At 72.5% G+C, this 111,694-nt stretch carries 103 protein-coding genes, 3 pseudogenes and 1 riboswitch; of the genes and pseudogenes, 56 read left to right on the forward strand and 50 right to left on the reverse strand.

Going from position 1 to position 111,694, the window contains the following annotated elements; translation table 11 throughout:
- The first annotated feature begins 893 nt into the window (after positions 1-893).
- From ACZ5ON_RS15985 to ACZ5ON_RS16005, 5 genes are read left to right on the forward strand one after another with little or no spacing between them, the layout of a single operon-like run.
- Positions 894-2,000: a radical SAM/SPASM domain-containing protein gene (locus ACZ5ON_RS15985; protein ID WP_465591825.1), complete on the forward strand. Its 1,107-nt coding sequence runs from the start codon at positions 894-896 to the stop codon at positions 1,998-2,000.
- A complete protein-coding gene (tmk, locus tag ACZ5ON_RS15990; protein WP_465591828.1) occupies positions 1,997-2,416 on the forward strand; it encodes a dTMP kinase in 420 nt (139 codons plus the stop codon). Before ACZ5ON_RS15985 ends, tmk begins: the two co-directional genes overlap by 4 nt.
- Before the next feature lie 24 nt (positions 2,417-2,440).
- Entirely contained in the window at positions 2,441-2,611 is a 171-nt protein-coding gene (locus tag ACZ5ON_RS15995; protein ID WP_465591831.1) for a hypothetical protein, read from the forward strand.
- The gene (locus tag ACZ5ON_RS16000) at positions 2,601-3,422 is read left to right on the forward strand and encodes an endonuclease/exonuclease/phosphatase family protein (protein ID WP_465591834.1); all 822 of its coding nucleotides are present in this window, start codon (positions 2,601-2,603) and stop codon (positions 3,420-3,422) included. Before ACZ5ON_RS15995 ends, ACZ5ON_RS16000 begins: the two co-directional genes overlap by 11 nt.
- Positions 3,423-3,456: 34 nt before the next feature.
- A complete protein-coding gene (locus tag ACZ5ON_RS16005; RefSeq protein WP_465591837.1) occupies positions 3,457-3,786 on the forward strand; it encodes a MazG-like family protein in 330 nt (109 codons plus the stop codon).
- A gap of 132 nt (positions 3,787-3,918) precedes the next feature.
- Here the strand turns inward: ACZ5ON_RS16005 and ACZ5ON_RS16010 are convergent, their stop codons facing one another.
- The 3 genes and pseudogenes from ACZ5ON_RS16010 to ACZ5ON_RS16020 form a co-directional block, all read right to left on the reverse strand.
- Positions 3,919-4,590 carry a hypothetical protein gene (locus ACZ5ON_RS16010; RefSeq protein ID WP_465591840.1) on the reverse strand — a complete coding sequence of 224 codons (672 nt, stop codon included), beginning with the start codon at positions 4,588-4,590 and terminating at the stop codon, positions 3,919-3,921.
- 34 nt (positions 4,591-4,624) lie between these two features.
- Positions 4,625-5,605: a hypothetical protein gene (locus ACZ5ON_RS16015; RefSeq protein ID WP_465591843.1), complete on the reverse strand. Its 981-nt coding sequence runs from the start codon at positions 5,603-5,605 to the stop codon at positions 4,625-4,627.
- 269 nt (positions 5,606-5,874) lie between these two features.
- Positions 5,875-6,786 (reverse strand): annotated as a pseudogene (locus tag ACZ5ON_RS16020) (IS5 family transposase).
- 107 nt (positions 6,787-6,893) lie between these two features.
- Here ACZ5ON_RS16020 and ACZ5ON_RS16025 point away from each other — a divergent pair.
- Positions 6,894-7,325 carry an Imm1 family immunity protein gene (locus tag ACZ5ON_RS16025; RefSeq protein ID WP_465592335.1) on the forward strand — a complete coding sequence of 144 codons (432 nt, stop codon included), beginning with the start codon at positions 6,894-6,896 and terminating at the stop codon, positions 7,323-7,325.
- A 282-nt stretch (positions 7,326-7,607) separates the two neighbouring features.
- Here the strand turns inward: ACZ5ON_RS16025 and ACZ5ON_RS16030 are convergent, their stop codons facing one another.
- Complete coding sequence (locus ACZ5ON_RS16030) at positions 7,608-8,813, reverse strand: MBL fold metallo-hydrolase (protein WP_465592338.1); 1,206 nt, start codon at positions 8,811-8,813, stop codon at positions 7,608-7,610.
- Between the two features lie 412 nt (positions 8,814-9,225).
- Positions 9,226-9,681 carry a MaoC family dehydratase gene (locus tag ACZ5ON_RS16035; protein WP_465591845.1) on the reverse strand — a complete coding sequence of 152 codons (456 nt, stop codon included), beginning with the start codon at positions 9,679-9,681 and terminating at the stop codon, positions 9,226-9,228.
- Between the two features lie 667 nt (positions 9,682-10,348).
- Here ACZ5ON_RS16035 and ACZ5ON_RS16040 point away from each other — a divergent pair.
- The 13 genes from ACZ5ON_RS16040 (at position 10,349) to ACZ5ON_RS16100 (ending at position 23,930) form a co-directional block, all read left to right on the forward strand.
- Positions 10,349-11,191, forward strand: coding sequence for a hypothetical protein (locus ACZ5ON_RS16040; RefSeq protein ID WP_465591848.1), 843 nt, complete (start codon positions 10,349-10,351; stop codon positions 11,189-11,191).
- 320 nt (positions 11,192-11,511) lie between these two features.
- Positions 11,512-11,949: a hypothetical protein gene (locus ACZ5ON_RS16045; protein ID WP_465591851.1), complete on the forward strand. Its 438-nt coding sequence runs from the start codon at positions 11,512-11,514 to the stop codon at positions 11,947-11,949.
- A complete protein-coding gene (locus tag ACZ5ON_RS16050; protein ID WP_465591854.1) occupies positions 11,943-12,890 on the forward strand; it encodes a hypothetical protein in 948 nt (315 codons plus the stop codon). The genes ACZ5ON_RS16045 and ACZ5ON_RS16050 overlap by 7 nt, the downstream gene beginning before the upstream one ends.
- Positions 12,891-12,942: 52 nt before the next feature.
- Positions 12,943-13,773, forward strand: coding sequence for an SAF domain-containing protein (locus ACZ5ON_RS16055; protein ID WP_465591857.1), 831 nt, complete (start codon positions 12,943-12,945; stop codon positions 13,771-13,773).
- Positions 13,773-14,948 carry a CpaE-like family protein gene (locus ACZ5ON_RS16060; protein WP_465591860.1) on the forward strand — a complete coding sequence of 392 codons (1,176 nt, stop codon included), beginning with the start codon at positions 13,773-13,775 and terminating at the stop codon, positions 14,946-14,948. Before ACZ5ON_RS16055 ends, ACZ5ON_RS16060 begins: the two co-directional genes overlap by 1 nt.
- A complete protein-coding gene (locus ACZ5ON_RS16065) occupies positions 14,938-16,542 on the forward strand; it encodes a CpaF family protein (protein WP_465591863.1) in 1,605 nt (534 codons plus the stop codon). The genes ACZ5ON_RS16060 and ACZ5ON_RS16065 overlap by 11 nt, the downstream gene beginning before the upstream one ends.
- Positions 16,542-17,489: a type II secretion system F family protein gene (locus ACZ5ON_RS16070; RefSeq protein WP_465591866.1), complete on the forward strand. Its 948-nt coding sequence runs from the start codon at positions 16,542-16,544 to the stop codon at positions 17,487-17,489. Before ACZ5ON_RS16065 ends, ACZ5ON_RS16070 begins: the two co-directional genes overlap by 1 nt.
- A complete protein-coding gene (locus ACZ5ON_RS16075) occupies positions 17,486-18,370 on the forward strand; it encodes a hypothetical protein (protein WP_465591869.1) in 885 nt (294 codons plus the stop codon). Before ACZ5ON_RS16070 ends, ACZ5ON_RS16075 begins: the two co-directional genes overlap by 4 nt.
- 32 nt (positions 18,371-18,402) lie before the next feature.
- The gene (locus tag ACZ5ON_RS16080) at positions 18,403-18,675 is read left to right on the forward strand and encodes a hypothetical protein (protein ID WP_465591872.1); all 273 of its coding nucleotides are present in this window, start codon (positions 18,403-18,405) and stop codon (positions 18,673-18,675) included.
- A 161-nt stretch (positions 18,676-18,836) separates the two neighbouring features.
- Complete coding sequence (locus ACZ5ON_RS16085) at positions 18,837-19,199, forward strand: TadE/TadG family type IV pilus assembly protein (protein WP_465591875.1); 363 nt, start codon at positions 18,837-18,839, stop codon at positions 19,197-19,199.
- On the forward strand, positions 19,196-19,624 hold the full coding sequence (locus tag ACZ5ON_RS16090; RefSeq protein ID WP_465591878.1) for a TadE/TadG family type IV pilus assembly protein: 429 nt from the start codon (positions 19,196-19,198) through the stop codon (positions 19,622-19,624). Before ACZ5ON_RS16085 ends, ACZ5ON_RS16090 begins: the two co-directional genes overlap by 4 nt.
- Positions 19,625-19,686: 62 nt before the next feature.
- Positions 19,687-20,151, forward strand: coding sequence for a hypothetical protein (locus ACZ5ON_RS16095; protein ID WP_465591881.1), 465 nt, complete (start codon positions 19,687-19,689; stop codon positions 20,149-20,151).
- Positions 20,151-23,930 (forward strand): LysM peptidoglycan-binding domain-containing protein, encoded by a 3,780-nt coding sequence (locus tag ACZ5ON_RS16100; protein ID WP_465591884.1) that lies wholly within the window; start codon positions 20,151-20,153, stop codon positions 23,928-23,930. Before ACZ5ON_RS16095 ends, ACZ5ON_RS16100 begins: the two co-directional genes overlap by 1 nt.
- Positions 23,931-23,955: 25 nt before the next feature.
- On the opposite strand, the gene ACZ5ON_RS16105 is transcribed toward ACZ5ON_RS16100, so the two are convergent.
- Positions 23,956-24,597 (reverse strand): DUF4232 domain-containing protein, encoded by a 642-nt coding sequence (locus tag ACZ5ON_RS16105; RefSeq protein WP_465591886.1) that lies wholly within the window; start codon positions 24,595-24,597, stop codon positions 23,956-23,958.
- A gap of 143 nt (positions 24,598-24,740) precedes the next feature.
- On the opposite strand from ACZ5ON_RS16105, the pseudogene ACZ5ON_RS16110 reads away from it, so the two are divergent.
- A pseudogene (locus tag ACZ5ON_RS16110) lies at positions 24,741-25,298 on the forward strand (RNA-guided endonuclease InsQ/TnpB family protein); the annotation flags it as partial.
- Between the two features lie 464 nt (positions 25,299-25,762).
- Positions 25,763-27,757, forward strand: coding sequence for a hypothetical protein (locus ACZ5ON_RS16115; protein WP_465591888.1), 1,995 nt, complete (start codon positions 25,763-25,765; stop codon positions 27,755-27,757).
- Positions 27,758-28,016: 259 nt separating this feature from the next.
- On the opposite strand, the gene fabG is transcribed toward ACZ5ON_RS16115, so the two are convergent.
- The 3 genes from fabG to ACZ5ON_RS16130 form a co-directional block, all read right to left on the reverse strand.
- On the reverse strand, positions 28,017-28,775 hold the full coding sequence (fabG, locus tag ACZ5ON_RS16120) for a 3-oxoacyl-ACP reductase FabG (protein ID WP_465591890.1): 759 nt from the start codon (positions 28,773-28,775) through the stop codon (positions 28,017-28,019).
- Between the two features lie 113 nt (positions 28,776-28,888).
- On the reverse strand, positions 28,889-30,076 hold the full coding sequence (locus tag ACZ5ON_RS16125; RefSeq protein WP_465591892.1) for a thiolase family protein: 1,188 nt from the start codon (positions 30,074-30,076) through the stop codon (positions 28,889-28,891).
- 85 nt (positions 30,077-30,161) lie between these two features.
- The gene (locus ACZ5ON_RS16130) at positions 30,162-31,352 is read right to left on the reverse strand and encodes an acyl-CoA dehydrogenase family protein (RefSeq protein ID WP_465591896.1); all 1,191 of its coding nucleotides are present in this window, start codon (positions 31,350-31,352) and stop codon (positions 30,162-30,164) included.
- A 223-nt stretch (positions 31,353-31,575) separates the two neighbouring features.
- On the opposite strand from ACZ5ON_RS16130, the gene ACZ5ON_RS16135 reads away from it, so the two are divergent.
- Positions 31,576-32,220, forward strand: coding sequence for a TetR/AcrR family transcriptional regulator (locus tag ACZ5ON_RS16135; RefSeq protein ID WP_465591899.1), 645 nt, complete (start codon positions 31,576-31,578; stop codon positions 32,218-32,220).
- Positions 32,221-32,267: 47 nt separating this feature from the next.
- Here ACZ5ON_RS16135 and ACZ5ON_RS16140 read toward each other — a convergent pair whose 3' ends face one another.
- The 3 genes from ACZ5ON_RS16140 to ACZ5ON_RS16150 all read right to left on the reverse strand — a co-directional run bounded on the left by ACZ5ON_RS16140 (position 32,268) and on the right by ACZ5ON_RS16150 (position 34,771).
- Positions 32,268-33,506, reverse strand: a complete 1,239-nt coding sequence (locus ACZ5ON_RS16140; RefSeq protein ID WP_465591902.1) for an aminoglycoside phosphotransferase family protein — start codon at positions 33,504-33,506, stop codon at positions 32,268-32,270.
- A gap of 219 nt (positions 33,507-33,725) precedes the next feature.
- Positions 33,726-33,950, reverse strand: a complete 225-nt coding sequence (locus ACZ5ON_RS16145) for a DUF397 domain-containing protein (RefSeq protein WP_465591905.1) — start codon at positions 33,948-33,950, stop codon at positions 33,726-33,728.
- Positions 33,950-34,771, reverse strand: a complete 822-nt coding sequence (locus ACZ5ON_RS16150; protein ID WP_465591908.1) for a helix-turn-helix domain-containing protein — start codon at positions 34,769-34,771, stop codon at positions 33,950-33,952. Before ACZ5ON_RS16150 ends, ACZ5ON_RS16145 begins: the two co-directional genes overlap by 1 nt.
- Before the next feature lie 195 nt (positions 34,772-34,966).
- On the opposite strand from ACZ5ON_RS16150, the gene ACZ5ON_RS16155 reads away from it, so the two are divergent.
- The 6 genes from ACZ5ON_RS16155 to ACZ5ON_RS16180 all read left to right on the forward strand — a co-directional run bounded on the left by ACZ5ON_RS16155 (position 34,967) and on the right by ACZ5ON_RS16180 (position 40,086).
- On the forward strand, positions 34,967-35,449 hold the full coding sequence (locus tag ACZ5ON_RS16155; protein ID WP_465591911.1) for an ATP-binding protein: 483 nt from the start codon (positions 34,967-34,969) through the stop codon (positions 35,447-35,449).
- Between the two features lie 205 nt (positions 35,450-35,654).
- Complete coding sequence (locus ACZ5ON_RS16160; RefSeq protein WP_465591914.1) at positions 35,655-35,966, forward strand: hypothetical protein; 312 nt, start codon at positions 35,655-35,657, stop codon at positions 35,964-35,966.
- 127 nt (positions 35,967-36,093) lie between these two features.
- Positions 36,094-36,369: a hypothetical protein gene (locus ACZ5ON_RS16165; protein WP_465591917.1), complete on the forward strand. Its 276-nt coding sequence runs from the start codon at positions 36,094-36,096 to the stop codon at positions 36,367-36,369.
- A 28-nt stretch (positions 36,370-36,397) separates the two neighbouring features.
- Complete coding sequence (locus ACZ5ON_RS16170) at positions 36,398-36,841, forward strand: putative T7SS-secreted protein (RefSeq protein WP_465592340.1); 444 nt, start codon at positions 36,398-36,400, stop codon at positions 36,839-36,841.
- Complete coding sequence (locus ACZ5ON_RS16175) at positions 36,816-37,322, forward strand: ADP-ribosyltransferase (protein ID WP_465591919.1); 507 nt, start codon at positions 36,816-36,818, stop codon at positions 37,320-37,322. The genes ACZ5ON_RS16170 and ACZ5ON_RS16175 overlap by 26 nt, the downstream gene beginning before the upstream one ends.
- A 19-nt stretch (positions 37,323-37,341) precedes the next feature.
- Positions 37,342-40,086 carry a hypothetical protein gene (locus ACZ5ON_RS16180; RefSeq protein WP_465591922.1) on the forward strand — a complete coding sequence of 915 codons (2,745 nt, stop codon included), beginning with the start codon at positions 37,342-37,344 and terminating at the stop codon, positions 40,084-40,086.
- A 101-nt stretch (positions 40,087-40,187) separates the two neighbouring features.
- On the opposite strand, the gene ACZ5ON_RS16185 is transcribed toward ACZ5ON_RS16180, so the two are convergent.
- The 6 genes from ACZ5ON_RS16185 to egtA all read right to left on the reverse strand — a co-directional run bounded on the left by ACZ5ON_RS16185 (position 40,188) and on the right by egtA (position 47,739).
- Positions 40,188-41,294 carry an ADP-ribosylglycohydrolase family protein gene (locus ACZ5ON_RS16185; RefSeq protein WP_465591925.1) on the reverse strand — a complete coding sequence of 369 codons (1,107 nt, stop codon included), beginning with the start codon at positions 41,292-41,294 and terminating at the stop codon, positions 40,188-40,190.
- A gap of 283 nt (positions 41,295-41,577) precedes the next feature.
- Complete coding sequence (locus tag ACZ5ON_RS16190; protein WP_465592343.1) at positions 41,578-43,002, reverse strand: sugar porter family MFS transporter; 1,425 nt, start codon at positions 43,000-43,002, stop codon at positions 41,578-41,580.
- Positions 43,003-43,158: 156 nt separating this feature from the next.
- Entirely contained in the window at positions 43,159-44,142 is a 984-nt protein-coding gene (gene egtD / locus ACZ5ON_RS16195) for an L-histidine N(alpha)-methyltransferase (RefSeq protein WP_465591928.1), read from the reverse strand.
- Positions 44,143-44,324: 182 nt separating this feature from the next.
- Complete coding sequence (egtC, locus tag ACZ5ON_RS16200) at positions 44,325-45,065, reverse strand: ergothioneine biosynthesis protein EgtC (protein WP_465591931.1); 741 nt, start codon at positions 45,063-45,065, stop codon at positions 44,325-44,327.
- On the reverse strand, positions 45,065-46,411 hold the full coding sequence (gene egtB / locus ACZ5ON_RS16205) for an ergothioneine biosynthesis protein EgtB (protein ID WP_465591934.1): 1,347 nt from the start codon (positions 46,409-46,411) through the stop codon (positions 45,065-45,067). Before egtB ends, egtC begins: the two co-directional genes overlap by 1 nt.
- Positions 46,405-47,739, reverse strand: coding sequence for an ergothioneine biosynthesis glutamate--cysteine ligase EgtA (gene egtA / locus ACZ5ON_RS16210; protein WP_465591937.1), 1,335 nt, complete (start codon positions 47,737-47,739; stop codon positions 46,405-46,407). The genes egtB and egtA overlap by 7 nt, the downstream gene beginning before the upstream one ends.
- Positions 47,740-48,394: 655 nt before the next feature.
- Here egtA and ACZ5ON_RS16215 point away from each other — a divergent pair.
- A complete protein-coding gene (locus ACZ5ON_RS16215; protein ID WP_465591940.1) occupies positions 48,395-49,201 on the forward strand; it encodes an SAM-dependent methyltransferase in 807 nt (268 codons plus the stop codon).
- On the forward strand, positions 49,198-51,354 hold the full coding sequence (locus tag ACZ5ON_RS16220; RefSeq protein WP_465591943.1) for a putative bifunctional diguanylate cyclase/phosphodiesterase: 2,157 nt from the start codon (positions 49,198-49,200) through the stop codon (positions 51,352-51,354). The genes ACZ5ON_RS16215 and ACZ5ON_RS16220 overlap by 4 nt, the downstream gene beginning before the upstream one ends.
- 377 nt (positions 51,355-51,731) lie before the next feature.
- On the opposite strand, the gene ACZ5ON_RS16225 is transcribed toward ACZ5ON_RS16220, so the two are convergent.
- Entirely contained in the window at positions 51,732-52,397 is a 666-nt protein-coding gene (locus ACZ5ON_RS16225; protein WP_465591946.1) for a GTP cyclohydrolase II, read from the reverse strand.
- 235 nt (positions 52,398-52,632) lie between these two features.
- Here ACZ5ON_RS16225 and ACZ5ON_RS16230 point away from each other — a divergent pair, with 235 nt between their 5' ends.
- Positions 52,633-53,541: an NADP-dependent oxidoreductase gene (locus ACZ5ON_RS16230; RefSeq protein ID WP_465591949.1), complete on the forward strand. Its 909-nt coding sequence runs from the start codon at positions 52,633-52,635 to the stop codon at positions 53,539-53,541.
- Between the two features lie 14 nt (positions 53,542-53,555).
- Positions 53,556-54,314: a VOC family protein gene (locus ACZ5ON_RS16235; RefSeq protein ID WP_465591952.1), complete on the forward strand. Its 759-nt coding sequence runs from the start codon at positions 53,556-53,558 to the stop codon at positions 54,312-54,314.
- 63 nt (positions 54,315-54,377) lie between these two features.
- On the opposite strand, the gene lnt is transcribed toward ACZ5ON_RS16235, so the two are convergent.
- Together lnt and cobN are read right to left on the reverse strand one after the other, a co-directional pair.
- Positions 54,378-55,910, reverse strand: coding sequence for an apolipoprotein N-acyltransferase (gene lnt / locus ACZ5ON_RS16240; protein WP_465591955.1), 1,533 nt, complete (start codon positions 55,908-55,910; stop codon positions 54,378-54,380).
- A 182-nt stretch (positions 55,911-56,092) separates the two neighbouring features.
- Positions 56,093-59,830 (reverse strand): cobaltochelatase subunit CobN, encoded by a 3,738-nt coding sequence (gene cobN / locus ACZ5ON_RS16245; RefSeq protein ID WP_465591958.1) that lies wholly within the window; start codon positions 59,828-59,830, stop codon positions 56,093-56,095.
- A 233-nt stretch (positions 59,831-60,063) separates the two neighbouring features.
- Positions 60,064-60,215: riboswitch (cobalamin riboswitch) on the reverse strand.
- Between the two features lie 74 nt (positions 60,216-60,289).
- Between cobN and ACZ5ON_RS16250 the strand changes: the two genes are divergently transcribed.
- The 4 genes from ACZ5ON_RS16250 (at position 60,290) to ACZ5ON_RS16265 (ending at position 64,774) form a co-directional block, all read left to right on the forward strand.
- On the forward strand, positions 60,290-61,531 hold the full coding sequence (locus ACZ5ON_RS16250) for a cobalamin biosynthesis protein CobG (RefSeq protein ID WP_465591961.1): 1,242 nt from the start codon (positions 60,290-60,292) through the stop codon (positions 61,529-61,531).
- A complete protein-coding gene (locus tag ACZ5ON_RS16255; RefSeq protein ID WP_465591964.1) occupies positions 61,528-62,154 on the forward strand; it encodes a precorrin-8X methylmutase in 627 nt (208 codons plus the stop codon). The genes ACZ5ON_RS16250 and ACZ5ON_RS16255 overlap by 4 nt, the downstream gene beginning before the upstream one ends.
- Entirely contained in the window at positions 62,151-63,707 is a 1,557-nt protein-coding gene (locus ACZ5ON_RS16260) for a precorrin-2 C(20)-methyltransferase (protein ID WP_465591967.1), read from the forward strand. Before ACZ5ON_RS16255 ends, ACZ5ON_RS16260 begins: the two co-directional genes overlap by 4 nt.
- A 161-nt stretch (positions 63,708-63,868) precedes the next feature.
- Entirely contained in the window at positions 63,869-64,774 is a 906-nt protein-coding gene (locus tag ACZ5ON_RS16265; RefSeq protein WP_465591970.1) for a S41 family peptidase, read from the forward strand.
- A 69-nt stretch (positions 64,775-64,843) separates the two neighbouring features.
- Here ACZ5ON_RS16265 and ACZ5ON_RS16270 read toward each other — a convergent pair whose 3' ends face one another.
- Together ACZ5ON_RS16270 and ACZ5ON_RS16275 are read right to left on the reverse strand one after the other, a co-directional pair.
- On the reverse strand, positions 64,844-65,251 hold the full coding sequence (locus ACZ5ON_RS16270; RefSeq protein WP_465591973.1) for a DUF3224 domain-containing protein: 408 nt from the start codon (positions 65,249-65,251) through the stop codon (positions 64,844-64,846).
- 98 nt (positions 65,252-65,349) lie between these two features.
- On the reverse strand, positions 65,350-66,099 hold the full coding sequence (locus ACZ5ON_RS16275) for a cobalt-precorrin-6A reductase (protein WP_465591976.1): 750 nt from the start codon (positions 66,097-66,099) through the stop codon (positions 65,350-65,352).
- A gap of 20 nt (positions 66,100-66,119) precedes the next feature.
- Between ACZ5ON_RS16275 and ACZ5ON_RS16280 the strand changes: the two genes are divergently transcribed.
- Together ACZ5ON_RS16280 and ACZ5ON_RS16285 are read left to right on the forward strand one after the other, a co-directional pair.
- Positions 66,120-67,265: a cobalt-precorrin-5B (C(1))-methyltransferase gene (locus ACZ5ON_RS16280; protein ID WP_465591979.1), complete on the forward strand. Its 1,146-nt coding sequence runs from the start codon at positions 66,120-66,122 to the stop codon at positions 67,263-67,265.
- Between the two features lie 171 nt (positions 67,266-67,436).
- The gene (locus ACZ5ON_RS16285; protein WP_465591982.1) at positions 67,437-68,216 is read left to right on the forward strand and encodes a phosphotransferase; all 780 of its coding nucleotides are present in this window, start codon (positions 67,437-67,439) and stop codon (positions 68,214-68,216) included.
- Between the two features lie 234 nt (positions 68,217-68,450).
- Here the strand turns inward: ACZ5ON_RS16285 and ACZ5ON_RS16290 are convergent, their stop codons facing one another.
- The 3 genes from ACZ5ON_RS16290 to ACZ5ON_RS16300 are packed head-to-tail and all read right to left on the reverse strand — an operon-like array spanning position 68,451 to position 71,124.
- Positions 68,451-68,885: an NUDIX hydrolase gene (locus ACZ5ON_RS16290; protein ID WP_465591985.1), complete on the reverse strand. Its 435-nt coding sequence runs from the start codon at positions 68,883-68,885 to the stop codon at positions 68,451-68,453.
- Positions 68,882-70,135 carry a DegT/DnrJ/EryC1/StrS family aminotransferase gene (locus ACZ5ON_RS16295; RefSeq protein WP_465591988.1) on the reverse strand — a complete coding sequence of 418 codons (1,254 nt, stop codon included), beginning with the start codon at positions 70,133-70,135 and terminating at the stop codon, positions 68,882-68,884. Before ACZ5ON_RS16295 ends, ACZ5ON_RS16290 begins: the two co-directional genes overlap by 4 nt.
- Positions 70,132-71,124 carry a Gfo/Idh/MocA family protein gene (locus ACZ5ON_RS16300; protein ID WP_465591991.1) on the reverse strand — a complete coding sequence of 331 codons (993 nt, stop codon included), beginning with the start codon at positions 71,122-71,124 and terminating at the stop codon, positions 70,132-70,134. The genes ACZ5ON_RS16295 and ACZ5ON_RS16300 overlap by 4 nt, the downstream gene beginning before the upstream one ends.
- A 155-nt stretch (positions 71,125-71,279) precedes the next feature.
- On the opposite strand from ACZ5ON_RS16300, the gene ACZ5ON_RS16305 reads away from it, so the two are divergent.
- Positions 71,280-72,605, forward strand: coding sequence for a helix-turn-helix transcriptional regulator (locus ACZ5ON_RS16305; RefSeq protein WP_465591994.1), 1,326 nt, complete (start codon positions 71,280-71,282; stop codon positions 72,603-72,605).
- Positions 72,606-72,665: 60 nt separating this feature from the next.
- Here ACZ5ON_RS16305 and ACZ5ON_RS16310 read toward each other — a convergent pair whose 3' ends face one another.
- From ACZ5ON_RS16310 to ACZ5ON_RS16320, 3 genes are all read right to left on the reverse strand, one after another.
- The gene (locus tag ACZ5ON_RS16310; protein ID WP_465591997.1) at positions 72,666-73,046 is read right to left on the reverse strand and encodes a hypothetical protein; all 381 of its coding nucleotides are present in this window, start codon (positions 73,044-73,046) and stop codon (positions 72,666-72,668) included.
- A 168-nt stretch (positions 73,047-73,214) separates the two neighbouring features.
- Positions 73,215-74,426, reverse strand: coding sequence for an RNA polymerase sigma factor (locus tag ACZ5ON_RS16315; protein ID WP_465592000.1), 1,212 nt, complete (start codon positions 74,424-74,426; stop codon positions 73,215-73,217).
- Positions 74,423-74,794 carry a YciI family protein gene (locus tag ACZ5ON_RS16320; RefSeq protein WP_465592003.1) on the reverse strand — a complete coding sequence of 124 codons (372 nt, stop codon included), beginning with the start codon at positions 74,792-74,794 and terminating at the stop codon, positions 74,423-74,425. The genes ACZ5ON_RS16315 and ACZ5ON_RS16320 overlap by 4 nt, the downstream gene beginning before the upstream one ends.
- A 101-nt stretch (positions 74,795-74,895) precedes the next feature.
- Here ACZ5ON_RS16320 and ACZ5ON_RS16325 point away from each other — a divergent pair, with 101 nt between their 5' ends.
- A complete protein-coding gene (locus tag ACZ5ON_RS16325) occupies positions 74,896-75,024 on the forward strand; it encodes a hypothetical protein (RefSeq protein WP_465592006.1) in 129 nt (42 codons plus the stop codon).
- A 244-nt stretch (positions 75,025-75,268) separates the two neighbouring features.
- On the opposite strand, the gene cobM is transcribed toward ACZ5ON_RS16325, so the two are convergent.
- Together cobM and cbiE are read right to left on the reverse strand one after the other, a co-directional pair.
- Positions 75,269-76,030, reverse strand: a complete 762-nt coding sequence (gene cobM / locus ACZ5ON_RS16330; protein WP_465592009.1) for a precorrin-4 C(11)-methyltransferase — start codon at positions 76,028-76,030, stop codon at positions 75,269-75,271.
- Positions 76,027-77,367: a precorrin-6y C5,15-methyltransferase (decarboxylating) subunit CbiE gene (cbiE, locus tag ACZ5ON_RS16335; RefSeq protein ID WP_465592012.1), complete on the reverse strand. Its 1,341-nt coding sequence runs from the start codon at positions 77,365-77,367 to the stop codon at positions 76,027-76,029. Before cbiE ends, cobM begins: the two co-directional genes overlap by 4 nt.
- A gap of 497 nt (positions 77,368-77,864) precedes the next feature.
- On the opposite strand from cbiE, the gene ACZ5ON_RS16340 reads away from it, so the two are divergent.
- Together ACZ5ON_RS16340 and ACZ5ON_RS16345 are read left to right on the forward strand one after the other, a co-directional pair.
- Positions 77,865-78,338, forward strand: coding sequence for a hypothetical protein (locus tag ACZ5ON_RS16340; protein WP_465592015.1), 474 nt, complete (start codon positions 77,865-77,867; stop codon positions 78,336-78,338).
- 114 nt (positions 78,339-78,452) lie between these two features.
- A complete protein-coding gene (locus tag ACZ5ON_RS16345; protein ID WP_465592018.1) occupies positions 78,453-79,478 on the forward strand; it encodes a zinc-binding alcohol dehydrogenase family protein in 1,026 nt (341 codons plus the stop codon).
- Between the two features lie 66 nt (positions 79,479-79,544).
- Here ACZ5ON_RS16345 and ACZ5ON_RS16350 read toward each other — a convergent pair whose 3' ends face one another.
- Positions 79,545-79,985, reverse strand: coding sequence for a MarR family winged helix-turn-helix transcriptional regulator (locus tag ACZ5ON_RS16350; protein WP_465592021.1), 441 nt, complete (start codon positions 79,983-79,985; stop codon positions 79,545-79,547).
- A gap of 147 nt (positions 79,986-80,132) precedes the next feature.
- Between ACZ5ON_RS16350 and ACZ5ON_RS16355 the strand changes: the two genes are divergently transcribed.
- Positions 80,133-81,281, forward strand: a complete 1,149-nt coding sequence (locus ACZ5ON_RS16355; protein ID WP_465592023.1) for an ABC-2 transporter permease — start codon at positions 80,133-80,135, stop codon at positions 81,279-81,281.
- An 82-nt stretch (positions 81,282-81,363) separates the two neighbouring features.
- Here the strand turns inward: ACZ5ON_RS16355 and ACZ5ON_RS16360 are convergent, their stop codons facing one another.
- Together ACZ5ON_RS16360 and ACZ5ON_RS16365 are read right to left on the reverse strand one after the other, a co-directional pair.
- Complete coding sequence (locus ACZ5ON_RS16360; RefSeq protein ID WP_465592026.1) at positions 81,364-82,767, reverse strand: sensor histidine kinase; 1,404 nt, start codon at positions 82,765-82,767, stop codon at positions 81,364-81,366.
- A gap of 239 nt (positions 82,768-83,006) precedes the next feature.
- Positions 83,007-83,684, reverse strand: a complete 678-nt coding sequence (locus tag ACZ5ON_RS16365) for a response regulator transcription factor (RefSeq protein ID WP_465592029.1) — start codon at positions 83,682-83,684, stop codon at positions 83,007-83,009.
- 140 nt (positions 83,685-83,824) lie between these two features.
- On the opposite strand from ACZ5ON_RS16365, the gene ACZ5ON_RS16370 reads away from it, so the two are divergent.
- Positions 83,825-84,451, forward strand: a complete 627-nt coding sequence (locus ACZ5ON_RS16370; protein ID WP_465592032.1) for a PepSY domain-containing protein — start codon at positions 83,825-83,827, stop codon at positions 84,449-84,451.
- A 216-nt stretch (positions 84,452-84,667) separates the two neighbouring features.
- Here ACZ5ON_RS16370 and ACZ5ON_RS16375 read toward each other — a convergent pair whose 3' ends face one another.
- Positions 84,668-85,486 carry an alpha/beta fold hydrolase gene (locus tag ACZ5ON_RS16375; protein ID WP_465592035.1) on the reverse strand — a complete coding sequence of 273 codons (819 nt, stop codon included), beginning with the start codon at positions 85,484-85,486 and terminating at the stop codon, positions 84,668-84,670.
- A 133-nt stretch (positions 85,487-85,619) separates the two neighbouring features.
- Between ACZ5ON_RS16375 and ACZ5ON_RS16380 the strand changes: the two genes are divergently transcribed.
- Positions 85,620-86,222: a TetR/AcrR family transcriptional regulator gene (locus ACZ5ON_RS16380; RefSeq protein ID WP_465592038.1), complete on the forward strand. Its 603-nt coding sequence runs from the start codon at positions 85,620-85,622 to the stop codon at positions 86,220-86,222.
- Here ACZ5ON_RS16380 and ACZ5ON_RS16385 read toward each other — a convergent pair.
- The 9 genes from ACZ5ON_RS16385 to ACZ5ON_RS16425 all read right to left on the reverse strand — a co-directional run bounded on the left by ACZ5ON_RS16385 (position 86,169) and on the right by ACZ5ON_RS16425 (position 94,149).
- Positions 86,169-86,543: a hypothetical protein gene (locus ACZ5ON_RS16385; RefSeq protein WP_465592042.1), complete on the reverse strand. Its 375-nt coding sequence runs from the start codon at positions 86,541-86,543 to the stop codon at positions 86,169-86,171. The genes ACZ5ON_RS16380 and ACZ5ON_RS16385 overlap by 54 nt on opposite strands.
- Before the next feature lie 5 nt (positions 86,544-86,548).
- Positions 86,549-87,025 (reverse strand): GNAT family N-acetyltransferase, encoded by a 477-nt coding sequence (locus ACZ5ON_RS16390; RefSeq protein ID WP_465592045.1) that lies wholly within the window; start codon positions 87,023-87,025, stop codon positions 86,549-86,551.
- 160 nt (positions 87,026-87,185) lie between these two features.
- Complete coding sequence (locus ACZ5ON_RS16395; RefSeq protein ID WP_465592048.1) at positions 87,186-88,517, reverse strand: bifunctional folylpolyglutamate synthase/dihydrofolate synthase; 1,332 nt, start codon at positions 88,515-88,517, stop codon at positions 87,186-87,188.
- Between the two features lie 96 nt (positions 88,518-88,613).
- Entirely contained in the window at positions 88,614-88,826 is a 213-nt protein-coding gene (locus tag ACZ5ON_RS16400) for a hypothetical protein (RefSeq protein ID WP_465592051.1), read from the reverse strand.
- Positions 88,827-88,849: 23 nt separating this feature from the next.
- Positions 88,850-90,094, reverse strand: coding sequence for an MFS transporter (locus ACZ5ON_RS16405; protein ID WP_465592054.1), 1,245 nt, complete (start codon positions 90,092-90,094; stop codon positions 88,850-88,852).
- Between the two features lie 108 nt (positions 90,095-90,202).
- Positions 90,203-90,337 (reverse strand): phosphodiester glycosidase family protein, encoded by a 135-nt coding sequence (locus ACZ5ON_RS16410; RefSeq protein ID WP_465592057.1) that lies wholly within the window; start codon positions 90,335-90,337, stop codon positions 90,203-90,205.
- A 57-nt stretch (positions 90,338-90,394) separates the two neighbouring features.
- Entirely contained in the window at positions 90,395-91,924 is a 1,530-nt protein-coding gene (locus ACZ5ON_RS16415) for an MFS transporter (RefSeq protein ID WP_465592060.1), read from the reverse strand.
- A gap of 301 nt (positions 91,925-92,225) precedes the next feature.
- On the reverse strand, positions 92,226-93,518 hold the full coding sequence (locus tag ACZ5ON_RS16420; RefSeq protein ID WP_465592063.1) for an aspartate aminotransferase family protein: 1,293 nt from the start codon (positions 93,516-93,518) through the stop codon (positions 92,226-92,228).
- 103 nt (positions 93,519-93,621) lie between these two features.
- Positions 93,622-94,149: a SixA phosphatase family protein gene (locus tag ACZ5ON_RS16425; protein WP_465592066.1), complete on the reverse strand. Its 528-nt coding sequence runs from the start codon at positions 94,147-94,149 to the stop codon at positions 93,622-93,624.
- A 245-nt stretch (positions 94,150-94,394) separates the two neighbouring features.
- Here ACZ5ON_RS16425 and ACZ5ON_RS16430 point away from each other — a divergent pair, with 245 nt between their 5' ends.
- Positions 94,395-94,619 (forward strand): hypothetical protein, encoded by a 225-nt coding sequence (locus ACZ5ON_RS16430; RefSeq protein ID WP_465592069.1) that lies wholly within the window; start codon positions 94,395-94,397, stop codon positions 94,617-94,619.
- A gap of 115 nt (positions 94,620-94,734) precedes the next feature.
- Complete coding sequence (locus ACZ5ON_RS16435; protein ID WP_465592072.1) at positions 94,735-96,585, forward strand: ABC transporter ATP-binding protein; 1,851 nt, start codon at positions 94,735-94,737, stop codon at positions 96,583-96,585.
- A 68-nt stretch (positions 96,586-96,653) separates the two neighbouring features.
- Here the strand turns inward: ACZ5ON_RS16435 and ACZ5ON_RS16440 are convergent, their stop codons facing one another.
- Positions 96,654-98,504 (reverse strand): 2'-5' RNA ligase family protein, encoded by a 1,851-nt coding sequence (locus ACZ5ON_RS16440; protein WP_465592074.1) that lies wholly within the window; start codon positions 98,502-98,504, stop codon positions 96,654-96,656.
- Between the two features lie 434 nt (positions 98,505-98,938).
- Here ACZ5ON_RS16440 and ACZ5ON_RS16445 point away from each other — a divergent pair, with 434 nt between their 5' ends.
- From ACZ5ON_RS16445 to helR, 5 genes are all read left to right on the forward strand, one after another.
- A complete protein-coding gene (locus ACZ5ON_RS16445) occupies positions 98,939-99,904 on the forward strand; it encodes an alpha/beta hydrolase (protein ID WP_465592077.1) in 966 nt (321 codons plus the stop codon).
- Positions 99,897-101,063, forward strand: coding sequence for an acyltransferase family protein (locus ACZ5ON_RS16450; protein ID WP_465592080.1), 1,167 nt, complete (start codon positions 99,897-99,899; stop codon positions 101,061-101,063). Before ACZ5ON_RS16445 ends, ACZ5ON_RS16450 begins: the two co-directional genes overlap by 8 nt.
- 10 nt (positions 101,064-101,073) lie before the next feature.
- Positions 101,074-102,393, forward strand: coding sequence for a sensor histidine kinase (locus ACZ5ON_RS16455; protein WP_465592083.1), 1,320 nt, complete (start codon positions 101,074-101,076; stop codon positions 102,391-102,393).
- Positions 102,390-103,061 (forward strand): response regulator, encoded by a 672-nt coding sequence (locus tag ACZ5ON_RS16460; protein WP_465592086.1) that lies wholly within the window; start codon positions 102,390-102,392, stop codon positions 103,059-103,061. The genes ACZ5ON_RS16455 and ACZ5ON_RS16460 overlap by 4 nt, the downstream gene beginning before the upstream one ends.
- Before the next feature lie 378 nt (positions 103,062-103,439).
- Positions 103,440-105,605 carry an RNA polymerase recycling motor ATPase HelR gene (gene helR / locus ACZ5ON_RS16465; RefSeq protein WP_465592088.1) on the forward strand — a complete coding sequence of 722 codons (2,166 nt, stop codon included), beginning with the start codon at positions 103,440-103,442 and terminating at the stop codon, positions 105,603-105,605.
- 50 nt (positions 105,606-105,655) lie between these two features.
- Here helR and ACZ5ON_RS16470 read toward each other — a convergent pair.
- A pseudogene (locus ACZ5ON_RS16470) lies at positions 105,656-105,912 on the reverse strand (aldo/keto reductase); the annotation flags it as partial.
- Positions 105,913-106,326: 414 nt separating this feature from the next.
- Here ACZ5ON_RS16470 and ACZ5ON_RS16475 point away from each other — a divergent pair.
- On the forward strand, positions 106,327-106,830 hold the full coding sequence (locus ACZ5ON_RS16475) for a hypothetical protein (protein WP_465592091.1): 504 nt from the start codon (positions 106,327-106,329) through the stop codon (positions 106,828-106,830).
- 166 nt (positions 106,831-106,996) lie between these two features.
- On the opposite strand, the gene ACZ5ON_RS16480 is transcribed toward ACZ5ON_RS16475, so the two are convergent.
- Positions 106,997-107,623 carry a P-loop nucleotide/nucleoside kinase family protein gene (locus ACZ5ON_RS16480; RefSeq protein WP_465592094.1) on the reverse strand — a complete coding sequence of 209 codons (627 nt, stop codon included), beginning with the start codon at positions 107,621-107,623 and terminating at the stop codon, positions 106,997-106,999.
- A 171-nt stretch (positions 107,624-107,794) separates the two neighbouring features.
- Positions 107,795-108,085: a DUF6585 family protein gene (locus ACZ5ON_RS16485; protein ID WP_465592097.1), complete on the reverse strand. Its 291-nt coding sequence runs from the start codon at positions 108,083-108,085 to the stop codon at positions 107,795-107,797.
- A gap of 29 nt (positions 108,086-108,114) precedes the next feature.
- Here ACZ5ON_RS16485 and ACZ5ON_RS16490 point away from each other — a divergent pair, with 29 nt between their 5' ends.
- The gene (locus ACZ5ON_RS16490; protein WP_465592346.1) at positions 108,115-108,246 is read left to right on the forward strand and encodes an RICIN domain-containing protein; all 132 of its coding nucleotides are present in this window, start codon (positions 108,115-108,117) and stop codon (positions 108,244-108,246) included.
- A gap of 114 nt (positions 108,247-108,360) precedes the next feature.
- On the opposite strand, the gene ACZ5ON_RS16495 is transcribed toward ACZ5ON_RS16490, so the two are convergent.
- Positions 108,361-108,570: a DUF397 domain-containing protein gene (locus ACZ5ON_RS16495; RefSeq protein ID WP_465592100.1), complete on the reverse strand. Its 210-nt coding sequence runs from the start codon at positions 108,568-108,570 to the stop codon at positions 108,361-108,363.
- On the reverse strand, positions 108,567-109,445 hold the full coding sequence (locus tag ACZ5ON_RS16500; protein WP_465592103.1) for a helix-turn-helix domain-containing protein: 879 nt from the start codon (positions 109,443-109,445) through the stop codon (positions 108,567-108,569). The genes ACZ5ON_RS16495 and ACZ5ON_RS16500 overlap by 4 nt, the downstream gene beginning before the upstream one ends.
- Before the next feature lie 115 nt (positions 109,446-109,560).
- Between ACZ5ON_RS16500 and ACZ5ON_RS16505 the strand changes: the two genes are divergently transcribed.
- On the forward strand, positions 109,561-110,010 hold the full coding sequence (locus ACZ5ON_RS16505) for an ATP-binding protein (RefSeq protein ID WP_465592106.1): 450 nt from the start codon (positions 109,561-109,563) through the stop codon (positions 110,008-110,010).
- Between the two features lie 146 nt (positions 110,011-110,156).
- Positions 110,157-111,104: a hypothetical protein gene (locus tag ACZ5ON_RS16510; RefSeq protein ID WP_465592109.1), complete on the forward strand. Its 948-nt coding sequence runs from the start codon at positions 110,157-110,159 to the stop codon at positions 111,102-111,104.
- Positions 111,105-111,694 lie beyond the last annotated feature (590 nt).

Genomic DNA, 111,694 nt, shown 5'->3' on the forward strand with positions numbered 1-111,694 from the left:
CACCTGCTAACGATCACGCCCCCGACCGGCACGAGCACCCCAGCCCCGCCCCACGCCAGCCCCGTGACCTGCAACTTCAGGATGAAAACTTCTCAATGGGTATCTCCAGTTCACACCCATGGTCCTGGCGGTCAGTCCGAAACGCCGCCAGACGGTTGCCTTGGTGGAGCGCATCTGCGCAGAGGACGCCTACGTACGCGACACCTGTCGCGGTATCGCCCAGGACATGCTTTGGAGCGAACTCGACAGTCCACAACGGGACTCGGCGCTTGTAGTGGGGCTGTTGCGCGTGCTTTTCGACGACAGCGACTCTCGCCACCGGCCCAGTCGGCAACCCCCCAAGGAGACGATCTGACAGTGAAACGGCTGCCCGTGCACCTGGCCCGATACGCTAACCCCTACATCCAGCCTGGTATTCGGGAATGGATCGCACGGCAGGTGGAATCCCGGCGTGCCGCGCGGCAGATGCGTGACGAGGACCAACGCGCGGGTATGCCGACCGATGCCGCACGACGCGCCATCGGGCATTCCAATCGGGCGGCTCTACGTGTTGCTGTCCTTCGCCGGTCCTGTGCCTGCGGACGTCGTACCTAGCCATTCCTAAGCCCCCGCTGTACCGGCGCGTGCCAATCCGGTACAGCGGGCCCGCCCCACCGCGAGGGGACCCGTGACTACGGGGAGTGGTGGGGCACCCAAGATCCCGCCGACCCCCGACGGCGGGCGCTGTGCTCCAGGACGACTGCGGGCTGCCGGCCTGTCGAGCACCCCGGCCCAACCAGGGCTAATCACCTGGTTGGGCCGGGCCTAATATTCCCGCCCCGGTTACGGGCAATCGGTCAGACCGGATGACCGGGGCGGGTCCGCCAGATTCTCCTCACCGAAGGAGCACGGTCATGACTGCACGTTCGATCGTCCGTAGCGACCAGGCTATTTCCTGCTACTTCCGGACCTCGGTCGAAGCGCCCTACCGCAAGGCACTCATCCAGATCTGCGAGCCCTGCAACGAGAAGTGCGCACATTGCTTCGTCAGCGCGACCAAGCGGGGCGACTACATGCCCCTGGACCAGATCCGCGAGCGACTGATCCCGCAGTTGGCGGAGGCCCGCGTCAACCGGGTCACGCTGACCGGCGGTGAGCCGTTCATGCACCCCAACCTGATCGAGATCACCAGGGCTTTCCGTGACGCCGGCATGGGGGTGGGCGCCTGCACCAATGCCACGCTGGTCACGAACGAGCAGATCCGCGACCTGGCGGAGCTCGACGTCCACATGAACGTCAGCCTGGATGGGTTCTCCGAGCACTCGCACGGGAAGTTCCGTGGCCGGCCGGAGGGCTTCAAGGAGACCGTGGAGACAGTGAAGCGGTTCGCGGAGGCTGGCATCCTTCAGGGGCTGCTGTGTACGCCGAACAACCTCGCCGAGGACAACGAGTACCGCCAGCTCTGCGAGTTCGCGCAGGCACAGGGCGCCAAGTACGTGCTGATGAATCCGCTCGGCCCGATGGGCAGGGGGGCGAACTCTCAGAAGAAATTGCGGCGGCCGGACGACCACATGCGGGCGATCCAGGCCCTCACCCTGCCGTTCGCTGACGAGGGCCTGGACATGGTGCACATTCGGTTCCCCAACGAGGACAAGCCATTGGCCGGCTGTGAAGCCGGAACCATCATCTACGTCTTCACCAAGGGTGAGGTCACGGTCTGCCCGTACTTGGTTTTCGCGGCCCGGACGAAGGTCAGCCAGCACCCGGACACGGACTTCATCGTCGGCAACGTCTGGGAGCACGACGACGTCGCCGCTCGGCTCGATGCCTACCGCTTCCACGAGAAGTGGACCCTGGGCGACAACCCGACCTGCGGCGGCTGCTCGATGAACTCGGCCTGCGGGAAGGGCTGTCCGGCGGCCGTCGTCGCGGCCGGGGAACGCATCGGGGCGGTCGACACGGAGCAGTGCCCCGTGGTGCCCCGCCAGTCCCGCATGCTGCCCGTGGTGGCGACCTCGTGAGCGGGCTGTTCGTCACATTTGACGGGCCGGGAGGCGTCGGCAAGTCGACCCTGGTTGAGGCCGTGGTGAAGCAGCTCGACAAGGACGGTGTCGCGCTGCTCGGGACGCGCGAGCCGTCGTCGGCCGCCCTCGGGGAGATCGCCCGGCACGGCACCTTCACCTACCGAGGCATGTCCCTGGCGTGCCTCGTCGCCGCCGACCGCTACCACCACGTAGACAAGGAGATCACCCCGGCCTTGAATGCCGGCCGAGTCGTCCTCTGCGATCGGTACGTGGCATCGTCGCTGGTCCTCCAGCACCTGGACGGCATCCCCATGGACACGGTCTGGGCCGTCAACCAGCGCGCCCGACGACCGGAACTGTCCGTGATACTCACCGCGGACCCCGAACTGATCCACCGTCGGCTCACCGCCTGAGGCACACACAGCCGCTTCGAGCAGATGGCGGAATCCTCCTTCCGGGAGACGATGCTCTACCGCGAAGCCGCTACCTTCCTGAGGGTGGCCGGCTACCCGATCGAGGTCATCGACTGCACCGACCACACCCCGGCCGACACCGCCGCCCAGGTCGTGACAATGATCTCCAACCTGAGGAACGCCCGTGACGAGTGAACCCCTGTCCGTGCTCACCTTCAACATCGGAGGCCCCGCAGTCGCCCGCGCAGAGCGGCAGTTGGCCTGGCTCGCCGCCAGACCGGAACAGGTCCTCGTGCTCACCGAGACAACCCCGGGCAAGGGATGTGAGTTCCTGGCCGACCGGTTCACTCAGGCCGGATATGCGGTCGCCTACCCGACCCCCCACAAGGGCGAGCGTGGCGTCATGATCGTCAGCCGCCTACCGTTCGCAGCCACGGAGCTACTGGACACCGGGTTTCTCCCGTTCCGAGCCGTCGGCGTGACGGTGAAGACTGCGAGCGACCAAGTCGACGTCTTCGGCCTCTACGTGCCCTCTCGGGACGCGACGCCGATTAAGACGGACCGTAAGCGGCAGTTCATTGAAGCGTGCCAGACGACGCTTCCGGCCGGGACAACCGGGAACCGCCTCGTGATCGGCGACTTCAACATCCTGGAGCCCGACCACCGGCCGGCATACAAGAACTTCCTGCCCTTCGAATACGACTTCTACCGGTGGTTCGAGGCCAACGGCTACGTGGACGCGTTCCGCTACCGCAGCCCCGACGTGCAAGAACACTCCTGGGTCGGCAAGACGGGCGACGGGTACCGGTATGACCACGCCTTCGTCTCCGGACTGCTGGCACCTGAGACATGGTCGTGCGAATACGTGCACGAGTCGCGAACGGGCCTCGATCGTCTGACCGATCACTCGGGGCTGTCCATCTGCACGAACGTGGCGGCGGGGGAAACCCTGCTAGTGTCCGACCCGACCGCCCTCGCCGCGTCGGAGCCCGATGTGCTGTTCTAGGCCCTGACGCCTGGACTGATCGGAGCGACCCGGCATGCACGAAGGCGCCTGGGAGCACATCCGCAAGATCGTGGACTGGTTGGACACCAACAGCCAACAGCCGCACGACAAGGAACAGCTCATGCGGATCATGAAGGTGTCCGAGGAAGTCGGGGAAGTCACCGAAGCTGTACTGGGCACTGTCGGCCAGAATCCCCGGAAGGGGCAGACCCACAGCTGGGACGACGTCCGGGCCGAACTCTGCGATGTGATCCTCACCAGCATGGTTGCCCTGCAATCGCTCGGCCCCGATGCACCAGAGGTGTTCGATCGGCACCTTGAGAAGGTGGTTGCTCGATCCCTTGGGGCGGCCTCCGCGGCCTGAACGAATGAATTGATCAGGTAGTCTCAAAGTGTCTTGATAGGGATCCATTGCCTGATTCCTGAGACGCACAGGAGCGACCCCCGGCAACTGCCCGGGGGTCGCTCTGTTTCCCATTGGGCGCTTCGCGCCGGATCAGCTGGCCTTCACCTCTGGGGGCAACATCCCCACGTACCGAGTACCTGACCTCCGGGACATGCCGAGAGCCTTGCCCAGGGTCGCCCCGTTGATCTTTTTGCCATCGGCCTTCAGCTGCTCGGCAGCAGCTACTACTGCATCAGGGGCCACGCCAGGGCGGCCACGCTTCCCGACCCGGCGGGGACGCTTTTGGCCAGTCTCCGAGTCGATCGGGGCCCGGTCGTCTTCGCCCTCGGGGACATCTTCGGCTTCCACACGGGACACGAGAGACATTGGCGCGGCGGCCATGTGAAGCATGTGGGCGGCTACACAAGGTGGGATGGCGGAGACCCCGGCCACCAGGAAGGCTGAGACACCCATGTAGTTGAGGGTGATCAGATGACTGATGTCCTGAGCGGCCAAGGCGAGGACCAGGGCGGCGCCGGCACCTGCCAGGGCACTCTTGCGGCCGGGCAGACTCTTCCGCTTGGCCACGTCGGCGATAACGGCCGCGCAGGCCGCGTAGACGGAGACGCAGACCGGCATGAGCCGCGCGTACCCAGGGCTCCAGCCTGCGGCCATGGCGAGGTGGATCTCACCCGGGATGGACATCACCAGCGCGGCCACAAGGGCGGCCGGACGGCCCCACTTGAAGACCAGCTTGCCGTACCAGGGCAGGTCAATATTCACAGTTGTCCCCTTCTCAGGACAGAAGTGGGACGGGTCAGGCGGTGCGGAAGGTGTACGGCTTGGCCTTCGGGGCAAATGTCCCCGTGGCCCGCCGCTCACGGATGGCCGCGACGAGATTTCCGGCCTCGCCGGACAGGGTTCGAGTTGTGTCCCCGGGGACAGCTGGGCGCTTGGCCACGCCAGCGCACTCGGCACAGATGCCGGCCCCCTGACCGCGGGGAAGAGGGCTACGGCACTGGCCGCAGTCGACCAGCGGGACAACCGGCTCGATCGGTGCCGGGACGGGCGGCATCTTCTTCGTCAGGCGCCACTCCACAATGCCGGCCGGACGGTCGACCTTGGCGGGCAGGCCGGAAATCAGGGCCTCACGAATCTCGGCCTCAGTCGCACCACGGGCCAGCCACTCAGCGGTCAGCGGCGCAATGGTCAGCATCTCGGGGACACCGAGGCGGATCCGGCGCTCGGCCTGACCCAGACGGGTCAGGACGGCCATCGCTTCGGTGGTGGCCTGGTGCTGGTGCTGGTGCTGGTGCTGGTGCTGGTGCTGGTCGTTCTGCGGAGCATCTTCCCGCCCGCCCTCGACCTCAGCCGTCGAAGCGGCCTCGTTCTTCTTCTCGGGGGTAGGGGGGAGGTTCTTTCCCCGGGACTTTCCCGAAGGGTTGGGCCCGAAGCTCCGACACTTCGGCTTCCCGGGCTTCGGATTCTCGTCGTTCGGCTTGCCGGTCATGGGGACGTCCGAGACGGTCACGGCCGTGGACCAGTGACCTCGCTCGTTCTGCGTCTTCCTGCAGTGGACGTAGCCGGCGTCCTGAAGCTCGCGCATCGCCCTCGTGACGCGAAGCTGACCCTCTGCAACGTCCTCGGTGAGCGAGCGAACAGTTTCGGCCGTGTGGTCCGGCTGCGACAGGAGGAGCGCCAGGAGGCCACGGGCTGCGAGAGACAGCCCGTGGCACTGGAGTATGGCGTTGGGCAGCACTGTGTAGGCCCGGTCATGCCGGGTACGCTGAATACGCACTGAAGATGTACCTCTTCGGTGTCGGTCCCGGAGTGTCGGAGAACACTGCCGGGTGACCCCGGGACGTTGGCGCGTCACCGGGGTCGTCCAGTCCCTCAACTTGCCGTGAGGGGATTTCTTGTTGTGAGGGACCGTAGCACGATCTTCCGGGTCCCGGTCAAGCGCAGGAGAGACCCCCGGCATTGGAGCTGCCGGGGGTCTCTCCGTCTCTTTGCGCACGCAACGGGCACCTTGTGCGCGCTTGGTCCGCTGCGGGCGCTATGTTCCCACTAGAGCCTGTCTGACAAATGATCACGTGTTTGGTGAGCGAAGCCAGAGGATGAGGGAGGCCAGGACGACCCCGGAGCGGTAGCGGTCGGCGAGTTTGTCGAAGCGCGTAGCGACCGCACGGAATTGCTTCAGGCGAGCAAAGCAGCGCTCGACCACGTTGCGGTCGCGGTAGATCTCCTTGTCGAAGGCTGGCGGCCTGCCACCGAGGCGCCCCCGGCGTCGGCGGTTGGCCTCCTGGTCACGGCGTTCGGGGATCGTGGCGGCGATGCCTCGGCGCCGCAGCAGGTGGCGGATCGCTCGGCTCGAATACGCCTTGTCGCCCAGCACCCGATCCGGCGTCGTGCGCGGGCGACCCGCGGCGGCGCGCGGGACACGGATCCCATCGAGAAGCTCACCGAACGCAGTGGCGTCGTTGACGTTGCCCGGCGTGAGGACGATCGACAACGGCAGGCCCCGACCGTCCACGGCCAGGTGGATCTTGGTGGTCAGTCCTCCCCGAGATCGGCCGAGGGCCTGACGCGCCTGCGAGCGGCCCGGATCTTCCAGTTCGTCCCCGTCTGCGGCCCCCTTTTGCGGGCGCCGGCGGCGTGTTGGTGGGCCCGGTTGACCGTGGAGTCGACGGCGACCGTCCACTCCACCTGGCCCACCGCGTCGTCGCGGACCTGAACACGCTCCAGCAGGTTCGCCCACGTGCCGTCCGCCTCCCAGCGGGCGAACCGCTCGTAGACGGTCTGCCACGGTCCGTACCGCTCCGGGAGATCACGCCACGGGGCCCCGGTCCGCAGCCGCCAAAGCACCCCGTTGACCACCTGCCGGTGATCACGCCACGGGCGACCACGCCCGTCCACCTGGGGCAGCATGGGCGCTATCCGCTCCCATGCCGCGTCCGTCAACTCACCTCGCCCTGTCACAAGATCAATTATCAGGGCGGTCACCGCGACCGGGTTCCCTGTGCGGCGGTAGCCTGCGTTGCTCCAGACATGGCACGAGGACCACAAGGGACGGCGCGGTGAGCGGGATGCTGCGGGGCACACAGGCATGGTTCAGCGAGGAGCACCGAGGGGCACCGGTGCTGCTCGATTCGGATCATGCTATCGACGCGATGATTGATGCGTTGATCGCCGCCGACCCGCTCCGCAATACGGCCCAGCTGATTTCCCTGGATCGCCAGAGGCTGTCGTCGGGCTGGCCGGACCACGAGTTCCTGGTCGGGGTTGGCGCAGGCGGGCAGTTCGGCATCTTGTCCTACAGTACGGGTGACGAGGGCGCTTTGATCCCGGCCGGTGCGCCCACCGCGCCGGTGGCGACCTACATGTTCAACACCTACCCACGTGAGTTTCTGGAGCCGACAGAAGTCCCGATCGACCTTGTACGCGAGGCTGTGAAGGAGTTTGTCCTGTCCGGCGGCCGCCGGCCCACCTGCCTTGAGTGGCGGGAAGAGCCGTACTGACCCCCAGGCGCGGAAGCCCGAGGCACCGCGTGGCGGGCGGCGTGTACGCCCTCAACCAGGTGATCATTTGTCAGACAGGGCCTAGGGCTGGCACTACGCGGGTTAGTACCTGAACGCAGGAGGCCCTTGTCGAAGTGGGTAGAGGAGTGAACTCCCTCGGCTCCTGGTGGCGCTCCTGGCGAGGCGGCCCGTCTAGGTCGCGCAGGAATCTGGCTCGCTCATCTGGCGACAGCTCAGCGAAGACCTGGGCTACCTGGCCGATGCTCTGCGGCATGGTCGACATTACCCCTCCGGGGCGAGTTCTACTTCGGCGGTTGTCGTGTGCTGAGTGGTCGGCAGCGGCGGCCATCCGGCCTTCGGCGGCCTGGCCACTGCCCTCCACCACGGAAGCAGTGGAAGACCTTTCACGGGCTCAAACGGCTCGCCCGGATGGGGGAAGGCGAGCTGTACGCCGACCTCGTGGGCGGCGTACATGACACGCTCGGCGGGCTCCTCCCAGGGGTGCGGGGCCAGGTTGAAGGTGCACCAGTGGATCGGGAGCATCAGGCCGCCTGGCCCGCCCTGAAGGTCTAGGTGTGCACGAACGCCCTGCTCAGGGGTCATATGGTCGTAAGGCCATGGGCCATGATCCAGTTTGCTAAGCTTGTGCTTGTTGGGCCAGAAGTCGCTGTACGCGCCGATCTGCACCATCGTCGCGTCGAACGGTCCGAGCCGGCGGCCGATCTCGGCGAAGCCGGGGAAGGAGCCGGTGTCGCCGCTGTGGAAGACCCGGTGCCCGGGACCGGCCACCGCCCAGGAGGCCCAGAGCAGGTGCGGGCTGGTCTTCGGGCCGCGGCTGCAGTAGTGGCGGGCTGGCGCGGCGGTGAGGGCGAGGCCGGCCACCTCGGCCGACTCCCACCAGTCCAGCTCCACGATCCGGTCGGCCGGCACCCCCCAGTGCTCGAGGTGCGCGCCGACGCCGAGCGGGGCGGCGAAGACCGCGCTGGAGCGGCTCAGGGCCCGGACGGTGTCCATGTCCAGGTGGTCGTAGTGGTCGTGCGAGATCACCACCACGTCGACCGGGCCGAGCCCGGCCAGCGGGACGGGCACCGGGTGCAGCCGCCGGGGGCCGGTCCAGCTGAACGGTGAACAGCGCTCGCCCCAGACCGGGTCGAACAGCACCCGGCGGCCGTCCAGCTCGGCCAGCACGGTGGCGTGGCCCAGCCAGGTCAGCCGCAGCCCGGAGGCGGGTGGCTCGGCCAGTTCGGCCGGCCGCAGCCGGTGCAGCGGCACGGCGGCGGCCGGTACCCGGCGCGGGCGGTTGGCGGTCAGCTGGGAGTGGGTGATCTCGAGGGGGGAGCGGTCGTAGACCAGCCGCCTGGTCGGTACGGGGTTCTGGAAGGCGCCGTCGGTGAAGTTCGGTGAGGCGAGGATCCTGGCCAGCCGCTCGCCGGCGGGTTCGGCGCCGAAGGCGTCGGTGCGGAGCCTGCGCCAGGCGCTGCGGGGCAGTTCGCGGAGTGGGGAGGGACCGGGGCCGAGGCCGGTGGCGGTGCCGAGCTGCGTGGTCAGAGCGGTGAACCGGGAGATCCAGGAGACGGAGCTGGGCACAGCACCTCCATGGGCACGCAACAACGCGCGCTCGCGGCGGCGCGGACGCGCGGGGAGGAACCGTACGGCAAGGCTCGGGAGCCCGCTGCCGTACGACAGGCATCTGACCGGACCTTACCGTTCCGGCGGCCGTCGAACCCGGTGAACGGGGGAGTGAGCACGCCGTTCGGTGGACCTGGTCCGGATCCGGGCGGATGCGCCAACTACCGCCTCGGGATGGGCCGGGAGCGGCCGTGGCGAGGCCGGGCGCCGGGGGTGTGCGCGGGGCGCGTGGGCCCGGACGGCGTACGCGGATCCGGGTCGCGCGCTTGGCTCAGGCCGTGTAGAAGCGGGTGATGGCCTCGGCCACGCAGTGCGGCTTGGCGCTGGTCTCGCTGCTGATGGTGTAGCGGACCACGGCCTGGACGCCGCCGGGGACCTCGGTGGCCGAGAGCAGCTGGGCCGTCGCCCGGACCGCCGTTCCGACGGGCAGAGGCGCGGGGAAACGTACCTTCTCGGAACCGTAGTTGAGCGCCATCCGGACACCGTCGACGCTGTAGCACTCCTTCGCCAGCACCGGGATCAGCGAGAGCGTCAGGTAGCCGTGTGCGATGGTGCCGCCGAACGGGCTGTCCTTGGCGCGGTCGGGGTCGACGTGGATCCACTGGTGGTCACCGGTCGCCTCCGCGAACAGGTTCACCCGGTCCTGGTCGATGGTGTGCCACTCGCTGGTGCCGAGTTCGGTGCCGACGGCCGCGGTCAGGTCGGCGAGTGAGGCGAAGGTCGTCACAACGTGCTCCTGTGGGGGTGCTGCTGGCTGGACTCCGATTCCGCAGAGTATGCCTACTCGGAAGTCACCTGTCAGGAGCCGGTCGGAAGTGGGCCTGCGATGGGCCTGCGGTGAGCCCGCGGCACGCGCCCTCAGGAGGTGTCGGAAGGCCGCGGGGAGCGCGGCCGGGCGGCGCGCGCCCGGTGTACACCACCAGTCCGGCGGGCACGGGTGCCGGGTGGGCGCGGGTGCCGGATCGCCCGGGAGTCGTCAGGTCGTTGCGGCGCAAGGCGCTGCCGGTGCCGCCCCAGCTCTCGGTCTCACCGGTGCCGTGGTGGCTGAGCTGCGTCGATTCCCGGCTTTGTAAACGGTGGGGCCGGTAAGCGGGGGCGACGACGCCGGTGTGCGGGGGCGGCGGCGATAGCTTGTCGGCGGTGGCCCGGGCGTCGGCGGCGGCCCTGGTGATCGTCAGCGGTCGGCGCTGATCGGCGGTCGTCGGCGGTGGTCCTGGCGGTCGGTGGTGGTCCAAGCTGGTGCGGTCCGGGGCGGGCACGCGGTGGTCGCTGGGCGGCTCGGCGCCGGCCGGTCGTGGCGACGGCGGGTGTACCGGCCGGTCCGTTGGACGGCCGGTCGACTGAGCGGATGCGGTGGCCGGTCGGTGTGCGGGAGCGTCAGGGGGGAGGGGGCGGTGCGAGTGGGCGGCGGCATCGAACTGGTGGTGATCGGAGCGAACGGAGGTCCCGAACGGGCCCACGGCGGCTCGGCACGGGCGGCGGAGGGGGCCGGGCTGCTCACCGAGGTGCTGCCCGGGCGCTGCTTCGACGCCGGCATCCGGGGCTGCCGGGTGACCCTGGTGCCGCCGGACGCGGACGCCAACGCCATGCTCACCGCGCTGCGGGCGGCGGCGCTCAGACCCTCGCGCTGGCTGCTGGTCTGCCTGGTCGGCCAGTTGGTGGCCGATCCGCGCGGCCGGCGGCTGGCGCTGGTGACGGCTGGAAGTACGTCGGACAACGCCTACCGGCGCGGGCTGGCCTGGGACTGGGTGGTCAGCACCATGGTCCACGGCGAGGCCGAGGACACCATGCTGCTGGTGGACGTGGTCGCCGACCGGGAGGCGTGGGCGGCGCTGGAGCGCGACGGGGACGACGGAGTGGGTGAGCTGTTCGCGCACTCCCGGGTGCCGCTGTGGGGGCGGGTCGGACGGTTCGCCGGCGGACGGCGCGGGCGGGACGCCGTACTCCCCGGCGGGGAGGGCTCGTTCGCGTGGGCGCTGGCGGGGGTACTGGAGCACGGCGTACCCGGCGCGCCCGCCGCCGTCGGGCCCGCCGAGCTCCAGCCTGCGGTGGAGGCCGCGTTGGGGCCGGGGGCGGGACCGGCGGGTGTTCGACTGCTTGTTCCTGGCCAGAACGGACGCCTGCTGATGCGCAATCGGGCCGCGGTGCGGGGCGCATTGGCCGGATTGTCGCTTTCCGAAGAACTGTTGGCGGTTCTGTGGCGAGAAAGTGGCCCAATGGATCCGCCGTCCGCGTAAGGTCAGAGGGCCCGAGGTGTTGCCGCGAAGGGGCGGGTGGCGAAGAATCGATGCCCCGGAGCAGCAGTGCGGGACGGCGGATGTCTTCTGGCGGCCAAGGCAACGTGTGGGGCCGGTCGCGATGAGGTGGGGCGATGCGGCAGCGCGGAAATGTCTTGCGCCCTGGGGTGGTTGGGGTCGGTGGCGTGGTTCTGCTGGCGGTTCTCGCCGCGTGCGGAGGCAGCGGCTCGGCGGGTTCCGCCGATCGGCTCGCAAATCCTGGGGCCAGTGTTGCGACTGTGGCGCCGGTAACTCCTTCGAGTGGTTCGGATCCGGGCTCGGTGGCGCCCACCGAAGGGCCGGAAGGGGCGGTCGGCCGGGTGGTTCTGAGGTCGTACCAGACCTGGTGGGACGCGCAGACCGCGGCTTTCGCGCAATCCGGGTCCGACGGTTCCCAGTTGCAGGTCTATTCCACCGGACTCGCGCTGAGTGAGGCGGTCGCCAGCCTTCACCAACTGCACGAGGCCAAACTGGTGATGATCGGAAGTCCGCACAACTCGCCGGTGGTGAAGGCGATCGACCTCGCCTCCGATCCGCAGACCGCGTCGATCGAGGACTGCCTCGACGTCGGTGACTGGCATCAGGCGGACGCGGCGACGAAGGCGCTGAGGGATCCGAAACAGCGGTTGTCGCGCTACCCCGCCACGGCTGGTCTCCGTAGGACGAACGGGCGTTGGATGATCGTCGACTTCAAGCGAGAGGTGGACCGAACATGCTGAAGTCCGCTCGGAGAAGGGTGGTTCGGATCGCCGCGTTACTCGGAATGATCGCCGCGACCATCTCCCCGGCGTTCGCGGAGGATCCGGGCGGCGTCATCGGACCTTGCGCCTCGCGTGACATCTGCATCGTCATCACCGAGCCCGGCGGCGGTGCCCCCGGCGGTGGCGGGAGCGGCGGCGGCACCGGCGGTGGCGGCGGCAGCGGGGAGCAGATGTGCAGCTGGAACGGGCAGCAGTGGCCGTGCTGGGACGACACACTGGGCTGGTTCAGCTCCTCGGACGGGTGCTACTACCACCGGATGAGCCCGCAGCCGCCCGCCGGTGACGAGTCGTGGGGCGGGCACGATCCGTCCCAGGGCGCGGTCTACGAGGTCAACTGCCGTGGCACGGACGGCAACCTGACGCCCAAGCCGCCGATGTTCTTCGCGCAGCCGCCCGGCGGCGAGCCCCCGCCGGACCGGCCGTACGACCTTGGGCTGAAGGCCCTGAAGGAGATCCGGCTGGCCGCGCCGCAGCTGCACGCTGCGCCGACCGGCACCGCGGTGGTCGGGGTCCCGGTGTGGCTCTGGTACGACCGCAACGACGCCACCGTCGGGCCGTTGAGCGCGACTGCCGAGGGGCGGCAGATCAGCGTCACCGTCACCGTCACGCTGTCCAGCGTGACCTGGGACACCGGCGACGGCTCGACCGTGTCCTGCGCGTCGGCCGGAACCGCGTACCACGCGGATGCCGGGGGCTCGCCCTCGCCCGACTGCGGCCATGTGTACCGGACCGGCTCGGCCACCCAGCAGGACGGCCGGTACTACCTGACCGCCACCCTGAACTGGAAGGTGAACGCCCGGGTCAGCGGTACCGGCGAGAAGGTGTTCGCGTTCGACTACCCGGTCACCGGCGACCAGCCGCTCCCGCTGCGGGTCGGCGAGGTCCAGGTCCTCAACTGACCAGCCGGCCGCAGAGTGCCGCACAGACCCCCGTACGAAAGGCCGTAGCCCGGTGGAGAACCGAACCTTCGCGGCGCCGAGCCCCGGCACCGCCACCCTCGTGCCCGAACCGGCGCGCGCGGTGCCGCACACGCTGCCGCGCACCCTTCGCGCCCGGCGCCGCAGGCCGGCCGTGATCGCCATGGCGGTGGCGTTGATCGCGGCGGGCGGACTCGGCGGCGCGGTGCTCTACAACAGCACCGGCCAGCGGATCGCCGTACTGGCCCTGGCACATGACGTTCCGGTGGGGCAGGCGCTGACCGCCGACGACGTGGTGGTCGCCAGGATCGCCGGGGACCCGGCGCTGCGCCCGCTGGACGCCAGGGACCGGGCGCGCACCATCGGGCTGCGCGCCACCACCGATCTGCGCCGGGGCGCGCTGCTGCTCAAGGCCGACGTCACCGCCGACCCGGCGGTGGAGCCCGGTGAGCAGATCGTCGGCGTGGCGGCCAAGCGCTCCCAGCTGCCCGCCACCAGGCTGGAGCCCGGTCTGCGGGTGCTGGTCGTCGCCACCGTGGACCAGGCGAACCAGGGCGGGACCACCCGGACCCCGGACACCCTGGCCGCCACCGTGGTCACGGTCGGCCGGGTGGACTCGGACGGCGGCCAGGTGGTCGACGTCGCCGTACCGCCCGCCGACGGGCCCCGGCTGGCCGCCTGGGTGGCCGGCGGCAAGTTCCAGGTCATCCTGGCGCCGCGGGCGGCCGCACCCGCCGCGTCGGCGCCGTCCACCGGCTCGTCCACCGGCTCGTCCACCGGTCCGTCCGCCGGCTCGCCCGCAGCCCTGCCCGGCGCGCCGTCCACGGGCGGCACGGCACAGAACGCGGGCGGGGGTGGCAACTGATGGCCGTCGTTGCCGTGGCCGGTGGCCCCGGCGCGCCGGGCGCCACCACCGGTGCGCTCGCCCTGCTGCTGGCCTGGCCGCTGCAGCCCGGCCGGCGGATCATGCTGGTCGAGTGTGACCCGGACGGCGGCGCGGTGCTGGCCGGCGCGCTGGAGGGCCGGGTGGAGGCCGTGTACGGGCTGCGCAACCTGGCCGTCGCCGACCGGCGCGGACTGCTCGCCCAGAGCCTGTGGGAGCAGCTGATCGACCTCTCCCCGGCCGGCACCGGCGAGCGGCTGCTGCTCCCCGGACTGACCGACCCCGCGCAGGCGCCCGGCCTCGCCTACACCTGGGAACCGCTGGTCGAGATGCTGCACGGGCTGGAGCCGCAGGGCTACGACGTGATCCTGGATCTCGGCCGTTCCGGCGCGTCCGGGGCCGGAGCGGTGCTCGCCCGGCGGGCCGACGTGGTCGCAGTGACGATGCGCACCACCCTGCGCGGACTGAGCGCCGCCCGCCCCCGGCTGGCGGCGCTGCGCGAGGATCTGGACACCTCCGGCACCGGAGCGGACGCGCTCGGGCTGCTGCTGGTGGCCGAGGGCCCGTACCCGGAGACCGAGGTCTCCCGGCAGTTCGCGCTGCCCTCGCTCGGGCTGCTCCCGTACGCGCCGCGGATCGCGCGGGTGCTCTCCGACGGCGGTGACGCCACCGACCGGCGGTTCATCCGCTCGGAGCTGATGCGCACCGCCAGGTCGGCGGCCGACCGGATCCAGCAGCTGATCCGCCGCCGGCGCGCACGGCTCGCCCCGGCGCCCGCTCCGCTCGGCTCGGCGGACCAGCCGACCCCACCGGTGCAGCCGTTCCCGACCGGGCAGCCGGCGCAACCCGTTCCTCCCGGTCGGCCGGTGCAGCAGCCCTTCCCGCTCGCGCAGCCGGCGCAGCCCTTCCCACCCGGGCAACCCGGCCAGTACGGCGGGCAGTTCCAGCCGGCCGGGCAGCCGCCGGCCCCGGCCCAGGACCCGGCCGCCCCCGGAGCGCGCCCGGCGGCCTGCCTCGGGCCCGTCCCGGCGCCTCCGCCCGCGCCGTACGTGCCGCAGCCGCCCGCGCCGTACGTGCCGCAGCCGCCCGCCCCCGCGCCGTTCCAGCCGCAGCCCCCGCAGCAGTCGGCGTACGGGGAGGTGCTCCGTGCGCGGTAGCCCGCTGCACCAGAGCCCGGGCGGCGCGGTGGACCCGGCCGCGCTGCCCTGGACCGCCGCCACCGCCCAGCCGGTGACGACGCCCCCGCCCGTGCCGCGTCCCCCCGTGGCGCCTCAGCCCGTGGCGCCGAGTGCGGCGCCCGCCGGCCGGTTCACCCCCGGGCCGGTCCGCGGATCGGGCGCGCCAGCACTGGAGCCGGTCACCGCACGGCCCGCGATCGATCCGCAGGTCGCCCGCGAGCTCAAACGCCAGGTCGCCGCCGAACTGCACCAGCAGCTCTCCCGGCTGGCCGACGGCTCGGGCCTGGAGGCGGACCGGGCGACCCGGCGCCAGCGCGGGCGTGCGCTGATCGAGGAGGCGGTCGCCCGCTGGTCCGACGCGTACGCCCAGACCCACGGCATCCCGCCGACCCGGGAGCAGGACCGGGCGCTCGCCGAGGCCGTCTACGACCTGCTGTTCCGGGCCGGCCGGCTGCAGCCCTACCTGGATGACCCCGAGATCGAGAACATCCTGATCAACGGCTGCGACGACGTCTGGGTCTCGAGGGTCCACCAACCCCTGCGCCAGGTGCCACCGGTGGCCGACACCGACGAGGAACTCGTCGAGCTGCTGCAGGACCTGGCCCGCCAGCACGGCGGCGGCGAGCGCAGCCTCTCCACCGCCAGTCCGACGCTGGCGCTGCGTCTGGAGGGCGGGATGCGCCTGCAGGCGATGACCGAGGTCACGCCGCGCCCGTACGTCGCGATCCGGCGCCACCGGGTGGCCTCCGCCACCCTCGCCGACCTGGTCCAACTCGGCACCCTGGACAACACCCTGGCCGCCTTCCTGGCCGCCGCGATCCGGGCCAGGAAGAACGTGATGATCACCGGCACCCAGGGGGTGGGCAAGACCAGCCTGCTGCGCGCGATGGCCGCCGAGATCCCGCCGGACGAGCGGATCGGCACCCTGGAGTCGGAGTTCGAGCTCTGGCTGCACACCCTCGGCCATCTGCGCCAGGTGGTCCCGATGGAGGCCCGCGAGGGCAACGGCGAGCGGGTGGACGGTCGGATCGCGGGCGAGCTGACGATCGGTGAACTGATTCCGGCCGCACTGCGGATGACGCTGTCGCGGATCATCGTCGGCGAGGTCCGCTCCAGCGAAGTGGTCCCGATGCTGCGGGTGATGACCAACGGCGAGGGCGGCTCGATGTGCACCCTGCACGCCCGCGGGCCGCACATGGTGGTGGACCGGATCGCCGAACTCTGCCTGGAGTACGGCGCACACATGACCGACAGCCTCGCCTACCGCCTCACCGCCAACGCCGTGGACCTGATCGTGCACGTCGCCATGGTCGACGAGACCGCCGTCGGCGGCCGCAGGCACCGCTTCGTCTCCCACGTCCTCGAGGTCACCGGCCTCGGCGAGAACGGCCGCCCCGCGATGAACACCGTCTTCGGACCCCGGCCCGAGCACGGCGAGCCCCGCGCCGTGCCGCACACCCCGCCCGCTTGCGTCGACGACCTGCGCCGGGTCGGCTTCGACGCCGCGCTGCTCCAGAACCCCTACGGGAGTTGGGGCGCCCCGCTGGCGCTGCGGATCGGGGACTCGCGGTGATGCTGCTCTTCGTCCTCTGCGGCCTGCTGGTGGCTGGCGGCGCGGTCGCACTGGTGGTCGGTCTGCTGGGCGGCGCTCCCGGGGAGGCGGACCGCAACCCGTTGGGTGGGCGGCTGCACACCTTCTGGTACGGCGCGCCGGGCAGCCCGAGCGCCCAGGTCGCCAGGCTGCGCCGGATCCAGACCGCACTCTCCCTGATCGGCGCGCCGTGCGCCTGGCTGTTCACCGGGATCCCGCTCACCGCCCTGCTGGTGCCGCTCGCCGTCTTCGGCCTGCCCTGGCTCTTCGACGCCACCCGCTCGGACACCCGCCGGATCGAGCGGCTGGAGGCGCTCTCCGAGTGGACCCAGCGGCTGGCCGACGTGCTGCTGCTCGGGATCGGGCTGAACCAGGCGATCCTGACCAGCCGCCGTACCGCGCCGCCCGCCCTGGAGAGCGAGATCGCCGAACTGGCGGCCCGGCTGCAGTCCCGCTGGCGTCCGGAGGACGCGCTGCGGGCCTTCGCCGACAGCCTCGCCGACGCCACCGCCGACAAGGTGCTGGCCGCGCTGGTGCTGCGCTCCGGGGACAGCGGCCCGGGGCTGGCCCGGGCGCTGGCCGACCTGGCCGAGTCGGTCCGCGAGGAGGTCCGCCAGCGGCGGGCGATCGAGGCGGACCGGGCCAAGCACCGCACCACCATCCGCTGGCTGGTCGCCATCATCGTGGGCGTCCTGGCGGCCGGCTCCTTCAACACCGACTACACCGCGCCGTACGGGACCTTCGTCGGCCAGCTGGTGCTCGGGGTGGTCTCGGCCGTCTTCGTCCTGGTGATCGCCTGGATGCGTTCGCTCGCCCGGCACACCCCGCCGCCCCGCCTGCTGGAGGCGGACCGGCGCAGCAAGACGGGCCGGCTGCCCGGAGGCGAACCCGAGGAGCTCGCCGACCCGTCGCTGAAGGAGGCACGGTGATCTCACCCTGGGCCGTCCTCGCCGGTGCCGCGGCGGCCGGCGGCATCGCCCTGCTCGTCGCCGAACTCCGGCCCGCCCCACCGGACCTGGGGCAGGCCCTGGACCGGCTGCACCGGGTGCCGGCCGAGCAGGCGGTGCGCGGTGAGGACCGGCTCTCCTGGTACGACCGGGTCGGTGAGCGCTCGCTCGGCCTGCCCGGTACCCGGATCCCGCGCCAGCAGCTGGCGCTGATCGGCCGCACGCCGGCCCGCTTCATGGCGCACAAGCTGCTGTTCGCGCTGATCGGGCTGCTGCTGCCCGGGTACTTCTCGGCGATGGCGCTGGTGCTCGGTACCGGCCTGCCGGTGACCGTGCCGCTGCTGCTCGGCCCGGCGCTCGCGCTGCTCGGCTGGCTGGTGCCGGACGCCATCGTGGCGGGTGAGGCCAAGGAGGCCAGGACCGAGTACCTGCACGGCCTGGTCGCCTACCTGGAGCTGGTCGCCCTGGAGCGGGCCGCCGACTGCGGCCCCGCCGAGGCGCTGCGGCGGGCCGCCGCGGTGGGCCGGGGCACCGTCTTCCGCCGGATCCGGGACGCACTGGAGCGCGCCACCACCGACCGGCTGCCGCCCTGGGAGGGGCTGGACGCGCTCGCGGTCGAACTCGGCCTCACCGCCATGCAGGACGTCGCCGACATCATGCGCATCTCGGGCACCGACGGCGCCGCCGTGTACGACACCCTGCGCGCCCGGGCGAAGAGCCTGCGCGGCGAACTGCTGGCGGAGGAACTGGCCGCCGCCAACACCGACAGCGAACGGATGGTCGCGCCCGGCTCGGTGCTCACCCTGCTGATGACGGCGCTGATCGTCTTCCCCGCCCTCTACCAGATGCTCAACGTTGTCTAGCCGCCCGCCACTTCCCTGGGAGACCAGCGACCATGAACCGAATCCGGAACCTGCTCGCGGCACTGCTGCTGCCCCTGCTGCTGCCGGTGCAGCTCGCCATGTCCGTCCTCGTCCACTACCGGCTGGGCCGGGCCCGCGCCGCCCGCGCGGCCGGCGACCGGGGAGCGATCACCATCGAACTGGCCCTGGCGGTGGTCGGGTTGGTGGTGGTCGCGGGGATCATCGTGGGCGTGCTCTACAGCCTCGCCGGGAAGGTCAAGAACAAGGTCAACGACACCCCGATCGATGTGCCGAATCCGACGTGATCCCTCATTCGCCTCCGGGCGCTCTGACCCGGCGCCGACAGTCGTCGCTCCCGCACTCCCTCCTTCGTCGGTCGCTTCCTCGTTCCTCCCTTACGGCACCGGCGCACCCTCCGGCTCCCAGGACCCCGCGTGGCGGCCGTGCCCGCTCCGACCTGGGGGCGATGACGCTCAGCCTGGCCATCGTCTTCCCGGCGGTGCTGGCGACGGTGGTGCTCGTGGTGCAGGCCGCCCTGTGGTGGTACGCGAGCCAGGCCGCGCTCACCGCAGCCAGGGAGGGCGCGGAGGCGGGCCGGATCACGGGGGGCACGTCGGCCCTGGCCGTCCGGCGGGCCACGGACTTCCTGGACCGGCAGGGCGCGCTGGCCGAGCCGGTGGAGGTGGTCCCCGGCGGGGACGCGCAGATGTTCAGCCTGCGCGTCCGTGTCCGGGCGCAGAGCCTGCTGCCCGGGATGTCCGGGATGTCCATCGTCCGCCAGATCGCCGCCCCGCGGGAGAAGTTCGTACCGCAGGGAGGCCGGCCGTGAGCCGGGGGACGGACCGGGGGAGCGTCGCGGTCGAGGCGGCCCTGATGATCCCGGCGGTGGTGCTCTTCGTGATGATCGCCGTGGTGGCCGGGCGTATTCAGACCACCGGCGGGGTAGTGGATGCGGCAGCGCGTTCCGGCGCCCGCGCGGCCTCGCTCGCCCGGAGCCCCGAGGGCGCGCGGCAGGCGGCGCAGGACGCGGCACAGGAGGTGTTCCGGGACCAGCGGGTGCCCTGTGGCGACGCCGAAACAGCCCCGGTCGAGTACGGCACGATCGACACTCCGACGGGCCAACTCACCACCGTGAGCGTGACGGTGAGCTGCAAGGTCGCGCTGGACTACCTGTCGTTCGGGGGAGTGCCGGGGAGCCGGACGATGACCGGCCGGTTCACCTCGGTGATCGACCGGTACCGGGGCACCGACTGACCGGGCTCCGGTCGGCGGGGAGCACGTACCGGGTTCAACCACCTGGTGGGGGAGGGGAATTGATGCCACGCCGTAGTGGACGTGGGAGGGGAGCGGCGCCGGACGCCGGTGCGGTCTCCACCTTTGTGGCGATCTGCGCCGCCGGACTGGTCGTGGTGATCGGCATAGTGCTCGACTGCGGCGGACGGCTGCGCGCGATCGAGAACACCGACGCCCGCGCCCAGGAGGCCGCCCGCGTGGTCGGCCAGCAGCTCGACCAGGCGGCGGTGCTGCGCGGTGACGGCTACCCGGTGATCGGCGCCCGTGAGCACGACCTCGACGTGGCCACCCGCGCCGCCGACGCGTACCTCGACCAGTACCACCTGAGCGCCGACGTCGCCTTCAAGGACGACCACACCGTCCAGGTGAGCATCGACACCACGTACCGCACCGCGCTGCTCGGTGCGATCAACGTCAACACCCTCCCGGTGCACGGCCGAGGCACGGCCACCCTGGTGCACGGGGTCACGGAAGCGGAGAACGGCTGATGGCCGCGCCACGAGCCAGGCACCACGCCCACGGCACCCGTACCGACTCGCCCGCGCACCGCGGCACCCCGGGCGCGCCCGGAGGAGACCGGCGGAGGCCGGTGCCGCTGCACGCCGCCGGCCCCGGCCGGAGCGCCGGTTCGGTGGCCGCCGCGCTCGGTTCGCTGATCACGCTGCTCGGGCTGCTGGCGGGCCTGCCCGCACTGCTGCTCTACGGCACCCTGGCGGTCGCCGGGATGGGTGAGGTGGCGAGCGACGGGTTCGTCTCGATGCTCACCGGCCCGGACGACGGGCGGCTGTTCCTCTGGGCGCTGGTCGTCGTCGGCTGGGCCGCCTGGCTGTGCTTCGCGTTCTCCGTGCTGCTGGAGATCCCGGCCCAGCTGCGCGGCCGGATCGCCCGCCGGATCCCCGCCTTCGGCTGGAGCCAGCGGCTGGCGGCCGGACTCGTCGGCTCGGTCCTGGCCGTACTGCCGGTCGCCGGCGGCGCCTTCGCGGCCACCCCGGAGAAGGCCCCCGCGGCCCTCGCCCCGGCACAATTGACCGCCCGCGCCCCGTACGCGGCGCTGCCCGCCGCTCCCGTCGCACCGGCGCTCGCGCCCGCCGCCGAGCAGCATCCGACCTACACCGTCAGGGACGCCCGGCCGGCGGACAGCCTCTGGTCCATCGCCGAGCGCCAACTCGGCTCCGGAGAACGTTGGGTGGAGATCGCGAAGCTCAACGACCACCGGGTGATGGACGATTCGGGTGCCCGCTTCGACGCAGACCGGCCGATCCAGCCCGGCTGGAAGCTCTTCATGCCGAACGACGCCAAACCGGACGGGAGTTCGGCGACGTCCGGCTCGCCGCAGGGCGGCACCGTCCCCGCGACGCCGCCCGCGAGCACGTGGCATTCCAGCGTCACTGTGCGGTCCGGCGACACGCTCTCGGCCATCGCCGAACGGGAACTGGGCGCCGCGGATGCCTGGCCGAAACTCTTCGAGGCGAACAAGGGCGTCAGCGCGCCCGACGGGGAACGGCTGACCGATCCCGACGTCCTGGCCCCGGGCATGGTGCTCGCCGTCCCCGGTGCGCAGCCGCAGCCGCCGGCCCAGTCCCCGACCCCCGCGCCCGGTACCGGCGGCGCGACCTCGTCCGCCCCGGCCCCCGGCACCCCGAGCGCCACCCCGAGCCCGGCCCCGGCCGGCGCGCACCCGTCCGTACCCGGCGGGCACGAGTCGCCCACCGCGAAACCGGCTCCGGCCGCGAAGGCGGCGGCGCCCAGCGACGACTACAGCGTGGCACTCGCCGCCTCCACGGTCGGCGTCCTGCTCGCGGCGGTGATGATCGGAACGGTGTCCCGCCGCCGGGGCGACCAGCAGTGCACCCGCCGCCCCAGGCACCGGATCGCCCTACCCGCCGAGCCCGCGGCCGAGTTCGAGGCCGAACTGAAGGTGCGCCAGAACGACACCGCCCTCGACCTGCTGAACCGGGCGCTGCGCACACTGGCCCGCAACACCGTGCGCGGCAGCAAGCGCCTGCCCGCCCTGGTCGCGGTCCGGGTGACCCCGGGGCGTACCGTCGAACTGCACCTCGCCGCCCCCGCCGCGCCGGTCGCGCCCTTCCGGGCGGCCCACGCGCCGAACGTCTGGTGGTGCCCCGAGGACTCCACGGAACTGCTGTCCGCCACGCAGGCGGCCAAGACCGCGGCGCCCTACCCGGCCCTGGTCACCCTGGGCACCGCGCCCGACGGGGCCGTGGTGCTCGCCGACCTGGAGACCGTACGGCTGATGCACCTGTCCGGGCACCCGGACGACGCGCGGGACGTACTGCGAACGCTGGCGGTCGAGTTGGCGCACAGCCCGCTCGCCGACCGGCTGCACCTGCACCTGGTGGGGCTCGCCGAGGACCTGCCGCTCACCGGTACGGCGGCGGACCGGGTGCACCGCTACGACAGCCTGGAGGCGGCGATCAGCGCGCTCGGCCCGCGGACGGTCAAGGCCAGGGCCACCCTGGTGGCCGCCGACGCGGCCAGTCCGCGGGACGCCCGCGGCCGGGGCCACGCGGACGAGTCCTGGGTGCCCGAGATCGTGCTCTCCGCCCAGCCGCCCGGCGGAAACCTACCCGCCGAACTGGGACGCCTGCTCGACGGCACCCCGCGCACCTGCCTCGCCGTGGTCACCCGCGCGCCCGAACGCGGCAGCGGCCCGGTCGCCCGCTGGACCCTGCCCAGCAGCGGCACCGCCACCATCCCGGGACTGCACCTCACCGTCGAACTCCAGAAGCTCGACCCGCAGCAGTACGGCCACATCGGCGAGCTGCTGCGGGCCGCATCCGACACCACCCAGCACCCCGCTCCCGACTGGACCCTGGACGGCCCGGGCGGTGCCCGCGACGCGGAGGAGATCCCGCTGCCGCCCGTGCCGGTGCTGGCCGGGGTGGGCGCCCCGCTGGGCGCGCCCCTGGCGCTGCCGCTGGACCTGACCGGGGCGCAGCTGGTGAGCCGGATGATCGGCACCGGAGCCAGCCCGTTCGCGGGTACCGACCCGACCGTGACCCCGGCCCCGCGCCCCGCCGGGCCCGCCGCTCAGGCGGGCGCCGACACCGCTGCCGCTGCCGCCGCCGGCGTCGAGGAGGGCCAGGCGGAACCGGTCGGGTCGCCGCGGCCGCCGTCCCGGCACAGCGCCAACAGCCGCGGACTGCGCAGCAAGGGCCCGGCGCCCGCCGGCCCGCCCGTGCTGACCAAGTCCGGCACTCCGTCCACCGCCGAACCACCGGCCGCCGCCGCTGCGCCCGAGCCGGACCGCCCCGCCGCCCCGGCGGCGCCCCCCGAGCCCGCGCCGATGCACGACCCGGCTCCCCCGGCGGACGCCTTCGCCGACCCGGCCGGGCAGGCGCGCCCGGCCCCGGCGGGCGTGGTGCACGCGGTGAAGCCGGTGCACCCGGTACCGCCGGCGCCCAGCTCCACCCGCAGCGACAGCGACGACCTGCTGGCCATCCTGCGCTCCCCGGAGGCGCACGCCGCCCGTACCGCGCCCCGGATCCGGCTGCTCGGCCCGGTGGACGTGCTGGGCGCGGCCGGGCCCTCCGAGCCCTCGGTGCTCTCCCGGCTGACCGAACTGGCCGCCGTGCTGGTGTTGCGCCCGGGCCTCGAACACGGCGAACTCGACCGGGCCCTGCACCCGGGCGCCGCGCACCTGGCCCCCGGACCGCACGGTGCGGGGCCGGCGGCCGACCGGGCCGCCTCCCCACTGCCGGCCAAACTCGCCGAGCTGGCGGCCTGGTTCGGCACCTCGGCCGAGGGGCGGGCCTTCCTCCACCTGGACACCCCGGACGGCTACGCCTTCGCCCCGACCGTGACCTGCGACTGGGACGAGTTCCGCAGCCTGTACCGGCGCGGCATGCGCAGCACCAGCAGCACCGCCGACGCCGCGCTGGCACACGCGCTCGCCCTGGTCCGCGGCGCTCCGTTCGCCGAGGCCCCGACCACCGCCTACACCTGGGCCGAGGTCGAACGCCAGGACATGATCGCCGCGATCGTCGACACCGCCCACGAACTCGCCGCGCGCCGCCTGCAGTACGGCGACCACCGCAGCGCCGAGGCCGCCATCTTCCGCGGCCTCGCCGTCGCCCCGGACGTCGAACTGCTGCACCGCGACCTCTTCTACACCTACGCCTCCGCCGGAGCCCGCGACCAACTGGTCCGCGCGGTCAACCGGCTCGACGCCCTCAGCCGCAGGACCGGCCGCGACCTGGACGCCGACACGGTCGCCCTGCTCCGCGACCTGCTCGCCGGCAACTGACGGCGAGGGAGCGCCCGACGGCGGCTCACCGTGGAGCCGGGGACCAGGCGCTGATCCCCAGTTTCCCGGTGGTGCCGAGGTCGAGGAAGGCCGGCACGCTCTGCGCCGGATCCCCGGGGCGGGGTGTGACGGAAAGGTAACTGCCGTTGACCGGAGCGTCGTTGCCGTCGGTCACGGTGTTCCGCCAGACCAGACCGAACCGCGCACTCTCGCCGGGCTGCAGGCTCAGCGGCACGGGACCGGCGTCGAAGCGGTCGATGACGGCGATGTCGGAGGTGCCGTGCCCGACCGCGATGTCGAGCGGTTCCCGGGTCCCGCCCAGTACGCGTACGGCCGGGTAGCCGTTCAGGGCGTACGGCCGGGTGCCGCAGTTGACCAACTCGACGGTCAGGACGCGCAGTCCCAACGCCGCGTCGGCCTCCCCGGCCCGGAGGTCCACTCCCGAGGCGGGGCAGGGATCGGAGCTGCCGGGGGAGCTACTCGGAACGGCCCCGGAAGGAGCGGGACCGAGTGCGACGGCGCGTGCGGCGACCGGTGCGGCGGCGGGTGCCCCGGTCTCGGAAGCCGGCCGCGTGCCGCAGGCGGTGAGCAGTAAGCCCGCCGAGAGCAGCAGACCCGTGCCGGCGAGCGGTATCCAACGGTGTCCAGCAGTGGTCGTCTTCATCATGACTCGTTCGTGGATACTCCCGGCTTCAGCCGGGGGAGGAAACGAAGCTCCCGCGTAGCGGGACAGGGAGAGCCAGACCGCCGCCTAGGCGGTATGGCGTTTACCCGCACCAGGTCACAAGTCGGCGGTGTATCTTGCGCTCCATGCGGGCCACTTACGTGAAGCGGGCATACAAGTTCCGCTTCTACCCGACCGATGCGCAGGCAGCCGAGCTGTCGCGCACGTTCGGGTGTGTGCGCAAGGTCTACAACCTGGCGTTGCGGGCCCGTACCGAGGCGTGGTCGCTTCGGGGTGAGCGGATCAACTACAACGCCACCTCGGCGATGCTGACGGCGTGGAAGAAGGCCGAGGAGTTGGCGTTCCTCAACGAGGTCTCCTGCGTTCCGCTCCAGCAGACCCTGCGACACCTGCAAGGTGCCTTCACCAACTTCTTCGCGAAGCGGGCCGGGTATCCCCGCTTCAAGGCGAGGAAGAAGTCCCGTGACTCCGCCGAGTACACCATGTCCGCGTTCCGTTTCCGTGATGGGGCGCTGACTTTGGCGAAGATGGCGGAGCCGCTGGACATCCGCTGGTCGCGGCCTCTCCCGCAGGGGCAGGCCCCGTCTACGGTGACCGTCTCCCGGGATGGTGCGGGGCGCTGGTTCGTCTCGATGCTGTGCGAAGATGCGACGGTCAGGCCCCTTGCGCCGGTGGATGCGGCAGCTCTTGACTCGTGCTTTGCCGGGCTGGAGAAGTGGACGCGGTCGCGACCGGGTTCCTGACGGTGCGCAAGGAGGTGGTCGCCGCCCCTTCACTGCCGCCGCTCGTTCGCCGCCGTCGGCCGGAGCCGCTCGGTGGCAGGTGGGATCCGGCCTCCGGTACGTCCGGCCGGCGCGTGGCAACGGTGGGGATGGCGACCGGCGGCCGCGCCATCGAGGGACCGGCCTGGCTCGCCCGAGGGATCACCCCGTAAGGTTGCGTGGTCGCGCGTGGTGAAAGGCACCACGGTAGGAGAGCAGGACCCCGCGGGACAGGCGGGGCGGGGCGGGAGAGACCGGCGTTGGCTGACCTCACATCGACCTCCGGGAGTGGCAACCGTCCACCCGGCGCCGACGACACGGCTGCACCGTCCCCGTACCCGGTGGCCCCGCCCACCGCGCCGCCGGTCCCGCCGAACCCCCCGGTGGTGCCCAGCACCCCGCCGAGCCCGACCGGCCCCGCGGCCGGCTACGGCGAGTCGCAGCCGTACCCCGGTGACGTCGCGCCGGCCGTCGAGCGAACCACCGTGCCGCCGCTTCCCGACGCCCCGGACGGTCCGATGCCCGTCACCGGCTGGACCGGCATGATGCCCGCGATCCGGCCCCAGCCGGCCCCCGCACCCGTGGCGGTGGCGATGGCGGCGAGCCCCGGGCTCGGCGGCGGGCCGCGCGGCCGGATCCTGGTGATCGAGGGCGGTTACGGCGGTTCAGGCCGCCGTCTGCTGGGGCGCAGCGGCTCGACGCAGGCGCCGGTGCTCTCGGCCATGCTGGCCGCAGTCTCGCCGTCGATCCTGCTGGCGGCCGACGCCGTGGACGCCGTGCACCTGCCCGGCGCCAGCGACCCGCAGAGCGTCCTGGCCCATCTGCGGGCCGCCGCCCGGCACGCCGGACCGCTGATCATCCACCTGGGCGGCCACCTGATCGCCGACCGGCGCGGCGGCCAGCTCTACCTGACGCTGCGTGACTCCAAGGCGGGTTCGATCCGCCAGGACGGGCTGCCCTGGTCGGCCGTCGCGGCCGAGCTGCAGCACCGCCCGGCCGAGTGGGACACCCTGGTGATCGCCGACCTGAGCGCCGACCAGGCCGTCTGGCCACAGCTCCAGAGCACCATCTCCCCGCTGACGGACGGCGTGCCGCTGTGGGCGGTCGTCGCCCCGGACCCGGAGCAGATCGGCACCTTCACCCGCGCGTTGATAGAGGCACTGCACGGCGGCCGCCCGGGCGCCGAGCCCGTCCTGACGCCGGAGCAGCTGCGCCAGCAGGTGCACTCGGTGCTGCGCCCCGACGTGATCATCCACACCTCCCATCCGGCCGACCGGCCGCTGTTCCGCAACACCTCCCGCCAGGTGGGCGAGGCGGAGCCCCGGCCGCACGACGGGCGGCTTCCGTCCGCCGTGATGCCGAAGCCGCCGGCGAGAGCGGCGCGGCCGCGCAAGGCTCAGGCCGACCGGGTGCGGCTGGACAAGGGCACGGCCGGGCCGACGCCGGAGCCGACGCTGTCGGTGGTCCCGCGGCGGCCGGTCTCGCTGCTCAAGCCCGGTGTGCCGCCGACGCCGCCGCGTCCGGTGCGCCCGGTCTCGCTGCTGAAGGCGGTGCCGCAGCCGGTCCGGCAGGCGTCCGGGGACGCGCCCGCCGAGGCGGGAGTGCCTTTGGTGAACCTGTTCAAGGACCTTCCCGCCACGGTCGTGGAGCACCCGGAGCCGAAGCCCGAGCCGCAGCCCGAGCCGCTCCCGGCGCCGGAACCGCAGCCGTACGGGTCCGCGGCGACCGCCGCCGTGGTCAGCCTGGACAAGGAGTGGGCCACGGCCCCCGAGGCGCCCACCCCCGAGGCGCCCGCTTTCGAGGCGCCCACCCCCGAGGCACCTGCCTCCGAGGCGCCCACCCCCGAGGCACCTGCCGCCGAGCCGTCGGACCGTGAGCCGTCGAGCGCCGAGCTGCCGCGCCCGGCTCCGGAGCCCGCTCCCGCGGCGGATCCGATCGCCCCGTACCGCGAGACGATCGGCCGGATCGTACGCAGCGCCGACGCGGGCGAGCACGAGAGCGCCATGGAGCTGGCACTGGGACTGGAGCAGCAGGCGGTGTCCGAGCACGGCCCCGCCGCCCCGGCCGTGCTGCAGGTCCGCCAGGTCCGCGCCCACGTCATGCGGCTGGCGGGCCGTCCGGAGCACGCCGCCGAGGTGTACCGAGAGGTGGCCCTGGCGCTGATCCGCTCGGTGGGGCCCGAGCACCCGGAGGCCCAGCAGGCGACGACCAATGCGGAGGCGTGCTGGCGCTCGATCAAGGACAAGGCCGAGGCGATCAGGGTGGCACCGGAGATCATCGAACTCCGCGCCTACCTGCCCGGCCCGGACGGCCGCAAGCTCCGCGCTGCCGAGCGCTACCTCAAGCAGTTGGTGACCGCGGAGATCGAAACCCAGCTCTGACGCCTACCGACAACAGGGCCCGCGGCGTCCGCGCTCCCTGCTGCCGGTAGGTCCGAGCCCGGCCGTGGACCACCGGGCGCCGCCTGCCGGACCATCACCCGGGCCTGCACGTCGCCCCGTCGGTCCGGGAGCGGCCTGGCCCCGGCCGGATCGGAGGCGCCGGACGGCCCCTGCCGGCCACCTGGACAGGCAGCGGCCGACCCCGGAGCAGGTGACGACGTTCCGGGAACGGCCGACTGACGGACAGCCGTCGCCTGTTCTAGCGCGCGCCGCCGTTCACGTACAGGGTCTGGCCGCTCACGTACGAGGCGTCCTCGCTCGCCAGGAAGACCACCACGGAGGCGATCTCCTCCGGCCGGCCGACCCGGCGCAGCGGGGTGCGCTCGGCGACCTCGGCCTGGTGCGCCTCGGGCGTGGCGCCGACCCGCTCGGCGGTGGCGGCGGTCATCGCCGTGGCGATGTAGCCGGGGGCCACCGCGTTGACGTTGATGTTGAACGGACCGAGCTCGATCGCCAGCGTCGCCGTCAGCCCCTGGATCCCCGCCTTGGCGGCCGCGTAGTTGGCCTGGCCCCGGTTGCCGAGCGCGGAGCGCGAGCTGAGCGAGACGATCTTGCCGTACCGCTGCTCCACCATGTACTTCTGCGCCACGTGGCTGCAGTTGTAGGCGCTGGTCAGGTTGATCGTCAGGACGGCGTCCCAGTCCGCCTTCGGCATCTTGAAGAAGAGGTTGTCCCGGGTGATCCCGGCGTTGTTCACCAGGATGTGGATCCCGCCCAACTCCGCAGCCACGGTGGCGAACACCGCCTCCACCGCGTCGTAGTCGGCCACGTCGCAGCCGTAAGCCCGCGCCGTGCCGCCCTTGGCGGTGATCGCCTCCACCGTGCCCTGCGCCCGCTCGGCCGTCAGGTCCACCACGGCGACCGCTGCGCCCTCCTCGGCCAGCCGCAGCGCGGTCGCCGCGCCGATGCCCTGCGCGGCGCCGGTGACCACGGCGACCTTGCCCACGAAACGTGCCATTGCCAATCCTCCTGGGTAACTGGGGTTCTTCCTGGGGCGCGGCCGATCGGGCGCGCCCCGCACAGCCGTGCCGGGTGCTCGCGGCCGGCCGCCGCACGGGGGCCTGTCCGCCGTCAGACCCGTTCGACCACCACCGCGCTGCCCTGGCCGACGCCCACGCACATGGTGGCCAGTCCGCGCCGGGCACCGGTCCGCCGCATCCGGTGCAGCAGCGTGGTCAGGATCCGGGCGCCGGAACCGCCCAGCGGGTGGCCGAGCGCGATCGCGCCGCCGCTCGGGTTCACCAGTTCCGGGTCGAAGCCCAACTCCCGTACGCAGGCCAGCGCCTGGGCCGCGAACGCCTCGTTGAACTCGGCCTCCTCGACGTCCTGGACCTGCCAGCCGACCCGGCCGAGCAGCTTGCGGGTCGCCGGCACCGGGCCGATCCCCATCACATCCGGGTGCACCCCGGCCGAAGCCCCGCCGACGTAGCGGCCGAGCGGCTGAAGCTCCAGCTCCCGCAGCACCTCCTCGCTCACCAGCAGCAGCCCGGCCGCCCCGTCGTTCATCGGCGAGGCGTTGCCCGCGGTCACCGTGCCGCCCTCCCGGAAGACCGGCTTCAGCCGGGCCAGCTTCTCCAGCGTGGTGTCCTCCCGGATGCCCTCGTCCTGGCCGACCTCCACCCCGTCCGTGCGGAGGACGGGCAGGAGTTCGGCGTCGAAGTGCCCCTCCTTGCGGGCGAGCGCGGCCAGCTGGTGGCTGCGGAGCGCGAACTCGTCCTGCTGCTCCCTGGTGACGCCGTACCGGGCGGCGACCTCCTCGGCGGTCTCGCCCATCGAGAGCACGCCGTGCAGCTCGGGCATCCTGGGGTTGGTGAGCCGCCAGCCGAGCCGGGTGTCGAAGGTCTCGATCCGGTGCGGCAGCGCCTCGTCCGGGCGGGGGAGGACGAACGGGGCGCGGCTCATCGACTCGCAGCCGCCCGCGATCACGATCTCGGCCTCGCCGGAGCCGATCGCCCGGGCCGCCGTGGTGACGGCCTCCATGCCCGAGGCGCAGAGCCGGTTGAGGGTGGCGCCGGGCACGCTCTCCGGCAGCCCGGCGAGCAGCACCGCCATCCGGGCGGCGTTGCGGTTGTCCTCGCCGGCCTGGTTGGCGGCGCCCCAGTAGACGTCGTCGATCCTGGCCGGATCCAACTGCGGTACCTGGTCGAGCAGTCCGCGCAGTACGGCGGCCGAGAGGTCGTCGGGCCGTACGCTGGACAGCGCGCCGCGCAGCCGCCCGATCGGGGTGCGGCGGGCGGCGGCGAAGTAGACGGGACGCACTTCTTCGGGCTCCTCTACTGACGTGCTGGCTTCCTGCTGGTGGCTGCGGGGGCCGGATGCCGGCGGTTTCGGGGACTGGGCTGGATCAGAACGCGCTGACGCCGGTCAGGGCACGCCCGATGAGCAGCTTGTGGATCTGGCTGGTGCCCTCGTACAGGGTCATCACCCGCGCGTCGCGCAGGTACTTGCCGACGGGGTACTCGTCGATGAAACCGTAGCCGCCGAACACCTGCAGGGCGTTGTTGGCGGCCCGGACCGCCGCCTCACTGGCGTACAGCTTGGCGACGGAGGACTCGGTGGCGAACGGCAGGCCGCGCTCGATGTGGTCGGCCACCCGCCAGGTCAGCAGGCGGGCCGCCTCGACGTCGACCGATATGTCGGCGAGCAGCTCCTGCACCAACTGGCGGGAGGCGATGGGCTTCCCGAACTGCTCGCGCTCCCCGGCGTACTTCACCGCCGCGTCCAGGCAGGCGCGGGCGATACCGACGCAGCCGGCCGCGACCGACATCCGCCCCTTGGCCAGTGCGGCCATCGCCACCGTGAAGCCCTCGCCCTCGGCGCCGAGCCGGGCGCTGTCGGGCACCCGTACGCCGTCCAGGACCAGTTCGGCGGTGGCCTGGCCGCGCAGGCCCAGCTTGCCGTGGATCTCCCGGCGCTCGAAGCCCGGCAGGTCGGTGGGGACGAGGAAGGCGGTGATGCCGCGATGGCCCCGGCGCTCCGGATCGCTGCCGCCGGTGCGGGCGAAGACCAGCGCCACCTCGGCCCAGGTGCCGTTGGTGATGAACATCTTGGTGCCGGTGATAAGCCAGTCTCCCCCACTCTTCGAGCGGGAGGTGCCCCCCTCGTCCCTGACCGCCCGGGTGGTGAGGTTGGCGGCGTCCGAGCCGGTGCCGGGCTCGGTCAGCGCGAAGCAGCCCAGCGCCTCGCCCGAGGTCAGCCTCGGCAGCCAGTACCGCTTCTGCTCCTCGCTGCCGAAGCCGTTGACGGATTTGGCCACCAGCCCAAGCGACACCGAGACGATCCCGCGCACCGCCGAGTCGCCCCGGCCCAGCTCCTCCAGCACCAGGCAGTACGCCAGGTGGTCGCCGCCGCTGCCGCCGTACTCCTCGGGGATGGTCAGCCCCAGGAAGCCGACCTCGGCCAGCTTGCCGACGATCGCCCGGTCCACCGACTCGGCCCGGTCCCAGTCGGCGGCGTGCGGCACGATCTCGCGGTCGGTGAACTCGGCGGCCAGCTCGCGTACGGCGGCCTGTTCCTCGGAGAGCTCCAGGTTCATCGCGGCGGATCCCTCGTCCTCGTCCGGCTCCTTGCCCGAGGGGCCGGGGTCGTTAAACTAGCGGTGCAAGTTTTCCTGGACTGTAGCCCGCCGGGCCCGGATCTGGGAAGAGGCGCTGGTACCCGCCCACTCGCCTCCGGGCGCTCCTGCCCCGGCCCGGGGCGGAGAGGGCGGGCTGGGAGAATGACCGGAGACATCCCACAGCACCGCCGAGGAGGCGATGATGGCGCGCCCGCGCACCCCGCTGCTCAGTCGCGACCGCATCGTCACGGCCGCTCTGGCACTCGTCGACGCTGAAGGCCTGGACGCGCTCTCAACCCGGCGGCTGGCGGCCGAGCTCTCGGTCAGCGGCCCCTCGCTCTACAACCACTTCGCGACCAAGGACGAGTTGCTCGACGCGGTCGTCGACAGCGTGATGGGCGAGGTCGACCTCGGCATGTTCGGTCCGGACGGCGGTGCGGACTGGCGGGGTGCCCTGCGTGACTGGGCCCGCTCCTACCGCGCCGCGCTCCTGGCCCACCCCAACGTCGTTCCGGTCCTCGCCCAGGGCCCGGGCCGCAGGCCCAACGCGTTGCGCCTGGCCGACGCGGTCTTCGGCTTCCTGGTGGACGCCGGCTGGCCGCGCGGGCAGGCGACCCGGATCGGCGCGCTGATGCGTTACTTCATCACCGGCTCGGCACTGGCCTCGTTCGCCGCCGGCTTCCCCGAGGACGCCCAGCTCTACGCCACCGAGTACCCGCACCTCGGCGAAGCCCACCTGCTCGCCGAGCACCGCCGCGCCATCGACGACGGCGCCTTCGAAACCGGCCTGGAGTCCCTGTTGGACGGGCTCGCGCTCAGGTTCCCCATCCAGGGAGCCAGGGGCTGAGCCGGCCACGGGGCGGGCAGGTCATGCCTGCCGTCGTCCCCGGAAGCTCACCCGCAGGCCGCCCGCCGCGAGCAGATCGCGCGGTACGAGGCGATCGCGAGGCGCAGCTCCGCGGCCGGATCACCCTCGTGGTAGATCCGCTCACTGCCCTCGATGTTGTCCAGGAAGGTCTGGTACCGCACCGCGTAGGCCAGGTGCATCAGCGGTTCGGCGACCTCCAGCGCCCGTGCGGGATCGGCGTCGGGCAGGCGCGCGGACCAGGCGGCGATCCAGCGCTCCCGGAGCTGTGCCCAGCGCTCCTCGGACAGGAAGGCCCGGGGACGCAGTCCGTCGAAGGCCGGATTGCCGAGGCAGGCGTCGGAGAAATCCACCAGCACCGAACGCCGTCCGTCGAAACGCCAGTTGCCTGGGTGGAAGTCGCCGTGCACGACCGTCTCGGGAAGCCCGCAAGCAGTCAACTCGATTACCAGATAGGGAAGTTCGCCACTAAGGTGCTCGGCCTGAGCCAACTCGGCGGAGGTGAGGCCGAGTTCGTCCGTGCGTAGCAGCAGCTCCCGGTACAGCCTGACCAGCCGCCCCGGCGTCCGGTCGTCCAGGCCCGAAGCGGCCGCCCGGCCGGCCAGCGCGGCCTGCGCGGCGACCAGCCGCTCGACCGCGGAGAGCATCGAGTCGTCCGGCAGACCCCAGCAGTCGTCGCCCGGTACGTGGTCGAGCAGCAGCCGCCGCCCGTCGCCGTGCGCCGCCAGCACCACCGGCACCAACTCGGGGTCCACGGCCTTGAACAGCTCGATCCCCCGGGCCTCGTCAGCCCCGAACGAGGGTGTGCTCTTCAGCCAGACCGGGCCTTTTGCAGTCGGTATTCGGTACAGCCCGGACAGGTTCCAGCTCTTCACCTGCTCCACCGGGCCGGTCGCCAGCCGCCCCGCCGCCCGAAGGGCGTCCTCGGCCCAGTCCAGCGCGGCCCGCAGCCCCTCGATGGTGGCCCAATCGGACCGTAGCGGATCACTGCCCAACTCCTCCTCGAAGGAGGCGAGTTCACCAGCCGGCCGGGCAGTGGCCTCCGCGTGGTAGGTGGCCAGCCCGCCCCGCCCGCCCTCGCCGCCCGCGACCGAGACCAGCCGCAGTACCAGCACCGGGACCCCGAGCGCGGCCTCGGCGCCGGCAGCCACCGGCGCCACATCGTGCCACCAACCGCTCTCGACCGGGAACGGCCCTAGGGCGCCGATCCGTTCGCCCCGCCAGGTCACCAGGACCCGGACGCTCCGCCGCAGCACCGCTTCCGCCATCCGGGCAGTGTCGAACCCACCGACCCGGCCGGGCAAGCGAATTACGCGCGGTGGCCGGGGCGATGGCATCGGCGAGATCGGTCAGCAGAGGAGGTCCGGCATGGATGACCACCCCATAAGCCTGCGTAGGGCGGCTCTGTTGCGGCCGAAGGTGCGCCACAGCCCCGGCCGGGAGGTCCCTGCCGGGGCCCTGGGGCTCTGGGGCAATGCGGGCGGCGGTCAGACGGTCGGGAAGTCCCCTGCCTTGACTCCGGCGACGAACGCCGACCATGCGTCGGCCGAGAAGACGAGCGGGGGGCTGTCCGGACTCTTGGAGTCACGTACGGGCACAAGGCCCGACGGCGCGAGGGTTCGCGAAAACTCGAGACATTGCCCACCGTTCGAGCCGCTGTATGACGACTTCTCCCAAGCGGCTCTGTCTATTGGATTTCGAATCGCACCCATTACAGATGGTCCTTACTTAGTTTCTCGATAAACTCAAGCGAGTCGTCGGGGGCAAGTGCGTGCGACCGTAGGCGGTCATAATTCTCCGAGAAGCTCCCCATTGTTTCCGGCGATTGGTAGATTTTTCCACCCTGCGGATTTTCCACGTACAACACCATTGGCGTGTTGTCGAACGTCAGCAGTGTGAACGGGAGCATGTGAGCCGCCACTGCCCCTGCCGAGAACGGAATCACCTGGAGATCTACGCATGGAGACTCTGCCGACTTCACGAGGTGCTCCAGTTGCGCAGCCATGACAGGTCGACCGCCAACCAAGGTCCGTAGGCACGCCTCATGCAGCACGACCCAGAGCATCGGCGGGTTCTGCCGTTCCAGGATCTCGCGACGCGCAACGCGCGCCATCACTTTGGCCTGTGTCGCTTCCGGCGAGTCGCGGGGGTGGCCCGCTCGGAAGATGGCCCGTGCGTAGTCCTCGGTCTGGAAGATTCCCATGATGCTGGTGGCCGAGAAGTCGAGAATTCGCGAAGCTTTCCGCTCGAGCTGAAGATACGGGATGAACCACGACGGGCTATCGCCGTTCTGGACCTGCTCCCGCAACCGGACGAAGAGGCCATTCGTCTGGAAGGCAAGGTCGCACTTCTGCGCGAATGCCTCAGAGGGCATCATGACGCCCTTCTCGACCTTGCTGACGTATGCCTCCGAGTAGCCGGAGACGAGGCCCAAGCCCTTTTGTGTGATCTTGCGACCACGCCTGATCTCCCTGACCTCTACTCCGAACCGCTGCAACGGAGTCAAGTACTCGGGCCGTTCCTCCCCCGTCACCTTTCTGACCTCCCGCTATGGCAGCACAACCAGGCTCGACACTTGCAGCCGAACTTGACTGATCGCCCGTCAAGTCCTTTCAGGTTACCGCGTCCGTGGTCTAGTGGTGCCACTCAGTAACCGGCCAGAACGACAGACCCCGGCAGCCGCGCCAACGGCCCCGGGGCATGGCCAACCTGACGGAAGCAGGCTGACATGAATGACCTTAGCGACCTTCCGCGTGCGGAGGGGCTCGGGGTTCCGGAATGGCTTGATCGGCTGCCTACGGTGTCATTGGAACAGTCCGCGTGGCTGCCGCGTCATCGGAAGTCGGCGAGCACTGCGCGGAGACTGCTGCGCAACTTCCTGGCCGACCAGGCGGACGGTGAACGGTACGTCGACGTAGGCGAGTTGCTGGTGACCGAGTTGGTCTCGAACGCGGTGCAGCATGCGCGGGTGTCGCCGGGAAGGATGATCCTGGCGCGGTTCGAGCTTTCGCCGGGGTCGCTGCGGATCGAGGTGCACGACGCCAGCAGTGAGCGGCCGACCGTGCGGCCGGCGGATGTGGACGACGAGTCCGGCCGGGGCCTGTGGCTGGTCGACCAGCTGTCCGCCCGCTGGGGATGCTGCCCGCGCGCCGGAGGGATCGGAAAGACGATCTGGTGCCAGGTGAGCCCGACCGAAGGCGAGCGGCGGTGACCGCCCGGCCGATGGGAGGCTGGCTGCGAACAGCGGCGGTGGTCGGTCGGTGCGCCTACTGCCCGGGCCTGAACAGCGTGACAACGACTCGATCGTTTCCGGGCTTTGGGGGTCGACAAGTGGCGGTCCACGCGTGGCGTGTGGTTCGGCCGGGTGAGCGCGAGGCGGGCCGGTCGGGCGCGGTCGAGAGCAGGGAGACGGGTCAGTGATCAACGGCAGTGAGGCCGAAATGGCGAGCGGAGTCGGTCCGGTGACGGTCGAGATCGAGGGGATCACGTCTCCGGCGAGGTTCGAGCGACTGTCGGATGCGCTGGCGGCACTGTGGGAGTCGATGCGGCATCTGCCGTTGGACGAGATGACCTACGGGGCGTATGAGATCTTCCTGACGCGCCCGGATGCGGCGGAGCGGACGGCGGAGTTCCTTGAGCGCGACGGCCAGTTGGCTCTTGCGTTCACGCTCGCAGGTAGGAGACACGTGCTGTGGGTGCGTCCGGCCGGGCGGTACATGTCGATGTGATCCGGCGCAGCCTCGCCCTCTCACGAACAGAACCGTCCAAGGCGCGAGCAACAAAGCCTGTTGCTGCCCGGGAGCCCGGGCAGCAACCAACGCCGCGCTGGGCAACCCGAACCTGACGCGGGAGCAGGTGGAGGGCCAGTCCTGGGGGAAGACGCTCTCGGACAACCCGTTCACGCAGGTGCGGGACGCGGACTACTCGGCTGAGTCCTACCGGTACGCGTCGGTCCACTCGCAGGCCACCTGGAAGGCCGCGGAGGCGGATCTGCTGGCCAACCCGAACCTGCAGGTCGCGGCGATGACCGTCGGCCACGCGGACGACCTGGCCACCGAGCAGGCCAAGGCCGACGCGGTGGCGAAGGACCTCAACCAGCTTTCGTCGACGATGAAGGGCCCGGACGGCTGATGGGTGTCCTCGGCTCGCTCAAGAGCGGATTCGGCGAGTTCGTCGACGCCAACGCGCACCTCGTGGGCAAGGGCCTGGACATGGTCGGCGCGCACGCGCGGCCCACGCGGTCGACAGTTGGGGCGACCACGTCGCCGACGACCTCGGAGCGGCCGTCGGCGAGTTGAACCTCGGGCAGAGCGACGACCCGAAGGAACTGCTGCACGGCGACGCCAAGGCGTCGGACTGCTCAAAGCAGAGATTGGCACCACCGTCTGGGAGAGCCGCGAGGCCGCCCGTGCCGACGTCTTCCGCTTCATCGAGGTCGAGTACAACCGCACCAGGCTCCGCAAACACCCCGAGTTCGGGTACCTCACCCCGCTCGAGACCCGAGCCAGGCTGCAGCACGACTTCACCCCCGCAGCGTAAGCACCCGCTGTCCAGGATCAGGGGGGAACTTCAACATCATGGACTTCGGAAAGTCATGGAATGACGACGTGAGCAGGCTTCCCGAGTCGCAGAAGGACGCGGTCGCGGCCTATACGGAGGGCAGTGGGAAATTCAACGGGCCTCTCCGTGGTCAGGAGGGCCTGACAGATGACATGGCGCACCGCATCGCTGAACTCGACAAAGCTATGACGGTCCATCCTGTCCCGGAGGACGTCGTGGTCAGCCGAGGCGTCGATCTCGGCTATCTGGACGTGCCTCCAAACAAAATGCCGGGAAAGACCTTCACCGAGCCGGGCTTCATGTCCACCTCGCCCGGGTGGGATGTCCCAGCCGCGTTTCGGGGCCAGCCGGCGATGCTGCACCTCAAGGTCCCTGCCGGGACACCCGGAATCTGGGTGGAGGGCGCGGGGCAGTTCGGCTCCACCGAGCGAGAGCTGTTGCTCGGCCGAGGGCGGCAGTGGCGTGTCGATAAAGTGATCAAGTCCGCGGACGGCAAGGTCCATGTCTACGGTGAGGTCCTGTGATGACGAAGAGGAAAGACCGGTGAAGCCCAGCAGCTGGACCAGCGAACCTCTCTACGAGGACCTGGCGTTCGTGGTGGTCGATGAGGGGCCTCCCCGCTACACCGACAGCACGGACCAGGCCGTCGAGTTCTACACGGTAATCAACGATTACGGCCAGGTGACCGGCTACCTCTGGACCTGTGACGCCGACGACGCCGCCGACTTCGAACGAAGGCTGGCGGACGGCAACCTGAACTCCGCCAACTTCTGGTATCCAAAACTGCTCGAAGCCAAGTCCCAAGGGCTTTCCCCGTCGCAGGCCGTCCAGCAGCTCGCCGCTGACCCGGGCCATCCGTTCGACGGGCACCTCGTCCTCGAGTCCAAGGCCGTGGCGAGCAGCCTCGCCGAGCTGAAAAGCCTTGCCGCTGAGGGCTGGACACCGCCGAGGGAGCCGGTGCCGCCGCTCGGGTACCTGCCCGACCCGCCGATCACCAACGAGCAGCTCGAGCTGGCTCAGGCCCAGGCGGGTTGGCTCTACAAGGTCGACGAAGGCCACGACCCGACGGGCCGAGTCCCCTTACACGCGGTCGAGGGGGCCTGGCAGGTCGACTCCCGGGGCGTGCTGCTGCGGTTCTGGCACAACCCGGCGTACGGCTCCGCCCCCGAAACAGCCGCCCCCTCCAGCGAAGCCACTGCGGTGCCGCCGCTGAAAGCGGGCCGGCGCCCGGCCGGACGGGCGCTGCTGGACTGGCTGGAGGACCCGAGAGCACCGAGGTTCTGCCGCATCGCCGGCTCCTCCGGCAGCGGCCGCACCCATCTGCTCACCTGGCTCGCCACCGCCTGCCCACCCGACAACCCCCGCACCGGCCGGCGCGTCCATGTGTCCCTCTCCGCCGAGGGGTTGACGGTCCGCAGCGCCACCTGGCTGCTGGCGGACCGGCTCGGCGTGGCCGCCAGCACTCCCACCGACCTGATGGAGGCACTGCAGGACGGCGTCCCCCGGGTCCTGGTGGTCACCGACCTGGACCGGGCCGGCAGCGACCTGCTGCCCGACATGCCCGAACGGATCGCCACCGAACTCCTCACCCCGCTGCTCCAAGTCCCCTGGCTACGACTGCTGGTGGAGTCCGCCTCCGGCACACCCGCCGCCACCGCACTGACCTCCGCCGCGCCCGGCGGAGCCGTCCTCGACCTGGACGATCCCCGCTGGACCGACCGGGATCGCTTCGCCGCCTGGTGCGCCGAGCGGCCGGACCGTCCTCAAGCGGTGGCCGACCAGGTCTACCCGAGCCCCGGCCTGGCCCGTCAAGCAGCCCGCCTCGCGGCCCTCACCCCCACCGGAGCGGTCCTGGACCCGGCAGCCCCACCCGCTGACCGGGCAGCCCGGCTCGCCGCGACCTGGTGGGCGGCGCTGCCCGACGAACTGCGCCTCGCCATCCGCTCGCTGGCCGCCTCCGGACGGCAGTTGACGGCTGTGGAGTGGATCTCCCTGCCCGTGGACGGCCGCACCTTCGTCCGCAAAGCGGACGAGTGGGTGTCGCCCTCGGCCGACGGCCGGGGGTGCCGATTGGAACCCGAACAGCTCGCGCAGGTCGCGGCCGGGTCCCCGCCCTTTGATCACGCCGCGCTGGTGCGGGAGATCACCTCCGGTCTCCGGCGGCCCGACGGCGGCTGGGCCGATCTGGCGAAGGTGGAGCCGGGCTGGCTCGGGCTGCTGCTGCGACACGCCGTGTACGCGGGATGCGCCGACCAATTCCTGTCGGACCCCGAGTTCCTGGTTCATGTTGATCCGGTCGAGGTTACCGCCGCGTTCGAACACGCCCGGGCGGCCGGAGACACGCAAAGTGAGGTCGCCGAGGCGTGGCACCTCGCTGGCCCGGTGCTGGTCGGCACCTCCGACCCGGTCGTCCGGGCCGCCGCCCTGCACGCCTGGCTGGCGGGCCGGAACCAGGAGGCCGCCGACTGGTGCGCCGAGAAGTCGGGCCAGGGATGGCGAGCGCGGTGGTCGTACCGGGAAGACGGGGATCGGGTACAGCGACTGGCCTTGGGCGCGGGCCCCTTCGCCGGTCTCCTCGCCGTGGCCCTCAGCCGCGTTGTCGGGTTCCTCGAGCTTGAGACCGGCCAGCACTCCCTCAAGACCGGCCCGTTTAGGCCTCGCGACCGACTCGTCGCCGGCCTGGCCTGCGGCGAGGACGGCGGGGTGTACGTACTGAACCGCAAGGGCGTCGTCACCGCCGTACCCCTCGGCGGCGATCCCGGCAGGCCCTCCCGCGCGGCCGAAGGGCTCCCCGAATACATCGACGACGGCGTCTCCGCTCTGGCCACCCTCAGCGGCGACGGTGGCCCGATCCAGGCGGTCGGCGACGGCGGCGGCAAAGTGACGTATGTCCGCCTCGGCGGCGCGGCGTTCCTGTCCCCGGACCGGCCGCTGCACAACGGCCCGGTCACCAGCCTCGACCTGGCCCCGATGGACGGCGGCGTCCTGGTGGTGAGCGGCGGGGTGGACGGCAAGGTCTGGACCTGGATGCACGGGCGCCCGCCGATGCCGGACCCGGTCGACGCCCGCGACCACCCGGTCACCGCCGTGGCCGTCGCCAACACCCCCAAGGGCCTGCTGATCGCATCCGCCTGGGCCGACGGCCTGATCCGCCTCCGCCGCTGGGGCACCACCGCCACGGAGATCGACCTCCGCCTCGGCCTGCCCGCCCGCGACCTCGCGATCACCCCGAACGGTCTCGTCTGCCTCGCCCTCCCCGAGGGCGTTCTGGGCCTGGCCCTCGACTGACTATTGAATGCTCCTGGCGGTCCGGCGGCTTTTCGCACGGACCGCCAGGTTGAGGGATCGATGTCACGAGTCGTCCCTGGGGCCTGGAAGGCGTCAGCAGACTACGGTCGCCGCTCGCCCGGGCAGACCGCGGCGGCGAAGTCGTCCGCGAGCATGGCGATCTGGGCCCGGCCCTCGATCTGTTCCAGCCACTGCTGCGGCAGCAGCCCGTCGCCGTGGCGGGCGCCGAGGAGATTGCCGCAGATCGCGCCGGTGGAGTCGCTGTCACCGGAATGGTTGACCGACAGCAGCAGCGCGGACTCGACCGGGGAGTGGTCCTTCCAGAACTCGGTGCGGGCCAGCGCCGCGTACACGGCGATGGCCAGCGCTTCCTCCGCGATCCAGCCACCGCCGAGGCTCTCCACCGCCACCGGGGTCGCCGGACCGGCCGCGGCAAGCTCAACTGCCTTGCGCAGCGCGGAGGTTGTCTCCTCGTGTCCCGGGTAGCGGGCCAGCAGACCCATGCTGAGCCGGACCGCGTCCTGCAGGGACTGGCCGGTCACCAGGTGGCTGATCATGGCGGCGAAGGCCCCGGAGGCGTAGTAGCTGGTCGGGTGGCCGTGTGTCATCTGCGCGCAGCGGGCGGCGAGTTCGAAGGCGTACTGGGCGCTGGCGTCGGTGAAGCCGAAGGGTGCGGAGCGCATCACCGAGCCGCATCCCTTCGCGTCGGGGTTGACCGGGCCCGGGGTGCCGTCGATCGCGCCGCGCGGGTCGGGGATGTGGTTCTTCGGGATGCCGAACTCGCAGGCGCGGCCCGGGGCGCGTCGCGCGTACAGCCAGGGCTCCTTGCGCAGCCATCCGGTGCGGTGCGGAGCGCTGAGCTCGGGTTGCGGTGCGTCGAACTGCTGGGTGTCCAGCCACCGCAGGTACGCCTCGTGCACCAGGGCGGTCTCCGCGCCGCCGCCGTCGGTCATGATGCGGGTGTAGCCGCGCAGCCAGCCCTCGGTGGTGAAGAGGGTCATCTGGGTGTCGTCGGTGATCGTCCCGACCATGCCGTGGCGGTCCGGGACCAGCCCGGTGATGCCCTTCTCCCCGTACTGGGCCTCGACGGTGACCATGGACTTCATCTCGATCGGATTTCCCAGCGCGTCACCGATCGCCCCGCCGAGCAGACAGCCCCGGACCCTCGCCCGATAGGCCGCCAACTCGTTCCACTCCAGGTGCCTCACCCGCGCCCCCTCCTAGCTTGATCAACTACCCCAGACTATCCGCGACGGCCCTGCCGCACCGGAGTCCTGCGCCGGGGCCTGGCCGAGCAGCGCGCCTATCGCCGCAGTGGTGGCCGACTATCCGAAGAACCGGGACTGGAACCGGGACGGCCTGCTCCAGCGCTCCCTGTTGCCGGTCGGTCTTGCCTGGGGCGCACTACGGTTGCTGACCTGCGCATGAGGGCCCCGCACCGCTGCTCGACGGCAGGAAGGTGCGGGGCCCCGGGAAGCGGGAGGGCGCGGGTCAGCCCATGTCCTCCAGGCGGACGCCCTTGGTCTCCTTCATGAACCGGGCCACGAAGAGGATCGACAGCGCCGCGAACGCCGCGTAGATCGCGTACGTCGCCGAGAGGTTCCAGCGGGACATCGACGGGAACGACACGGTGATCAGCCAGTTGGCGACCCACTGGGCCGAGGCCGCGACCGACAGGGCGGCCGCGCGGATCCGGTTCGGGAACATCTCGCCGAGCATCACCCAGACCACCACGCCCCAGGACAGGGCGAAGAAGAGGACGAAGGCGTTGGCGGCGACCAGGGCCACCGTGCCCTGCAGGTCCGGGATCTTGACGTCGCTGCCGCTGCCGGTGGCCGAGCTGAACGCCCAGGCGGCCGCGGCCAGCGAGGCGGCCATACCGGCCGAGCCGATGATCGCCAGCGGCTTGCGGCCGATCCGGTCGACCAGCAGGATCGCGATCACGGTGCCGACGATGTTGATGATCGAGCTGGAGAAGCTGATCATCAGCGAGCTGCTCTGGTCGATGCCGACCGACTGCCAGAGGATCGACGAGTAGTAGAAGATCACGTTGATGCCGACGAGCTGCTGGAAGACCGAGAGGCCGATACCGACCCAGACGATCGGCAGCAGGCCGAAGCGGCCGCCGAGCAGGTCCTTGAAGCGCGGCTGGTGGTCGGAGGCGATCAGCCCCTGGACCTCGGCGATCCGCTCCTCGGTGTCGACACCCTCGCCCTCGACCTCGCGCAGCACCTTGCGGGCGTCGTCCAGCCGCTCGACCGAGATCAGGTAGCGGGGCGACTCGGGGATCATCGAGGAGAGCACGAAGTAGACCGCGGCCGGGATCACGCAGATCCCGAGCATCCACTGCCAGGCCTCCAGACCGAGCAGGTGGCCGCGGGTGTCACCGCCGGCCGAGTCGGCCAGCACCCAGTTCACCAGCTGCGAGACGGCGATGCCGAGCACGATCGCGGCCTGCTGGAAGGAGGCCAGCCGGCCCCGGTACTTGGTGGGCGCGACCTCGGCGATGTAGGTCGGGGCGATCACCGAGGCGATGCCGATCGCGGCGCCGCCGAGCACCCGCCAGAACGCCAGGTCCCAGGCGGCGAACGGCAGCATCGAGCCGACCGCGCTGATGGCGAACAGGATGGCCGCCACCTTCATGACTCGAATGCGGCCGTAGCGGTCGGCGAAGCGGCCCGCCAGGGCGGCGCCGACTGCCGAGCCCAGCAGGGCGGAGGAGACGATCAGGCCGGTGACGCCGTCGCCGATCCCGAACCGGTCCTGGATGCCGGACACCGCACCGTTGATCACGGAGCTGTCGTAGCCGAACAGGAAGCCGCCGAGGGCGGCGGCCGCGGTGATGAAGACGACGAAGCCGAGTCGGTCCGGGGCCGTGGCCTCTGACCTTACGGGCTGCTGGGTGACGCTCACGATCTGACTCCTGTACTCAACGCTGAGGCGCTGAGATAGTAACCACATCGTTTAAACCTTGTACATCAGGGCGTCGATGATCACCCGTATTCTTCAAGAATTGAACATTGCGCGAGCGCATCCCGCCGGGGGGAATACGCCCCCGGCGGGCCCGCCGCCTCAGGCGCTCCTGCCGACCGGCTCCGCCAGGGACAGTCCGAACCGCCCCTGGTCGTCGGTCCACCATTCGGTCAGCCTGAACCCGGCGGCGGTCAGCTCGTCGGCCACCCGGGCGTGCCGGAACTTCGCCGAGATCTCCGTCCGCAGTTCCTCGCCCTCGGCGAAGTGCACCGGCAGGCTGAGTGCCTCCACCTTCACCGTCTGCGGCCTGCGGGAACGCAGCCGCATCTCGATCCACTCGGCCGCCGGGTCCCAGAGCGCGACATGCTCGAAGGCCGCCGGGTCGAAGTCCGCCGACAGCTCACGGTTCACCACGGCGAGCACGTTCCGGTTGAAGGCGGCCGTCACCCCGGCCGCGTCGTCGTACGCGGCGACCAGTGCGGCCGGCTCCTTGACCAGGTCGGTGCCGAGCAGCAGTGCGTCGCCCGGCTCCAGCTCCCGGCGCAGCGTGGCCAGGAACTCGGCTCGGTCGGCCGGGGGCATGTTGCCCACGGTCCCGCCGAGGAAGGCGACCAGTCGGGGGCCGCCGTCCGGGGGCAGGCCGAGGCCTTGGGTGAAGTCGGAGACGATGGCGTGCACCGCGATCTCCGGGTACTCCCCGGTCAGCGCCCGCCCGGCCGAGGTCAGCGCGCTCTCGCTGACGTCCACGGGTACGTAGGACCGCAGGCTGCCGACCTCGCGCAGCGCGTCCAGCAGCAGCCGGGTCTTCTCGGAGGAGCCGGAGCCCAGCTCCACCAGGGTGCGGGCCTTGGTCACGGCGGCGATCTCGCGGGAGCGGGCGATCAGGATCTCCCGCTCGGCCCTGGTCGGGTAGTACTCGGGCAGCCGGGTGATCTCCTCGAACAGCTCGCTGCCCCGGGCGTCGTAGAACCACTTCGGCGGCAGCCACTTGGGACTCGCGGTCAGACCGTGTCGGACGTCGTGCCGTAGCGCTCGGCTGAAGTGGTCGGCCGGGAGCAGTCGGGTGAGGTCGAAGGTGCCCATGGTGCGGAGTTCCTCTCACAGTGCGGTGAGTTCTCGGTGCGGTGAAGTCCGGGTCGCTGAAGTTCGGCTCGCTGAAGTTCGGCTCGCTGAAGTGCGGTTCGGTGGAGTCCGGCGCGGTGAAGCCCCCGCGTTCCGCAGGAGGCCGCGCGGTGCGGCTCGGTCGGTGCGGTGCGGGGGGATGGTCAGCCGAGCGGTCGGACGGTCACGCCGTCGGGGCCGGCGAGCAGCAGCGAGCGGTCGGGCGGGTGCACCCAACCGGGCAGGTCGTCGTACGGCTCCGAGGCGAGTACCACCGAGCCGGGGCCGAGTCGGTAGCAGAGCGTGTCGCCCCAGCCGGTGGCGGCGATCGAAGTCCCGTCGGTGAGCAGCAGGTTGAGCCGGGCCTCGGCGCTGTGGTCCGCGGCCTCGAGGACGGTCCGGGCGAGCGCGACGTCCAGCGGGGCACCCGCGCGCAGCCGGTGCAGGGTGAGTGCCCACAGCAGGGCGGAGTCGCTGCCGGCCTCCAGGTCGAGCAGTTCCTCGGGCGGCAGGGTGGCGGCCAGCTTGCCCAGTTGCCGCGGCCAGCCGGGCACCGCGCCGTTGTGGCTGAACAGCCACCGCTCGGCGCCGAACGGTGCCGCCGCCGCCTCGCCCGGCGCGCAGCCGTCGGTGGCCGAGCGTACGGCGGCGAGCAGGGTGCCGGTCCGTACCACCCGGGCGAGGTCGGTGAAGGAGGGGTCGGCCCAGATGGGTCCGGCCCGCCGGTAGCGGGCCGGAACCGGGTCGTGCGCGGCGTACCAGCCGACGCCGAAGCCGTCCGCGTTCATGCTGCCGTACTGCTGCAGCCGCGGGGCCCAGGACTGCCGGTACAGGCTCGCGGGCGGGTCGACGAGCAGCTGCCGTATGGCCAACTCTGGCCCGATGTAGGCAAGATGACGGCACATCAGGCTTCCTCGACCGAGGTGGCGGTACGGAAGCCGGAGAAGATCTGCCGCCGGATCGGGTAGTCCCAGTTGCGGAAGGTGCCCCGGCAGGCCACTGGCGCGACGGCGAACGAGCCGCCGCGCAGCACCTTGTACTCGGGGCCGAAGAACACCTCGGAGTACTCCCGGTAGGGCCAGGCCCCGAAGCCCGGGTACGGCCGGAAGTCGCTCGCCGTCCACTCCCACACGTCGCCGATCAACTGCCTTGCCCCGTAGGGCGACCGGCCGGCCGGGTAGCTGCCGACGGGGGCCGGCTGCAGGTGGCGCTGACCCAGGTTGGCCAGCTCCGGGGTCGGTTCGGCGTCGCCCCACGGGTAGCGGCGGGAACGGCCGGTGGCGGGGTCGTGCCGGGCGGCCTTCTCCCACTCGGCCTCGGTCGGCAGCCGCCGTCCGGCCCAGCGGGCGAAGGCGTCGGCCTCGTACCAGCACACGTGCAGTACCGGCTCGTCGCCCGGCACCGGCTCGGTCACCCCGAAGCGGCGGCGCAGCCACTGGCCGCCGTCGCGGTGCCAGAACAGCGGGGCCTCGAGACCGGTGCGCTGCCGGTGCGCCCAGCCCTCCGCCGTCCACCAGCGCGGCTCACGGTAGCCGCCGTCCGCGATGAACTCCTGGTAGGCGGCGTTGCTCACCGGGGTGGTGTCCAGTCGGAAGGCGGGCAGGTCGACCCGGTGGGCGGGGCGCTCGTTGTCCAGCGACCAGGGCTCGGTGTCGGTGCCCATGGTGAACGGGCCGGCCGGGACCAGGACTTCGGTCGGCAGCGGATCGGGATCGAGGGCCGGTGGCGGGGGCGCGGTGAGCGCGACCGGGCCCTGCCGGAGCTGATGGGTGATCAGCATGGTTTCGTCGTGCTGCTGCTCGTGCTGGGCGATCATCCCGAAGGCGAAGCCACCGTCCAGCAGCGGTGCCCCTTCGAGGGGGCTGGCCGCGAGCAGGTCCAGCACCCGGCCGCGCACCTCGTACGAGTAGGCGCGGGCCTCGGCCGGAGGGAGCAGTGGCAGCGCGGGGCGTTCCGCGCGCGGGTGCTCGAAGGCGTCGTAGAGCGGGTCGATCTCCGGGTGCATCGCCTCTCGGCCGGCGACATTGCGCAGCAGCCAGAGCTCCTCCTGGTTGCCGATGTGGGCGAGGTCCCAGACCAGCGGCGACATCAGCGGGGAGTGCTGGGCGGTCAGGTCGCGGTCGTCCACGCAGTCGGTGAGCGCGGCGGTCCGCTTCCGGGCGGCCAGCAGCTCGGCGGCGATCCGCTCGCGCAGCGGCTCGGCGCCGGTGGGCTCCGGCGCGGCCTGGGGGAGACGGTCGGCGTTCAGCATGGTGCGCTCTCCTGGAGGACGGGGTGGACGCCGGTCCGCAGGGCGTCCAGCTGGTCGTCGGCGGGACATCGGCCCCGCGCGGGGTAGCGCTCGGCGAACTCGGTCAGGGCCCGGCTCAGCCGTCCGCTGCCGGTGCGGCGGGCGAGGGCCTGCTCGGCGGCACCGAAGCAGGCCAGCGCGGCCCGGCGCAGCGCCGGGTCGGCCATCGCCAAAGTGGCTGCCCGGCGCCAGAGTTCGGAGCGCGGAGGCAGCCGGTCGAGGGTGCCGAGGGGTTCCAGCGCGGCGAGTGCGGTGTCGGCGGCCACCGGGTCGTCGAGCAGTCCGCTGACCAGCGCCAGCGGGACCAGCCAGCCGTTGTCCGGCTGAGCGTCGATCATGCGCAGTTCCAGGTGGCCGCGCGGGCGGACCGGCGGGAACAGCGTGGTGCAGTGGTAGTGGAGGTCGGCCAGGGTCGGCGGCCGTTCGCCGCCCTCGCGCAGCCAGTCGCGGAAGGTGCGCCCGGCCGGTGCGGCCCAGGAGCGGCCGTCGTCGCGCTGGATGCACATCAGCTCGGCGTCCAGGACGTAGCGGGCCCAGTTCTCGCCCGGGTCGCCGTCGGCGAGCCGCGGCGCCAGGGTGCGGGTCGGGTCCACCCTGGACCAGACCATCTGCCGGGTGGAGCGGTGACCGGTCGGCCGACCGTCCAGTAACGGAGAGTTGGCGAAGGCGGCGACCAGCACCGGGCCGAGCAGATGGAGCAGCCGCCAGCGTGCCGGGTACGACTGCGTGCCGCTCGCGGTGCCGGCGTCCACGCAGACCTGCAGGGACGCGGTGCCGCACATCATCGTCCGGCCCCAGGGCCCGGAGCGGTCGAAGTGCCGTTCCATCGCCCGGTAGCGGGGGTGGGAGAGCTGCATCCGGCGTTCGCGGGCCAGCGGGTCGGTGCCGGAGCCGGTGAGGCGCAGGCCCTGGGCGGCGAGTGCGGCCCGCAGGGCGCCCTGGTCGAGCAGCAGGCCCTCGGCGCAGTCGCCGGGGCTGTCGGCGGGCGGGGAGCTGAGCTCGACCTGCCCGCCCGGTTCGCGGGTGAGAAGGGAACCCGCCGGGAACAGCGGGCCGGGAGGACTGCCGGCGGGGTCGGCGGGCAGCGCCGCGAGGGCCTGGGTCACCCGATCCGGCTTCACCTGGGCGCCGGGGGACCGGACATCGTGGACGAACCACTCCGCCTCCACACCGACCAGTCGGGGAGGGCCGATCTTGAAGCAGATGGCAGCCAGATGCCCCTCGGCGTTCGCCTCGGTCAGTGGCTGCACTTCCGCGCTCGGGGATATGTCGGTCAGCGTCTCGGTCACCGGGCTCACCTCGGTCGGTGGCGGGGGCGGTGTTGTCCGGTGCGCATGGTTCGGTCGTACGGCTGTCACCGGACTCACCATCCTCGGGCCGCGGTCGCGGCCCGGGTTCTACTGCTCAGTCTGCAGCGAATCAAACCTCCCCGCCGACCGGCCGAAGACCCGCCGCCGCGCGACGAGGGGCCGCCGCTGGGGCGCCGCAGCCGTCCCGTCCCGGGGAAGGGCGCAGGTCGGCGCGGTGGCGACGGAAGGGGGCAGACGGGTGAGTTCTCGCTCCGGCGAGGGCGGCGGCAGGGCGGAACCGAGAGGGGGATCACAACCCGTCCGGGCGGCCCGTGCCGCCATCGCTGACGGGTTCCGTACCCCGCCCGCTCGCCCGCTCGCCCGCTCGCCCGCCCGCTCGCCCGCCCGCTCGCCCGCCCGCCCGCCCGCCCGCCCGCTCGCCCGCCCGCCCGCCCGCCCGCCCGGACGCCGTGTCGCCGGGGTCCGCGCCCGGCGCCGCTCGCGCTAGCGGCTGCTCAGGCCGTCCCGGACCCCTGACCGGCACCTTCCGTCCGTCGCCGTGACCGCGTCCCGAGGCCACCCGGCTTGCAGGTAATGAATGATGATAGGAAGATCTTGACGTTTTACTGTCCACAGCTCCGGAAGGGTTGCCGCCATGGGACGACCGCACTGGGTCCCTGCCGGAACTGATCTCGACAAGCCGAACGCCGCCCGGGTCTACGACTACTACCTCGGCGGTTCCCACAACTTCGAGGCCGACCGCGAGATGGCCCGCAAGGCCATCGAACTCTGGCCCGACCTGCCCGCCATCATGCGCTCAAACCGGGCCTTCCTGCGCCGGGCGGTCCGGCACGTCGCCGAGCAGGGCATCACCCGCTTCCTGGACATCGGCTCGGGAATCCCGACCTTCGGCGCCGTCCACGAGGTGGCCAGGGGCATCCGCCCCGAGTCCCGGGTGGTCTACGTGGACCGCGACCCGGTCGCGGTCGCGCACAGCCGCCTGCTGCTGAAGGACGACCCGCTGAGCCAGGTGGTCGAGGCCGACCTGCGCTCGGTCGAGGACCTGCTCTCCCGCCCCGAGGTCGCCGAGCTGCTGGACGAGGGCCGGCCGGTAGCGGTGCTGCTGGTCGCGGTGCTGCACTTCGTCACCGACGAGGACGACCCCGCCAGGCTGGTGTCCGCGCTGCGCGACGCCCTGCCGCCGGGCAGCGCGCTGGTCCTCAGCCACGCCTCCACGGAGGGCCGCCCGGACCAGGCGGGACCGCACCAGGACCTCTACAAGAGCACCCCGACCCCGCTCACCATGCGCGGCCGGGACCGGATCACGGCACTGTTCGACGGGTTCGAGCTGGTCGAGCCCGGTGTCGTCTTCCTGCCGGAGTGGCATCCGGAGAACCCCGACGGGGTCGGCCCGCACCCGGAGTGGATGTCCGGTCTGGCCGGAGTCGGGTTCCTCCGGTGAGCTGGGCCCCGCCGGAGGAGGCCGCCTGGCCCGAAAGACAGGACCGCACCGGCGGGCAGCACACCACCACCTCCCAGCACGACGCCGCGACCCGGTTCCACCAGGAGTGGGCCGGGCTGCTCCAGGACGGCCACGGGGTGGCCGTCGACCCGGACATCCTGCGCCGGCTGATCTCCCGGACCGCCGGGCTGCTGCACCGCGCGCAGCTGGAGCACCCCTTCCGGTCCGACCTCGCCGCCCAGGCCGGCGCCCTGCTTGTGGACGCGCGGTTCACCGACCCGGCGGTGCTCTCCCGCGCGGTCGAGCTGCTGCAGACCCAGCCGCTGGACGGCCGGGCCCCGGAGCTCTGCGGCGCCTTCGCGGCGGGCTGGGCGGCGGCGCTGCGCGAGCGGACGCTGCGCGAGCAGGAGTCCATCCGGCTGGCGGCCGACACCGCGCGCCAGGAGATCGAGAAGGCGCTGCGGGCCTCCGAGGCCCGGTTCCGGGCCCTGTTCGAGAGCGCGGCCATCGGGATCGGCCTCGGCGACGTGGACGGCACCATATTGGCGGTCAACCGCGCCCTGCAGGACCTGTTCGGGGCCCGCCCCGAGGACCTCCAGGGCCGCCGGGTCGGCGACCTGGTGCACCCCGAGGACACCCCGGAGGTCTGGGATGCGTACGAGGAGCTGATCTCCGGCAAGCGGGACCACTTCCAGTTCGACAAGCCGTACTACCGGCAGGACGGCGAGGTGATCTGGACCCATCTCACCGTCTCGCTGATCCGTGACGACGACGGCAAGCCGGTCTACCAGGTGGCGATGCTGGAGGACATCACCGACCGCTACCGCCTCCAGGAACGGCTGCGCCACCAGGCCACCCACGACCCGCTGACCGGGCTGCCGAACCGGGTGGCCTTCTTCGAACGCCTGGAGAAGCTCTTCGAGGAGCCCGAGCCTGGCGCCCGCTTCGGCCTGTGCTACGTGGACCTGGACGGGTTCAAGGTGGTCAACGACAGCCTCGGCCACGACACCGGCGACCAGCTGCTGACAGCGGTGGCCGGCCGCCTGGAGGCCGCGCTCACCCCGCTCGGCCACCTGGTGGCCCGGCTCGGCGGCGACGAGTTCGTCGTCCTGCTGGAGAACTGCCGGGGTGAGCAGGAGGCGGTCGCGGCGGCCAAGACGGTACTGGCGGCGCTCACCAAGCCGGTGCTGATCGGCGACCACCGGCTGGCCGTCGGGGCCAGCGTCGGCGTGCTGGAGCGCCGGGTCGCCACCACCACGCCGGGAGCGGCGGTCCGGGCCGCCGACCTGACGCTCTACCGGGCCAAGGAGGCCGGCCGCGGCCGCTGGATTCTCTTCGACCCGGAGGAGAACGCCCGGGCGGTCAGTCGCTACACGGTCTCGGTCCGGATGCCCGCGGCCCTGGACCGGGGCGAGTTCTACATCGACTACCAGCCGCTGTGCTCGCTGCGCGACGGTTCGCTGGTCTCGGTCGAGGCGCTGGTGCGCTGGCGGCACCCGGAGTTGGGCGTGCTCGGCCCCGAGGAGTTCATCGGGATCGCCGAGGAGACCGGCCTGATCATGCCGCTCGGCCGCTGGGTGCTGGAGCAGGCGTGCTCCCAAGCCGCCGACTGGGTACGGCGGTTCGGTGACGCGGCGCCGCAGCTGAACGTCAACCTGGCGGTCCGTCAGGCCCGCAGCGCCAGTCTGGTCGGCGACCTGGAGCGGATCCTGCACTCCACCGGACTCAGCCCGGAGAAGCTCCAGTTGGAGATCACCGAGTCCACCGTGGTCGGCCCCGAGGACGAGGCCCTGAAGTACCTGCACGCGCTGGTGGACATGGGAGTCTCGCTGGCCGTGGACGACTTCGGCACCGGCTGGTCCAACCTGGCCTATCTGCGCGACCTCCCGGTCTCCGGGCTGAAGATCGCCGGCTCCTTCGTCGGTGACCTGCACGACCCCGGCAAGGACGCCGCACTGGGCTGGCGGATCATCAGCGGACTGGTCTCGCTCGCCCACACCCTGGACCTGACCGTCACCGCCGAGGGCGTCGAGAGCGGCGACGACGCCGAGCGGCTGCGGCAGATGGGCTGCGACTGGGCCCAGGGCTGGTACTTCGGTCGCCCGGCCCGCCCGGCCGACATCGCCCGCCGCATCGCGGAGAGCGGCCGGTAGGGCTGCCCGGCGGTACGGTACGTACACCTCCGCCTAGCTGTACGTATCGGTAAAACCGGGACAAACACCCTTGACGGGCTGTGAGCCGCCTGCCGATGATGGAGCTCTGGTGCCGCTCCGGGCACGTCGCACCGAGCGGAGCGCCAGTGTCCGTCAGTCCTCCACCGCAGACCTGCCACCGGGGCAGTGCGCCCTCCCACAGCGCCGGCCGCGGTCAGGGCGCACCCGCGGAGTCGAGGGTGCCCGTCGTGAGGTTCTCCCATGCCACCGCGACGCCCGGTGCGCTTCCTCATCGGGTCGGCAGCGCACCGGCGTCAGCGGGTCGATGCCCTGGAAGGCCGGGGCGGTGGGGCGACTCCCTTGGCGGCAGGGGAAGTTCAGGCGCCGAGCGGGAGCAGCGGGATGCCGTGGCCGAGGGTCAGCTCGGTGCCGGCCGCCTTGGTGCTCAGGTAGCGCACGTTGCTCCCGGAGAGGTGGACGCCGGTGGGGACGCGTTCGGTGACGGCGATGCCGAGCGCGGTGAGCTGGGCGGCCTTGTCGGGGTTGTTGCTGAGCAGGCGGATGCCGGTGGCGCCGAGGGTGGTGAGCATCTGGGCGGCGGCGGTGTAGTCGCGGCCGTCCTCGGGCAGGCCCAGGGCGGTGTTGGCCTGGTAGGTGTCGAGGCCCGAGTCCTGCAGGGCGTAGGCGTCGAGCTTGTTGTAGAGGCCGATGCCCCGGCCCTCCTGGCGGAGGTAGAGCAGGTAGCCGCCGCTCTCGGCGATCCGCTCGACGGCCTCGCGCAGCTGGGGTCCGCAGTCGCAGCGGTCCGAGCCGAACACGTCGCCGGTCAGGCACTCCGAGTGCAGTCGGACCAGCGGAGTTCGACCGGGCTCGCCGAGCCGCAGGGCGAGGTGCTCGGCGCCGTCGGCCAGGCCGTGGAAGGTGTGCGCCTCGGCCTCGACGCGGTAACCGTCGCCGAAGGTGAGCGGTATGCCCACCCGGGAGCGGACGGTGGCCGGGCCCGGCTCCGGGCGGTGCTGCTGCGCGTGCTCGGGCTGGGGCATGCCGGGCCTCCGGGGTGGTCGCCGGGCGGCTGGTCGTGGGCCCGGGAGTGCGGGTGCTTCGAATTCGAAACGGCTGGTCGGGCTCGACCGTACACTGTAGTTCGAATTTGAACAACCATGTCCCCCGCCGGAATCGGCCGCGGACCGGGCGCCCCGTTCGGCTCAGCATTCCCGTCCGCCCGTGCGGCCCCGCACGCAAGCTGGTGAGGGGGTGCCGCCGAGCGTTAGGAAGAGCATGTCCAAGGCATTCGGATTCGTGGCCTACGGGGGTCCGGAGAACCAGGAGTTCCTCGATCGCCCCATCCCGTCGCCAGGAACGGGCCACCTGCTGATCGCCGTCCGGGCCGCCGGGGTGAACCCGGTGGACTGGAAGATCCGGCAGGGCTACCTGGGCACCGGACGGCCGCTGCCCGCCGTGCTCGGCTCCGAGGTCTCCGGGGTGGTCGAGGCCGTGGGCCAGGGGGTCGAGGGCTTCTCGGTCGGGGACGAGGTCTTCGGCCCCACCGCCGCCGGGGGCTACGCCGAGCACACCCTGCTGGACGCCGCGACCTGCGCCCACAAGCGGCCCGATGTCAGCTTCACGCAGGCGGCGACGCTGCCGGTGGCCGCGGCGACCGCGTACGACGCGCTACGGCAGCTGGACCTCGGCAGCGGGCGGACGCTGCTGATCCTCGGCATCGCGGGCGGGGTCGGCACGGTCGCCGCCCAACTCGCCAAGGGGCACGGGCTCACCGTGCTCGGCACGGCCGGCGACGGCAACCAGGCCTTCGTGGAGTCGCTCGGCGCCACCCGGGTCCGGTACGGCGCGGGCGTGGCCGACCGGATCAGGGCCGTCGCGCCGGACGGCGTGGACGGGATCCTGGACCTGGTCGGCGGCGACGACCTGCGGGCCGCCGCCGTCACCCTCAACGACCCGGCCAAGCTGGTCTCCACCGTCGATCCGGCCACGGCAACCGAGCTCGGCGGGGCGTTCGTCCGGCGCAGCGGCGGCGCAGACACCCTGGAGGCGCTGGCCAAGCTGGTCGCCTTCGACGCGCTCGATCCGCACATCGCCGCCACCTACCCCCTGGAACACGCCGCGCACGCCCTCTCCGAGGTGGAGTCGGGTCACGTCCGCGGCAAGCTCGTCCTCGACCTCGGCTGATTGGACGCCCCATCGTGAAGATCACCACGCCTGTCGTCAACGCGCCCTGCTGGGTCGAACTCGGCACCTCGGACCCCGAGGCCGCGAGGGCCTTCTACCTCGAACTCTTCGGCTGGAAAACCAGGACCGACGCCCGCCCCGAGGCCGCCGACTACACCCAACTCCTGGTCGGCGACGCCCCGGTGGCCGCGATCAGCCCCATCGTCTCCCCCCGGCAGCGGACCGCCTGGCTGATCGGCTTCGCTTCGGCGGACGCCGACGCCACCGCCGCCGCGGCGGTAGAGAACGGGGGCAGGGTGCTGAAGGAGCCCACGGACATCTACGAGGAGGGGCGCTTCGCCGTGATCGCGGATCCGGGCGACGCGGTCTTCACCGTCTGGCAGGCCAAGGCGTTCAAGGGGGTGGGCCTGCTCAACGAACCCGGCTCGCTCGGCTGGGTGGAACTGGCCACCCGGGACACCACCGGGGCCAAGGAGTTCTACAGCCGGGTCTTCGGCTGGAGCGTGACCGTCGGCGAGACGTACACCCAGTGGGGCCTGGCTGGCGAGGACTTCGGCGGGATGCTCGACATGACCGAGCAGTTCCCGCCGGACGTCCCGCCGTACTGGATGCCGTACTTCGCGGTCGCGGACGTCGACCTGGTCGCAGAGCGGGCCGCCGCCCTCGGCGCCACCGTCATGCTGCCGCCCACGGAAGTGCCCGGCGGGCCCCGGCTTGCGGTGCTCCACGACGCCCAGGGGGCCAGGTTCGGGATCCACGTGGTGGACGCCTGAACTCCTGGGGCGGCCGCCAGGCCGCCCCAGGCGGTGACCCGACGGAACACCGTTCGCCGCGGTTCACAGCGCTCGGGAGGGCTCGGGGTCGGCGGTCCCGAGCGCGGTCGGCGCGGCCGGGCGCGGCCTGAACAGGGCGAGGCCGCCGGAAGCCAGGGTGATGGTGACGGCCGAGATGGGGGTCCAGTCGCCGAGGCGGTCGTACCAGGTGCGGGCGGCGGGGTCGGCGAGGGGGACGCGGACGGTGAGGGCGCCGCGGGCGGAGGTGTCCAGGTGGGCCAGGCGGCGGCCCTGGCGGTCGTAGGCCACGGACTCGCCGGTGAGGGCGGCCTGGACCACGGGGCGGCCGGTCTCGGCGGCGCGGAGCGCGCCGAGCGAGGCGTGCTGGGCGGGGGCCCAGGTGTTCTGGAAGGTCGAGGTCGCCGACTGGTAGGCCAGCAGCCTGGCGCCGTCGTTGGCGGCCGTGCGGGACATGTCGGGGAAGGCGGACTCGAAGCAGATCAGGGTGCCGAGCGGAAGCGGGCGGCCGTCGCGGGTGCTCGCCTGGATCAGGTGGAAGCCGGTGCCCGGCACCCGGTTCTCGCCGGCCGCCTTGCTGATCCCGGCGATCCAGCCGAGGACCGGCCGCAGCGGGATGTACTCGCCGAACGGCACCAGGCGGATCTTGCGGTAGCGGGCGACGATGCCACCGGGGGTGACCAGGACGGCGTCCTTGGAGATCCGGCCGTCGCCCTTGCGGGCGTCCTCGCCGACCAGCAGCTGGGCGCCGGTCGCGGTGGCGAGGCTGCGGAGGCGGTCCAGCGCGGCGGTGTCGCGGTCCAGGTCGGCGGCGCTGCTGCTCTCGCCCCAGACCACCAGGTCGATCGGCTGCCCGATCAGGCGGGTGGTGATCCCGGCGCTGGCGTCGAACCTGGAGCCGGGGCTCCGGGTGACGCCCGGCTGGACCAGCGCCACGGTGGCCTGCTCACCCGGCGACGGCTGGGTGCGCAGCGCGAACAGCACGGGGCCGGAGAGCACCGCGAGTACGGCCACCGCGGCGGACAGTACCCGGAGCGAGATCTGACGGTCCGTCAGCGCGATGACCACCCCGGTGTTGGCCGCCGCGACGGCGGCGCTCACCAGCCACGCCCCGCCGACCGAGGCCAGCGCCAGGACGGCCGGGTGCTGCCACTGGCTGGCGCCGAGCAGCGCCCACGGGCCGCCGAGCGCCTGCCAGGAGCGCACGTACTCGGTGCTCACCCAGACCGACGGCACGACCACCAGCGCACCGAGCGCCCGGGCGGGGGTGAGCGGCGGGTGCAGCAGGCGCCACACCGCCAGTCCGAGCGCGGTCTGCAGCGCCCCGAAGACCACGGCCAGCGGGAGCAGCGCCGGTCCGATCGAGGGGACCAGCCAGTACAACGCGGCCAGCAGGAACCCGGTACCGAACCACCAGCCGCGAACTGCCGCCTCCCGTCCGCTCGGTGAGTACCGCATCAGCAGCAGCCCGGGCACCAGGGCGACCCAGGCCAGCGGGGCCAGGCTCGGCGCGGGGAAGGCCAGGACGGGCAGTGCGCCGGCGAGGAGCGCCGCGAGGCGGGCGAGGCGGGGCGTCATGTCCTGATTGTCCGCCCGAACGGCGCGGCTGCCCAGGTCACGGACGCCGGTGTGTCACGTAGGCCCTGGAAGGGAGGTGGGACGGGCCTTGCGCCCTTGGCAGTTCACGGGCGCGGGGAGCCCGGGATCGGCCATCACGGCCGGATCTCGGGCTCCCCGCGGGTGAGTTGCCCCCCGGGGTGCTACGCGTCGCCCTCCAGGTCGCCCTCGGTCTCCAGGAAGGCGGTGCGCAGGGCGTCGAGCAGCTCCGGATCCGGCTCGGCCCACAGACCGCGTTCGGCGGCCTCCAGCAGGCGCTCGCTGATGCCGTGCAGCGCCCAGGGGTTGGCCGCGCCGAGGAACTCGCGGTTGGTGGGGTCGAGGACGTACTCCTGGGTGAGCCGCTCGTACATCCAGTCCGCGACCACGCCCGTGGTGGCGTCGTAGCCGAACAGGTAGTCCACGGTGGCGGCCATCTCGAAGGCGCCCTTGTAGCCGTGCCGGCGCATCGCCTCCAGCCAGCGCGGGTTGACCACGCGGGCGCGGAAGACCCGGGCGGCCTCCTCGGTCAGGGTGCGGGTGCGGACCGTCTCGGGCCGGGTCGAGTCGCCGATGTAGGCGGTCGGGGCCTTGCCGGTGAGGGCGCGGACGGTGGCCACCATGCCGCCGTGGTACTGGAAGTAGTCGTCCGAGTCCGCGATGTCGTGCTCGCGGGTGTCGGTGTTCTTGGCGGCGACGGTGATCCGCCGGTACGCGGTCTCCATCTCCTCGCGCGCCGGGCGGCCGTCCAGGTCGCGACCGTAGGCGTAGCCGCCCCACACCGTGTAGACCTCGGCCAGGTCGGCGTCGGTGCGCCAGTCGCGGCTGTCGATCAGCTGGAGCAGGCCCGCGCCGTAGGTACCCGGACGGGAGCCGAAGACCCGGACGGTCGCCTTGCGCTCGTCGCCGTGCACGGCCAGGTCGGCCTGGACGTGGGCGCGGACGAAGTTCTGCTCGTCCGCCTCCTCCTGCCGGGCGGCGAGCCGGACCGCGTCGTCCAGCAGCGCGACCACGTGCGGGAAGGCGTCCCGGAAGAAGCCGGAGATGCGCAGGGTCACGTCGATGCGCGGGCGGCCCAGCTCCTCCAGGCCGATCGCCTCCAGGCCGGTGACCCGGCGCGAGGCGTCGTCCCAGACCGGCCGGACGCCCAGCAGGGCGAAGGCCTCGGCGATGTCGTCGCCCGCCGTGCGCATCGCGCTGGTGCCCCACAGCGAGAGGCCGACCGAGGGCGGGAAGGCGCCGTCGTTGTCCGCCCGGTAGCGCTCGATCAGCGAGGCGGCCAGCGCCTGGCCGGTCTCCCAGGCGAGCTTGCTGGGGACGGCCTTCGGGTCGACCGAGTAGAAGTTGCGGCCGGTCGGCAGCACGTTGACCAGCCCGCGCAGCGGCGAGCCGGACGGGCCGGCCGGGACGAAGCCGCCGTTCAGCGCGTGCAGGACGGCGTCCAGCTCGTCGGTGGTCTGCGCCAGGCGCGGGACGACCTGGCGGGCGGCGAAGTCCAGCACCTCCCGGACCGGCTCGGGGTGGCCGGCCGCGACCTTCTCCACCGCCTCCGGCGCCCAGTCCTCGGCCTCCATCGCCTCGACCAGGGCACGCGCCCGGGCCTCGGCCGCGTCCGTGGCGCCGAGGGTGAGCGACGCCTCGTCCAGACCGAGCGCCTCGCGCAGGCCGGGCAGCGCGCTCACACCGCCCCAGATCTGCCGGGCGCGAAGGATGGCGAGCACGAGGTTGACCCGGTCCTCGCCGGCCGGCGCCTGACCGAGGACGTGCAGGCCGTCCCGGATCTGGGCGTCCTTGACCTCGCACAGCCAGCCGTCGACGTGCAGCAGGAAGTCGTCGAAGCCGTCGTCCTCCGGGCGCTCGTCCAGGCCCAGGTCGTGGTCGAGCCGGGCGGCCTGGATCAGGGTCCAGATCTGGGCGCGGATCGCGGGCAGCTTGGCCGGGTCCATCGCGGCGATGTTGGAGTGCTCGTCGAGCAGCTGCTCCAGGCGCGCGATGTCGCCGTAGGAGTCGGCCCGGGCCATCGGCGGGACCAGGTGGTCGACCAGGGTGGCGTGGGCGCGGCGCTTGGCCTGGGTGCCCTCGCCCGGGTCGTTGACCAGGAACGGGTAGACCAGCGGCAGGTCGCCGAGTACCGCGTCCGGGCCGCAGGCGGCCGACAGCGCGGCCGTCTTGCCCGGCAGCCACTCCAGATTGCCGTGCTTGCCGAGGTGGATCACGGCGTGGGCGCCGAAGCCGCCGTCCTCCTGGGACGCCGCGATCCAGCGGTAGGCGGCGAGGTAGTGGTGCGAGGGCGGCAGGTCGGGGTCGTGGTAGATGGCGACCGGGTTCTCGCCGAAGCCGCGCGGCGGCTGGATCAGCACCAGCAGGTTGCCGGAGCGGATCGCGGCCAGCACGATGTCGCCCTCCGGGTTCCGGCTGCGGTCCACGTACAGCTCACCGGGCGCCGGACCCCAGTGCTCCTCGACCCGCTCGCGCAGCTCGGCGGGCAGCTCGGCGTACCAGCGGCGGTAGTCGGCGGCCGGGATGCGGACGGGGTTGCGGGCGAGCTGGTCCTCGGTCAGCCAGTCCTGGTCGTAGCCGCCGGCCGCGATCAGGGCGTGGATGAGGGCGTCACCCTCGTGGGAGGGCTCGCTGACTCGCCCGCTCGCCTCCGGGCCCTCGTACCCGGTGCCGACGTTCCTCTCTCCGGCGCTCTCTCGTTCCTCGGTCGCTTGTCGTTCGTCGCTTTCGGCACCGGCGGGCCCTTCAGCTCGGGGCGGGGCGGTGTCCAGCCCCGGCAGTTCGTCGCCCAGGTCCATGCCCTCCTCGCGCAGCCGGTGCAGCAGGCGGACCGCGCTGGCCGGGGTGTCCAGGCCGACCGCGTTGCCGACCCTGGCGTGCTTGGTCGGGTACGCGGACAGCACCAGCGCCAACCGCCGCTCGGCGGGCGGGACATGGCGCAGCCGGGCGTGCCGGACCGCGATGCCCGCGACCCGGGCGGCGCGCTCGGGGTCGGCGGTGTAGACGGTCAGGCCGTCCTCGTCCAGCTCCTTGAAGGAGAACGGGACGGTGATCAGGCGGCCGTCGAACTCGGGCACGGCGACCTGGGTGGCGGTGTCCAGCGGGGAGAGACCGTCGTCGCTGTCCTCCCACTGGGCACGCGACCAGGTCAGGCAGAGCGCCTGCAGGATCGGACGGTCGAGCGCGGCGAGCGCACCCGCGTCCCAGGCCTCCTCGTCACCTCCCGCCTGCGCGTCGGCCGGACGGGTGCCGCCGGCGGCCAGCACGGTGGTGACGATCGCGTCGGCCCGGCCGAGTTCGGCGAGCAGTTCGGGCTCGGCGCCGCGCAGCGAGGCGCAGTACAGCGGCTTCGGGCGGCCGCCCTGGTCCTCGATCGCCTGGCACAGGGCCTCGACGAAAGCGGTGTTGCCGCTCATGTGGTGGGCGCGGTAGTAGAGCACCGCGACGACGGGGCCCTCGGTGGTCCGCGGGGTGCGCTCCAGCGGGCCCCAGGCCGGGGCCGAGGCGGGCGGGGCGAAACCGTGGCCGGTCAGCAGCACGGTGTCGGAGAGGAAGGCGCCGAGTTCGGCCAGGTTGGCCGCGCCGCCGTGCGCCAGGTAGGCGTGCGCCTCGGCGGCGATCCCGGCGGGGACGGTGGACAGCTCCATCAGCTGGGCGTCCGGCGCCTGCTCACCCGTCAGCACGACCACCGGACGCGGGCCGGCCAGCAGCGCGTCCAGGCCGTCCTGCCAGGCGCGGCGGCCGCCGAGCAGCCGGACGACCACCAGGTCGGTGCCCTCCAGCAGCGCGGGCAGGTCCTCGGCGGTCAGCCGGGCCGGGTTCCCGAGGCGGTAGCGGACCGGGCCCGCACTGGCGCGGGCGCTCAGCAGGTCGGTGTCGGAGGTGGAAAGCAGCAGGATCACGCGACGGCCCTCCCGGCCAGGTCGGCGCCCCGTGCCGAAAGGTGTGCCGCCCGCGGCCGAGCCGCTGGTTGGCGCTGTGAGAGCGCTGAGCGACAGCCTGCCGGCGATGGAGGGAGCGCAGGAGTGATGGGTGCCAGCGCCGGCTCAGCCCGCCCGTCGAGCGGGCGGGGCGCAGCAGCGCGTGCGGGCATGCGGAAGCGCACAGGTCTCAGGCCTTCCTCGGGGTCCGCGCCCCGGGCTAAGGGAGGACGGCAGGAGTTCCTGGCTCCCACGGCGGTGAACCGTGGTCACAGTGGCGGGACCGCACCGGATTTGCACCGGTTTCCTCCCCTTGGCGCCGTCGCTGGCGTGGACGGCCCACAGGACCGCCCGGGAGCATCGTACGGGGTGCGGCTGAGCTGGGGGAGTGTGATCTGTTCGGGCGGTGCATCCGGAACGGCAATCTGTATGCTCGCCGCCATGCCACCCGTACCCGACTCCGTCGCACCGGGCCCCGGTACGCCTGACCGCGGGCGTTCGGACGCCTGTCCGGGGGCCCTTCGTCTGCACACCGCCGACGACGGCGCCCTCGCCAGGATCCGCGTACCCGGCGGATCGCTGACGATCAGTCAGGCGATCGTGCTGGCCGACGCGGCCGAGGAGCTGGGCGACGGCGCACTCGAGACCACCTCGCGCGGCAACGTCCAACTGCGCGGCCTGCCTCCGGACTCCGGTCGTGAACTCGGCCGCCGCCTGCGCGACGCCGGCCTGCTGCCCTCGAAGACCCATGAGCGGGTCCGCAACATCGTCGCCTCCCCGACCGCCGGGCTGGACGGCCTCGGCCACGCCGATGTCCAGGACTGGGTGCGGGAACTCGACCGGCGGCTGTGCGCGAGTGAGAGCGCGGCCAGCCTCTCCGGCAAGTTCCTCTTCGCCCTGGACGACGGGCGCGGCGACGTCGCCGCACTGGACGCCGATGTGACATTGATCGCAACCGCAGGCGGTGGCGCCCTGCTGCGCCTCGGTCGCGCCGCCACCGCCCGCCCGGTGCCGCCCGGCGGTGCCGCCGAGCACGCGGTCCGCGCCGCCGAGGAGTTCCTGGACGCACTGCGCGCCAGCGGCGCCAAGGCCTGGCACCTGCGCGAGGTACCCGGACTGCTCGACCCGGGCGCCGAACCGCTGCCCGCGCTGCCGGCCGCCACTCCTGCCCCGGGCGCACTGCCCGGTGGACTCTCCGTGGGCCTGCGCTTCGGCCGGATGAGCGCCGCACGGTGGCGGCTGCTGGCCGCCGCCTCGGCCGGCGAGCTGCGGCTGACCCCCTGGCGCGGGATCGTCCTGCCGGGGGCGCCGGCCGACCGGCTGCCCGAGCTGGCCGCGGCCGGCTTCCGCACCGACCCCGGCTCGGCCTGGGAACGGGCCAGCGCCTGCACCGGACTGCCCGGCTGCGTCAAGTCGTGTGCCGACGTACGGGCCGATGCCGCACGGGCGTTGGACGCGGCGCGGGCCCCGGCCGGTGCCGGTCAACTGCCCGTGCACTGGTCCGGCTGCGAGCGGCGCTGCGGGCATCCGGCGGGGGAGTGGGTGGACGTCCTGGCCACCGGGCAGGGCTACCGGGTGACCCGCGTCGGTCCCGGGGTCGAGGCCCCGGGGTCGGGAGTGTCAGTGGATGTGTCGACGGAACAGATGGCGGAGGCGGTAGCCGAAGCCCGGAGGACCAAGTGATCGAGTACGAGAAGGACGGCGCGGCCATCTACCGCCAGTCCTTTGCCACCATCCGGGCCGAGGCCGAACTGGCCCACCTGCCCGCCGACGTGGCGCAGGTCGCCGTGCGGATGATCCACGCGTGCGGTATGACCGACCTGGTCGACGACCTGCTCTGGTCGCCCGGCGTGGTCGCGAGCGCGCGCGCCGCGCTGCGCGCCGGTGCGCCGATCCTGTGCGACGTTTCGATGGTCGCGAGCGGGGTGACCCGCAAGCGGCTGCCCGCCGACAACGAGGTGATCTGCACCCTCTCCGACCCCTCGGTGCCCGAGCTGGCCAAGAAGACGGGCAACACCCGCAGCGCCGCCGCGATGGAGCTCTGGCTGCCCCGGCTGGAGGGCGCGGTGGTCGCCGTCGGCAACGCGCCGACCTCGCTGTTCCGGCTGCTGGAGATGGTCGAGGCCGGTGCGCCGCGCCCGGCCGCCGTGATCGGTGTGCCGGTCGGCTTCATCGGTGCCGCCGAGTCCAAGGAGGCGCTGGCCGCACACCCGTCCGGCCTGGAGCACCTGGTGGTACGCGGCCGGCGCGGCGGTAGTGCGATCGCCGCGGCAGCCATCAACGCGATTGCGAGTGAGGAAGAGTGACGGCACGTCAGGAGAACGGGACCGGGCGGCTGTACGGTGTCGGCCTCGGCCCCGGCGACCCGGAGCTGGTGACCGTCAGAGCCGCCGCGCTGATCGGCCGGGCGGACGTGGTGGCCTACCACAGCGCCCGGCACGGCCGTTCCATCGCCCGCTCGATAGCCGAGCCCTACCTGCGCGGCGACCAGATCGAGGAGCAACTGGTCTACCCGGTCACGGTCGAGTCCACCGACCACCCCGGCGGCTACCGGGGCGCACTGGACGACTTCTACGAGGAGGCCGCCGCCCGGCTGGCCGCCCACCTGGACGCGGGCCGGACCGTCGTCGTACTGGCCGAGGGCGACCCGCTGTTCTACGGCTCGTACCAGCACATGCACAAGCGGCTGGCACACCGCTACCCCACCGAGGTGGTGCCCGGGGTGACCTCGGTGAGCGCCGCCGCCGCACGGCTGGGCACGCCGCTGGTCGAGGCCGACGAGGTGCTGACCATCCTGCCCGGCACCCTCCCCGAGGAGGAGCTGACCGCGCGTCTGGCCGCCACCGACTCCGCCGTGGTGATGAAGCTGGGCCGCACCTTCCCGACCGTACGGCGGGCACTGGAGCGGTCCGGCCGGCTGGCCGAGGCCCGTTACGTCGAGCGGGCCACCATGGCAGGGGAGCGCACCGCGCCGTTGGACGAGGTCGAGGCCGAGACGGTCCCGTACTTCTCGGTCGCCGTGCTGCCCAGCAGGATCGGGCGTACGCCCGCCGAGGCCGAGCCCGCCGAGGCCAGGCAACCTGTCGAGTCCGGGAAGGCCGCCGAGGACGCGGGCGAGGTCGTGGTGGTCGGTCTCGGACCGGCCGGGCCGCTCTGGCTGACCCCCGAGGCGCGCGGTGAACTCGCCGCCGCCACCGACCTGGTGGGCTACACCACCTACCTCGACCGGGTGCCGGTGCGAAGTGGCCAGCGGCGGCACGGCTCGGACAACAAGGTCGAGGCCGAGCGCGCCGAGTTCGCCCTGGACCTGGCCCGGCGCGGACACCGGGTGGCCGTGGTCTCCTCCGGCGACCCGGGCGTCTTCGCGATGGCCACCGCCGTACTGGAGGCCGCCTGCGAGGAGCCGTACCGCTCGGTCCCGGTGCGGATCGTGCCGGGGATGACGGCCGCGCACGCCGCCGCCTCCCGGGCCGGCGCCCCGCTCGGCCACGACTACGCGGTGGTCTCGCTCTCCGACCGGCTCAAGCCCTGGGAGGCGGTGGCCGGGCGGCTGCGCGCCGCCGCCGAGGCCGACCTCGTCCTCGCCCTCTACAACCCCGGTTCGCAGAGCCGCACCACCCAGGTCGGCCTGGCCCGCGACCTGCTGCTGGAACACCGCGCCCCCGACACCCCCGTGGTGATGGCCCGCGACGTGGGCGGCCCGACCGAGCGGGTGCGGACCGTCCGGCTCGCCGACCTCGACCCCTCCCAGGTCGACATGCGGACCATCCTGCTGGTCGGCTCCTCGCAGACCCGGGCGGTCCGGCGGGACGACGGCACCGAGGTGGTCTGGACCCCGCGCCGCTACCCGTCGGCCTGAGATGCCTGGGCGGAGCGCCGGGCCGTCCCCCGGCGCTCCGCCCGAACACCGTTCGGGCCGGGTATGCCCGCCGGCCTGCCCTGGTTCGCCTGTGTCCCGGCCCGTTCGTGCATCTGATAACCAGTCGGATCACCGGAGGCCGGGCGCTAGCATCCCGACCCATGACGACCAGAACCGACACCGCCGCGATACTCGACAGCGCCCTCGCCCGGATCACCGCCGGGTACGTCTTCCCCGAGCGCACCGCCGCCATCGAGACCACGATCCGGGGACACCTCGCCGCCGGGGCCTACGAAGGTCTTGCGGCACCCGAGTTGTGCGCGGCGGTCACCGCACACCTCCAGGAGGCCTGCCCCGACCAGCACCTGCGGCTGCTCCACCACCCGGAACCTCAGTCGATGGAGGAGGAGCCCGAGGAAGTCGCCCGGGCGGGCTTCGAGGCCAGGTGCGTGGCGGCCAACTTCGGTGTCGAGCGGGTCGAGCGGCTCGACGGCAACATCGGCTACCTGGACCTGCGCCTGATCGCGGACCCCGCCACGGCCGCCCGCACCTTCGCAGCCGCCATGGAGCTCCTCGCCCGAACCGAGGCCCTGGTCCTGGATCTCCGGAAGAACTCCGGCGGCCTGCCCGAGGGCGTCGCCCTGTGGTGCAGCTACCTCTTCCCGGACGGCGAGACCCACCTCAACGACGTCTACGACCGCGCCACCGGATCCACCCGCCAGTACTGGACCTCCACCCACCTGCCGGCCCCGCGCTACCTCGACCGACCGGTCTACGTACTGACCAGCGCTTCCACCTTCTCCGGCGGCGAGGAACTCGCCTACAACCTGCAGGCCAACAAGCGTGCCACCCTGGTCGGCGAGACCACCCGCGGCGGTGCCCACCCCACCGCCCGGATCGCCGTCACCCCGCACATCACCGTCACCGTGCCGACCGCCCGCGCGATCAACCCGGTCACCGGCACCAACTGGGAGGGCGTGGGCGTCATCCCGGACATCGCCGTCCCCGCCGACCGGGCGCTGGACGTCGCCGTCGAGGACGCGCTGCGTACCATCGCCGCCGGGTAGGACCCCCTCGGGGCCGTCCCGCCGGCGATGGTCTCCGGCGGGACGGCCCGGTCGCGGGCTCGGTGCGGTTCAGTTGAGCCGGTACTCGAACCAGATCCGGTGCGTGCCGTCGGCCTCGACCACCAGCCCGCCCGCGCCGGAGATGCCGGCCAGCTCGCCGGTGCCGCTCGACGGCACGATGGTGAAGAACTCGGCGCTGCGGTTGCTGCCGGAAGTCGACGCCGAATGCGCGAAGTTGAAGGTGCCGGCCCGGCCGTGCAGCGAACCCTTGAACGACTCCATCGCGAGATAGGTGCCGATCCCGGCGGCATGGTCGAACGCGGCGGTGAACAGGGTCGCGGAGTGGCCGACGACCTCGCCCTCGTAGTGCTTCTCCATTGTCGCGACACTCGCCGGGGTTCCGGTGGACACGGCCAGGGACGGTGCCAGCTCGGCCGGGGCGAAGTTCTTTACGGTGAACGTTCCGTCAGCTCTCATGAACTGATCGTATCGGCCGGGGCCGCCCCGGAGCGGTAAGTCGGCGCTCAGCGTGGGCGGTTCGCGGGTCTCCCGTCCTGAGCCCCGTGGTGGGGCGCTCAGGACGGGAGACCCGCCAGCCAGGTGAGGGCGCCCGGGACGTCCGGCGCGGCCCGCACGCCCCGGGGGAGTTCCGGGCGGCGGACGATCACGACCGGGATGCCCAGTTCGCGGGCGGCCGTCAGTTTCGGGGCGGTGGCCGCGCCGCCGCTGTCCTTGGTGACCAGGACGTCGATCCGGTGCTCGCGGCAGACGGCCCGTTCGCCGTCCAGGGTGAACGGGCCCCGGTCCAGCAGGACTTCGGTCCGCGGGGGCATCGGCGCCTCGGGGGCGTCCACCGAACGGGCGAGGAAGAAGTGGTCGGCGAGGTGCGCGAAGGCGGCCAGCCCCTGGCGCCCGGTGGTCAGGAACACCCGGCGGCCGAGGCCCGGCAGCGCGTCGGCCGCCTCGGCCAGCGAGTCCACCGGATGCCAGCGATCCCCCGTAACCGGCACCCAGCTGGGACGACGCAGGGCGAGCAGGGGAACATGTACCTCGGCGGCTGCCTCGGCCGCATTGCGGCTGATGGTTCCGGCGAAGGGATGGGTGGCGTCGATGAGCGCGTCCACGCGCTGCTCGCGCAGCCAGGCGGCGAGCCCGGACGGCCCGCCGAACCCGCCGATCCGCACCTGCCCGGCGGGCAGCCGGGGCTCGGCCACCCGGCCCGCCAGCGAACTGGTCACCCGCAGCGACGGATCGGCGTCCAGCCGCTCGGCCAGCCGCCGGGCCTCCGTGGTGCCGCCGAGGATCAGGACGTGCCGCACAGACATGGGAACTCCAGGGGACGTACGTGGCTGAGACGGGAGGCCGGGCCGCACAGCTGAAGAGCAGCGGGCTGCGGCACGGGTGGACGACGGGCGCGTGCGCGACGGCGGCGACCGCCGCAGCGTACACGGCACTGCTGACCGGGGACTTCCCCGACCCGGTGACGATCACGCTGCCCAAGGGCCAGCAGCCGGCCTTCTCCCTCGCGGACGAGAAACTGACTGAGCGTCATGAGGGTGTCCGCGTCCAGGCGATGGCCGGGGTGGTGAAGGACGCGGGGGACGACCCGGACGTCACCCATGGCGCGCTGATCCGCTCCACCGTCCGGCCCGCGCCGCCCGGCAGCGGGGTGGTGTTCCGGGCCGGACCGGGCGTCGGCACCGTGACCAAGGCCGGACTGCCGCTGCCCGTCGGCGAACCCGCGATCAACCCCGTGCCCCGGCAGATGATGCGGGACACCGTCGCCGAGATCACCGCCCGGTACGGCGGCAGCGGGGACGTGGAGGTGGAGATCTCCGTCGACAACGGCGAGGAGATCGCCCGCTCCACCTGGAACCCCCGGCTCGGCATCCTCGGCGGCCTGTCCATCCTCGGTACCACCGGCATCGTGGTGCCCTACTCCTGCTCCGCCTGGATCGACTCCATCCGGCGCGGGGTGGACGTCGCCCGCGCCGCCGGGCGCGCCCATGTCGCCGGGTGCACCGGATCGACCTCCGAGCGGGTCGCCGTGGCCGTGCACCAGCTGCCCGAGGACGCCCTGCTCGACATGGGCGACTTCGCCGGGGCGGTGCTCAAGTACCTCAAGCGCCACCCCGTCCCCAGACTGACGGTCGCCGGAGGCTTCGCCAAACTCTCCAAACTCGCCGCCGGCCACCTCGACCTGCACTCGGCCCGCTCCCAGGTCGACAAGGGCTACCTGGCCGAACTGGCCCAGCGAGGCGGCGCGGACCCGGCGCTGACCGCCGCCGTCGCTGCCGCCAACACCGGCCTCGAAGCCGTCCAGCTCTGCTCGGCCGCCGGCGTCCCGCTCGGCGACCTGGTCGCCGAGGCCGCCCGCACCACCGCCCTCGGCGTCCTGACCGGCTCACCGGTCGCCGTCGACGTCATCTGCATCGACCGCGCCGGCACCATCGTCGGCCGGGCCGCACCGGCGGGCCCGGGGGGCCGGTAGGAGGCGGAGAGCGCCGCTGTGAGACGTTCTGTTTGGTGAACGGGATGCCGTGGCCGGTGTCGAGGCCGTTCCAACTGGTCGGGGCGCTGCTTATGTTGGGCGCGTCGCGCCGACCGTCCCGCGCGTCGATATTCAGGACACTGACGTGGGCGGCAGGGCTACGCTGACCTGATGATCGAAGACGGCGCCACTGACAGGGGCAGTGTGACCACGGTGCGGCGGATCGGCGAGACGATCCGCCGGCCGGTCGGTGAGTGGACGCCTGCGGTGCACGCCTTGTTGACCCACCTGGAAGCGGTGGGTTTCACGCGGGCTCCGCGAGCCCTCGGCACCGACGGCACTGATGAGGTGCTGTCGCTGCTGCATGGCGAACCCGCCTTTGCGCCCTGGCCGTCGGCTCTGCGGTCGACCGTCGGGATCAGCGAGCTGGGGCGCTGGTTGCGCGAGTACCACGACGCTGTCCGGGACTTCCAGCCGCCGCCCGGCGCACGATGGCAGGGCCAGGAGGAGGAATGGAGGCCCGGCATGGTCATTCGGCACGGCGACCTCGGCCCGTGGAACTCCGTCTGGAACGGCGACCGACTGGCCGGTTTCATCGACTGGGACTTCGCAGCGCCCGGCCATGCGCTCGACGATCTCGCGCAGCTCGCCTGGTACGCCGTGCCCCTGCGTCCCATCGAGCAGCAGCGGAGAGCATCGATCGCGGGTGAGCACATCCTGCAAAGTCGTTTCGATGCCCTTTGCACCGCCTACGGGGCATGCCCGGCAGCAGTTCTCGATGCACTGGATTCCGTCCAGTCCCGCGAAGCCGCGCGCATCGAACGGCTCGGCCGGCGCGGCGACGAGCCGTGGGCGATGTTTCTCGCCCGCGGCGATGTGGCCGAGATGCTGGCCGAGCAATCCTGGCTCCGATCGGAACGCACGGCTCTCCTCGGTGGTTTCGGCGGCTGAGCACGCCCGTCACAGTTGCCCCCGACCGGGACGATTCTGGGCCGCCACGGCAGCGCAGTCCTCGACCGGAGCATCGGGACTCGCCCCAGGCGCCGAAGGTTCGCCCAGGCAGACACCCCCGTTGAACCCCTGGCGGGGCCCCTGCGAAACCTACTCGTGCCGGTTGACTACGGCCCGTCTCTCGATGCTTCGAGAGGCGGGCCGCGCTGCAGAGCCGCCGGGGGCGGCTCTGCATCAGGGGGCGATCAGGTTGCGGACTGCGTCGCTGACTTCGGGGAGCTCGGTGGGGAGTGCCCACTGGTGGGCGTCGTGTTCGGTGAGGACGACCGGTTCGGTCTTCTCCACGGTGACGGCGAAGTTGAACTGGCGGGTCGTGCCGCCGCGGCTGTTCTGGTAGTCGAAGTGCCCGACGTAGCTCGTGACCTGGTCGATGGTCAGGCCGGTTTCCTCGGCGGTCTCCCGGTGGAGGGCGTCCAGGATGGTCTCGCCGGCTTCGACTGTTCCGGAGGGGATCTCCCACATCCCGCCCATGTAGTCGTCGGGGTTGCGCCGTACGAGCAGGACCCGGTCGTCGTGGTTGATCACGGCGGCGGCGACGAAGCCGGTGATGCCGGAGGCTTCGGCGTCGACGGCCAGGCCGGCCACGAACTCGGGGGAGGTGACGGTCACTGCAGCTCCTTGTGATGGTCGCTGATCTTGGTGGCCGCACGGACGTACTGCTCGGCCACTTCCAGATCCTGCTCACGATGCCAGACCGGGAGCTTGATCGTGTGGGCGTGGGCGTGCTCGGCGACGGGGAAGTCCCCGGGCTTGTAGCGGCGGTGGGAGTGTGGGTGGCCGGGAAAGAGCGTGCTGGGCTGCTGGTACAGCGGGAGCTGGTTCATGGGGCAGGTGGAGCCGGGCCGGTCGAACTCGGTGGCGCCCTCGGCGATCAGCGCCTGGTGGAAGCGCTCGATCGGCAGGCCGTTGAGCTCGTCGGGCCGGCAGGTGAGCGTCAGCCCGTACCAGGACGGGATCACCCCGTCGGGCATCTCGGTGACCTCCAGGCCGGGTATCCGGGCGAGTTGGCTGGTGAGGTAGCGGGCGATCTCGGCCCGGCCGGCGAGGTAGTTGTCGAGGCGGGCGAGCTGGTCGTGGGCGATGGCGGCGGCGAGGGGGTGGATGCGGAGCTTGAGTCCGGCCCCGGTGACCGCGTACCGCGCGAGCGGATGGCCTTCCGGGATCTCGGTCTTGGCGCGCTTGTTGTAGTGCGCGAGCGTGATGAGGCGGTGGTAGGTGTCGTCGTCGTCCGTGAGGACGAAGCCGCCTTCGCCGCCGGACAGCGGCTTGGGGCCGTTGAGGGAGAAGGCCGAGGCGAGGCCGAAGGTGCCGACCTTCTGCCCGTTGATGCTGGCGCCGTGGGCGTGGGAGCCGTCCTCCAGCACGACCAGGTTGTGGCCGTTCGCGGCGGCGACGATGTCGGTCATGTCGGCGGGCTTGCCCCACAGGTGGGTGACCATGATGGCCCGGGTGCGGGGGGTGATCAGCTCCTCGATGCGGTTCGGGTCGAGGTTGCCGTCCGGCCGGGTCTCGCACAGCACCGGCACCGCGCGGAGGTGGAAGAGCGGGGAGGCGGTGGCGTGGAAGGTCCAGGCCGGGACGATGACCTCGTCGCCGGGCTTGATCCTCGCGGCCCAGTAGGTGGCGTGCAAGGCGGCGGTGCCGGAGCTGGTGGTGACCGCGTGCCGGACGCCGAAGTAATCCTGCAGACCGTCCTCCAACTCGGCGACGATGCCGGACCGGCCGGGGATGGAGATCGACTCCTCCAGCTGGGCGGCGACCTTGGCGTGGGTGGTGTCGTCGATCGGCGGCCAGCTGAAGTGCGGGCCCGGGGCGGTGACGGCGGGCTTGCCGCCGAGCAGGGCGAGGGGGCTGGTCACAGCATCTCCTTCGGGTCGATGTAGCGCCCCGCTGCTTTGGACTGGTAGCAGGAGGCGATGAACGCGGCGTGCGCGAGGTGCTGGTCGGGACCGGAGGTGTTGGGCCGTTCGCCGTCCAGGACCCGGCAGAAGTAGTCGATCTGCGCGGTCGCGGCCGAGGCCGGGGCGTGGGGGCGGGTGAGCTCCTCCACCACGGTGCCGTGCAGGTCGAGCCGCTGGACCTGGCCCTCGGTCAGCAGCACCGAGCCGCGGGTGCCGACCACGTAAAGGCGCTCGGTCTTGGGGGCCACCCACCTTGACAGCAGTACCGAGCCGTACAGGTCGGTTTCGTAGCCGAGTTGGATGACGGCGGTGTCCTCCGCGTCGTATCCGCCGCCGGGGACGGCGATGGTGGAGAACTCGGCGATGACCCGGGTGGGCAGTCCGAAGTACCACAGCAGCAGGTCGATGAGGTGGTAGCCCATGTCGATGATGCAACCGCCGCCGGCCTGCCGGATGTCCCCGCGCCAGCCGGCGCCGGGGTCGTCGGTGTGGAAGGTGTACTGGCCGTCGATGAGGAACGGGGTGCCGATCTGGTCCAGCATCCCGGCGACGCTCGCGTGGATCGGGTTGAAGCGCCGCTGGAGGGCGACCATCAGCTCGACCTGCCCGGCCCGGCACACCTGGGCGAGATCCCGGGCCTCCCACACGGATGTGGCGAACGGCTTCTCCTTGAGGACGTGGACGCCTCGGGCGGCGCACTCCTGGACGACCTCCCGGCCGGCGTGGTGCGGGACGGCGACGACCACGAAGTCCGGGGCCACGGCGTCCAGCAGCTCACCGGCGCGGGTGAATCCCGGGACCTGGAGCTGTTCCTGCCGCTGCCGCAGGATGTCGGGGTTGGTGTCGCAGATCGCGACGAGCTCGGCCCTGCTGGATGCGAGCAGGCCGGGCAGGTGGTCTTCGATCGCCTGGTGGCCGAGGCCGATGACCGCAGCGCGTCGTTTCATGCGCGGACTCCTTCCGCTTCGTGAAGGAACATGTCGGTGCACGACGAGTAGAGCCCAACTCTTGGTCACCATCCAGGCGCTGTCTGTAGTCCCGAGGTTGTCCCGCTATCGCCCGCAGTAGGCTCACGGTCACCGTCGATGATGGGATTGGCCCCGTGGACGACCAGATCCGGCACCCCCTCGCGTATGCCCGCGTGCTTCGCGGCTGGTCCCAGACCGACCTCGCGGCCCGCATCCACCACGCTGCCAGGAACAGGCCCGAGGGGCTTCGCTCCGGCACCGACAAGGCCGCCGTCAGCAAGTGGGAGAACTGGCGGAAGACGCCCAGCATCGAATCCCAGCTCCTGATCGCCGAAGCCTTCGACGTCCCGATCGGTGACCTGGAAGTCTTCGAGTGGCCTCACTGGCTCCCAGGCCAGGAACAGCCGGTGCCGCTCGGATCGGCGTTCACCGTCCACGCACTTCGAGACGCACAGAGAGCCGCAATGGACCATCGCCGCCGCACCTTCATGACCTTCAGCGCGCTCGCCCTGGCCGGGTTGTCCACCCAGTGGGCCACCCTCGAACCCGACCGGCTCACCACCGCCCTGAACGGCAAGCGGGTCGACGGCGAGCTGGTCGATTGGTTGGAGGACACCAGCGCCAAGCTGACCGCCCTGCCCACCGAACAGCGCCAGCACACCGCGAAGCTGATGGTCGCCCAGCTTGACACGGTCACCGACTTGCTTGAGCAAGGCCGCTACACCGAACCCGTCGGCCGGCGGCTTCACCTGCTGGCCGCCTCCCTGGCCAGCACCTGCGGCTGGCACCGCTTCGACCAGGGGCACCACTTCACGGCGGGCAAGCTCTGGAATGCGGCCCTCACCAACGCGCACGCCGCCCGCGACCGCGACCTCGGCGCCGGCATCCTCTCCGACTTCGCCTACCAGTCGATCTGGCTCACTCAGCCCGACGCCGCCGTCGAACCGCTCAGCCAGGCCCTCATCCACACCCAGCACCCCACCGCCCGTTCCCTGCTTCACCTCCGCCGGGCCCGTGCGCACGCCGCCCTCGGTGCCACCGCCGGCTGCCACCGCGACCTGGCCGCCGCGGAGGTCGCCCTGCTGACCGACAGCCCCGACCCGGCACCGGCCTGGTGCCGGTGGATGAGCACGGCGGACCTGGCCGTCGACTCCGGCCAGTGCATGCTCGACCTCGGCCGCACCGACGAAGCGCATGCCCGCATCGACGAGGGCATGAGCCTGCTGCCGCGCTCCCGCGACAAGACCCGCGGGATCTTCCTGACCTACGAGGCCCGCAGCTTGCTGAAGGCCTGCGAGGTCGAACAAGCCGTCGCCGTCGCGAACCAGTCCCTCGACCTCGCCACCCGGATCGGCGCCGAACGGTGCGTCACCCTGGTGCGCGAACTCGCTCCGGGTTTCAGGCCCTACCGGCAGGTCGACGGCGTCAGCGACCTCATGGACCGCCTCCGGGTCGACTGAACAGGGCGGACGGGCGGAAGCCCTGGTCCGTTGACGGGGCTCGTTGCTCTTTGCCGTCCGTTACCGGTCCGACCGGTTGGGATCGACGCGCGCCCTGACCGGGAGGGACGTGATGTCCTTTAGGTGGGCGCGCGCCTGGCGGAGACACTTGATCTCGTCGTGCTGGGCTGCGAGGCGGGATAGGGCGAGGGTCTGGAACTCCACCAGCTCCGCGATCCGCTCGTCCCGCCGGGTGACGCGCTCTCGTAGGTCGGCGTTGTCGGCCTTCAGGCCGGCGATCTGGCCCTCCCTCGGGTCGACGACCTCGCCGGCGTCCTGGAGTGCCTTCAGGCGCCGTTCGAACTCCTCGGCGAGGTGCTGGTAGGGGCCGGGCCGGGTGGTGCCGTCGCGATTCTTCTTCGGGTGGAAGCCGGTGCGGGTCCCCCCGGCCTCGGCGGCCAAGGTCTTGATGTCCGTCTTGCCACCGGGCGGAAGCTCGCCGCGGCGACTCCACGTACGGGCCGACTTTTGCAGCTCGGCCAGGTCTGCCCGGGCATGTGCTCCGTCAAGTCGGCGGCCACCGCGACCCGCCGGTCCACGATCGCCCGGGCGTGGCCAGCCGATTGCTTCCTATGGCCTCACCCGGCTCGCCCGGGACTCCAGGTAGCGCTGCTCGGCGATGCTGGCGGTGGACTTCGCGGCGCGCCGGTAGTGCTCGTACGCCCCGGCCGTGTCGCCGGTCTTCTCCAGTAGGTGTGCCCGTACGGACAGCAGCCGGTGATGGCCGGCCATTCGCTCGTCGCCGTCCAAGGTGGAGAGCAGGGCCAGTCCGGCCGGCGGGCCCTCGGTCTCGGCGAGCGCGATCGCCCGGTTGAGGGTGACCATCGGGTTGGGGGCGATCCGTTCCAGTACCAGGTAGAGGGCGTGCACCTGCGGCCAGTTGGTCTCCTCGGGCATGGCCGCGTCGGAGTGTGTGGCGGCGATGGCGGCCTGCAGCTGGTAGGGCCCGAGCGTCGGGCCGGCCAGTGATGTCTTGACGAGTCCGGTGCCCTCGTCGATCAGAGCGCGGTCCCACCTCGTACGGTCCTGCTCGTCCAGTGGCACCAGGTCGCCGGCCGCCGTCGTGCGCGCCTCGCGGCGGGCGTGGGTCAGCAGCATCAGCGCGAGCAGCCCGGTCACCTCGCCGTCCTCGGGCAGCTGCGCGTGCACCATCCTGGCCAGCCGGATCGCCTCGTGCGCGAGGTCGGCGCGGTGCAGTTCGTTGCCCGAGGAAGCGGTGTAGCCCTCGTTGAAGATCAGGTAGAGCACGTGCAGGACGACCCGCAGCCGCTCCTCGCGCTCCGCGCCGTCCGGCAGGCCGAACGAGCTGCCGGCGGCCTTGATGCGCTGCTTGGCCCGGCTGATCCTGGCCGCCATCGTGGCCTCCGGCACCAGGAACGCGCGGGCGATCTCGGCCGTGGTCAGGCCGCCGACCGCCCGCAGCGTCAGGGCGGTCTGGGAGGCCGCGGTCAGCGTCGGATGGCAGCACAGGAACAGCAGGACGAGCGTGTCGTCGGTGTCCGGTACGTCCTCGGGCACCACCTCGGTGGCCGTCGCCGCCTCCCGCTCGCGGCGGGCGTGGTCGCTGCGCATCTGGTCGATGAGCCGCCGGGACGCGACGGTCACCAGCCAGCCGCGCGGGTTGTTCGGCACCCCCTCGGCCGGCCACTGCACGGTGGCGGCCAGGACGGCCTCCTGTACGGCGTCCTCACAGCCTTCGAACCGGCCGTACCGGCGAACCAGCGTGCCGAGGACCTGCGGCGTGAGCTCACGCAGCAGGTCCTCGAAGTCCGGTGCTGTCATGCCTCCAACTGTCCGTCAGCGAACATCACCTGCCGCACCTCGACCCCCAGACCCTCGATCGCGGTGTCCGGGATCTGCGTTGCCAGCTCGATCGCCCGCTCCTTGTTCTCGCAGTCGACCAGGTAGAAGCCGCCCAGGTACTCCTTGGACTCCAGGAAGGGGCCGTCGGTCACCACCGGCTGGCCGCCTCGCACGGACACCACGGCGGCCTGCGACGGGTCGACCAGCGCCTGCGTGGTGATCAGCTCGCCGGACGCCTTCAGCGCCTCGATGAACCTGCCGTGGCCGCTGCCGATCGCCGCCTTCTCCTCGTCGGTCAGCGCGTCCATCACGGCAGGGTTGATGTGCAGACCGATCAGGAACTTCATCTCGCACTCCTCGTGGTTCGAGAGCCCGGGGCGGGCCCTTCGACCGGTTGGTCGGAGCCGCCACCGTCGTCTTGACGTCCCCCGCCCGGAAACCGGCCCGGGTGGCGAGAAACGGCGTCATCGCCGCGGTCGTCTTCTGCGCCCTGGCCGTACTGGTCCCGGCCATGCGCCCGGCGACCCGGACCACCCCGCGAGCCGCGCTCCCCGAGTACGAGGCGACTCGCTCGTAGCACCCCGCCTCACCCGTCGAAGCGGCCCCAGCGGTACCCGTGTGGTCGGGTTCGGGCGGGTATGTCGCGGTGGCAGATCACGATGGGCCCGACCTCCGCAGAGTCGGGGGCGGCAGCGCCACCGGGCTGGATCACTGCCGCCTACCGGGACCGCTCGGCAACGTCGCCGGTAGGAGGCGTACGTCAAGGCTGGCGCCAGCGGCTGCCTCCCCCGTGCGGGGGAAGGAGACCGAGGCCACAGCCCCTAGTTGCCGCAGGGCTCGTGCGGCCGCTCGCGCTCCGGGGAGTAGAGGTGGCTGTCGCGGAACTGCTCCGCGCCGAGGGTGCGGCCGACCAGGATGACGGCGGTGCGCAGGACTCCGGCCGCCTTGACCTGGGCGGCGATGTCGCCGAGGGTGCCGCGGAGCACCAGTTCCTCCGGGCGGCTGGCCATGGCCACCACCGCTGCCGGGCAGTCGGCGCCGTAGTGCGGCAGCAGCTCGTCCACCACGCCGTCCACGTACCGCGCCGCCAGGTGCAGCACCAGCAGGGCGCCGCTGCGGCCGAGGGTGGCGAGGTCCTCGCCCTCCGGCATCGGGGTGGCCTGCCGGGCGACCCGGGTGAGGATCACCGTCTGGCCGACCGTCGGTACCGTCAGTTCGCGCTTGAGGGCGGCCGCGGCGGCCGCGAACGCCGGTACGCCGGGCACGACTTCGTACGGGATGCCCGCCGCGTCCAGGCGCCGCATCTGTTCGGCCACCGCGCTGAACACCGAGGGGTCGCCCGAGTGCAGCCGGGCCACGTCCAGGCCCTCCTCGTGGGCGCGGACCATCTCGGCGATGATCTGGTCCAGGTTCAGGTTGGCGGTGTCGACCAGCCGGGCGTCCGACGGGCATTCGGCGAGCAGTTCGCGCGGCACCAGGCTGCCCGCGTACAGGCACACCCCGCTGGCGGCGAGGATCCGCTGGCCGCGCAGGGTGATCAGGTCGGCGGCGCCGGGACCGGCTCCGATGAAGTGGACGGTCATGGCGTCTGCTCTCCCTGCTTCTCGGGGTGGGTGTCGGGCCGTTCCGCGGCGGGCTTGACCACCGACCACTGCGTCACCGGCATCGCCTGCCGCCAGCCGGTGAAGGTGCCGACCGGTACGGCGTGGGCGACCGCCAGTCGCAGCAGCTCGCCGCCGTGCCTGCGGTACCAGTCGGTCAGCAGGGCCTCCGACTCCAGCGTGACGGTGTTGGCGACCAGCCGTCCGCCCGGCGGCAGCGCGTTCCAGCAGGCGTCCAGCAGACCGGGCGCGGTGAGCCCGCCGCCGATGAACACCGCGTCGGGGGTGGGAAGTCGGTCCAGCGCCTCGGGTGCGCGGCCGGTCACCACCCTGAGCCAGGGCACCCCGAGCGCGGCCGCGTTGCGGGCGATCCGCTCCGCCCGCACCGGGTCGCGCTCCACGCTGACGGCCCGGCAGGACCGGTGCGCGCGCAGCCACTCGATCGCGATACTGCCCGACCCGCCGCCGACGTCCCACAGCAACTCACCCGGCAGCGGAGCGAGCGAGGCCAGGGTCGCCGCCCTGATGTGACGCTTCGTCAACTGTCCGTCCGACTCGTACGCGTCGTCCGGCAGCCCGGGTACCAGCGAACCGCGGGGGGCGCCGGGCATCGGCGTGCACTCGACGGCGATCAGGTTGAGCGCGGCGCCCGGCCGGTGCGGCCAGTCCTCGGCGTGACCGTCCAACTGCCGTTCCTGCGGCCCGCCCAGCTGCTCCAGCACGCGCAACCGGCTGGGGCCGTAGCCGCGTTCGGTGAGCAGCGCGGCGACGGCGGCGGGCGTGCTCGCGTCCGCGCTGAGCACCAGCAGACGGCGGCCCGGGTGCAGGGCGAGGCCGAGCGAGTCCAGCGGCCGCCCGACCAGGCTGACCACCTCGGTGTCCTCCAGCGGCCAGCCGAGCCGGGCACAGGCGTACGAGACGGAGGAGGGGTGCGGCAGTACCCGCAGGCGCTCGGGGCCGACCGTCTCGGCGAGGGCGCGGCCGATGCCGTAGAACATCGGATCGCCGCTGGCCAGTACCGCGAGGCGCCGCTTCGAGTGCTCGGCGAGCAGTCCGGGGACGGCCGGACGCAGCGGCGAGGGCCAGGGCAGTCGGACAGCGGTGACCTCGGCCGGGAGCAGGTCCAGCTGGCGCGGGCCGCCGATCACGGTGTCCGCCGTGAGCAGTGCCGCACGGGCCGGCTCGGCCAGCCCGGCCCAGCCGTCCGCGCCGATCCCGACCACGGTCACCGGCTGGTCGCCGCCCGCCGGGTCCGCGGGGTCCGCCGGGTCGGTGGGATCCGTCGGTCCGGGCGGCACGGGGGGCGTGGCGGTGGCCAACGGACTGCTCCTCTGGTGTTGGTCCGGCTCGGCGGTCCGCGCAGGTCGCACGGGCAGCCCGCAGCCTACCGGGGCCGGTCCGGCCCGCTCGCGGGCACCCGGATCATCGGGATCCGGCCGCCGCGTCCGGGCCGGGTGGGCCGGGCGGACGCTGCGGGGACAGTCGTTCCCGTCGGTCGTCCGGGTCCGGCCCGGCGTCCGGGACGCGGCGTCGCCCCGCGTGCGATCGGCGCCCCCGGGTGGAACCGGGTGCACCGCTCCGACGTCTGTTCAGGGGTTTGCGCGAGATCATGAACATCCGGGGGAGCACCGATGGCGGATTTCACCATGGACCGTCCGGCCTCAAGGGCCCGTGGCCGGCACCTCGACCAGGCCGGTCACGGGCCGGACCCGGCGGCCGGCGGGCTCCGGAATCCGCCGGGATCCGGCCCCGGGGAGCCGTCCGCCCGCCGGGCCGCCGACGTGGCGGGCGGGCTCCGGCCGCGACGGAGAGCGCGATGAGCGGCCTGACCCGGAACGCGACGGCCATGGCGGCCGCTGCCGTGCTCCTGCTGGCGGCAACGGCCTGTGGCTCGTCCTCCGCGCACCGGCCGGCGATCGTCGTCAACCTGCCCGAGGCCCAGGTCGCGGACCACCGGGCGGTGTTTCCGGAGAGCGAGGTGGAACTCTCCGTCGGGCAGGTCTTCACGGTCTCGGAGACGCGCGGGGCGGTTTCGCACGCCTGGTACTTCACCGGCCCGGGCGACGCGCACGTCATCCACAACGGCGCCGAGGTGGCCAGGAGCACCTGCTCCGGCCCGCCGCCAGCGGCCGGCTGTCCCGCGCAGGTCACCACCGCCCATGCCGCAGTCGGTGCCGGCACCACCACGCTGACCTGGACCTATCGCGACACCGTGGCCTGCGAACGGCCGCAGGAGCCGGGAGAGCGCTGCGTCCTGGCCACCAAGACCGTCCGCGTCACCGTGCGCTGAACCGCTTCCCGCTTGCGACGGATCGGGAAGCGGTAGGCCGGATCCGGGAGCGGTACGACGGATCCGGGAGCGGTATGACAGAGGTGCGGGGCCGTCGAGCGGGAGGTGCGGTCGATGAGCGGCGCGGGTCGGACGGGGGCATGGGTGGTGGACCGGGGGCTGCGGTGGGTGGCACGCGAGGTGCCGGAGCCGGGGCCGTACGGAGTGGTGGTGGAGGTCTCGGTGTGCGGGGTGTGCCGGACCGACCTCCACCTGGTCGAGTGGGACCTGCCGACGCACCTGCCGGAGTGCACGCCGGGCCATGAGATCGTCGGCCGAGTGGTCCGGGCCGGGCCCCGGGTCACGGGGGTGGTGCCGGGGGACCGGGTCGGGGTCGCCTGGCTGGCGCGGACCTGCGGGTTGTGCCGGTTCTGCCGCACCGGGCGGGAGAACCTGTGCCCGCACTCCCGGTACACCGGCTGGGACCTGCACGGCGGGTACGCCGGTCTCACGGTGGCCGACAGCCGTTACGTCTACCGCCTGCCGCCCGGTCTCCCGGACGAGGAGTTCGCGCCGCTGCTCTGCGCCGGCATCATCGGGTACCGCGCGCTGGAGCGGGCCGAACTGCCGCCCGGGGGACGGCTCGGCATCTACGGCTTCGGTGCCTCCGCGCATCTGACCGCGCAGCTCGCGCTGGCCCGGGGCGCGAAGCTCCACGTCTTCACCCGGGGCGAGGAGGCGCGGCGGCTGGCGTTGGAGCTCGGCGCGGCGTCGGCGCAGGAGGCGTACGCGGGCTCGCCCGAGCCGCTGGACTCGGCGATCCTGTTCGCGCCGGTCGGGGCGCTGGTGCCGGTCGCGCTGGAGGCGCTGGGCCGGGGCGGGACCCTGTCGATCGCCGGGATCCACCTCACGGACGTACCCGCGCTCAACTACCGGCGGCACCTGTTCCAGGAGCGGACGGTGCGCAGCGTCACCGCCAACACCAGGGCGGACGGCCGGTCGTATCTGGCGGAGGTGGCTGCCCACCCGCCGGTGGTGCACATCCAGCGGTACGCCATGGCCGAGGCGGCCGAGGCGCTCGAGGACCTGGCGGCCGGCCGGTTCACGGGTGCGGCGGTGCTGCTGAACGACGGCCGGGCCGGGGCGGGTCGCGGGTCGTGACGCTCGAACGGCCGCCGGGGCGGGTCGGATGGCCGAGTTGCCGCGCTCGAACGGCGGCCGGGCCGGTCAGAACGCGGAGTTGTAGCGTTCCAGGTAGGCGGCGAACTGGGCGATGTCCGCGTCGTCCCAGTCGGCGAGGCGGTCGAAGAAGGCGGCGCGGCGGCGCTCGTAGGCCACGTGCACGGCCTCCAGGCCGGTGGGGGAGGGGCGCAGGATCTGGCCGCGGTGGTCCTCGGGGTCGGTCTCGCGGACCAGGTAACCGAGCTTCTCCAGGGCGCCGACCTGGCGGCTGACCGTCGACTTGTCGAGCATGAAGTACGCCGCCAGATCGGCACCCCGGCAGCCGCCGCGCTCGGTCATCAGGTCGAGCATGCTGAAGGCGACCAGGGACAGCTCGGGGTGCAGCTCCGCGGCCCGGCTGCGGGCGCGCCGGGCGAAGGCGGTGAGCTCGCGCTGGATCGACCGGAGGGATTCCTCGCGGGAGGAGGACTGGAATTTCTCGTTCACGGTTGTATAGTACATCCAGATCGGTTGCACTTGCCAACCTATATTTGCCTGATGGTTGCATTTACCAACTAGGTTCTCGGCTTGGGCCTTCCGATTCGGTTTCCCGGCCTGACGGGTCTGAGACGGACGAGAAGGACTGCACGGACCATGACCGCTACCCACCGGGCCGCACGCCCCGGTCCCACCACCGCGCCGACCGCTGCCGGACGGGGTGCCCCGGGCCTGCGGCACAGCCTCCAGCACATCGCCGTGCACCTGCTCACCCCGCTGTTGATGTGCCTGGGCATGGCGCTCGCCTACCAGGGTGCCTTCCACCAGCCCGAGCCGCACCACCTGAAGGTGGCCGTGGTCGGCACCACGCCGCAGGCCCAGGTGCTGGCCCAGACCGTCAAGGACCGGGCCGGCGACGGCCTCGACGTCACCACGCTGCCCGACCGGCAGAGCGCCGAGCGGCAACTCCGCGACCGGGAGCTGGCCGGGGCGTTCGTCCCGAGCCCGAGGCACCCCGAACTGCTGGTCGCCAAGGCCGGCTCCGACACCTCCGCGATCGCCGCCGAGACGGTCTTCCGGACCGTCGCGAGCGCGCAGGGCGTACCGCTCGCCGTCACCGACGTGGCGCCGCTCGCCACCGGCGATCCGACCGGCCAGGGGATCTTCTTCCTGCTGGTCGCGTTGAGCATCGGCTCGTACGGCAGCGTGGCGGTGATCGGCGGGGCGGGCGCGGCGGTGAGCATGTGGGTCCGGGCGCTGATCGGCCTGGTGACCTCACTGGCGGTCAGCGTGATCGGAATCGCCACCGCTGGCCCGCTGTTCCACATCGTCGACCACCACCGTGTCGCGATCTGGGCGCTCGGCTGGCTGTACTCGGCGGGCATCGTCGCAGTCGGTACCGGCCTGCACACCTTCCTCAAGCGCTGGACCACGCTGACCCTGATGGTGCTCTTCGTGATGCTCAACTTCACCACGTCCGGCGGGATTTACGAGCCCGAGCTGCAGAACGGCTTCTTCGGCGCGCTGCACTCCTTCTGGAACGGCGCCGGGTTCGTGGAGGGCGCGCGCAGCATCCTCTACTTCGACGGCGGCGCGGGGCTCGGCGGCCGGGTGCTCTCGCTGGCGCTGTGGTTCGCGGCGGGCCTGGCGATGCTGGCCGTCGCCGGCGTCCACGAGCGGCGGCAGCGGGCGGTGTCGGCTCCGGCGGCCCGGGTGCCGCTGGAGCGGGCGCAGGCCGATGGGCTGGACTCGAAGGTCGCGGAGGAAGAGGAAGAGGAGGAGATGGCGGAGGCTGTCGGCGTCTGAGTTACGAACCGGCCCGGCGGGCGGCCACCCCGTCCGGCCGGGCCGGACGGGGTGGCCCGGGCGATCGTCCGGTCGGGGTGCTCTAGCCGAGCGGGAGGCGGGCCACCAGGCGGGCGCCGCGGGGGGAGGGCTCGGCGGTGAGGGTGCCGAAGTGGTGGGCGGCGATGTCGCGGGCGATGGCGAGGCCGAGGCCGGTGCCGCCTTGGTCACGGCTGCGGGCGTCGTCGAGGCGGGTGAAGCGTTCGAAGACGCGGTCGCGGTCGGCGTCCGGGATGCCGGGGCCGTCGTCGCGCACCTCCAGGACGGCGGTGCCGTCGGGGCCGGTGCGCAGGGTCAGCCGGATCTCCCGCTCGCCGTGGCGCTGGGCGTTGTCCAGCAGGTTGGTGAGCAGCCGGGTGAGCCAACTGCGGTTGCCGGTCACGGTGATGTCCGGTTGGAGCTCGGTCCGGACGGTGATCCGGTCGCCGTGGCGGGCGGCGACGGTCGCCCGGCAGAGTTCGGCCAGGTCGAGGGGGTGGGTCTTGACGGGGTCGGCGGCGTCCATCCGGGCGAGCAGCAGCAGGTCGGAGGCCAGGTCCTGGAGGCGGACGGTGTCCTCGAGCGCGTCCTTGACCAGGTCGGGCCAGAGCGCCGGGTCCGGGTGGGCCATGGCGACCTCGAGCTGGGTGCGCAGCACGGTGATCGGGCTGCGGAGTTCGTGCGAGGCGTCCGCGATGAACTGGCGCTGGCGGGCGCCCGCTTCCTCCAGCCGGTCCAGCGTGGCGTTCATGGTGCGGGCCAGGCGCGCGATCTCGTCCTCGGCGGCCGGGACCGGGACCCGGCGGTGCAGCCGGTGCTCGGTGATGTCGGCGACCTCGGCGCGGATCGCCTCGACCGGGCGCAGCGCCCGGCCGGTGACCCACCAGGTGACCCACGCGACGGTGCCGAGCAGCAGTGGCAGGCCGACGGCGAGTGCGGCCTTGGTGATCTCGTCGGCGGCGTCGGCCTCGCGCAGCGAGGTGCCGGTGTAGATGGTGAGCGGGCCGGTGGGGGTGGGAGTGGTGACGGCGACCAGGCGTTGGTCGTGATCGTCGTCCACCGGTTCGCCGGACCAGGTGGTCCGCAGGGCGCCGTCGGCCGGGCGGAGGTCGGTCACGGGCGGCTTGCCCGCCAGGTTCTGGCTGGCGGCCACCACCCGGCCGCTAGCGTCCACGGCCTGGATGAAGTCGGCTCCGTGGGCCAGCGGCACCAGGTCGGGCAGCCGGCCCTGGGCGGCCAACTGTGCGACGGTGTCGGCCTGTTGGACGGCGGCGCGCTCGGCGTTGCGGCTCAGGTTGGCGTGCAGGATGGCGAGCAGGGAGAAGGCGCCCGCACCGAGTGCGACCGCGACGACCGCGGTGGCGCCGACGGTCGCCCTGGCCCGGACGGAGGCGGGCCACAGGCGGCGCAGGGTGCGCTGGGCGCTCAGGGCGCGGGCGCGCGGACGGTTCAGGCGGATCCTCGGCACCGGGTCAACCTCGCGAGCGCGGCGAAGTGTGCGCGCGGCTGTCCGCGCGGGTGTGGGCCCCGGCGTGCGGGTCGCCGGAGCGGCTCCCCGTGCGTGTACGGGCCCCGGCGTGCGGGTCGCCGGAGCGGCTCCCCGTGCGTGTACGGGCCCCGGCGTGCGGGTCGCCGGAGCGGCCCCCCGTGCGGGGTTCGGCCCGGCTGCCCGCGGCCCGGCGGGGTGCCTCCCGGCCGGTGAGGAGCTCAGCCACCGTCGGCCGCCAGGCGGTAGCCGGCACCGCGGACGGTCGCCAGGGCCGAGCGTCCGAAGGCCGTGTCGATCTTGCGGCGGACGGCACTGACGTGCACCTCGACCAGATTGAGGTCCGCCTCGAAGGCCGAGTCCCAGACCTGGTCCAGGATCTCGCGCTTGGGCACCACCTCGCCGGCCCGCCGGGCGAGGTACTCGAGTACCGCGAACTCCCGTGCGGTGAGCCGGACGTCGGCCCCGTTCCGGGTGCAGGAACGGCGCGCGGGGTCGATCACCAGGTCGCCGAGGGCGAGCGTCTGCGGGAGGCGGCGGCCGGTCCGGCGGTGCAGCGCGCGCAGCCGGGCGACCAGGACCACGTACGAGAACGGCTTGGAGAGGTAGTCGTCGGCGCCGGTGTCCAGCGCCTCCGCCTCGTCGTACTCGCCGTCCTTGGCGGTGAGCATCAGGATCGGCGTCTCGTTCCCGGCCGCACGCAGGCGGGCGCAGACCCGGTAACCGTTGAGCCCGGGCAGCATGATGTCGAGCACGATCACGTCGTAGTCGTGTTCGATGGCCAGCCACAGCCCCTGGTTCCCGTCGTGGGCGACGTCCACGGTGAAGCCCTCGGCCTGTAGACCCCGCTGCAGGGCCTGGGCCAGCCGCTTCTCGTCCTCCACCACCAGTACGCGCACGCGGTACAGGGTCGCACACCGGTTCTGGTGGCGGCTGAAGCGGTCTTCAGGATGCTTCAGGCTGGCTTCAGCAATGCGTGGCCATGCTGAGCGCCGTTGCAGCCGGCGAGGGTCCGGCAGCCGTGAGGAGGAGCGCCAGTATGTCCCAGTCCGTCCCCCCGGGATCGATCGATTCCGCCGCCACCGCCGCCACCGGCGAGGCCGCGACCAAGGCGTCGCTCCGGGACCGGTACCTGCGGCTGCCGAAGCGCCGCCGCCCCCGGCTGGTGGCCCTGGGCGCGGCGGTGGCCGTGCTGGGTGTCGCCGGTGTCGGTGCCGCCGCGGTGGTCCACCACGGGATGGAGCACGAGGGCGGCCGGCACGGCCACTTCGCCGCCGGGCGCGAGGACGCGGGGCGTGACGGCGAAGGCCAAGGGGGCGAGGGCAAGGGCGGCGGGCGTTCGCACGGCCACGACCACGGCTGGAGCGGCCAGGGCGGCCGCGACGGAGCCGGCCGTGACGGCGCCGGCTACGGTGGCGAGCCCGCCGACCTCGCGCCCGCCCCGCTCCCGGCCGTCCCGGCGGACCAGGCACTCGCCAAGGCCGTCGCCGCCGTCCCCGGTGGCAAGGCGGACACGCTCCGGGCGGTCGGCCAGCAGGGCGGCGGCAGCGCCTGGGCGGTCGAGGTGCTCGGCGCCGACGGCGTGCGCCACCTGGTCACGATCGACGGCGCGGCCGGCTCGGTGACCGGCAACACCATCGTCTCGCCGGAGACGGGCAGCCACTGACCTGCCCCCATCGGCCGCCGGGCCCCTACGCCCAGCGGCGCCCCAGCCCCCCGGTGCGCGGTGCCGGGAGGATCCACCCGGCCCGCCACACCCCCGGAGCGGCCTCCCCGTCGCTGCGGCGGGCCGGGTGGGTGCGCCCCTCGGGCGACGGACGCACGTGACCGGCGACCGGTGAGCGCCCGCCGATGCCCTGCACCCATCGGCGGGCGCAGGCGCTCACGCCTGGAGCGACTCCAGGAACTCGCGGACGGCCCCGGCGAAGCCCGCCGGGTCGCCGTCGTGGACGAAGTGGTCGGTGTCCAGCGCGACATGCCGGGTGCCGGGCCGACGTTCCGCCATGGCTCGCGCCAACTCGCCGTCCACACAAGGCAGTCGGGTTCCGGTGACCAGTAGCGCCGGGCAGTCGCCGGCCAGCCACTCGTCCCAGTGGTCACCGTGCACCTGCTCCTCGGAGGAGACGGTGTCCTGCGGGTGGAAGGGCAGGCGCCAGCTGCCGTCGGGGAGTCGGCGCAGATTGCCGCCGATCATCGGTCCCGCCACCGGGCCGAGCGCATCCAGCAGCGCCTCGCGGGTCGGCGCCGTGTAGGGCCAGCCGAGTACGAAGGCGAGCGGGCTCGGGCCCCCGGTCGGGATGGCGGCCGCGCCCTCCTCGTTGATCAGCGCGCTGACCAGGTGCGGGTGCCGGGCGGCGAGCTGGTAGGCGGTGATGGCACCGCCGGAGTGGCCGAGCACCGGGAGCGGTCCGAACCCGAGGTGTTCGATCAGGGAGACGACGTCCGCTATGTAGCCCTCGCGGGAGTAGTCCGCCGTCCGCTCCGAGTCGCCGTGGCCGCGCAGGTCGGGGGCGATGATCCGCCACTGCGGGGCCAGTTCGCGGGCCAGTGCGGCGAAGGTCCGGCCCTCCGACAGATGGCCGTGCAGCGCGAGCACCGGGCGGCCGTTGCCGCCGAAGTCGAGGTAGGAGAGCCGGCGGCCCGCGAGGTCCAGCTCGGCGCGTACGTGGTCGATCGGCTGCGGTGCTGCGGCGTGGCTCATGGTTTCCCCCGGTGTCCGGTGTCCGTTCCCGTCTGTGCCGCAACCGTAGCGGCGATTTAGGCAAACGCGCAAGGCGCCCGCCTAAGACATGTGTCTGATTCATCTGTGCGACCCCCCGGGTATCATCCGGGCCATGGGAAACCGTGAGGATCTGCTCGCCGGGGCCAAGCAGTGCCTGCAGGACAAGGGCTATGCGCGCACGACCGTCCGTGACATCGCGTCGGCCGCCGGGGTCAGCATGGCCGCCATCGGCTACCACTTCGGCTCCCGGGAGGAGCTGCTGAACGCCGCCCTGCTCCAGGCCATCGACGAGTGGGGAGCGGAGATCGGCCGCGCGGTGGCCGGGGCGGTGGACCCGGACGCCACCCCGGCCGAGCAGTACGAGGCCACCTGGGCCCAGATCATCCGGACCTTCGACACCCATCGCCCGCTCTGGGTCGCCAGCGTCGAGGCCTTCGTCCAGGCCGAGCACTCGCCGGGGCTGCGCCGACAGATCGCCGCCGGCCAGGCCGAGGGGCGGCGGGGCGTGACCGCAGGGTTGCTGGGCATCCCCGAGGACGCCGTCCCGGAGACCGCGACGCGCACTCTCGGGGCGGTGCAGATGGCCCTGCTCTCGGGGATCATGATGCAGTCGCTGAGCGACCCGGACGGCGCACCGTCCCCCGCCGAGATCCTGGCGGGCCTACGCGCTCTGGTCGCCGTTCTCGAGCGGGGCCAGGTAGGCCAGGGATCCTGACGGTCCGTCGGCTTCGGCTCGGCGTACCCGGAACTCCGCCAGCCAGGAACGCAGTTGCCCGTCGCTGTGCAGCTGCTCGCCGTCCGGGCCGGCGGGCAGGTTGATTCCGTACGGCAAGTCCAGGGCCCAGTAGGGCAGTTCGTCCCAGACGAGACCGTCGTCGGCGAGCCAGTGCCCGGCCCAGCGGTCGGCCTCGTCCCGGCTGAGGCGGCCCTCGACGAGGGTGGTGAAGCGCGCCTCGATCCCGTCCAGGTCCGGCTGCCCGCCGGCACCTGTCGCCGGGGTGTCGGTGCTCCGCGCGGGCCGATCGCGGTCGGTCACCGGGTTCAGAAAGCGGCCAAGTCCAGCTCGCCGACCACCTGGTCGCCGCTGGTCTCCCCGGTCAGGCGGAAACCGAGCCGCCGGTAGAACTCCCCGGGTCCGTGCTCGCCCGGCTCCCAGGTCGTCGTCACCCGGGTCTGCCCGCGCCTGCGGATCTCCTCGCACACCGCCTCCACCGCGAACCGGCCGTATCCGCGGCCCTGTTCACCGGCGGCGATGTTCAGTCGCCAGAGCCCGGACCTGGGCACGTCCTTGGGGTCGTCCGGATCGAAGCGGACGTCGAAGAAGGCCATCACGAAGCCCACCAGCCGCCCGCCGTCGAAGACCAGCCGGGGCCAGGCCGTCTCCGGCTGCGCGTACGCCTCTGCCAGCGACCGGACCACCGGGGCCACCAGTCCCTCCTGGTCGGGGCGCACCCGCAGGTTGCAGGCGGCCTCCACGTTGTCCGGGGTGATCTTCTCCAGGCGGAGCGACGAACTCATGCCCGCACCCTATCGACCGCGGCCTAGGGGTGCGACGAATCAAGCGCCCGCCCGCGAACGGACCGCAGGCGCGGCGCCAGATCGCCCGGGCAGTAGCAGGCCGGAGCGTGGCGCGCCCGGCCCCGTCCCGCCGTCGGGGACGGGGCTGCTCGTCATCCGGTCAGGCCGGTGGCAGGCCGAGTGCGGTACGGGTCTCGCCGACCAGGCGGAGTGAGCCCAGCACCACGATCAGGCCGTCGGGGCCGGCGAGTTCGGCGGCCCGGCGCAGTGCGGCGGCGGCGTCCGGGGCGGTGACGGAGGAGGTCCGCCGGCCCGGGGCGAGGCTGGCCCGCAGGGCGTCCGGGTCGGCTGCCTCCGCTGCCCCGGTGCGGGTGATGACCACGGGCCAGTGCTCGGGCAGCGGGGCGAGCATGCCGTCCACGTCCTTGCCCCGCATCGCGGCGAAGACCAGCACGGCGCGCCCGCTCCCGCGTTCGGCCTGCCGCAGGATCTCCGGGGCGACGGTGGCGACGCCCTGGGGGTTGGTGGCGCCGTCGAGCAGCACCCGGCCCGTCCAGTCGTCCAGCCGGGCCTCGGTGAGGAGTTCGAGCCGGCCGGGCCACCGGGTGGCGGCCAGTGCCGCGCGCAGCCGTTCGTCGTCGAGGTCCTGGACGTGTCCGCGGTCAGCCAGCGCGTCCACGGCCGCCACCGCCAGCGCCAGGTTGTGGTGCTGGTGCGCGCCGGGCAGCGGGCAGGGCAGGCCGCGGTGCGCGGTGCGCGGGGTGGTGACGTCGACCAGCGGCCCCGAGCCGTCCGGGGCGGGGTGGACGGTGTACCGGATCTCCTGGTCCATTCGCCACACCGACAGGCCCGTCCGCTTGGCGAGCTCCCGTTCGGCCGCTTCGGCCGCCTCGGGCGGGATCCGGCCCAGGACGGCGTGTTCACCGTCGCGCACCACCCCGACCTTGGCCTCCGCGATCAGGGCCAGGGAGTCGCCCAGCAGTTCGGTGTGGTCGAGCGCGATCCCGGTGACCACCTTGACGTCGAAGTCGAGGAACCTGGCCGCCGCCCAGCGCCCGCCGATGCTGGCCTCGGCGACCGCCAGCTCCACCCCGGCCCGCCGGAAGTGCGCCGCGGCGGTCGCCGAGCACATGCCCGACGCGGTGACGGGAAGGTCGTGCCGGCCGATCACCTCGCAGACCTCGGTGAACGCCGCCGTGTACTCCTCGCGGGTGACCGGAACGCCGTTCACCCGGATCCGCTCCCGGGGCTCCTGCAGATGCGGGCTCGGCATGCTGCCCGCGCGCGCCCCGGTCGAGGTCAGCGCCGACACTGCGAACGCGCTGGTCGAGCCCTTGCCGTTGGTCCCGACCACCAGCATCCCGCGCAGCTCGCGCTCCGGGTGGCCGAGCGCCCCGAGCAACGCCGGAAGGTTCCGGAACAGCGCCTCCCGCTCCTCGGGACGGTACCCATAGAGCTCCGTGAGGCGATCCGCGCAGTCCTGGTAGTCCATGGGCGGAATCATGTCACCGAAGACCGGGCGGCAGCCGGTGGTTGGCCGATCCGCCGGACCGGAACCGGAACCGGATCCGCGGGAGGGGGAACGCGCTCAGGCCGCGGCGTCCACCGGCCGGTCAGGGGGTCCGGGGGCGAAGGGCCGGGTGCGTTCGGTCCGGGCCCGAACCGGGAAGGCGAGGGTGCCGAGCGCGACCCGGGCGAGCGGCCACTCGACGGGGTGGAGACCGGGTGCGTTGCGGTCGGCGTAGCCGTAGACAGCCAGCCGACGGCGGGGGCAACTGCCAGCAGCGGAAGTCGAGTTCAACGCGGATGCGGTGGTGCACTGGACTAGCCGTCCGCCGCCCGCTCCTGCCGCAGACGGCGGATCGGCTTCGAGATGATCCCCGCAACTCCGGCCGCACACACGGCGGTTGCGCACAGCGCGGTGGCCGTGACGGCGCCCGCGGTGTCGGCGAGGGCACCGAGTGCGTTGTTGGCCAGGACCAGTGCCAGGCTCTGTACCAGGGTGAGCAGCGCCTGCACCCGGCTCAGGTGGGTCGCCGGGACGTTGGCCGGCACCAGTGGGCCGATGTGGCAGGCGAACATTCCGGAGCCCGTGCCGACCGCGACTCCTCCGAGTACCGCGACCGCGGCGGTCGTGGCGGCGGCCAGCACCGCGATGCCGAGCGCGGCCCCGCACAGACCGAGCGCCGCGCCCACGCCCACCCGGTTCACGGTACCGCGCCGTGCGACCAGCAGCGCCACGGTGAGCGTTCCGAGGCTCTGGCCGCCGGCGACCAGCCCGGCGGTTCCTGCGCCCCAGCCGTGTTCGCGGGCCAGTAGCGGGTTCAGCAGCGACACCACCGGGAGCAGGAAGCCCGCCGCCACCGCCGTCAGCAGCAGCGCGGGCCGCAGCACCGGGTCCGTGGCGGCGAGTCGTACGCCGTCGACGGCCGCCGCGAGCAGGTTCCCCTGCCGGGAGGGGGGTTCGGCGTCGGCGGCCGGCCGGACCCGGAGCAGCACCGCGAGAACGAGTGCGAAGGTCACCGCGTCGATCGCGGCGGCTCCGGTCAGCCCGGCGGCCGCGACCAGTACGGCGCCGAGCGGCGCCCCGAGCAGCGAGGCGACCTGGCCGCCGGCCTGCCGCAGGGCCAGCGCCCGGGGCAGCTGCGGCCTCGCCACCAGGCGGGCGGGCATGGATGCGCTGGCCGGGAGGTAGAACGCGTCGACCGTCCCGATCACGGCGGCCACCGCGGTCAGCAGCCAGGGCGCCGGAGCGAGGCGCAGACCCGCCAGTGCCAGCAGTACCGTCACCGCGAGCATCACGGCATCCCCGGCGATCATCACCCGCCGGGCACCGAACCGGTCGCCGACGGCACCGCCCAGTAGCAGGAGCACGGTACGCGGAAGCGTGATACCGGTCAGCACCAGCGCGCCCGTCCCGCCGCCGTGGGCGCTGGCCGCCCAGCCGAGCGCGAAGTACAGGACCGCGTCCCCCACCAGCGAGGCCCGGGTGCCGGCCAGCCAGACGAGGTACGCACGGGGAAGGACCGCCCGGTCCGCAACGGTCCGGGAGGTTTCGAGAGTCGCCATGGCCGCCGACCGTAGGGCCCTCGACCTGGTCGAGGGCAACCGCTCCGGCCGCCGGGGCGGAGCCGCCCGGTCCCGGACCGGGCGAGGGACCCGGCCGGGGAGCCGCCGTCAGCGGCGCGCCGCCGGCGGCAGGACGAGCAGGGCGTTGCCGATCGGGCGTTCGCCGGCCGGGTCGGAGGGGCGGCCGACCAGCCCGGTGCGAGCGGTGTACATCGCGGAGGAGCCGCCGCCGCCGAGGTTCATCGCGTCGGTGGCGCCGAGGCCGCGCAGCGCCCTGGCCTCCTCGTCCAGGGCGTCGGCTCACCGCCGACGGGCCGGCGGAGCGGGGTGCGGACGGACCCGGATCACGAACAGCGCGATCAGTACGGCGAGTACGGCGAAGATCAGCCCCGCGGTGAACGCGCTCGCGATGCCGTGCACCAGGACCTGCTGGGCGTACGGCGCGGGCAGCCGGCCGGTCGCCCGGAACTGCGCCAACTGCAGCGGGGTGCCGTCGCGCAGCAGTTCGGCCGCCTGCCGGACGGCCTCGTGGAGGCTCGCCGTTCCGAAGACGGTCACCAGGATGGACAGGCCCAGCGAACCCCCCACCTGCTGGGTGGCGTTGAGGGTGCCGGTGGCCGCCCCGGTCTCGTACGGGGCCACTCCGGAGACGGCGGTCAGCATCATCGGGACGAAGAGCGAGCCCATGCCGAAGCCGAACAGCAGCGTCGGGCCGAGCACCCCGTCGGCGTAGCCGCTGGTGGGGGAGATCCGGGTGAGCCAGAGGACCCCGCCCGTCACCAGCAGCGCGCCGGTGACCTGGAACGGCTTGGCGCCGAAGCGCAGTTGGTTGCGGGCCGCGGTCTGCGCGGCGATCACGATCGCCACGCTGATCGGCAGGAAGGCGAAGCCGGCCCGGAGCGGACTGAAACCCAGGACGTCCTGCACGAACAGGGTGATGAAGAAGAACACGCTGAACATCGCGGCGGCCAGGCACAGCATCATCGCGTAGCTGCCGGACCGGTTCCGGTCGCGGAACAGGTGCAGTGGCGTGATCGGTTGCGCGGTGCGCCGCTCGTGCAGCAGGAAGCACGGCAGCAGCACCAGCGCGGCGGCGAACGCGGTGAGCGTCCAGGAGTTCGTCCAGCCGTGCTCGGAGGCGCGGATGAAGCCGAACACCAGGGAGGCCGTGCCCAGAGTGGCGGTGAACGCGCCGACCAGGTCGAAGTGACCGGGGCGCCGCTCGGACTCGTTGATGTAGAGCGGGGCCAGCAGCGCGATGGCGATGGCGATCGGCACGTTGACGAAGAACACCCACCGCCAGGACAGCCAGGTGGTGAGCATGCCGCCCGCCAGCACCCCGACCGCACCACCGCCCGCCGCCACCGCCGAGTACACCCCGAAGGCGCGGTTGCGGGCCTGCCCCTCGGCGAAGTTGGTGGCGATCAGCGCGAGCGCGGTGGGCGAGGCGATGGCGGCGCCCACGCCCTGCAGCGAACGCGCGGCGAGCAGCCAGGTGCCGGAGCCGGCCACACCGCCGAGCAGCGAGGCGAGACCGAAGAGCAGCACGCCGACGGTGAACACCCGGCGGCGGCCGAGGACGTCCCCGGCGCGGCCGCCGAGCAGCAGCAGGCCGCCGAAGGTCAGCGTGTAGGCGCTGACCACCCAGGAGAGGTCGGTGGTGGAGAACGCCAGGGCCCGCTGGATGTGCGGCAGCGCGATGTTCACGATGGTGATGTCGAGCACCACCATCAGCTGGGCGGCGGCGATCACGGTGAGGGCGATCCCTGGGTGCCGGCCGCGTCTCGCGCGTGCGGGAGGAGCCTTTGCCAGGGCGGCTGAAGAGGCCATGGCGGTCCCCTGGGGGCTGGAGGTGAACGACGGCGTTCACTAGAACAATCGCCGTGCTGGGCACCTTCCTGGAGCTGGTGCTCGCCCGGGTGGTGGACCCCCGGTCTGCCTGATCGCCGAGATCCTCGGCCGCGGTGTCGCCCGTGGCGAGGTGCGGCCCGGGGCCGTCGCCCCGCTGGTCACGGACGTCGCCCCGGCGCTGGTGCTGTACCGGGTCAAGCTGGGGCGCGGCTCAACACGGCCCGACCCGGCGTCGGGAGGCCCGCCGCAGCGGGTGCCCCGACGCCGGGTCTGCGTGCCGTCAGGACGCCTGGGCGCGGTCCACCGCTTCGAGGGCGTCGACCAGGGCCGACAGGCCCTCCTCGGCCTCGGCCTCGCTGAGCGTGAGCGGCGGTGCCATCCGCAGCGTGTTGCCGTGCAGCCCGCCCTTGCCGACCAGCAGCCGGCGCTTCCTGGTCTCCTCCAGCGCGGCGGCGGCCAGCGCCGGGCTCGGCCGGCCGCCGTCCGGGTCGACCAGGTCGAGCGCGAACATCAGGCCCTTGCCCCGGACCGCGCCCGCCACGGAGAGCTTCTCGGTCGCCGCCCGCAGGCCGCTGATCAGCTTGCCGCCGAGCCGGTGGGCGTTGGCCTGGAGGTCGTGGTCCAGCAGGTAGTCCAGGGTGGCGGAGGCGGCCGCCGTCGACAGCGGGTTGCCGCCGAAGGTGGAGATGCCGTTGGCCGGGAGGCCGTCCAGCAGGTCGCCCCGCGCCACCACGCCGCCGATCGCCAGGCCGTTGCCCAGCCCCTTGGCGAAGGTCATGGCGTCCGGCGTCACTCCGTGGGCCTGGATGCCCCAGAACGTCTCCCCGGTGCGGCCCCACCCGGTCTGCACCTCGTCCGAGATCAGCAGGATCCCGTACTCGTCCAGCACCTGCTTGAACTCCCGCAGCAGCCCGTCCGGTGCGGCGGTGAACCCGCCGACGCCCTGGATCGGTTCGACCAGCAGGCAGGCGACGTCGGTCGCGGTGGCGGTGGCCAGGCAGCTGCGCAGGTCCTCCACGCAGAACCGCCGGTACTCGCTCTCCGAGAGGTGCGGGAACCGCTCGCGGTCGGTGCCGTGCAGATAGTGCACGTTCAGCGGGGAGAGCGAGGAGTTCTTCCAACTCCGGTTCCCGGTGACGGCGGTGGCGGCGTACGAGCGGCCGTGGTAGCTGTTGCGCAGGGCGAGCACCTGGTCGGAGCGGCGGGCGTGGGTGGCCAGTAGCAGGGCCGTCTCGTTGGCCTCGGTGCCGGAGTTGGTGAAGAAGACCTTGGCGTCCGGGATGCCGGAGAGCCGCGCCACCTTCTCCGCCAGCTCCACCTGGGAGCGGATCAGATACAGCGTGGAGGTGTGGACGACGCCCGTCCGCAGCCGCTGCTCCACCGCCTGGCGCACCTCGGGGATGTCGTACCCGAGCATGTTGGTGAGGATCCCGCCGAAGAAGTCGAGGTAGCTCACCCCGTCGGCGTCCTGGACGCGGCACCCCCGGCCGCTCACCAGCTCCAGCGGGCTGTCGTAGTAGAGCGCCAGCCAGGCCGGCAGGACTGCGCGGTGCCGATCCAACAGTTCCGACATGTCAGGTCTCGCTCTCCTCTCGGGCAGGCGAACCGACCCATCGGTCAGGCCGTGTCGCGATGTTACCCGGGTCACACTGCCGCTGTCGCAGCCTTGCGGGAGTTCAGTCCTCGGCGTCGCGCGGTACGACGAAGTCCCGCAGCAGAGCCGAACCGGGCGCCAACCGGTCCCAAGGTGCGTAGAGTTCGAGGACGGCGGCCGCACAGGTCGGGAACTTCTCCCGGAGCCTCGTGAGCCGGTCGCCCACCGCCTCCGCGGCGAGGTCCAGGACCAGTTCCTGGACGGCGGGTTGATGCCCGACCAAGAGGAGTGTCCTGATGTCCGGGGGCACTTCGCGGAGTACCGCGGTGATCTCCTCGGACTGCGTGCCGTACAGCCGCTCGTCGTACTCCACGGCGGGCGTCGTGGCCCAGCGCGCCGCGACCAGCTCCCAGGTCTCCCGGGTGCGCCGGGTCGGCGAGCAGAGCACCAGATCGGGCAGCAGGTCCAGGGCGCGCAGCCAGTCGCCGGCCCGGTCCGCGTCGCGGCGGCCACGCGGGGCCAACGGCCGGTCGCGGTCCGGCACGTCCTCGGGCCGGGCGGACTTGGCGTGCCGCAGCACGACCAGCCGTCGGGGCGGTTGCTCGCTCATACCCCCATGCTCTACCGGCGGCGCGTCGTCGGCAGCCCGACGGGGGCCCGGACGACGGCACCGGATGACGGCTCGCCACACACTTCGATACGAGCGGATCTTGGACTGGGATTGTGTCAGTGGTCCGTCAATTGGGACATTCTGGCTAAATCATCAAACGTTCACATTCCTCATACTCTGCGCTTGTATATCCCCGAATCGAGGATGACGATGGATTGAGAAGGACTTGGAAAGAAGGTCTGATCATGGCATTCCTCGCAAGTTTCCGTTCCTTCGGCCGTTTTGAGGGCGGCGGAGGTGGCGATGGCGGTCGTGGCGGCGGCTACGGCGGCTATGACGACTTCGGTCGCCACGGCGGCGGTGGCGGCGGCGACTACGGCGACTATGACGACTTCGGTCGCCACGGCGGTGGTCGTGGCGGCGGCTACGGCGGTGGCGGCTACGGCGACTGGGACGACTACTGGGACTAGTTGTCGCTAGCAGTTGAGCAAATGACAAATCCGTTCCGAGAGCGGGCCGGGCATCCATGCCCGGCCTTGCCGCTGGATCGGGGCCGGATTCGGGGGCGAGCGGGAAGACCGTGACATGACGAGGAAACGCTACGTACGGTCCGTGCTGCGACGCTTTCTCACGGTCGCCGAGACCTCCGACCCCGCGGTTGTCGCCGCCGCACCACCGGTTGCGCTCCGGGAGATCTTCCGGCGTTTCTGGCCGTACACCGAGGGCGGCCGCCGCTGGCTGGCGGTGCTGCTGGCCCTGGTCGCGATCGGCCCGGCGATCGAGGCGGCGGAGATCTGGCTGTTCAAGATCGTGATCGATGACATGCTCATCCCGCACCGGCTGAGCCTGTTCTTCCCGATCGCCCTCGCGTACGTCGTGCTGGCCCTGCTCTCCGGGGTGCTGGGCTTCGCCGGCCGGGTGACCTCCACCTGGGTCAGCGAGCGCTTCCTGCTCATCCTGCGGTCGGACGTGTTCCGGCACATCCAGGGCCTGTCACTGGGGTTCTTCGAACGGCGGCGGCTCGGCGACGTGCTGTCCCGGGTGACCGGTGACGTCGACGCGGTCGAGACCTTCCTGCTCTCCGGGCTCGTCAACGCGGTCAGCCAGGTGATGCGGCTGGGCATCTACGTCGGCGTACTGCTGGTGCTGCGCTGGGACCTGACGCTGACCGCACTGGTCGCCGCACCGCTGTTCTTCCTCACCGCCCGCCGCTTCGCCAAGCTGATCCGGGCGGCCTCGCGCGAGCGCCGCAGGCGCGCTGGCTCGATCAGCGCCGTCACCGAGGAGTCACTCGGCAACATCGCGCTCGTCCAGGCGTACAACCGCCAGGACTGGGAGCACACCAGGTTCCAGCGCGAGAGCGTCGGCCGGTACCACGCGGCGATGGCCTCCACCCGGATCGGAGCGCTCTACGGGCCGACGGTCGACTTCATCGAACTGCTCGGCGGCATGGTGGTGATGGGTCTCGGGGCTTGGGAGCTGGTGCACGGACGGCTCACGCTCGGCGGGCTGATGGTCTTCCTCGCCCTGCTGAGCAGGCTCTACGGCCCGATCCAGGGCATGTCCGGACTCGGCACCACCTTCTACGCGGCCTCCGCCGCGGCCGAGCGGATCATCGAACTGCTCGACCAGCGCCCGCAGGTGACCGAAGTGGCCGTCCCCCGGGCGATCGGCCGCGCCCAGGGCGGGATCGAGTTCGACGACGTCACCTTCCGTTACCCGGAGACGGAAGTCCCCGCGCTCTCGGGTGTGTCCTTCAAGGTGGCGCCGGGGGAGACGCTGGCCCTCGTCGGCGCCAGCGGTGCGGGCAAGTCCACCGTCGCCAAGCTGCTGCTGCGCTTCTACGACCCGGACGGCGGCGCGGTCCGGCTGGACGGTCTCGACCTGCGCGGGCTGGCCCTCACCGAGCTGCGCGAGAACGTCGCGGTGGTGCTCCAGGAGACCCTGGTCTTCCACGGCACCGTCCGGGAGAACATCGCTTACGGACGCCCGGAGGCCGGCGAGGCCCAGATCCGGGCGGCCGCCCGGGCGGCGGACGCCCACGAGTTCATCAGCCTGCTCCCGGACGGCTACGACACCGTGGTGGGCCAGCGCGGCCGACTGCTCTCCGGCGGCCAGCGCCAGCGCCTGGCCATCGCCCGCGCGATGATCCGGGACGCCCCCGTCCTCGTCCTGGACGAGCCCACCACGGGCCTGGACGCCGAGTCGACCCGGCGGATCATGGGCCCGCTGAGGCTGCTGATGGCCGGCCGCACCACGGTCATCATCTCGCACAACCTGCTCACCGTCCGCGACGCCGACCAGATCGTCCTACTAGAACAGGGCCGGCTCGCCGGTCACGGCACCCACGACGAACTCCTCGCCCGCAGCCCCGCCTACGCCGCCCTCCACCGGCTGCACCACCCACCGGACGCCCCGGTGAGGTCCGCCTCCTGAGCCCTCCGCACGGCGGACCGATGACCGTGCCGCCCCGGCTGCCAGCGGGTCTTCCCGACGCCCTGCGGTCAGCGCAGGGTCGGTACCGCGCCGCACTCCGCCAGGTCGACCGCCACGCCGGGCAGGTCCCGGAGCCACCCCTCGGTGATACCGGCGAGCCGGGCCGGGACCGGTGGCGTGCGGCCGAGGCCGATCGCGAAGCGGTACACCGCCGGGCCGGCCTCGAACGGGCGGGGCCAGGCGTGCGCGTCCGGTGCCCCGGCGCCGGCCAGCGCGCCGAGCAGGGCCGGCATGCGGTCGCGGACCGGGCCCAGGGCGTCCTCCGGGTCGCCGGCGCGCGGCGGCCGTACGGTCACCACCGCCCAGGCGGCGTGCCGGCGGTGCAGGGGCGGGGGAGCGAGCAGCTCGGGCCAGGGGTCGGCGCCGGTGGCCGCCGCCACCTCCAGGATCTCCCGGGCCCGGTACAGCTCGCGGGCCAGCAGCTTCGCGCCGCCGTCGCCGACCTGTCCGGTGCAGCTGCGCACCGGATCGCTCGGCGTCATGACCGCCACCGCGCCCGCGCCCGCCCCCGGCGGCGGTACGGCGGTGGCGGTGAGCCCGACCGGCTCCCGCCAGTCCCAGGCCGCCCAGGTGGCGAAGAAACGCCGGAGCAGGCCGTCGGCGGTGAGGCCGTTCGCCGTGCGGCCGCCTGCCGTGGGGGCGCCTGCCGTGGAGACGCCGGCCGTGGGGACGCCGGCCTCCCGGACCGTCCGGGCCGCCAGTACGGACCAGGCCAGATCCGGTAGCCCGCCGAACGGGGCCGCGTCGAGGCCGCGCGCGTTCGCCCACGCCTTCACCCGCCGGGCCAGCCGGGCGAAGGCGGCCTGGCTGCCGCCGACCGCCGCCCGTACCGCGTCCGCGTCGCTGACCGCGCTCAGCGCGACCGCGGCCGCCTCGCCCAGCTCGGTGCGGCGGGCCACCGCCTCGGCGGGGGCGAGACCGCCGGTGGGAACCACCGCCAGGTCCACGTCCAGCCCGGCGACCCGAAGGCGCAGGCCCGGCACCCCGGCGCCGGTCACCTGCCGCACCCGGGAGGCGTCCGGCAGCGCAGCGGCGATGCGCGCCCGAACCCCGGCGGTCTCGACGGTGCCCGGCAGCGCCGCCACCAGGTCCAGCGCGGCTCCGGCCGGGGCGCAGCCCATCCGCCGTGGACCGGCGAGATGGACGACTCCTTCGCCGATCGCCGCGCGGATCCGCCCTACGACGCGGTCGGCCTCGGCCGCGTCGTCCTCCCCGGCGGGCCCGCCAGGGCCGGAGCCGTCGGGGACCGGGTCGCCGAGCCCGGGGTCGGCCAGCCACAGGAGCTCGCCGCTGCCGAGCGCGACCGTGGCGCGCGGCCGCATCGGCTCCTCACCCCGGCGGGAGAGCAGGACCAGCTCCCCGACCCGGACCGACCGGGAGCCGAGCCGGGCGGCGCACTCGGCGGCCAGCTCCCGCGGGTGCCGGCTCCGGCCGAGCGACAGGTGCGGGGTGAAGCCGTGGGCCCGGCCGTGGCAGCGCGGGAAGCGTTCCACCAGCGCCCGGTGGAGCGCGGCCCACGGCGCCCCGCCGGCCGCGGCCGGGTCGAGCCAGACGGTGGAGTAGTCCCGGTGCCGGAAGCTGCGCACCCCGTGCAGCCGGGCGGTGAACGGCGGTGTCCGTTCCGCCGCGGCGGTCAGCAGCGGGGCCGCCCGCTCGAAGTCGCACTCCGGCACGAAGCCGAACAGCACGTTGACGTGCGGCGGCCACCGGCGGATCTGCGGGTCGTGTTCCAAACGGATGTCCTGGATCACCGGCCAGAGCTCCTCGGGCGGGAGCCAGGCCACGGCCGTGCGCGGCGTCGGCGCGGCGTCGAGGACGTCGGCGGGCTCGGCCCCGCCGGAACCGGGATCCCGTTCCACACGGTCATCGTCCGACACCACCGGCCCGTCCGCGCCACGGGAGCCACCCGGCGGCCGGGGCGGCCCGGCGCAGCCCCTCCGGTCGCAGGTGGGGGCCGGTCCAGCCGGGAGCCCCGAGCGGGCCGGTCACGAAGAGCCCCGAGCGGACGGCGAGCAGCCGTCGTCCGGCGGATCGACCCCCGACCGAACCCTCATCCGTCCGCCCTGTCATCCGCCCCCGGCGGCCCGCCGCCCCGGCCCGTGACCGGCGCGGGACCCGGGTATGACCGGTCGGACCAGCGGGATTGACGGACCGACAGTCCGAAGCTCCTACCCGTAGTACTTCAGGACTACACGGCAGGTCCGCTCCTCGGAGGGACGCCGGTCACAGGGCGCGATCCATAGCTTCGGTGCCGGAAGCACGACAGACCTCCGGCACGGAAGGACCACCCGACATGGCGTCACGCCCGTCAAGCCGCCTGCGGCGCACCCTGCTCGCCGCCCTGGTCGCCGCCTCGGTGGCGCTGCCGCTGGCGGGCGCGGCCGGTCCGGCGGCGGTCCCGGCGCCGGTCCCGACCGCGCTGGCGCCGCTGAGCGCCGCGACCCCCACCGCGCTCGCCGAGCGGTACGCCACGACGCGTACGGACATCCGGGCAGCGTCGCGGGCGGCCGCCGCGCACGGCGACCGGGAGCGGGCCGCCGACCTGACCGCCATGGCCGATCCGGCGCGGCACTTCCTCTCCTTCGACGGCCGCGACGGCGGACGCGCCGCGGAGGTCTTCGGTGACCTGTCCGACGCCGAGCGGGTCGCCGTGCTGGTTCCGGGCTCGGACACCGACCTCGACCGGTACGGGCGGTTCCGGGACGGTGCGCTGGCACTCCAGCGGCAGCTCGGCAGCCGTTCCGCCGTGGTCGCCTGGCTGGGGTACCGGACACCGAGCCTGCTGAGCCCCGACGTGCTGACCACCGGCCTCGGCGCCGGCGCCGCGCCCGAACTGCTCGGCTTCACAGCTCAGTTGCGTTCGGCCGTGCCCGCCGCCCGGATCTCCGTGCTCTGCCACTCCTACGGTTCCGTGGTCTGCGCCCGGGCCGCGTCCGGGCTGGACGTCGCGGACCTGGTCCTGTTCGGCAGCCCCGGTACCGGCTACCCCGACGCCGCCGCGCTGCACGCCAGGGCGAGGGTCTGGGCCGGCCGGGGCGGCGGCGACTGGGTCGGCGACCTGCCCCACGTACGGCTCCGCCTCCCCTTCGCCACCGTCGGACTCGGTGCCGACCCCATCTCGCCCGCGTTCGGCGCCCGCGTCTTCCCGGCGGGCGACGGCGGCCACAGCGACTACCTCAAGCCCGGTTCCGTGTCCCTGCGGAACATCGCCCGGATCGTCTCCGGCCTCATCCCTGCCCAGGAGGGCGGCCATGCGTGAGCTCGTCCGGCGGATCGACTCCGCCACCCCGCCCGAGCGCGACCGCGCCGTCGACGCACTGCGCGCCCTCGCCATCCTCGGTGTGGTGCTCGGCCACTGGCTGGTGACCGCCCTGGTCTCCGACAGCGGCACCCTGCACGGCGCCAGCCCGCTGCGGTACCTGCCCCAACTGGCGCCCGTCTCCTGGCTGTTCCAGACCCTGGCGGTATTCTTCCTGGTCGGCGGCCAGGTGGGCGCGCAGAGCTACGCCTCGGCCCGCGCCCGGGGCACCACCTACCGGCGGTGGTTCGGCGCCCGGATGGCCCGGCTGTTCCGGCCGGTCGCCGCCCTGCTGACGGTGTGGACCGTGGCGACGGTCGCGATGCTCGGTTCGGGGGTCGGCCAGGACACCGTGCACACGCTGGCCAAGCTGGCGGTCTCCCCGCTCTGGTTCCTGCTGGTCTTCGCGGCCCTGACCGCCGCGACCCCGCTGGTCGCCAGGCTGCACCCGCTGTGGCCGCTGGCCCTGGTGGTGCTGGTGGACCTGGCCCGGTTCCACCTGGGCGCTCCCGCCGGGCTCGGCTACCTCAACGAGCTGGCCGGCTGGCTGGTCCCGTACTGCCTGGGCGCGGCCTGGGCCCGGGGCGAGCTGTGCGGCCGCGGCACCGGCTGGGCGCTGCTGCTCGGTGGTACGGCCGCCACCGTCGCACTCGTACTGTGGGCGGGCTACCCGGCGTCCATGGTCGGAGTGCCCGGTGCGGCGGTCTCCAACCTCGGCCCGCTCACCCTCGCGGCCGTCACCTTCGGTCTCGCCCAGTGCGGCGCGGCTTTGTTGCTCCTCGGCCCGCTGCGGCGGGTGCTGCGGCGCCCCGCCCTCTGGGCGGCGGTGGCCCTGGTGAACCTGTTCGCGATGACGGTCTTCCTGTGGCACCAGACCGCGATGATGGCGGTCACCGCGATCGGCCTGCTCGGCGGGGAGGCACTGCCCGGGCTGCACACCGTCCCCGACGGCGCCGGCTGGGTGCTGGCCCGGCTGGTCTGGCTGCCGGCCTTCGCGCTGGCGCTGCTGGTCTGCTGGGCCGCCTTCCGCTCGTACGAGCAGCGGAAGCCGAAGCGGAGCGGTACCCGGGTGGTGCGCGAACAGCGTCCGGGTCTGTCGCCGGCGGTGCCGCGTGCCTAGAGTGGATCTTGTGAAGAGGGGGAACACGGTGGATCGGCTGGTCGGTATCCTGCGGGCGCTGCCGGGCACCTTGCGTGACGACCTGTGGACGGCGGCGCTCGAACCGACGCCTCGCACCAGGCGGTTGGGCGGGCACTGGTTCCCGGCGATCGTGGTGCTGGTGGTGTTCGCCGCGGTCCTGCTGGGCATCGCCGACGCGAACTTCCTGGTCAACCAGTACTTCCTGGGCCGGACCGTCGGCCCGCTGCTCGCGGTGGTCCAGGCGGCGGCGCTGCTGCTCGTGCTGTTCCGCCCGCTGCTGGCCTGGTGGGCGTCGACGGCCGCGATGGCAATGGGCGCGCTCCTCGCACGGCCCGTCCCGATCGATCCGTTCCTCGTCTGGGCCGGCCGCAACCCCGACCGCATGAACGCCGCCGGGCTCGCCCTGGAGGCCGGGGTGCTGTTCCTGGCGGCGCTGGCGATCACGCCCCGAGTCGCGGTCGAGGCGCTGGCGGTCAGTCTGGCGGTGGGCCTGGCCTGCAACGGCGCCGCGCACTTCGGCCGTCCCGACATCCTGGTCCTCACCATCGCCGTCCTGGTCGGCGCCTCGCTGCGCGGCCGCCAGGTGGCCCGGACCAAGCTGGTCGAGCAGGAGGAGATCACCGCCGAGGAACGGGCCCGGCGCACCCTGCTGGAGGAGCGCAACCGGATCGCCCGCGAGCTGCACGACGTGGTCGCCCACCACATGTCGGTGATCTCCATCCAGGCCCAGGTCGCCCCGCACCTGGTGGAGAACCCGTCCGAGGAGCTCAAGGAGAACCTGGCCGGCATCCGGCAGAACGCCGTCGAGGCACTGGCCGAACTGCGCCGGGTGCTGGGCGTGTTGCGCTCGGAGGACGCCCTGGCGGATGGGGTGCGCTACACCCCGCAGCCAACCCTGGACCGGCTGGAGGAGCTGGTCGGCAACGTCCGGGGCGCCGGACTCACCGTCACCACCGAGACCACCGGAGAGATCCGCCCGCTGTCGCCCGGCGTCGAACTCTCGGCCTTCCGGATCGTGCAGGAGGCGCTCAGCAATGCGATGCGGCACGCACCGGGTGCCGCGGTCCGGGTGGAACTCGGCCATCAGCCGGACGGTCTGGCCATACGGGTGGTCAACACCGCCCCCGATCGACCCGCCCCGCCCTCCCAGGGAGCCGGCCACGGATTGTTGGGGATGCGCGAGCGAACTGCCATGCTGGGCGGCGAACTGGCCACCGGCCCCACCCCGGACGGCGGCTGGGAAGTGACCGCCATCCTGCCCGCAGACACCCCGAAGCCGTCCGCCGAACCCCGCCGAGGACACCCATGACGACCATCCGCGTGCTGATCGCCGACGACCAGATGATGGTCCGTCAGGGATTCACGGTGCTGCTCAACGCCGAACCGGGCATCGAGGTGGTCGGCCAGGCGGTGGACGGCCTGGACGCCATCGCCAAGGTCGCCGAACTCGCCCCCGACGTCGTCCTGATGGACATCCGGATGCCCGAACTCGACGGCATCGAGGCCACCCGCCGGATCACCGACCCGGCGGGCGCCACCGTCAAGGTCCTGGTGCTGACCACCTTCGACCTCGACGAGTACGTCTACGAGGCGCTTCGGGCGGGTGCCTCCGGATTCCTGCTCAAGGACGCCTCCGCCGCCGAACTCGCCCAGGCGGTGAGGGTGGTGGCGGCCGGCGACGCGCTGCTCGCCCCGAGCATAACCAAGCGCCTGATCGCCGAGTTCTCCCGCACCACCAGCGTTCCCCGCGCCCCGCTCAAGGGCCGCGTCGGCGAGCTGACCGAACGCGAGACCGAGGTCCTCTCCCTGATCGCCCAGGGCCTGTCCAACGCGGAGATCGCCGAGCGCCTGGTGGTCGCCGAGCAGACCGTGAAGACCCACGTCAGCCGGATCCTGGTCAAGCTGGGCCTGCGCGACCGCACCCAGGCCGCGGTCTTCGCCTACGAGACGGGACTGGTCCGCCCGAGCGGGTACTGAACTGCCGTGCCGGTACGAGGGGTTGGGCGTCGACTCCGCGCGGGCCAGGTATGCCGCGACCAGATGAGGAGAGTCCGCTACTGCGGACGGTATCGGCAGAAGAGGAGCACCCACTCCCCGCCACTCTCAACTTATAGCGCACCAGGGGGCTTGCGGCAAGGCCCCGGTCATGCCGCAGAATCGCTGGCCAAGGCCAGGACCTGCGGAAATGGGAGAGCTGCGAAGTGCGTGTGGTTTTGTCGGTTTGTGGGTTGCCAGGTGAGGCCGAGCCGGCGCTGGGACTCGCGGTGCGGCTGCGGCTGCGGGCGGTCGGCGCCGAGGTGCGGGTGTGCGCGCAGCAGGACTCCGCGGGAGCCACCTCGGATCGGAGCCGGTGAAGTGAACCCCTTGACCATCAGCGCGTTCGACCTTCCCGACCACCTCGCCGCCAAGGCCGACCCGATGCTGACCGCCCGCGACGAGCAGCACTTCGCGGCCATCGCGGAGAGCCTCGAGCAGGCGATCGCCGAACTGTCCGACCGCCTCGATGCCGCGCGCAAGGCGCCCGGCGGCGCAGGCCGGGACGCGATGGACCGGGACGTCGAGATCCACCGGCTGACCGGTCGCCTGCGCGCCCTGCGCCGCTTCGGCCTGGACCTGTGCCTCGGACACATCGTCAGCGCGGACGACCACGAGCCCGTGTACATCGGCCGACTCGGTCTCACCGAGAGCGAGGGCCGTCGGCTGCTGCTCGACTGGCGCTCACCCGCGGCCGAGCCGTTCTTCGCCGCGACCCACGCCAACCCGATGGGTCTGGCGAGCCGCCGCAGGTACCGCTGGACCCGCGGCCGGATCAGCGACTACTGGGACGAGGTGTTCAGCGCCGACGGGCTCGAAGGACACGCCGCGCTCGACGACCAGTCCGCCTTCATCGCCAGCCTGGGCGGCGACCGGTCGGCCCGGATGCGGGACGTGCTCGCCACCATCCAGGCCGACCAGGACGCCATCATCCGGGCGGGATCCCGCGGCGCCCTCGTCGTCGACGGCGGCCCGGGTACGGGGAAGACCGTCGTCGCCCTTCACCGCACCGCCCACCTGCTCTACTCCGACCCGCGCCTCGGTCACCGCCGGGGCGGCGTGCTGTTCGTCGGTCCGCACCAGCCCTACCTGGCGTACGTCGCCGACGTCCTCCCCAGCCTCGGCGAGGAGGGCGTGCAGACCTGCACCCTGCGGGACCTCGTCGCCGAGGGAGCCGGAGCAGCGGTCGAGACCGACCCGGACGTCGCCCGCCTGAAGTCGTCCGCGGACATGGTGAAGGCGATCGAGAAGGCCGTCAGGTTCTACGAGGAGCCGCCCAGCGAAGGGATGACGGTCACGACCGACTGGGCCGACATCCGGCTGAGCGCCGACGACTGGGCCGAGGCGTTCGACGCACCGGACCCGGGTACTCCGCACAACGAGGCGCGCGAGCAGATCTGGGACGAGCTGGCCGCGATCCTGCTGGACAAGCTGGACGACGAGCACGTCCCGTCCGAGCAGTTCCGGCGGTCGCTGCGGCAGGACGAGGAACTGGTCACCACCCTCAACCGCGCGTGGCCGCTGATCGAAGCGGCCGACCTCGTCTCGGACCTGTGGTCGGTCCCCGCCTACCTGCGGATGTGCGCTCCCTGGCTCAGCCCCGACGAGGTCCGGAAGCTGCGGCGCAAGGACACCCAGGCCTGGACGGTGTCCGACCTGCCGCTCCTGGACGCGGCACGGCAGCGGCTCGGCGACCCGGAGGCGGCCCGGCGCAAGCGCCGGCACCGGGCCGCCGTCGCCGCCGAACGCGAGCGCATGGCCGACGTCATCGACCACATCCTCCAGTCCGATGACGACGGTGAGGGTGCGGTGACGATGCTGCGCGGACAGGACCTGCAGGACAGCCTGATCGACGAGACCGCCCTGCCCGGCGTCGACCCGGACCGGCTGGCCGGCCAGTTCGCGCACATCGTCGTGGACGAGGCCCAGGAACTGACCGACGCGGAGTGGCAGATGCTGCTGCTCCGCTGCCCCTCCCGCAGCTTCACCATCGTCGGCGACCGCGCCCAGGCCAGGCACGGGTTCACCGAGTCGTGGCAGGAACGGCTCGAACGGATCGGGCTCGACCGGATCGACCTGGCCTCCCTGAGCGTCAACTACCGAACGCCGGAAGAGGTCATGACGGAAGCCGAGCCGGTCATCCGAGCCGCACTCCCGGACGCCAACGTGCCGACCTCCATCCGCAGCAGCGGCGTACCCGTCCTCCACGGATCCGTCGCGGAGCTGGACTCGATCCTCGACGGCTGGCTCGAAGCCCATGCCGAAGGGATCGCCTGCGTCATCGGCACCGGTGACCTCGCAGTCGACACCTCCCGGGCGACGTCCCGCATCCGGTCGCTGACCCCGGAGCTGTCGAAGGGGCTCGAGTTCGACCTGGTCGTCCTCCTCGACCCGGAGACGTTCGGCGAGGGCGTCGAAGGAGCGGTCGACCGCTATGTCGCGATGACCCGGGCGACGCAGGAGCTCGTCATCCTCACGAGCTCCTGACCCCGGTCAGGGCCGCGTGAACCGCCCTACGTCGTGAGGAACCTGATGACCTACGCCTCGCGGGCCGCGGAGGTGAGGGACATGTCCGCGTAGCGGTCGCCGGCCACCTGGCCGGCGATCGGCTCCAGCAGCGCCAGCTCTTCGGAGGACAGCGTGATCCGGCTGGCCGCGGCGTTCGCCCTGGCGTCGTCGCCGGTGTAGCGCGGCAGCGGCGAAGGCACCGTTTCAGAAAGCCGCGGCCGAGTGGCGAGTACGGCACGAAGGCGACCTGGAGCTCGGCGGCCGCGCCCACCGCGCTGCGCTCCACGCAGACGTCCACGGGCGGGGCCTGCACGGGGGTGCTGTCGATGTCGATCACCGTCATGCCCGTCACGTTAGGGCGTTCAAGTGTACTTGAAGCAAGTGCCTTCCGTGCGGCGCCTCCTGCTACTGGATCCGGTGCCCGAACCGGCCTGAGCACCACCAGGAACCCACCCGCTCCCGGACCCTGCGCGAGCCCACCGACCACACCCCACCCTGCGCGGCGCCTCTACGGCATCCACGCTGGCCTCGGCCTCCAGCGCGCCCGCTGGGGCACCACGGCACTGCGCCCGGCGACCCTGGCCGCCCCTGGGACTGGACCTCGTCCCTGAAACGGAAGGCCCAGGCGCCCCATGACGTGCTGGAGCGATGAGCGGTCGCCTATGCTGCGGGGATCAGTAGTTGATCTTCGGGGGGATCCATGTCGTACCAGGAAGCGCCGCGGCCGGATGCCGGTCCGCTGCCCAGGCGGTCGGCGGTCGGGGTGTGGACGCACTTCGTCCTGCTCTGGGTGTTCTGGCTGGCCCCTCGCTACCTGCTGCTGGTGGTCACGTTCGTCGGCGCGCTCCTCGGCTCCGGCGACGGCGGCGATGGAGGCATCATCGAGGCCGGCAAGGACGCGATCGAGCGGTTCCGCCTGGAGCGCCGAGGAACGCCCGAGCAGTGGGCGGACCGGGCACGGAAGACCATCCAGGCAAAGGGCTCCACGATGTTGAACGCGGCGCGTGAGCGTCGCGACCGGGCCGCCAGGAAGGGCGATCCATACCAGGAGACCAAGGCCGCCATCGAGCTCCGGCCGAAGGACTACCGGCTCGCCGGCGCCGCCGGGGTGGCGGCCGTCGCCGCGCCGCTCGGCTGGGAGGTCGACTGGGCGCGCACCGACCCCGCGAACCAGATCCGTCTGGTCTACCGCCTGCCGTTGTAGGACGAGATTTTCTCGGTCTCGCGTCTCATGCGCCCTGGGCTCTCCGGACCCTCTGATGAGAAAGCCCGGAGAGCCTGCGCTCCGCAGCCCCAGAGCGGACGACGAATCGGCCCGAAGGAACGGACGTTCCTCGGGGCTCGGCCGGCGTGCGCCGGCGAGGTGCGACTCAACGGGATACAGCGCGCTGCACGAACTGCGGGGTCCGCGGGAGGGCAGCGGCAGTCTTCAGGCACCACTCGGTGAGGGCGTCCACAGCGACGGGATTCGCCGTGTCCACGTGCAGGGTCTCCGCGATGGGCAGGGGGGTCGCCTTCGCCCAACGCCCCGTCCATTCCTCGTCGTCGGGTGGTGCGCCGTGCACCGAGTGCCGAGTCGGGTGCCTGAGCTCATAGCGCTGCCTGGCGACCGCGACGGGGACCTTGCACCAGATCTGCAGCGGCCGCTCGACCTCGGCGCTCAGCAGCCCGCTTCGGACGTACTCCCAGGTCTCAGCGGCCGGCCATGTCGATTCGAGCACGCCGCCGCAGGGCGAGTCGGCGAGCAGAGCCCACATGGCCATACTCGCGGCCTCACCGAACTGGCGGTTCCACTCCCGTTGCGGCCGTTCGTCCGGCGGCTGCGCGCCGAAGACCCCGGCGTGCGCCTCTTTGATCACGTCCTTGCTGAACAGGGGGAGGCCCAGCCTGCGGCTCAGCGCTCTGGCGAGAGTCGTCTTTCCGGCCGCAGGTATGCCGTTGACGAGGATGACGACACGCTGCGGCGAACAGTCCGCATCCGTGCTCCGCTCTTCCATGATAAACGCCCAATCTTCTTCTGATCCGCGGTAAGACCGACCGGCAATGGGGCCCGCGGCGTCGCGTGCCGATAGCTCTCGCCGGTCGGTCTTAACCGGTCGCGCCTGCTCGGCAGGCTCCGCGCCTCCCAGCCTCGCGGTCTCCGCTCCCAGCTCCTGCCCCCGGGCCCTTCAGCCCTGCGGCCCACCGGACTTCAGCTGGTGGCAGAGGTTGAGGAAGAGATCGACGTTGGGGATGTCCGCGAGGTCCCCGAGGTCCAGAACGAGCAGCTTGTTGTGCCCGTCGAAGCTCACCCGCCCGTCGTGCGTCCGGATCGCGCCGATCTCCGACCAGGTGGCGCCGCGCTTATGGCCCGTCAGCCCCTGCCGGTCGGCCCGGAAGGGGCCGAAGTCCAGTGTCTCGCCGCGCGCGAGGCGGCTGAGCACGCCGGGCAGCTGCGCCCGGGTGATGCCGCGCAGCATGTAGTCGCCCCAGTAGGGCCTCCACGGTGATGCGCTCCGACACCTACATGAACAACAACAGCGGCTGGTTCCTGGAGGTCTACGGCTCCTCGACCGACAACGGCGCCCGCGTCGACCAGTGGACCCCCAACGGCACCAACACCCAGCACTGGCACGGCTGACCCGCGCCCCGGCCCGGCCTCGGCCGGGTCACCGCGCGTCCGCGTGACCGGCAGAGCCCCGACACCGACCTGGTGCTCACCGTGAACCGGGACAGCGAGCGGGGGCGTGCGGGATCAGAGCTGAGCGGCGAAGGCGGTGAATGCCGCCCACTCCTCGGGGGCGAAGGTGAGCCGCGGTCCTTCTCGGTCCTTCGAATCCCGGACGTGGATCACGGCAGGGGAGGCGGCGACCTCGATGCACTCGCCGCCTTCGCCTCCGCTGTGGCTGCTCTTGACCCAGACAAGACCATCCGACCCGGCGGACACATGTGCCTCGGTGCTCATTGCTCTCCCAGCAGCTTCTCGATCAAGGTCAACGAGTCTCGTGGGGTGAGAGCCTGACCTCGAATGCTTCCGTAGCGCGTGGCCAGCATACGGACTTCGACAGGATCGGTGACCAGGTGACCGACACCTTGCACTTCCAAGTAGCCGACCTGAGGCTTGTGTTTCGCGGTGAGCAGGATGAACGGGCCGTCGACACCTGCGTATTCGTGGCAGTCCAGCGGGAGCACCTGAACTGTTGCGTTCCGGAGCCGTCCAACCTTCAGTAGATGTTCCAACTGGCCCCGCTGGACGGCTCGACCGCCGATCTCGCGGCGGAGCACCGATTCGTCGATAACGGCTGTCACGAGCGGAGCGGGCCAGCGGGTCAACGTGTCCTGACGAGCAAGGCGTGCGGCTACGCGCCGTTCGATCGTCTCCTCCGGAAGCAGCGGTTGTCGTACGGAGAAGGTGACGCGTGCGTACTCCTCGGTCTGGAGAAGACCAGGGACCGTGAGCGTGCTGAAGAAGCTGATCTCCTCCGCCTCTGCCTCAAGCCGTGCGTAGTCGCGGAACCACGCCGGATGTCGTACCCGTGCCCGTGCCTTCGCCCGGGCGACGTCCTCCTTCGCGGCCTTCAACAGTCCACCAGCGCCGAGGAGTTCGTCGGCGGCGTCAAGGAACTCCGGTTGCGGGGTGCGCCGTCCGCGTTCGAGTGAGGAGATCAGGTCCTCGCCGTAGGCCAGCCGCTCGCCCAGCTCGCGCTGGGTCAGCCCGGCTCGTTCGCGAAGCAGTTTGACCTGGCGGCCGATCGCCCGGAACAGATCGGCCGAGCCGTCCTCGTCCTCCGGCGGTTCCGGCCGCCGCTCCACCGCGGCATCCGCTCCCGACACCGACACCCCGACCACCGCCTCGCCGACGACCCGTACGGGCCACTCCTCGCACCGGTACGCGCGGGATGCGTACCGTGAGCCTCACTGGTCAGAGTACGACGAGCCGGACACGCTGAGTGACGTGAATCTCGATATCGGTCACCCCATCCCCTCCGAAGGCACGGCTGCCGCCCGCCACTTCACGGTCCTGCTCTCCGCCACCCGTCGCGGCGCCCGCCTCGCGCGCCGGCTCACAGTGCAGCAACTCGCCGACTGGGGTGAGCCGTACGAGACCGCCGAACAGATCGTCGCCGAGCTCGCCGCCGACGCCGCAACGCACGGCCGGGTAGCGGGTCGGAGCTTCCGGCTCACCCTCTCGCTCGACCCGGGCGTCACACTCCGCATCGCCGTAGCTGACCCCCGCCCCGAACGGCTCCCGAGGCCCGGCGACTTCGGTGCTCCTGCGGGTGTGGACGCCGAGTCGGGGCGCGGCCTGCTGATCGTGGCCGCGCTCGCCGACCGCTGGGGCGTCGACCTCACTGTCCGCCCGATGAAGACCGTCTGGGCGGAACTCGACCTCGGGGCAAGGTGATCGGAAGGCTCACGCGGTTCTGTCCGTCTTCCGCAACTCGCGAGTGACGACCCGTCACGGCGTGCTACCGTGCGGCTACACAAACGAATTGACCCCGGCGGTGCTACCAACACCCCGGGGCCCGGCACAGGAGAAGACAGCTCCTCATGCACGTCCACTTTATCGCGCCCGCGCGCTATGTCCGGGCTTCTCACGACATCATCCGCCATCCGCGTCTGAAGGCGACGGCGAAGACCCTCCTGTTGTGGGCTCTGTCCCTGCCTCCCGGCAGCCGGGACACCATCCTGGCCATCGGTCACCGGATGCCCGAGGGACGGGAGGCCGTCTCCCGAGCGCGCGGCCAGCTGATCGCCGAGGGCTTCCTCCACATCCGCCGGTACCAGCATCCGACCAAGGGCACCTGGGCCACCGAGGTCATGGTGACCAGCGTCCCGCTCACCGACCGGGAGGAGGTCGCCGCCTGGGCCGCAGCAGGCACGGAGGCCGCCGTGCCGCCGACTGACCGGAACCCGGCACTCGGTGGACAGCGGACTCGGGACGTCGGCACTTCCCCCAAGGGGGAGAACAGCAGGGAGGACACCTCCCTCCCCGCCCCGCCGCCTCCGGGGCCCGAGCCGACCCCGGCGCCCGCTCCCGACGCGGCCGCCGCCGAGGCGGCGCGGCTGCTCTGCGGGCTCGGTGTGCGCGACCGGCGCCTCCGTCTCGGCCTGGCCGAAGCGCTGGAGCTCGTACCGCTGGCCTGCGAATGGCTCGCTCGGGATAGTGGCCAACTCCACTTCCAGGAAGAGCTGTTGGCCGGTCTGCCCGACCGGGTCCATGCCCCGGTGGCGTTCCTCCGCCAGCGGTTGGAGCGGAAGATGCCTGCCGCTCCGATCCCGGCCCCGCCGCCGCGCCTTGCCCACGAGTGCGCCCGCTGCCGGGCACCCGTGCCGGGCGTACCGGGTGCACCGGGCGCCGACATTTGCCGCTCCTGCGCCGGGCGCGGCCTGGCACGCACCCCCGATCCGGCTTCGGTGGACCGCAACCGCCGAGGGGCCGCCCGGGCCCGCGACCTGCTGCGAGCCGCCCGTACGGCCCAGCCGGTGAGCTGTTGAGGGCGGGGGTGTGGTGGTGTCGCTGATCTTCCGGTCATTGGTGAACCGGACGCCGTACCGGATCACTTCAGCGCCCGCCCTGCGACCGCAGGTTGGTTGCGCGCGGCGTCATCAGGCAACGGGGCCAAGGCGATCGATGAGGGTTCCGGTCGAGATGTGATCGTCCGTGATGTCGGCCCGGGAAGGCCCGAGGCAGGGGTGGCCTCAGCGACGCGGATCACCGGCCGCGTACCAGAGGCGGAGAAAAGGCCCGAGCCGGAGCCGCTGAAGTAAGCAGGGGCCGAAATCGGGGAGCGAGGGATCGCCCTGCCCGTGGCGGACCACTCCGGCGGCTCCCCGATGAGGCTCGCGTCAGCCAGGACATCGGCCGACTGCCGTGGGCCTGAGCGCGGGAGACCGAGGGCTGCCCGGCAGCCGTACAGGCTGCGCAACCGTCACTGCTGAACCGCCCCGCCCAAGCCCCGCCCGCTTGGACTCCGTTCGGAACGGCGTCCTGCTTGGGCGGGGCTTCGCCATCCGGTCTCATGGACGTCCTGGTGCCGCTGCTTGCTGCGGTCGGCCACGAAGCTAGCCATGCCAGGCGTCATGGC

The organism is Kitasatospora sp. NPDC032150, from assembly GCF_055579945.1.

What these genes read in the sequence shown, in the direction of transcription:
- ACZ5ON_RS15985 (WP_465591825.1), top strand. Translation starts at nt 894, where the DNA reads ATGACTGCACGTTCGATCGTCCGTAGCGACCAGGCTATTTCCTGCTAC.
- ACZ5ON_RS15995 (WP_465591831.1), top strand. Translation starts at nt 2,441, where the DNA reads ATGGCGGAATCCTCCTTCCGGGAGACGATGCTCTACCGCGAAGCCGCT.
- ACZ5ON_RS16005 (WP_465591837.1), top strand. Translation starts at nt 3,457, where the DNA reads ATGCACGAAGGCGCCTGGGAGCACATCCGCAAGATCGTGGACTGGTTG.
- ACZ5ON_RS16025 (WP_465592335.1), top strand. Translation starts at nt 6,894, where the DNA reads ATGCTGCGGGGCACACAGGCATGGTTCAGCGAGGAGCACCGAGGGGCA.
- ACZ5ON_RS16050 (WP_465591854.1), top strand. Translation starts at nt 11,943, where the DNA reads ATGCTGAAGTCCGCTCGGAGAAGGGTGGTTCGGATCGCCGCGTTACTC.
- ACZ5ON_RS16060 (WP_465591860.1), top strand. Translation starts at nt 13,773, where the DNA reads ATGGCCGTCGTTGCCGTGGCCGGTGGCCCCGGCGCGCCGGGCGCCACC.
- ACZ5ON_RS16070 (WP_465591866.1), top strand. Translation starts at nt 16,542, where the DNA reads ATGCTGCTCTTCGTCCTCTGCGGCCTGCTGGTGGCTGGCGGCGCGGTC.
- ACZ5ON_RS16080 (WP_465591872.1), top strand. Translation starts at nt 18,403, where the DNA reads ATGAACCGAATCCGGAACCTGCTCGCGGCACTGCTGCTGCCCCTGCTG.
- ACZ5ON_RS16085 (WP_465591875.1), top strand. Translation starts at nt 18,837, where the DNA reads ATGACGCTCAGCCTGGCCATCGTCTTCCCGGCGGTGCTGGCGACGGTG.
- ACZ5ON_RS16095 (WP_465591881.1), top strand. Translation starts at nt 19,687, where the DNA reads ATGCCACGCCGTAGTGGACGTGGGAGGGGAGCGGCGCCGGACGCCGGT.
- ACZ5ON_RS16100 (WP_465591884.1), top strand. Translation starts at nt 20,151, where the DNA reads ATGGCCGCGCCACGAGCCAGGCACCACGCCCACGGCACCCGTACCGAC.
- ACZ5ON_RS16105 (WP_465591886.1), bottom strand. Translation starts at nt 24,597, where the DNA reads ATGATGAAGACGACCACTGCTGGACACCGTTGGATACCGCTCGCCGGC.
- fabG (WP_465591890.1), bottom strand. Translation starts at nt 28,775, where the DNA reads ATGGCACGTTTCGTGGGCAAGGTCGCCGTGGTCACCGGCGCCGCGCAG.
- ACZ5ON_RS16130 (WP_465591896.1), bottom strand. Translation starts at nt 31,352, where the DNA reads ATGAACCTGGAGCTCTCCGAGGAACAGGCCGCCGTACGCGAGCTGGCC.
- ACZ5ON_RS16135 (WP_465591899.1), top strand. Translation starts at nt 31,576, where the DNA reads ATGGCGCGCCCGCGCACCCCGCTGCTCAGTCGCGACCGCATCGTCACG.
- ACZ5ON_RS16140 (WP_465591902.1), bottom strand. Translation starts at nt 33,506, where the DNA reads ATGGCGGAAGCGGTGCTGCGGCGGAGCGTCCGGGTCCTGGTGACCTGG.
- ACZ5ON_RS16145 (WP_465591905.1), bottom strand. Translation starts at nt 33,950, where the DNA reads ATGGGTGCGATTCGAAATCCAATAGACAGAGCCGCTTGGGAGAAGTCG.
- ACZ5ON_RS16155 (WP_465591911.1), top strand. Translation starts at nt 34,967, where the DNA reads ATGAATGACCTTAGCGACCTTCCGCGTGCGGAGGGGCTCGGGGTTCCG.
- ACZ5ON_RS16175 (WP_465591919.1), top strand. Translation starts at nt 36,816, where the DNA reads ATGGACTTCGGAAAGTCATGGAATGACGACGTGAGCAGGCTTCCCGAG.
- egtD (WP_465591928.1), bottom strand. Translation starts at nt 44,142, where the DNA reads ATGGGCACCTTCGACCTCACCCGACTGCTCCCGGCCGACCACTTCAGC.
- egtC (WP_465591931.1), bottom strand. Translation starts at nt 45,065, where the DNA reads ATGTGCCGTCATCTTGCCTACATCGGGCCAGAGTTGGCCATACGGCAG.
- egtB (WP_465591934.1), bottom strand. Translation starts at nt 46,411, where the DNA reads ATGCTGAACGCCGACCGTCTCCCCCAGGCCGCGCCGGAGCCCACCGGC.
- ACZ5ON_RS16215 (WP_465591940.1), top strand. Translation starts at nt 48,395, where the DNA reads ATGGGACGACCGCACTGGGTCCCTGCCGGAACTGATCTCGACAAGCCG.
- ACZ5ON_RS16225 (WP_465591946.1), bottom strand. Translation starts at nt 52,397, where the DNA reads ATGCCCCAGCCCGAGCACGCGCAGCAGCACCGCCCGGAGCCGGGCCCG.
- ACZ5ON_RS16230 (WP_465591949.1), top strand. Translation starts at nt 52,633, where the DNA reads ATGTCCAAGGCATTCGGATTCGTGGCCTACGGGGGTCCGGAGAACCAG.
- lnt (WP_465591955.1), bottom strand. Translation starts at nt 55,910, where the DNA reads ATGACGCCCCGCCTCGCCCGCCTCGCGGCGCTCCTCGCCGGCGCACTG.
- ACZ5ON_RS16250 (WP_465591961.1), top strand. Translation starts at nt 60,290, where the DNA reads ATGCCACCCGTACCCGACTCCGTCGCACCGGGCCCCGGTACGCCTGAC.
- ACZ5ON_RS16265 (WP_465591970.1), top strand. Translation starts at nt 63,869, where the DNA reads ATGACGACCAGAACCGACACCGCCGCGATACTCGACAGCGCCCTCGCC.
- ACZ5ON_RS16270 (WP_465591973.1), bottom strand. Translation starts at nt 65,251, where the DNA reads ATGAGAGCTGACGGAACGTTCACCGTAAAGAACTTCGCCCCGGCCGAG.
- ACZ5ON_RS16275 (WP_465591976.1), bottom strand. Translation starts at nt 66,099, where the DNA reads ATGTCTGTGCGGCACGTCCTGATCCTCGGCGGCACCACGGAGGCCCGG.
- ACZ5ON_RS16285 (WP_465591982.1), top strand. Translation starts at nt 67,437, where the DNA reads ATGATCGAAGACGGCGCCACTGACAGGGGCAGTGTGACCACGGTGCGG.
- ACZ5ON_RS16300 (WP_465591991.1), bottom strand. Translation starts at nt 71,124, where the DNA reads ATGAAACGACGCGCTGCGGTCATCGGCCTCGGCCACCAGGCGATCGAA.
- ACZ5ON_RS16315 (WP_465592000.1), bottom strand. Translation starts at nt 74,426, where the DNA reads ATGACAGCACCGGACTTCGAGGACCTGCTGCGTGAGCTCACGCCGCAG.
- ACZ5ON_RS16320 (WP_465592003.1), bottom strand. Translation starts at nt 74,794, where the DNA reads ATGAAGTTCCTGATCGGTCTGCACATCAACCCTGCCGTGATGGACGCG.
- cobM (WP_465592009.1), bottom strand. Translation starts at nt 76,030, where the DNA reads ATGACCGTCCACTTCATCGGAGCCGGTCCCGGCGCCGCCGACCTGATC.
- ACZ5ON_RS16340 (WP_465592015.1), top strand. Translation starts at nt 77,865, where the DNA reads ATGAGCGGCCTGACCCGGAACGCGACGGCCATGGCGGCCGCTGCCGTG.
- ACZ5ON_RS16345 (WP_465592018.1), top strand. Translation starts at nt 78,453, where the DNA reads ATGAGCGGCGCGGGTCGGACGGGGGCATGGGTGGTGGACCGGGGGCTG.
- ACZ5ON_RS16355 (WP_465592023.1), top strand. Translation starts at nt 80,133, where the DNA reads ATGACCGCTACCCACCGGGCCGCACGCCCCGGTCCCACCACCGCGCCG.
- ACZ5ON_RS16370 (WP_465592032.1), top strand. Translation starts at nt 83,825, where the DNA reads ATGTCCCAGTCCGTCCCCCCGGGATCGATCGATTCCGCCGCCACCGCC.
- ACZ5ON_RS16375 (WP_465592035.1), bottom strand. Translation starts at nt 85,486, where the DNA reads ATGAGCCACGCCGCAGCACCGCAGCCGATCGACCACGTACGCGCCGAG.
- ACZ5ON_RS16380 (WP_465592038.1), top strand. Translation starts at nt 85,620, where the DNA reads ATGGGAAACCGTGAGGATCTGCTCGCCGGGGCCAAGCAGTGCCTGCAG.
- ACZ5ON_RS16390 (WP_465592045.1), bottom strand. Translation starts at nt 87,025, where the DNA reads ATGAGTTCGTCGCTCCGCCTGGAGAAGATCACCCCGGACAACGTGGAG.
- ACZ5ON_RS16395 (WP_465592048.1), bottom strand. Translation starts at nt 88,517, where the DNA reads ATGGACTACCAGGACTGCGCGGATCGCCTCACGGAGCTCTATGGGTAC.
- ACZ5ON_RS16405 (WP_465592054.1), bottom strand. Translation starts at nt 90,094, where the DNA reads ATGGCGACTCTCGAAACCTCCCGGACCGTTGCGGACCGGGCGGTCCTT.
- ACZ5ON_RS16410 (WP_465592057.1), bottom strand. Translation starts at nt 90,337, where the DNA reads ATGAACCTCGGCGGCGGCGGCTCCTCCGCGATGTACACCGCTCGCACC.
- ACZ5ON_RS16415 (WP_465592060.1), bottom strand. Translation starts at nt 91,924, where the DNA reads ATGGCCTCTTCAGCCGCCCTGGCAAAGGCTCCTCCCGCACGCGCGAGA.
- ACZ5ON_RS16420 (WP_465592063.1), bottom strand. Translation starts at nt 93,518, where the DNA reads ATGTCGGAACTGTTGGATCGGCACCGCGCAGTCCTGCCGGCCTGGCTG.
- ACZ5ON_RS16425 (WP_465592066.1), bottom strand. Translation starts at nt 94,149, where the DNA reads ATGAGCGAGCAACCGCCCCGACGGCTGGTCGTGCTGCGGCACGCCAAG.
- ACZ5ON_RS16430 (WP_465592069.1), top strand. Translation starts at nt 94,395, where the DNA reads ATGGCATTCCTCGCAAGTTTCCGTTCCTTCGGCCGTTTTGAGGGCGGC.
- ACZ5ON_RS16435 (WP_465592072.1), top strand. Translation starts at nt 94,735, where the DNA reads ATGACGAGGAAACGCTACGTACGGTCCGTGCTGCGACGCTTTCTCACG.
- ACZ5ON_RS16445 (WP_465592077.1), top strand. Translation starts at nt 98,939, where the DNA reads ATGGCGTCACGCCCGTCAAGCCGCCTGCGGCGCACCCTGCTCGCCGCC.
- ACZ5ON_RS16450 (WP_465592080.1), top strand. Translation starts at nt 99,897, where the DNA reads ATGCGTGAGCTCGTCCGGCGGATCGACTCCGCCACCCCGCCCGAGCGC.
- ACZ5ON_RS16460 (WP_465592086.1), top strand. Translation starts at nt 102,390, where the DNA reads ATGACGACCATCCGCGTGCTGATCGCCGACGACCAGATGATGGTCCGT.
- ACZ5ON_RS16475 (WP_465592091.1), top strand. Translation starts at nt 106,327, where the DNA reads ATGTCGTACCAGGAAGCGCCGCGGCCGGATGCCGGTCCGCTGCCCAGG.
- ACZ5ON_RS16480 (WP_465592094.1), bottom strand. Translation starts at nt 107,623, where the DNA reads ATGGAAGAGCGGAGCACGGATGCGGACTGTTCGCCGCAGCGTGTCGTC.
- ACZ5ON_RS16485 (WP_465592097.1), bottom strand. Translation starts at nt 108,085, where the DNA reads ATGCTGCGCGGCATCACCCGGGCGCAGCTGCCCGGCGTGCTCAGCCGC.
- ACZ5ON_RS16490 (WP_465592346.1), top strand. Translation starts at nt 108,115, where the DNA reads ATGCGCTCCGACACCTACATGAACAACAACAGCGGCTGGTTCCTGGAG.
- ACZ5ON_RS16495 (WP_465592100.1), bottom strand. Translation starts at nt 108,570, where the DNA reads ATGAGCACCGAGGCACATGTGTCCGCCGGGTCGGATGGTCTTGTCTGG.
- ACZ5ON_RS16510 (WP_465592109.1), top strand. Translation starts at nt 110,157, where the DNA reads ATGCACGTCCACTTTATCGCGCCCGCGCGCTATGTCCGGGCTTCTCAC.